The organism is Martelella alba, from assembly GCF_005217455.1.
GTDB lineage: Bacteria > Pseudomonadota > Gammaproteobacteria > Enterobacterales > Enterobacteriaceae > Acerihabitans.
In genome coordinates, this window is the sequence record NZ_SZPQ01000022.1 from 1 (window position 1) to 104,779 (window position 104,779).

69 protein-coding genes and 1 pseudogene are annotated in these 104,779 nt (G+C 55.6%); 21 read left to right on the plus strand and 49 right to left on the minus strand.

Going from position 1 to position 104,779, the window contains the following annotated elements; translation table 11 throughout:
• The 20 genes from FCN80_RS15285 to FCN80_RS15375 form a co-directional block, all read right to left on the minus strand.
• Positions 1-1,666, minus strand: a 1,666-nt coding sequence (locus FCN80_RS15285) for a hypothetical protein (RefSeq protein ID WP_136991038.1), incomplete at its 3' end; no start/stop codon positions are given.
• Positions 1,667-1,681: 15 nt separating this feature from the next.
• On the minus strand, positions 1,682-2,842 hold the full coding sequence (locus FCN80_RS15290) for an IpaD/SipD/SspD family type III secretion system needle tip protein (protein WP_136991039.1): 1,161 nt from the start codon (positions 2,840-2,842) through the stop codon (positions 1,682-1,684).
• Positions 2,843-2,889: 47 nt separating this feature from the next.
• The gene (locus FCN80_RS15295; RefSeq protein ID WP_136991040.1) at positions 2,890-4,026 is read right to left on the minus strand and encodes an IpaC/SipC family type III secretion system effector; all 1,137 of its coding nucleotides are present in this window, start codon (positions 4,024-4,026) and stop codon (positions 2,890-2,892) included.
• A 15-nt stretch (positions 4,027-4,041) separates the two neighbouring features.
• A complete protein-coding gene (gene sctE, locus FCN80_RS15300) occupies positions 4,042-5,826 on the minus strand; it encodes a type III secretion system translocon subunit SseC family protein (protein WP_136991041.1) in 1,785 nt (594 codons plus the stop codon).
• On the minus strand, positions 5,823-6,329 hold the full coding sequence (sicA, locus tag FCN80_RS15305; protein WP_136991042.1) for a type III secretion system translocator chaperone SicA: 507 nt from the start codon (positions 6,327-6,329) through the stop codon (positions 5,823-5,825). The genes sctE and sicA overlap by 4 nt, the downstream gene beginning before the upstream one ends.
• Positions 6,330-6,744: 415 nt before the next feature.
• Positions 6,745-7,818 carry an EscU/YscU/HrcU family type III secretion system export apparatus switch protein gene (locus FCN80_RS15310; protein WP_136991043.1) on the minus strand — a complete coding sequence of 358 codons (1,074 nt, stop codon included), beginning with the start codon at positions 7,816-7,818 and terminating at the stop codon, positions 6,745-6,747.
• 74 nt (positions 7,819-7,892) lie between these two features.
• The gene (sctT, locus tag FCN80_RS15315) at positions 7,893-8,705 is read right to left on the minus strand and encodes a type III secretion system export apparatus subunit SctT (RefSeq protein WP_136991044.1); all 813 of its coding nucleotides are present in this window, start codon (positions 8,703-8,705) and stop codon (positions 7,893-7,895) included.
• Between the two features lies 1 nt (position 8,706).
• Entirely contained in the window at positions 8,707-8,967 is a 261-nt protein-coding gene (locus FCN80_RS15320; protein ID WP_136991045.1) for an EscS/YscS/HrcS family type III secretion system export apparatus protein, read from the minus strand.
• Between the two features lie 20 nt (positions 8,968-8,987).
• Complete coding sequence (locus FCN80_RS15325; protein WP_136991046.1) at positions 8,988-9,641, minus strand: EscR/YscR/HrcR family type III secretion system export apparatus protein; 654 nt, start codon at positions 9,639-9,641, stop codon at positions 8,988-8,990.
• Entirely contained in the window at positions 9,631-10,563 is a 933-nt protein-coding gene (gene sctQ / locus FCN80_RS15330) for a type III secretion system cytoplasmic ring protein SctQ (RefSeq protein WP_170975410.1), read from the minus strand. The genes FCN80_RS15325 and sctQ overlap by 11 nt, the downstream gene beginning before the upstream one ends.
• Complete coding sequence (locus FCN80_RS26470) at positions 10,560-11,372, minus strand: hypothetical protein (RefSeq protein WP_170975411.1); 813 nt, start codon at positions 11,370-11,372, stop codon at positions 10,560-10,562. Before FCN80_RS26470 ends, sctQ begins: the two co-directional genes overlap by 4 nt.
• Entirely contained in the window at positions 11,360-11,812 is a 453-nt protein-coding gene (locus FCN80_RS15335; protein ID WP_136991048.1) for a hypothetical protein, read from the minus strand. The genes FCN80_RS26470 and FCN80_RS15335 overlap by 13 nt, the downstream gene beginning before the upstream one ends.
• On the minus strand, positions 11,796-13,091 hold the full coding sequence (gene sctN, locus FCN80_RS15340) for a type III secretion system ATPase SctN (protein WP_136991049.1): 1,296 nt from the start codon (positions 13,089-13,091) through the stop codon (positions 11,796-11,798). Before sctN ends, FCN80_RS15335 begins: the two co-directional genes overlap by 17 nt.
• A complete protein-coding gene (spaK, locus tag FCN80_RS15345; protein ID WP_136991050.1) occupies positions 13,092-13,493 on the minus strand; it encodes an SPI-1 type III secretion system chaperone SpaK in 402 nt (133 codons plus the stop codon). It lies immediately after the preceding gene.
• Positions 13,494-13,512: 19 nt separating this feature from the next.
• Positions 13,513-15,552 (minus strand): EscV/YscV/HrcV family type III secretion system export apparatus protein, encoded by a 2,040-nt coding sequence (locus FCN80_RS15350; protein ID WP_136991051.1) that lies wholly within the window; start codon positions 15,550-15,552, stop codon positions 13,513-13,515.
• Between the two features lie 44 nt (positions 15,553-15,596).
• The gene (sctW, locus tag FCN80_RS15355; protein ID WP_136991052.1) at positions 15,597-16,694 is read right to left on the minus strand and encodes a type III secretion system gatekeeper subunit SctW; all 1,098 of its coding nucleotides are present in this window, start codon (positions 16,692-16,694) and stop codon (positions 15,597-15,599) included.
• On the minus strand, positions 16,685-18,391 hold the full coding sequence (sctC, locus tag FCN80_RS15360) for a type III secretion system outer membrane ring subunit SctC (protein ID WP_136991053.1): 1,707 nt from the start codon (positions 18,389-18,391) through the stop codon (positions 16,685-16,687). The genes sctW and sctC overlap by 10 nt, the downstream gene beginning before the upstream one ends.
• The gene (locus FCN80_RS15365) at positions 18,388-19,161 is read right to left on the minus strand and encodes a helix-turn-helix domain-containing protein (RefSeq protein WP_230492700.1); all 774 of its coding nucleotides are present in this window, start codon (positions 19,159-19,161) and stop codon (positions 18,388-18,390) included. The genes sctC and FCN80_RS15365 overlap by 4 nt, the downstream gene beginning before the upstream one ends.
• A 396-nt stretch (positions 19,162-19,557) precedes the next feature.
• A complete protein-coding gene (locus FCN80_RS15370) occupies positions 19,558-20,022 on the minus strand; it encodes a transglycosylase SLT domain-containing protein (RefSeq protein WP_136991098.1) in 465 nt (154 codons plus the stop codon).
• Between the two features lie 5 nt (positions 20,023-20,027).
• A complete protein-coding gene (locus FCN80_RS15375) occupies positions 20,028-21,776 on the minus strand; it encodes a winged helix-turn-helix domain-containing protein (protein ID WP_136991055.1) in 1,749 nt (582 codons plus the stop codon).
• Between the two features lie 1,515 nt (positions 21,777-23,291).
• Between FCN80_RS15375 and FCN80_RS15380 the strand changes: the two genes are divergently transcribed.
• The 4 genes from FCN80_RS15380 to FCN80_RS15395 are packed head-to-tail and all read left to right on the plus strand — an operon-like array spanning position 23,292 to position 32,279.
• The gene (locus tag FCN80_RS15380; RefSeq protein WP_230492701.1) at positions 23,292-24,521 is read left to right on the plus strand and encodes an MdtA/MuxA family multidrug efflux RND transporter periplasmic adaptor subunit; all 1,230 of its coding nucleotides are present in this window, start codon (positions 23,292-23,294) and stop codon (positions 24,519-24,521) included.
• Positions 24,518-27,766, plus strand: coding sequence for an efflux RND transporter permease subunit (locus tag FCN80_RS15385; RefSeq protein WP_136991057.1), 3,249 nt, complete (start codon positions 24,518-24,520; stop codon positions 27,764-27,766). Before FCN80_RS15380 ends, FCN80_RS15385 begins: the two co-directional genes overlap by 4 nt.
• Positions 27,763-30,867, plus strand: coding sequence for a multidrug efflux RND transporter permease subunit (locus FCN80_RS15390; protein WP_136991058.1), 3,105 nt, complete (start codon positions 27,763-27,765; stop codon positions 30,865-30,867). The genes FCN80_RS15385 and FCN80_RS15390 overlap by 4 nt, the downstream gene beginning before the upstream one ends.
• The gene (locus tag FCN80_RS15395; protein WP_230492702.1) at positions 30,867-32,279 is read left to right on the plus strand and encodes an efflux transporter outer membrane subunit; all 1,413 of its coding nucleotides are present in this window, start codon (positions 30,867-30,869) and stop codon (positions 32,277-32,279) included. The genes FCN80_RS15390 and FCN80_RS15395 overlap by 1 nt, the downstream gene beginning before the upstream one ends.
• 73 nt (positions 32,280-32,352) lie before the next feature.
• Here FCN80_RS15395 and FCN80_RS15400 read toward each other — a convergent pair whose 3' ends face one another.
• Complete coding sequence (locus FCN80_RS15400) at positions 32,353-33,021, minus strand: TetR/AcrR family transcriptional regulator (protein WP_136991059.1); 669 nt, start codon at positions 33,019-33,021, stop codon at positions 32,353-32,355.
• 438 nt (positions 33,022-33,459) lie between these two features.
• Here FCN80_RS15400 and bhsA point away from each other — a divergent pair, with 438 nt between their 5' ends.
• Positions 33,460-33,717 carry a multiple stress resistance protein BhsA gene (gene bhsA, locus FCN80_RS15405; RefSeq protein ID WP_230492703.1) on the plus strand — a complete coding sequence of 86 codons (258 nt, stop codon included), beginning with the start codon at positions 33,460-33,462 and terminating at the stop codon, positions 33,715-33,717.
• Positions 33,718-33,875: 158 nt separating this feature from the next.
• A complete protein-coding gene (locus FCN80_RS15410; RefSeq protein ID WP_136991060.1) occupies positions 33,876-34,145 on the plus strand; it encodes a hypothetical protein in 270 nt (89 codons plus the stop codon).
• A gap of 850 nt (positions 34,146-34,995) precedes the next feature.
• Here the strand turns inward: FCN80_RS15410 and FCN80_RS15415 are convergent.
• The 3 genes from FCN80_RS15415 to FCN80_RS15425 are packed head-to-tail and all read right to left on the minus strand — an operon-like array spanning position 34,996 to position 38,047.
• Positions 34,996-36,006: a lysylphosphatidylglycerol synthase domain-containing protein gene (locus tag FCN80_RS15415; protein WP_136991061.1), complete on the minus strand. Its 1,011-nt coding sequence runs from the start codon at positions 36,004-36,006 to the stop codon at positions 34,996-34,998.
• Positions 36,003-37,247 carry a cardiolipin synthase ClsB gene (clsB, locus tag FCN80_RS15420; protein ID WP_136991062.1) on the minus strand — a complete coding sequence of 415 codons (1,245 nt, stop codon included), beginning with the start codon at positions 37,245-37,247 and terminating at the stop codon, positions 36,003-36,005. The genes FCN80_RS15415 and clsB overlap by 4 nt, the downstream gene beginning before the upstream one ends.
• Positions 37,244-38,047 carry an endonuclease/exonuclease/phosphatase family protein gene (locus FCN80_RS15425; protein ID WP_136991063.1) on the minus strand — a complete coding sequence of 268 codons (804 nt, stop codon included), beginning with the start codon at positions 38,045-38,047 and terminating at the stop codon, positions 37,244-37,246. The genes clsB and FCN80_RS15425 overlap by 4 nt, the downstream gene beginning before the upstream one ends.
• A gap of 624 nt (positions 38,048-38,671) precedes the next feature.
• Between FCN80_RS15425 and FCN80_RS15430 the strand changes: the two genes are divergently transcribed.
• The 3 genes from FCN80_RS15430 to FCN80_RS15440 are packed head-to-tail and all read left to right on the plus strand — an operon-like array spanning position 38,672 to position 42,615.
• The gene (locus FCN80_RS15430; protein WP_136991064.1) at positions 38,672-41,125 is read left to right on the plus strand and encodes a DmsA/YnfE/YnfF family dimethyl sulfoxide reductase; all 2,454 of its coding nucleotides are present in this window, start codon (positions 38,672-38,674) and stop codon (positions 41,123-41,125) included.
• 10 nt (positions 41,126-41,135) lie between these two features.
• A complete protein-coding gene (locus FCN80_RS15435; protein ID WP_136991065.1) occupies positions 41,136-41,753 on the plus strand; it encodes a DMSO/selenate family reductase complex B subunit in 618 nt (205 codons plus the stop codon).
• A 1-nt stretch (position 41,754) separates the two neighbouring features.
• On the plus strand, positions 41,755-42,615 hold the full coding sequence (locus tag FCN80_RS15440) for a DmsC/YnfH family molybdoenzyme membrane anchor subunit (RefSeq protein WP_136991066.1): 861 nt from the start codon (positions 41,755-41,757) through the stop codon (positions 42,613-42,615).
• A 98-nt stretch (positions 42,616-42,713) separates the two neighbouring features.
• Here the strand turns inward: FCN80_RS15440 and FCN80_RS15445 are convergent, their stop codons facing one another.
• From FCN80_RS15445 to xylF, 10 genes are all read right to left on the minus strand, one after another.
• Positions 42,714-43,502: a hypothetical protein gene (locus FCN80_RS15445; RefSeq protein ID WP_136991067.1), complete on the minus strand. Its 789-nt coding sequence runs from the start codon at positions 43,500-43,502 to the stop codon at positions 42,714-42,716.
• Positions 43,503-43,554: 52 nt separating this feature from the next.
• Complete coding sequence (ada, locus tag FCN80_RS15450; protein WP_136991101.1) at positions 43,555-44,646, minus strand: bifunctional DNA-binding transcriptional regulator/O6-methylguanine-DNA methyltransferase Ada; 1,092 nt, start codon at positions 44,644-44,646, stop codon at positions 43,555-43,557.
• Between the two features lie 113 nt (positions 44,647-44,759).
• Positions 44,760-46,085, minus strand: coding sequence for a darobactin maturation radical SAM/SPASM protein DarE (gene darE, locus FCN80_RS15455; RefSeq protein WP_136991068.1), 1,326 nt, complete (start codon positions 46,083-46,085; stop codon positions 44,760-44,762).
• Between the two features lie 16 nt (positions 46,086-46,101).
• Positions 46,102-46,767, minus strand: coding sequence for a darobactin export ABC transporter ATP-binding protein (darD, locus tag FCN80_RS15460; protein WP_136991102.1), 666 nt, complete (start codon positions 46,765-46,767; stop codon positions 46,102-46,104).
• A gap of 1 nt (position 46,768) precedes the next feature.
• A complete protein-coding gene (gene darC / locus FCN80_RS15465; protein ID WP_170975412.1) occupies positions 46,769-48,028 on the minus strand; it encodes a darobactin export ABC transporter periplasmic adaptor subunit in 1,260 nt (419 codons plus the stop codon).
• Positions 48,028-50,412 (minus strand): darobactin export ABC transporter permease subunit, encoded by a 2,385-nt coding sequence (gene darB / locus FCN80_RS26475; RefSeq protein WP_170975413.1) that lies wholly within the window; start codon positions 50,410-50,412, stop codon positions 48,028-48,030. The genes darC and darB overlap by 1 nt, the downstream gene beginning before the upstream one ends.
• A gap of 164 nt (positions 50,413-50,576) precedes the next feature.
• Positions 50,577-50,768, minus strand: coding sequence for a darobactin family peptide antibiotic (gene darA, locus FCN80_RS15470; protein ID WP_136991070.1), 192 nt, complete (start codon positions 50,766-50,768; stop codon positions 50,577-50,579).
• Positions 50,769-51,077: 309 nt separating this feature from the next.
• The gene (locus tag FCN80_RS15475) at positions 51,078-52,250 is read right to left on the minus strand and encodes a sugar ABC transporter permease (RefSeq protein WP_136991103.1); all 1,173 of its coding nucleotides are present in this window, start codon (positions 52,248-52,250) and stop codon (positions 51,078-51,080) included.
• Positions 52,237-53,781 (minus strand): xylose ABC transporter ATP-binding protein, encoded by a 1,545-nt coding sequence (locus FCN80_RS15480; RefSeq protein ID WP_136991071.1) that lies wholly within the window; start codon positions 53,779-53,781, stop codon positions 52,237-52,239. The genes FCN80_RS15475 and FCN80_RS15480 overlap by 14 nt, the downstream gene beginning before the upstream one ends.
• 83 nt (positions 53,782-53,864) lie before the next feature.
• Positions 53,865-54,860, minus strand: a complete 996-nt coding sequence (gene xylF, locus FCN80_RS15485) for a D-xylose ABC transporter substrate-binding protein (RefSeq protein ID WP_136991072.1) — start codon at positions 54,858-54,860, stop codon at positions 53,865-53,867.
• Between the two features lie 771 nt (positions 54,861-55,631).
• Between xylF and xylA the strand changes: the two are divergent.
• The 3 genes and pseudogenes from xylA (at position 55,632) to xylR (ending at position 59,822) form a co-directional block, all read left to right on the plus strand.
• Positions 55,632-56,952 (plus strand): annotated as a pseudogene (gene xylA, locus FCN80_RS15490) (xylose isomerase).
• Between the two features lie 69 nt (positions 56,953-57,021).
• A complete protein-coding gene (gene xylB / locus FCN80_RS15495) occupies positions 57,022-58,476 on the plus strand; it encodes a xylulokinase (RefSeq protein WP_136991073.1) in 1,455 nt (484 codons plus the stop codon).
• Positions 58,477-58,643: 167 nt separating this feature from the next.
• On the plus strand, positions 58,644-59,822 hold the full coding sequence (xylR, locus tag FCN80_RS15500; RefSeq protein ID WP_136991074.1) for a D-xylose utilization transcriptional activator XylR: 1,179 nt from the start codon (positions 58,644-58,646) through the stop codon (positions 59,820-59,822).
• A gap of 15 nt (positions 59,823-59,837) precedes the next feature.
• Here the strand turns inward: xylR and FCN80_RS15505 are convergent, their stop codons facing one another.
• Complete coding sequence (locus tag FCN80_RS15505) at positions 59,838-60,266, minus strand: winged helix-turn-helix transcriptional regulator (protein WP_306767885.1); 429 nt, start codon at positions 60,264-60,266, stop codon at positions 59,838-59,840.
• 82 nt (positions 60,267-60,348) lie between these two features.
• Between FCN80_RS15505 and FCN80_RS15510 the strand changes: the two genes are divergently transcribed.
• Positions 60,349-61,212, plus strand: coding sequence for an SDR family oxidoreductase (locus tag FCN80_RS15510; protein ID WP_136991075.1), 864 nt, complete (start codon positions 60,349-60,351; stop codon positions 61,210-61,212).
• 9 nt (positions 61,213-61,221) lie between these two features.
• Here the strand turns inward: FCN80_RS15510 and FCN80_RS15515 are convergent, their stop codons facing one another.
• The 7 genes from FCN80_RS15515 to FCN80_RS15545 all read right to left on the minus strand — a co-directional run bounded on the left by FCN80_RS15515 (position 61,222) and on the right by FCN80_RS15545 (position 69,697).
• A complete protein-coding gene (locus FCN80_RS15515) occupies positions 61,222-61,653 on the minus strand; it encodes a CopD family protein (RefSeq protein WP_136991076.1) in 432 nt (143 codons plus the stop codon).
• A 91-nt stretch (positions 61,654-61,744) separates the two neighbouring features.
• On the minus strand, positions 61,745-63,028 hold the full coding sequence (locus FCN80_RS15520; RefSeq protein ID WP_136991077.1) for an FAD-dependent monooxygenase: 1,284 nt from the start codon (positions 63,026-63,028) through the stop codon (positions 61,745-61,747).
• 235 nt (positions 63,029-63,263) lie between these two features.
• Positions 63,264-65,336: an FAD-dependent oxidoreductase gene (locus FCN80_RS15525; protein ID WP_136991105.1), complete on the minus strand. Its 2,073-nt coding sequence runs from the start codon at positions 65,334-65,336 to the stop codon at positions 63,264-63,266.
• A 19-nt stretch (positions 65,337-65,355) separates the two neighbouring features.
• Positions 65,356-66,588, minus strand: a complete 1,233-nt coding sequence (locus FCN80_RS15530) for an MFS transporter (protein ID WP_136991078.1) — start codon at positions 66,586-66,588, stop codon at positions 65,356-65,358.
• 269 nt (positions 66,589-66,857) lie between these two features.
• The gene (locus FCN80_RS15535; protein WP_136991079.1) at positions 66,858-67,694 is read right to left on the minus strand and encodes a sugar phosphate isomerase/epimerase family protein; all 837 of its coding nucleotides are present in this window, start codon (positions 67,692-67,694) and stop codon (positions 66,858-66,860) included.
• A gap of 29 nt (positions 67,695-67,723) precedes the next feature.
• Positions 67,724-68,875 (minus strand): Gfo/Idh/MocA family protein, encoded by a 1,152-nt coding sequence (locus FCN80_RS15540; protein ID WP_136991080.1) that lies wholly within the window; start codon positions 68,873-68,875, stop codon positions 67,724-67,726.
• A gap of 33 nt (positions 68,876-68,908) precedes the next feature.
• On the minus strand, positions 68,909-69,697 hold the full coding sequence (locus tag FCN80_RS15545) for a 3-ketoacyl-ACP reductase (RefSeq protein WP_136991081.1): 789 nt from the start codon (positions 69,695-69,697) through the stop codon (positions 68,909-68,911).
• A 227-nt stretch (positions 69,698-69,924) separates the two neighbouring features.
• On the opposite strand from FCN80_RS15545, the gene FCN80_RS15550 reads away from it, so the two are divergent.
• On the plus strand, positions 69,925-70,593 hold the full coding sequence (locus FCN80_RS15550) for a TetR/AcrR family transcriptional regulator (RefSeq protein WP_230492705.1): 669 nt from the start codon (positions 69,925-69,927) through the stop codon (positions 70,591-70,593).
• 65 nt (positions 70,594-70,658) lie between these two features.
• Here FCN80_RS15550 and FCN80_RS15555 read toward each other — a convergent pair whose 3' ends face one another.
• Positions 70,659-71,759 carry a hypothetical protein gene (locus FCN80_RS15555; RefSeq protein WP_136991083.1) on the minus strand — a complete coding sequence of 367 codons (1,101 nt, stop codon included), beginning with the start codon at positions 71,757-71,759 and terminating at the stop codon, positions 70,659-70,661.
• 350 nt (positions 71,760-72,109) lie between these two features.
• On the opposite strand from FCN80_RS15555, the gene FCN80_RS15560 reads away from it, so the two are divergent.
• Positions 72,110-72,574 (plus strand): MarR family winged helix-turn-helix transcriptional regulator, encoded by a 465-nt coding sequence (locus FCN80_RS15560; RefSeq protein WP_136991084.1) that lies wholly within the window; start codon positions 72,110-72,112, stop codon positions 72,572-72,574.
• A 23-nt stretch (positions 72,575-72,597) separates the two neighbouring features.
• On the opposite strand, the gene FCN80_RS15565 is transcribed toward FCN80_RS15560, so the two are convergent.
• Together FCN80_RS15565 and FCN80_RS15570 are read right to left on the minus strand one after the other, a co-directional pair.
• Positions 72,598-76,845 (minus strand): hypothetical protein, encoded by a 4,248-nt coding sequence (locus tag FCN80_RS15565; protein ID WP_136991085.1) that lies wholly within the window; start codon positions 76,843-76,845, stop codon positions 72,598-72,600.
• Positions 76,846-77,438: 593 nt separating this feature from the next.
• Positions 77,439-81,641 carry a hypothetical protein gene (locus FCN80_RS15570; RefSeq protein ID WP_136991086.1) on the minus strand — a complete coding sequence of 1,401 codons (4,203 nt, stop codon included), beginning with the start codon at positions 81,639-81,641 and terminating at the stop codon, positions 77,439-77,441.
• Between the two features lie 1,386 nt (positions 81,642-83,027).
• Between FCN80_RS15570 and FCN80_RS15580 the strand changes: the two genes are divergently transcribed.
• Positions 83,028-83,525 (plus strand): thiol-disulfide oxidoreductase DCC family protein, encoded by a 498-nt coding sequence (locus tag FCN80_RS15580; protein ID WP_136991088.1) that lies wholly within the window; start codon positions 83,028-83,030, stop codon positions 83,523-83,525.
• A 29-nt stretch (positions 83,526-83,554) separates the two neighbouring features.
• On the opposite strand, the gene FCN80_RS15585 is transcribed toward FCN80_RS15580, so the two are convergent.
• The 3 genes from FCN80_RS15585 to FCN80_RS15595 form a co-directional block, all read right to left on the minus strand.
• Positions 83,555-84,523 carry an MBL fold metallo-hydrolase gene (locus FCN80_RS15585; RefSeq protein ID WP_170975415.1) on the minus strand — a complete coding sequence of 323 codons (969 nt, stop codon included), beginning with the start codon at positions 84,521-84,523 and terminating at the stop codon, positions 83,555-83,557.
• Between the two features lie 176 nt (positions 84,524-84,699).
• On the minus strand, positions 84,700-85,503 hold the full coding sequence (locus tag FCN80_RS15590) for an ABC transporter ATP-binding protein (protein WP_136991090.1): 804 nt from the start codon (positions 85,501-85,503) through the stop codon (positions 84,700-84,702).
• 322 nt (positions 85,504-85,825) lie between these two features.
• Positions 85,826-87,478, minus strand: coding sequence for a glucan biosynthesis protein D (locus FCN80_RS15595; RefSeq protein WP_136991091.1), 1,653 nt, complete (start codon positions 87,476-87,478; stop codon positions 85,826-85,828).
• 332 nt (positions 87,479-87,810) lie between these two features.
• On the opposite strand from FCN80_RS15595, the gene FCN80_RS15600 reads away from it, so the two are divergent.
• A complete protein-coding gene (locus tag FCN80_RS15600) occupies positions 87,811-88,389 on the plus strand; it encodes a GNAT family N-acetyltransferase (protein ID WP_136991092.1) in 579 nt (192 codons plus the stop codon).
• 89 nt (positions 88,390-88,478) lie between these two features.
• On the opposite strand, the gene FCN80_RS15605 is transcribed toward FCN80_RS15600, so the two are convergent.
• Positions 88,479-90,935, minus strand: coding sequence for a DUF3772 domain-containing protein (locus tag FCN80_RS15605; RefSeq protein WP_136991093.1), 2,457 nt, complete (start codon positions 90,933-90,935; stop codon positions 88,479-88,481).
• Positions 90,936-91,311: 376 nt separating this feature from the next.
• On the opposite strand from FCN80_RS15605, the gene FCN80_RS15610 reads away from it, so the two are divergent.
• The 4 genes from FCN80_RS15610 to FCN80_RS15625 all read left to right on the plus strand — a co-directional run bounded on the left by FCN80_RS15610 (position 91,312) and on the right by FCN80_RS15625 (position 104,706).
• Complete coding sequence (locus tag FCN80_RS15610; RefSeq protein ID WP_136991094.1) at positions 91,312-92,412, plus strand: glycerol dehydrogenase; 1,101 nt, start codon at positions 91,312-91,314, stop codon at positions 92,410-92,412.
• A gap of 42 nt (positions 92,413-92,454) precedes the next feature.
• Entirely contained in the window at positions 92,455-93,738 is a 1,284-nt protein-coding gene (locus FCN80_RS15615) for a DUF445 domain-containing protein (protein WP_136991095.1), read from the plus strand.
• 353 nt (positions 93,739-94,091) lie between these two features.
• Positions 94,092-99,842: a hypothetical protein gene (locus tag FCN80_RS15620; protein ID WP_136991096.1), complete on the plus strand. Its 5,751-nt coding sequence runs from the start codon at positions 94,092-94,094 to the stop codon at positions 99,840-99,842.
• 46 nt (positions 99,843-99,888) lie between these two features.
• On the plus strand, positions 99,889-104,706 hold the full coding sequence (locus FCN80_RS15625; protein WP_136991097.1) for a hypothetical protein: 4,818 nt from the start codon (positions 99,889-99,891) through the stop codon (positions 104,704-104,706).
• Positions 104,707-104,779: the final 73 nt, after the last annotated feature.

Below are 104,779 nucleotides of genomic sequence, written 5' to 3' on the forward strand. Positions count from 1 at the left end.
AAATGTTCGGCGAATGTTTACCTTCCCTTCCCGCCCGTCGTAAGCCTTCATTGCTCAGGATGGTTCTGGCGTTGTTCACGCGCACGCCCTTTGCGCCGGCATGCGCTTCGCCAGACGCGTTTTCCCCGCGGAAATCCGTCGTCCCCCCGACTGCCGGCCGCATTCCCGTCTCAACGCCCCGCGCCAATTGAAGCTCATTTTTCACCCGATGGGCGTATTTCACTTCCGGCGTATGCAACTGGGCCGATTCGAAGACGCTTGATGCGGCGAATTGAGGGGAAAACGCGTCCGGATTGGCTTTCGACAGACCGTCCTTGGCCGCCGCGGGTGATGGCGGAAAGTTTCCCCGTGGGGCGACGGGGTCGGACAGCAACGTGTCGCCAAAAGGTCGCGGCGTGCCGGCCGCGGGCGCTGCGTTGCCATGGCGGCCGTCAAAATGGATAAATGTCGAATGATTGACCGGCGCAAAGGTATTTTGCGTTGGTGAAAAAACAAAATTGTTATTGGTGATGTAGGTGTTATTGGCCCGGTCGGCCGATGGGCGCTCGCCCGCCGGCGCGGGTCCGTTCGCGCGGGTAAACGGGGGGCCATCCGTGGGGACGGCGTTCGGGCCGTCATCGCCCGGGGCCTGTATCGATGCGCGGGAAGGCGCGACGTCGTCGGCTACGGCGGTTCTATTCGCCGCGGGACGGGTACCACCGTCGATATCGTAGTCGCTCAGCAGATGGGGGATTGTCAGAACCACATCCACCGCCCGGTAAATATTTTCCAGCGATCCGGTCTGATAGCTCTCAATGCCGCCGCGAACCTGTTCGAGCAGACGCATGGCATGACGGTCCACCACGAGCAGAATATTCGCTTTGGTATTTTCAGTAAGACGGCTACCAAACTGCTGTTCAAGGTAGCCCACAATGAACGGCTTGATACGCGAGGCCAACAGATGCTCCGCCGCCCTGCCGGCTTCGCCGGCGGCCTTCGCGTCATCCGCGGGGCCGATCACTTCAATCATAATGGCGGCCAGTCGGTTCTCAAGGGTCCTGATTTTGCGGTATTCTTTATCGCGGCCCGGTTGGTGGCTGCCGAAAACCGACTTTCTGCCCAACGTGTCCGCGACCATTTTATTGGTCAGTTCGGTCATGATGGCGTTTAACTCGCCGACGATTTCACCGGAAGCGGCGCCGTCCATCGCCAGATAATACGTCGTCGCGATATGGTCCAACCGGGAACGGGCCAGCTGATTGTCGGTCTCGGCGTAAAGTCGCCGCAGCGTCTGTTCGTGTCTTCCGGCGGCGCTAAATAACCTGTCCCGCATGTCGCGCTCGACATCCCTGCGGCAATCATCCACGGAAATCCGGTTATTCTCGCTTGGGCCTTCCGTCTCTGCCGGAGAGGACGGCGTTGATTCGCCGCCGGAAATGACCGCGTCCGTCATTCCGCCAGGCGAGGCGGCGTGATTGCCCTGCCGCCCCGTCGTCTTCTGTCCTTCCCTGGCGCGATCCTGCCGCCGTTCGTTGGTTTTCACCGCCGGGGTTCTCACGCCTTGGTGAATATTGCCGGCGCTCTTGAGTTTTTTAATAAGCGCTGAAGCTAAATGCTTAACTTTGCCCCCCAAAGGCGAGGACAGTTTGGCGGGTTGCGTCAGCGGCAAGGATTGAATGGTAGGCATAGGTCATTCCCCAGGTTATATCGAGGCAAGGATTTGTTTCAAAGTTTCAGCACCCGAGGTAATGGATGAGCTTAAAACTTTCACCATGGTATCGAACATCCCGTTGGCATTGCCGTATTTGGTGGTGAGCAATTGCAAAGTGGTCTGGAATTTCCCTGATTGGGCATCAAAACCGCTACGCCAGGATTGGTACTGGAAGGTGGACATGGGCGCCAGAGCGCTGTCACTCATGTTATCCCTGATGGTTTGCAACGGCGAAAGGTCGATTCTCACGACATAACCATCGCCGGAAGCTTGCACGCAGGCGGGATCCAGACCCAGTTCGGCGGCCCATTTCTCCGCGTCCTCCCGGGTCGCCGAGCCCGTTGCGGGGAACAACACGCCTTGCTCGCCGTTGCCGTAGGTGGCAAGCAGTTTGTCGATTTCATCAAGCACCTCCGGACGGAATTGCATGGTCTGGTTGCCTTTGTCGTCGGTGGAGACATCGAGATAGGCGGTCAAACCACTCATAAAGTCGCTGAAATCGCTGTAAAACGCGGTATAGCGCTCGACCACGGTTTCGTAAACTTCCAGATAATCTTCTTTGATGGCGCCAATGGCATCGACCGCGTCTTGCCAGAGCTCGGCATAGCTCTTGAACGCCGGATCATCAGCGACCGCGGCGGCGGACGAATCGCGCGCATCGCCGGTCTCCGCGTTTCGGGATAAGCGTTGTTCCGCCCCTGCGGCGAGGGCGTCGCCGGCAAGCGCCGAGCGCAGGTTGTCGGTCGCCGCCTGATAGGACAATTGCCACTCTTGGTTGAAGCCGAAATCCTGTGTCGAACGAAACGCCGGCGCCATCGTGTCGGCGTTGTCACTCGCGGAGGCGTTAACGACCGCCTCCAGCGACCGAGTGGCCTTATCGACGCGCCGCGCCAAAGCCGACAGATGACTGTCGAGGGCGCGCTTATCATCGGCCAGGCACTCGCGGCAACGCGCCCATTCCCGATGCGCGCCGGCATACGATGACGTTGCATTGTCTGCTCGGCGGGCGTCGTGCGCCGGGGACGACAAACCCGGATGATCATCGTTGCGGCAGGCGTCCGGCGAGCCTTTGCCCGGCGACGCCAGCGCATCGCCAAGCGCCGGTAGCGGAAAATGGCCGATGTCCGGCGAAAAGAAACTCACGTAGCTCATAGCTGTACTCCCAACCACGCCGCGGTCACAGGCGGCGCCGGTCAAAATCAAACGGACTTGCCCGCTATCATGCCGGCGGTATCCAGATGGGCGCGCTGGATATCGGCCAGTTTCTGGGCGACCGTTTGGATCAAACTGTCAAAGTCCCGCGCGTTGGCATTGCTGGTATCCGCCAGGCCACTCGCCACCTGGCCGGACTGCTGATGCAAATGCTGCTGGGCGTTTTCGTCGGCCTGCATGACCTGGGTGTTGCCACCGAGAATGCCGGTCGTGGGATGCGACATCTGGGAAATCAGCATCCCCTTGGCTTTAATGGCATCCGCCTTGGCCTGTTTATCCCGGATGTCGATCTCCGCCACGCCGATATCCTTTTTCAGCCGCATTTGCGCGGCTTCATCAATATGCGCCTGATGCCGTGGCCGCACGCCGGCGGTATTCTGCCGCACGGCAACGTTGCCGCCATCAACGGTATCCAGTCGAACCCCGCCGGACACAGAAGCGCTTTCCAGTGCCGACGAGCCGCCCTTGGCGCTATTGAGCCTGGCTGCGTCCAGGGCGTTTTGCTGTTTTAACAAAGACGTCTGATCGTTTTGCAGCATCGCCCGTTCCCGGTTAATGCCTTTTTGTTGCAAGGCGAATCCCGCTCCCGAAATGGACAGCCCGAACGATGCCTGGCTAATGGCGCCGTTCAACGCGGTTTGCCCGGACGCGCGCATGGCGCTCGCCGCCCCTTCGGCCATTCTGCCTTTTACCAGCGCCATGTCCGCCTGGTTTTGCCGTTCGGCTGTCTTGCCGGTTTGCAGCGCCTGGAGGATAACGGCGAACAGAGCGGCGATTTGACTGGTATTCAGACGGGATATGTCAAACCCTCTGGCCGTTCCCCCCGTCACGGTCGTCTCGTCGGCCAGTTGCGCGAGAACCTGCGAGGGCGTGCGGCCGGATACCCGCTGCGCGATGCCGGACACAATATCGCCGGTCGGCATGGCCGCGGCCGCATCAGGCTGTCGCAGGACCGTCGTTCCGCTTGTCCCGGCGGCCGATAACACCGACTTCTTTTTGCCGACGGCGAAATCGGCCAGCGTTTGAGAGGCATCGACCGCGGCCGGACGGCTTTCAGCGATTGACGCTTGTGGCAACAGGCCGAAGTCCGCCGGGTGTTGCGCAGTGATTTGCTGGGTGTTCATAGATTGCCTCCTTGTTCAGGCAAGAGCGTTTCTCACGATTGTTTTGTTGGCTTGCGCGGCAGCGTTCTGCAATTCGATCAGGCTGGCCCACTGTTGTTGCTGGCTGCTTTGGGCATCGCTGAATTTTTCCACCATCTGCTCAAGCAACTGTCTGACTTGTTCCATCTCGGCGTTTGATAACGTGAAACTGGCCAGGATAGTCTGGGCGTTCCGTTCATAAATACCTTGCGCCACCCGACCGCCGGCCTGAGCGGTCTCGGCGCTTATCCCCGCGCCGGTGTTGATGCTATTAAGCCGGTTGGTGTAACTTTTCAGCGCCAGGCTGTCCGAACGAAGCGAAAGCTTAGAAAGCAAACGCTTGATGCTATCGGATACCAACGCACTGGATTTGCCGGCCATGTCTTTGAGAATGTTGGGAATCAATTTGCGAATGGCGTCATTGATCAGGTTGCCGAATGCCGAGGCGGCTGCCTTGCCCGCCGCGGCCTTGCCCACGATGACCACGGCGATGATCAGCGCTGCGGCGACCAGGGTGCCGACGATACCGCCTATCATGGCGGCGGTATTGGCATCCATGCCCAGACGCTCAAGCATTTTGGCGATTCCTTTGCTTAGGGCGTCCACCAAGGGCTTGATGATATTCTCCATAATGGGGCTGAGCGCTTTTTCCATAAAAGAAACCCCGCTGACCGCCTTGCTGATTTCATCGCCGACCAACAGGGCCAGGCCCACCGCGGCAAAGGCCAGGCTGGCGCCGCCGGAAAACACGGCGCCGATGACGCTTAGCGCCGTTATCAGCCCGCCCAGGATCTTGCCGACGCACCCCATGGCCTTATTAAGCTGCTCGGCCTTGCGCACCTCGGCGTCATACTCCTCCGCCTTACGCTGCATCTCTTTTTGCCGGGTCTCCTGCATGCTTTGAAAAAGCGCCGAATCGTTCTCCAGCGCCTTTTCGCTGTTCTCCCCCACCAGTTTGATGAACGTGCCTATCAACAGCAGCATGCGCGCCAGCGCGTTCAGGTTTTGTTCGCCGGTCTGCTTTATCAACATCCCTTGGGCATTGACCAGGCTCTCCAGCCGGATTAACAAATCATCGACGGCCAGTACGGCTTCCCGGGCGGCGGCATAGGACTGTTGAGCCAGGGATTCCGCTTTGCCCCATTGTTCCCGGGCCTGATTCAGCGCGAGCTCCGCCGTTTGCAGTTGGCCATAGGCGGCCTCATAGCCGGGATCTTGCGGCGCAAGCTGACTTAAGGCCAACTTGGCCTGGTCGTATGCCTGCTGTTTGTCGGCAAGCTGCTGCGCCGCGGCATCCAGGGACGCCAAATCCGCCTCGGCCTGGGCGGTAGCGGCGGTGCTGTGCTCGGCCGCCTGCTGGAACTGCATATACAGCGCCTCGTTGCGCTGCTGCAACGCATGACTGTTGGCCATCATCACTTCCAGGCGGCTGGCCAACTGGCTTAGCGACGCGTTGCCCAACAGGCGCATGGCGTTGCCCGCCAACTGAGTAAACCGCGCGGTGTTGCCCCATTTATCGTCACCTTGCGCCGATGACCGCGGCGGGGCCAGCTCCGGCGCATCGTTGGCGGTCCAAACAGCAACGGCGGTTCGGGCGGGCGTATCACTGAGCAATGTCAGCATGTCCCGCGCCGCTTTTTGCGCCTCATCGTAAAGCGACTGTGCCTTAGCCTGGGAAATCAGGGGCTTGTCAACCCCGGCATGCTCGGTAACCGACGGTCTTGCCGATTGCGCGAAAGCCTCGCCATGACCCGTCCCGATTGTTCCGATTGAGTCCGTCATGTCAGCTCCTTGGTTTCCTGCGGCGATGTGCCGGCCTCATTTTGTTTTTGCAGCGTATCCAGATAGGCCTTGGCCTTCACTCGCAACGACTCTTCCTGGCAATGCGCCACGACCTGCTCAAAACATTGTTTGGCTTTATTGGCTTTCTGCATCAGTAGCTGACATTGGCCGCTGAAAAAAACCGGACGGTAATCCTCTTTCGCCAAAGAAAAAGCGACCGCGTAAATATCGGCGGCTTTCTGGAATTGCTTTTTTAATTGATAGACCGCGCCCAGGCCCAGGTAATAGTCCGGGTTATAAAAATCATAGATACACAGGAAGCGAAAAAATGTCGCAGCCTCGTCCAGTTGTCCTTTATGGTAAAAATCATAGGCGTGGGCGTAAATCCCCTCCATCATCTCATCAGGCAAATCGTGCACATCTTTCAATGTTGCGCCATTACTTACCGCATTCCACAGCATATCCGCGATTTGGGTTTCACTGACATTATCATGCAACGTCATAAATTACTCCTGAGATGCACCATCAATTATGAGGGTGACTTGATTGAAACATGAACAAATAACCATTACTTTCAACAATCGCTCAACAAAATAGCGACTACCCACTGGTAATCAGCCTGATTCCAGGACAATGGTTAAACGAAACTGAATAAATAAGGGTAGACTCGACCTACATCCAGTTGCCGCTTTTCGGGCAGCGCCCCCTTGCCGCCACGATGCGACCCGAGGGGGTTAAAATCTATTACCTGAATTATTTAAAGTGTATAATCAAATAACCACTTCCATCATTTTTATTAAAACATTGCACATACCTCAGTTAGAGTTGAAAAAGATTTACTGTTTTTTTTAGCGTGCCTTCGAGACAATATTTATACTTAAACTTCGCGATGCATCGCGGCGTAGATAGCATATAGGGTTATGGTCGTTCTTCTGTCTGGTCCGACGACGGGTTTTCTTCATGACGCCAGGCATTCTCCACTTCTTTAAGCCAGGTCAGCAAACGTAAAACCTCGTCCAGTTCCTCAAGCCGAATAAACGAGTACAGGCGATGGGATTTATAGATTTTTCTGGCCAGAGCGATATCCCGCACCACCGGCACGCCCACTTCCTCGGCGTATTTACGCACCGCCAACGCCCGCTGATTGGTCTCCAGTACCGAGATGAAAGGCGCCGGCACCACCTCGGGGCTAAAATAAATACCGATGGCGATGTGCGTCGGATTGGCGATGATGAATTGCGAGCTGCGGATATCCGATTTAGTCTGCTCCGACAAAATCTCCATATGTAATTGCCGGCGGCGCCATTTGATTTCCGGGTTGCCGTCTAGCTCTTTCATCTCACGCTTGACTTCCTGCTTGTCCATTTTCAATTCTTTAATATGCAGGAAATAGTCGGCAATGGCATCCAGTACGGCAACCAGGATCAGGCAGGCAAGGCACGTCAGTACCAGCGAGAGTAGTAGTTCCCGCCAAATTTGCACAATGCCCGCCGCATCGCCATGAATTTGTGAAAACAGCAGTACTTTGTTATTCCGCCAGGTGATAATGATGGCCGCGGCAAAACACCCCAGATAGAGAAACGACTTGATCATGTCCTTGATGGTTCGGATGCTGAACAGTTTTTTTATGCCTTTGGTGGGATTGAGCGCGTTGAAATTCAGTTTTAACGCTTTGGTCGCCAATAGGAATCCGGTCTGTAGCAGCGTGGGCAAAGCCGATGTCAAAATACAGATAAGCAGTATCGGAATGATCAGTTTCAACGCCAATAACACAATGGCATTACCGAACGCCTTGATTTCCACCTCAAAATGATTGGCAATCAGGTTACGGTATAACGTCATCAGTTCCGATAGCGATCCCATGGTGATAAGCCAGAGTATGCCGCATAACAGCATGCAGGCGATAATCACGTCGCGGCATTTGAAGGTCTGGCCTTTTTGCGAAGCGTCGCGCAAGCGTTTAGGCGTCGGTTTTTCAGTCTTGTTGGCCATGGGATTACCGGGTAAGGATACGATCGTTAGCGAATATCAATCTTGTTTCAGCCTGGAAGGGGCGTTTCGGCCGGTTATTCCGGCGCGCCGTCCGGCGCAATCGGCGTAAGGCTTCCCGCCTCGGGCGCCAGCCAGGTTTTGATTTGCGCGCCCGATATCCAGGCCGCGTGAAATTTCTCGGGCAGCAGGGGCGAGAAATAGAGCAACAAGATAAAAAAAGCGATCATGCTTTTGACGGTCAGGGAAATGGAAAAAGCATTCATCTGCGGAGCGAAGCGCGACAGCAACCCGAGCAAGATTTCCGACAGCAGTAAGGCGGCCAGCACGGGACTTGCCAACACCATAACCTTGAGCATCAGGGCGCTCAGCAGCCCCAGCACCGGCCGAATGGGCGGCGAGCACCCCAGCAGCGGATCGCACAATTGGTAGCTGCGCGCGAACGCCTCCAGCATGACGCTCAACCCGCCGCCCACCAAAAACAGCACGCCGGCGAACAAATGAAACAGATTGGCCAACTCCGAGGTGTCCACGCCGCTCACCGGATCGAGTGTGCTGCTGATGGTGGCCCCGCGCTGATTGTCTATCACGCTGCCGATGCCATGCATCACCCAGAACGGCAGCGCGAACACCATGCCCAGCAACAGGCCGATAAAGAATTCCCGCGCCAGGATTCGCATAAATTCGCCGCCCAGCGTCAAGGGCGCCATATCAATGGGGTGCGGCCACAGACTCAAGCCCGTCAGCATAATCACCGGCATGCGGATCGTGTTGCTGATAACGCTATGGTTAAAAAACGGCAGCAGGAAAAATGAAGGCATGATCCTGGCGGCGCCCAGAACCATGATGGCCAGGCCATGCTGGATGTCGAAAAACGCGGCGATATTCATTTCAGGGCCGGGTCAATGCCATACCGATGACTTCGCGGCCGAATCCCAGCAGCGTTTCGCCATACCAGCCGGCAAGAATAAACAGGCATAACGTGACGCTGAGCAACTTCAGGCCAAAGGGCAACGTCTGCTCCTGTAATTGCATCACCGTCTGGAAAAGGCCCACCAGCAACCCCACCAGGGTCGCTACCAAGATGGGACCGGCGGATAACATCAGCACCAAATAGAGCGCTTTGTTCCCCGCGAACACGACATCGTTCATTTTTACCCCTATTCAGCGCTCTATGTGGCCAAATCAATATATTGAAGAACCAGTCCCTTGGATAACAACGTCCAGCCATCCAGCACGACGAATAAGATCAATTTGATGGGGACAGAGATCGTGATTGGGCTCATCATCATCATGCCCAATGCCAGCAAGACACTGGATATCAGCAAATCCACCACAACGAACGGCAGATAAAGGTAAAAACCGATTTTGAACGCGCTCTTGATCTCGCTGAGCGCGTAAGCCGGCAACAACGCCAACATGGACGGCGACGACGTTTCATCCGCCGCCGCATCGCCGCCATGCCCGGATTGCGCCTTTTCAAAAAAACGCGCCAGTTCCGGGTCGGTGTATTTGCGCAAATAGTCTTTGTAGCCATCCAGTCCGTTCTCCATAAACCCGACGACCGATTCCGGATTGGAAAGATCCACGTGCTGTTCCTGGAACGTCTGGTAGGCATCGCGCGCCACCGGCGCCATAATGAACAGCGCCAGTAGCAGCGCAACGCCATTGAGCGTCATGTTCGACGGCACTTGCTGCAAACCCAGGGCATTGCGAACCATCACGAAAACGATGGAGAATTTGACGTAGCAGGTACCCGAGGCAATCAAAAACGGCAGCAGGGACAAAAACGACAATGCGCCGATCAAGCCAATATCACTGATCATGAGCCTGATCCAGATAAAGATCCGACACTTCAACGCCCAGCCGGTCTTCCAGTTGTACCAGTTCCCCTCTGGCCAGCAGGCGGCCGTTGGCCCTGATCTCGATTCTTTTCTCGACGCCGGGTTCCAATTCGAGAACCTTGCCGGCATAAAGCTGTTGCAGTTCGCCGATGCTCAAAAAGCGGCGCTGCAGGATAAATTCCACCTTGAGGGGAACCTCACGCAAAGCGGCGGAAATGGGATCCACGTCGGGCATGGCGGTAAAAGCCCCGTCCGCCGCGGGATCGTCCTGGTGATATTCGTCAGTCATAATCTTCTCTTCATTGTGCCGGAAAATACCGATGGTCACGCCTTGGCTGCGCACCCGGCGACATGGCCGGTTGATGAGCAGCACATCGCCGGGCGAAAGCTTTGCGGCCATACCGGCCGGCAGCCGGCTGCTGCCGATAAGCCATTCCACCGGCAACGTTACGGCCAACAGGCCTCGCACAGGGGTATTGGGCAGTAGCGCCAGCGCGTCGCTGACCCCGGTCAACCATACCGGGCATTCCCGGGCGGCCAAACACGGCAGTGGGGTCGTTATGTCATCCCCGGGCGTCAGCCCCTCGGCTTTAAGCGCCTTGTACGGTAAGCCCGGGTGCGCAAAGGACAATGGCCGGTCCTGGCTATTGAACAATGCCAGAATGGATTCTTCATCGCGGGCGCTGTCCGCCAATGCCGCCAGTTCGGGGTATACCCCCGCCAGCCATTGCCGGGGATCAAGCCGGCCCCGCCAAGCGCCGTTGTCGGCGCTGACGGCCAGGTGGCGGGAAGCCACGGCGGGCGGGCCGAATTGCGTTACAATGCCGCGGTCGCGCCAACCCGCCAGAATCAAGCGCCAAGCCGTCTCGGACCGCGATAAGCGCCGCAATCGCAGGGAGGTCACTGATTTTCCTCCCCCTGGCCATCCTCTTGCTGTCCGCGCCGTTGCCGCTCGCCCTCCGCGGGCAGGATCACATACCCCTCGGCCCCGGCCGGATGCGCCAGCAGATTGTCGTAAGTATTGCGGTTGTTGGGCGTGAGCACGACCGTCCCTTTCATGGCGATTTGCACGCTGTTCTGCGCGGCGGATTCCGCGCCGGCCCTGAGTTTATCGAAGGTATAGGTCAGTTGGGCGCCCCGATCGGCGCCGACGTTATTGGCGTCAAATGCCGGAGGAAGCGGCATCGGCTGGCGTTCAGGCGCCAGATGCCCGGCGCCTTTCCCCGCCATGAACTCGGCCGCGGGGCGGGACGCGAACGAAACGCCGCCGGACAGCGTATCCCTTGGGTCCAAGTCGGTTTCGGCAGCGCGTAACTCCTGCTGGCCGGTGGTGGCGCGCTCGCCGGCGAGCGCTGATTCGGCATGCCGGGCCGCCGGGTTTTTGGCGCGGATTTTTCCCCGTCCTTCGGCGTCGTTATCCGCCAAGACATGCCGGCTGCCCCGCTCGGCCCCCCCGAGTCGCATGCGATGGAAATGGGCATGGTCGCGCCCCTCTCCGCTGCCCTCCAGCGGCCGTTGTGCGCCGCCATGGGCCCCGGCGCCGATGTCTTCGCCAAGCTGTTGTTTCTTGGGCCGCGCCTGCGCGGTGTGCTCCTGATCCGCCGACGGATTTTGTCCCCGGCTGGCGGCGATAATTTGTTCCATGTCAATCGCGGTTTGCGACGCCTGGGGTTGTTCGCTGTAATAACGGGCAGATTGCGTTAGGATTTCCAAGTGATGATCTCCTGAATTTCGGTTTCTTCCTGGCGGAGCCGCCGTAGCATGCGTTGCTGTCGTTGCCGCCCGCTCCAATGCCGATATTTTTCTTGTTGACGTTGCCAGAGACGCCGCCGGCAGCGGATATCTTCCAATTCCCGGCCGATTTCCGCCAAATCCTGCGACAGGTTTTTTTCGCGCACCGCCATATCCTGTAACTGGCGGCGGATCACCGCCAACCGGCGCTGTCTGAGAAAGAGCCGCGTCCGATCCAACTGGCCTTGCGGCCGTTCAAGTTCCATCAGTTGGCGTGTGGCGGCGTATTGCGTCCGCAATTGGGTAATTTCGTCCTGCAATCCCCTCCGGCGCCGTTCTCCCTGCTGCAACAGCAGATCGCAGCGCCGCTGTTGGGTACCACAACGTTCAATAAGCGCATTCACTTTATGTAACAATGTCATGCATCACCTTGAGCGTTGTGTTGAAGTCCGCCGCCTCGGTCGTGGCTTGCCGCAGAAAGTCCTGCAAAGCCTGGCGCCGCTCCATTGCCCGGTCGTTTTCCACGTTTTCGCCGTGCTTGTACTCGCCGAGATCAAGAAAAATCTGCAATTCTTCCAGTTTGGCCAGTGTATTGCGTACCGCCCCGGCCAGTTGCTGGTGCCGGCCATCGGTGACCTGGCCGAAAACGCGGCTGATGCTGCGCAGGACATCAATAGCTGGATAATGATTCTGCGCAGCCAGTTTGCGGCTCAGATAGATGTGCCCATCCAGAATTGAGCGGATTTCGTCGGCGATGGGATCGGGTTCGTCGTCGCTTTCCAGGAGAATGGTATAAAAAGCGGTGATGCTGCCGGCGCGGGTATTGCCCGGACGCTCCAGCAGGCGCGGCAAGGCATCGAATACCGATGCGGGGTAGCCCCGTCGGGCGGGCGCCTCGCCGGCGGCCAGGGCGACGTCGCGCAGCGCCCGCCCATAACGGGTAAGCGAATCCAGAAACAACACCACTTTTTTGCCTTGATCGCGGAAATACTCTGCCACCGTGGTGGCCAGACGGGCGGCATTGGCGCGATCCAGCGACGAGTAATCCGAGGTCGCGTAAATCAGCGCGACGCGATCCTGCCGTCCCGAACGGCGCAAAGCCTCGGCGAATTCGGTGACTTCCCGGCCCCGCTCACCTATCAATCCCACCACGAACACATCGGCTTGCGATTGATCAATCAGCGTATGCATCAGCACGGTTTTTCCACAACCGGCCGAGGCGAAAATGCCGATACGCTGGCCGACGCCGCAAGTCAGCAAACCATCTACGGCGCGGATGCCGGTCACAAAGGGATGCTGTATCACCGTGCGTTGCTGGTAAGAGGGCGCATCGATGTCGATGGGCCGGTTTTCGCCGCGACCGAGACCGGACGCCGGGCACAGCCGCTCGACGATACGCCCCTGGGGATCCATGACCGCGCCCAGACACGCGTCCCCGACATTAACCGTCAACTGGGCGCCGGTGGGATGCAGCGACGCTTCCCGCGACAATCCGCGGCCATCGCCGATCAGGCTCAGAATAGTGCGCTCGTGATGAAAGCCCAGTACCTGTGCGCGGGCAATCACCTCCCGTCCCGTCCAATGCCGTCGTATATCGCAGATCTCGCCGACTTTCACGCCAGGCAGGGCCGCTTCGATAATGGGACCGGACAGCCGCAAGGGTAATGCCTGTCGGCGCAGCAGTCGCAAATGGCCTGGCATTTACTGCATCACCTCAACGAAACGTTCAAGACGTTCGAAAAAGCCGCTCAGGGCGATGGCGAAATTTTGGCCGCTGGTCAGGCACATGGGATTAAGCAGGGCTTTTAATTCAAGAAACCCTTCGTTTCTGGATAATAGAAATTGCTCGCCACGGATAAATTCGGCGCCGCGCATTAATTCTTCCAATAAAGCGGGCGCCCGTTGCTCGATAATATTGTCATTATATTCGGCCAAGCGCGACCATAACCAGATATCTTCTTCTTGGCTGCTGATATAGATGCTTGGTAAATCATTAAAATCAAGCGCGATAGTTGAATGACTATCAAAATTATCCAGCAAATTCGGATCGCAACCGCTTTCTAATAAAGCTTCCCGCACTAAGGCGGCAATATCAACATACATGAGCGATACTCCAGATTAATCAGATTGTTTTTATCACATTCACATTGACGACTTCTGTCAATTCTCCATAGGACATCACTTCGAGATCACGAAACCGATTCTCGATAAATTTCTTAACAAAGCGGCGAATATCCACGGAAGTCAATAGCACCATGTCTTTATGTGCCACCAAACTATTTTCCAGGCCCAGAGTGAATTGATCCATCAGTTCATCGGTAACCGAGGGCTCCAGGTTGAGAAAGGCGCCGGCGGAAGTGTTTCTGATGCCGCCCCGTATCACATCCTCCACTTCCGCCGAGATGATGACGGCCCGCAATTCGTTATGGACGGCGAATTTATGGCAAATATAGCGCGCCAGCGCACCGCGCACATGCTCGACCAGGGTAATAACATCTTTTTCCCGCGGCGCCCACAGGGCCAGGGATTCCATGATCAGTTTCATATTGCGGGTGGAGATACGTTCCGCCAGCAAACGCTGCAAGACCTCGGCAATGCGCTGCACGGTGGCGTGGCGCAAGACTTCCTTGAGCAGGTCGGGATATTTGTTTTCCATCATATCCAGCATGTGCTTGGTTTCCTGCACACCGAAAAATTCGCTGACATGGTGGGAAAGCAGTACCGAGAAGCAATGGTAGATCTCATCCACGGCCGACCGCAGGTGAAATCCCAATTGCAGCAGCGTTTCCTGCGCCTGGCGCTCCACCCAGACGGCGTCTTTCTCCACCCGCGTATCGATACCCAGTTGATAAAGGTCGTCGGAACCGTTGACCACCCTCATCATGTCGAAATGTATGACGAAGGAATCGGCGCGGATCTCGTTTATCAATACCACGACCGACTGCGGGTCGACATTGTCCGACGGGCGCAAAATCAATTCCGGCAGCTTGACGCCGTAGTCCACGAAAAACTGGCTGCGAAGACGCTCGCCCAGCCGCTCTTTCTCCATCTGGGCGTGATGCTCCCGAGCCACCAGCAGAATAAGCGCCACGGTTTCCGCCGTAACATGGTCGAGATCGTCGATGATTCCCATCCGGCTTTCCAGACCGTGCCGATCCTGCTGGTCATCATCATAACCCGTGGATAAGGCGGTATCGGCCCGGCCACGCCGCAATTTGAAGTAAAACAGGGCGCTCAACGCAGCGGCGAGCAGAATGAACACCGGCAGCGGAAAACCCGGCAGCATGCCGATGGACAACGCCAGCAGGGCGGTTATCACCAGCACAAACGGATTGCCTAGCAGTTGCTGCATGATAGTGCGGCCCATGTTGTCGCCGTCGCCGTTTACCCGGGTGACAATCAGGCCCGCGCTGATGGAAATGAGCAGGGCCGGGATCTGCCCCACCAGCCCATCGCCAATGGTCAGCATGGTATAAGTGCCCAGCGCCTCGGACATGTCCATGCGATGCTGGCTCATCCCGACCGCCATGCCGCCGATAAAGTTGACGAAAGCGACGATAATGCTGGCGATGGCGTCGCCTTTGATGAATTTCATCGCGCCGTCATAGGAGCCGTAAAGCTGACTCTCCCGCTCCAGCACGCTGCGTCTCTCGCGCGCGCCGTCGGCATCGATCATGCCGCTTTTCAGATCGGCGTCGATACTCATCTGTTTACCCGGCATGCCGTCGAGGGAAAACCGCGCCGCCACCTCCGCAACCCGTTCCGCGCCTTTGGTGATCACGATGAACTGCACCACGGTCACGATGGCGAAAATCACAAATCCCACCACCAGGTTTTCGCCGATGACGAACTCGCCGAACGTCGCGATGATCTCGCCCGCGTCCGCGTCGGTCAATATCAGCCGGCTGGTGCTGATGGTCAGCGCCAGCCGGAATAACGTGGTAATCAGCAATACCGAGGGAAATGTCGAAAAACTGAGAATGCGTTCAATATAAAACGTGCCCATGAAAACCAATACGGCGATGACGATATTCAGGCCGATTAAAAAATCCACCAGATAGGTTGGCAATGGAATAATGAGCATCGCGATAATCATGACGACCAAAGCCAGGATCAGCAATTCTGGTCGCGAATGAATATTGTAGAGTAATTTATTAAACACGTCATTATTCCATTACAGTTTAAATAGATGAAGGAGGTTAGTAATTACCTTCTTTTCACATTAATTTCGCGCCCATAAGCGATTGCCGCCAGGTCTCGCAATTTATCCAGCATAACGGGTAAGGATTCAGCATTATCGAATAATTCAATAGGTAATGATTTACATGCCTGAAATATAGCTTGAATAATGGTTGAATGTATTCCATGGCCTGCCATAAGAAAACGCTCACCCAACACAGCATATAAATGCTCTCCCGGCCGTTCAGGATACTGTAAAAACGAAAAGAATAACACCAGCCATTCCGCTTCGCTTTTGTCCAGTTCGCCCGTTGCCGGATGTGATGATAATTTTCTTATGAAGGCGGCATCGCCCGAGCGCAACCGTTTCAAATGCCCCAGTTTATTGATCAGATCGCCGAATTCCCGCCTGGAACAACTGGGATCCAGCGAATCAATATCCGCGAGCAACGCCGCCTCGATAAAATGCAGAACGTCGGCGCGATGCTGGAAGCCATAGGCGGCTATCCAGTCTTTATAATCCTCGGTGCCGTTCCCTTCGCCGCTCAAGAAGCGCCGATAGCTGCCCCGGAGCAGACCGGGTTTCAGCGCCAGGTGACTGTGTCCGAACAGCCGGGCTTTCAAGGCGCAATTGATACCGGCTTTCGTATCCCGGCTTAGCCCTTCCGACTCCGCTTCATCAAGCAGCGCCTGCAAACGCTTTTTTTGCGTCTTGTCCGTTTCTCGCCGCAACAACTCCCGCAACACCATAATCAAGTCGCTGTCGTCCGGGAAAAGCGAACGGGCATAGCGCAACAAAAACGCCAGCGACTCTCCCCGCACCGCGGCAACCCGCAGCAGCGCTCTGGCCTTGGGTGTCGCGTCCTCATCCAGTACCCGCTCAAAACTGTCGGTGGCGGCGTTGCCTTTTTTCTCAAACAATCGTCGATTGGCGAACTGGCTGGCCGCCGCGGACAGTTCATCGCTGGACTGCACGAATTTCTGCACTTGCCCCGCCGGCGTTTCGTCCGCGCCTTCGTTGGCCCGTGACGCGGAATCCGCCGCCGGTTGCGCGCCGGAGCCGGTGGATTCCGTTCGCGTGTAGGGCGACGGGGACGCCCCGTGATTGCCGATGCCTATCGCCATTTCTGACTCTCCAGATAATTGCGCGACCAATCCGCCAAATGCGTTTCCCGCCGCGCCGCGATAAAGTCATGGGCAAAATTGCCGGCATCAGTGGGTAACGGTTCACTGATTTCCCGCGGCTGGATGAGGAAAATCCGCACAGTATTGGATTGGCTATCCTGGTTGTAGCGGAACAATCCGCCCAATAGCGGCATTTTGCCCAGCACTGGAATATGGCCGGTTTTGCCGCTGGTTTCGTCGCGGGTGTATCCCCCCACCAGCAGGCTTTTGCCCTTGGGTACCCGCGCCACGGTACTGATATGGGTTCGCCCCACTTTGGGCAGCAATGTCTCGGCCGAGACATCATTGCTCGGCACCTCGTTGCCGTCCTCGATATTCAGCAGCATTTCGATTTGTCCATCGGCGGAAAAACGCGGCAACACGCTGACCATGGTGCCGTAAGTCACATGCTGCAGGTCCACTGACCGTTCGCCGATCAATTGGGTATAAAAGGTGCGGTTGTTATCAAAAATCGCCGGTACGTTTTCCTGGGTCAAGACCACTGGCCGCGAGACGATATTGGCCCGCTTCTTCTGCGACAGCGCCTGGATTGAGGCGACAAAACGCGCGCCGTCCAGCGTCGAATACGACCCTTGATTGAACGTGGCGCCGAAGCGATCGCCCATGTTCAGTTGGCCTTGCCAATCGATGCCCAACTGATCCAGATCTTCTTTCTGCAGATCCACAATCCACAGTGAAAGTTCCACATGGCGTTTGGGCGTATCCAGCGCCGCGACCAGATTGGTCACCAGTTGGACCTGCCGGGGATTGCCTTTCACCAGCAGGCTGTTGGTATCCGGATTGGCGATGACGTTGATGTTGCCCGCCCCCGCCCCGGCGCGCAACGCCTCCGCCAGACTGGATCGGGGCTGGTAGGCCGCTGCGGAGGCCGACAGGTTTTCGCCGGTAAAATCCGGCATCGGCGGCGCGGACACGGCGTCATGGCCTAGGTTTTGCACTTGCGGCATGATTTCCCGGCCGTTCTTGCCATTGCCGTAAAGCAACTGCTCAATCACGGTGGCGATACCGGGAATAGTGACCTTTTCGCCACGTATGTTATAAACGCGATCGCCGACGAATGTGTTGTGCAGCCGGATGACCGCCGTTTTTTCCGCGTCGCCGGGCATTCCCGGCTGTTCATCCATGAATTTGGCGGTATTGAGAACCAGATCCACATACACCGGCGGCCCGGAGACATAGAACGTGCCGCTATTGTCATCGCCCCGCAACGGAAAACGCTTGTCGTACAGCCGGGAGTTATGCAGAAAATTGCTTAAAGCGCTAAAGGACGTGTTGCGCAATGACATGACCGCATTACGCATCTCCCCGGCGTCATAGACGTAAATGGCTTGGCCGTCGTTGTACCAGATAAGCCCCAATTGCTGAGAAATACGCTCAAGCAACGCCTGGGGATTGCTGAAATCGAATTCGCCGCTGATCTGTTTGCGGCCGGCCGCCTTGCTGACGATAACCGGCTTGCCGAACCGTGACGATAAGGCGTCAAAGAAGGTTTTAAGGCCGTCCTTGTTGGCGATATACCCTTCGGTATCGGTGGTTGCGCCGCCGGACGGAGGCTGGGCCGCCGCCGGCGCGGCCAATATCGCGCCTACAAGGCACCAGCTGATAAGGGTCTGTTTGCAATTTCTCAACGGTTTCATTCTTCCGATTTCTTATTAATCATGTTCCACAATCCACGAGGGGAAACGCCGAAAGCATCCCGGATGTCATTGGAAAGATGCGAAGAGGAGGCGTAGCCATATCGCATAGCCACCTGGGTCAAAGTTTGATCTTCTTCCACCACGTCCAGTAGGGCTCTGGCTATCCGCCATCCGCGCATTTCGTTCTTTGCGGAATTGCCCAGCGCATTTCGGCATAACCGCCGGAAATGGGAATAGGACAAGCCGTAACGCGCGCCCAATTCATTTAACTTGGCGTGATTTACCGACTCGTTTAATAAATATCGAATTAACCAGTACCATTCAGTGCGCCGTAAAAAATTGGCCAGCAACGCCATTTCCGATGTCCGGGAATGGCATTGCGTCAACAACCAACGTTCCACATCGTTGAAATTGACGATGTGCGGATATTTATCAAGGGCAATGCATTCCCATACCCGTTGCTGTTCATATTTCAACTGCACCTGTTTTGATTCATCGATGAATACTTGCAGTTTCACCAGCGCGAATAAAGGCAGCGCCTGTTGCGCCACGCTGCCGGAGACGACCTCCACTTGTACCTTGTTCAACAGAAGAATACCGTGCCAATGCCGGACCAGATCAAGATACGATGCGGTATTACCTGATTGAAATTGTAACCTGCACTCTTGTTCCCCGGTTTTCAACAGCCAGCATTGCGGAGCGTTAACGCCTTCCTGGAATGTGTTGGCCAGCAGCTTGACGGGGGCGATGGTATTTTCTTTGTGAATCATCAGTTCTGCCCGTTTTCGATTCGCCTTCATATTCATTATGATGCCTATTTGCTTTAATTAAATCATGATGGGAATCTGATTCAAAAATGAAAAGATTTTACAATTTCCAGCGCCCGACGACAAAATAGTATCTACTCTTTTTGTGGGTTTTTAAGAAATAATATCAGAGAGTATTAATTCTCTGAGTGTTAATAATATTAATTACAATAGGTATAATCAGCATATATTCAATTTCTCTTATATACTTGTCATGCTTCGCGCATATACCCTGGATAAACCAAGTGGCATCGCGCCGGCAAGCGAGCGCAGCCGACAAAGAGGCAATGCGCAGTATGCCGAGCATACATGAAATCAGTAACTCTTTGCCCGACACGGCCGTCTTTACCTTGGATGACGTCAACCGACATGCGGGGAGTCCTTTTGCGCGGAAAGCCGGGTATAATGGTCCCAGACCCGCCTGGCATACCGGAGCCGCAAATCGCGACGATCTTTTCCAACACCGGCATTATAGGCGCCCACGGCCTCCCAGGAATATCCGTATATTTTCATCATATCGGCCAATATCGATGCGCCAACCATAACCGAAACGCAGCCATCCTCATAGAGCAACTGTTCATCGATACCCAGTTTCGCCAAACGGGGAAGGTGAGCGCTGTTGATTTGCATCAATCCCATGTCCCGCGTGCCGTTTCCGTTGATGTTGGTCACGTCCGGTTGCATATTCGACTCGGTCAGGGCGATAGCCTGCAGCAATCGGGCCTCTATGCCGAAATGCCGTTCGGCAACCGCCCAGCAGGCGGCCGATGCGCCGCCGCTTACCGCCAGCAGCCATAGCAAACCAGCGACCCGGCACAACGACATCGCAGTCAAACGGCCCCCCCGGCGGCAAGGGAAAGCGGACGGACTCGCGGATCGTGCCGCCACAGCAGATGGCAGGGCGAGGAAGCGCCGATGATTTTATCATACCATTTTTTGGCGACGCCAACGCCTTGATCCTGGATAATGGCCGGCAATAACGCCGAGGGCATGGGATGTGCGTCACGTTGCATAATATGCGCCAACTGTTCCCGGTCGGCGGCGGCCGGCATGGAAAATAAACGGGCGTATAACGTATTGAAATAAACGATACCGTCCCGTTCCCCGCCAAGGCGTAAATGCGCAATTAATTCCCGCGCGAGGCGCGGTTGCCCCTCGGTACAGAGAATGACCGCCTTCATGCTGAGCAGCACCGGATGCCGCATCACCTCGCCAGGCTGCCGGTCGGCCAGTTCCAAAGCGGCGGACGCATCGCCGTCGCAATAAAACAACCACATCATCAGTACCGGGATGGCCGTCATGGTCGGCAATGTCTGATAGGCCTGGCGGGCGAAATGCAAAGCCCGTTTGATTTCACCGACAATGAAAAGATGCCAGGCATAGTAAAATTGCACGGCGGGATCGTCGCCATCCGAGGCCAGGGCCTGCCGAAATTGCTCGGCCGCCAGCGGGAAGCGCGAATTCAGGCCATGCAGCACGCCGTTTAGCGCCAGGGCCGGCGCATGCCGGGGTTCCGTCGCCAAGACCCTTTCCACCAGCATGGCGCATTCGCGCAATGCGCCGTCCAATTCCTGCATCCCCATCTGCCCCAGGGCGAAATAGCATTCGGCCAGGTAGGTTTGCACGGCGATATCCTCCGGCAGCAACTGCTGGCACCGCAACAACAAGGTCCTGGCGCGCACCAGGCTCTCGGGGGTATAGAGCAGATACGCCTCGCGCCCCTCGCGCAGCAACGCCCAGGGATCGCACGCCGCCAGCGGCAGACAGGCCGGATCGTCCCGTTTGCACAGACCGGAGATATGCCGGATGATAAACGGCCTGACCAGCCCCTTGACCCGCTCGATATCCAAGGGGTTATCCAACGGTATGCCTTCCCGGTGCAACACCACATGATCCTGGGCGCGAATCAGTTCGATTCGCAGCGCCGGCCCCTCTGACAAATCCAGCTCGTAACCCGCCAGGTAATAATCGGGACGGACTTTTTCCAGCACGTCCAGCATCGACAGCAAGGAGCCGCAATGCTGGGTGAGGGACGACGGCAGCACCTGCACGCCCGATGCGGCGTGGCCGGCCATCTCCTGCACGATGGCGTCGTGCAGGTTAAGGGCATCCGGCCGGCTGCCCAGCCTGAAAGGCAATACGGCGAACACGCACTCGCCGGCGGCCGGGGAGTCTGACGGAACGGTACGGGTTACCGGCTGAGTGAAGCGGTATCCGCGGCCATAGATGGTATCGATGAACCGCTGTTGCTTGCCCTCGCGCAGAATGCGGCGCAAGACATAAACGCAGCGGGTCAGCGATTCCTCCCCCACATTGCCGCCCGACCAGACCTCGCGGATGATATCGTCCTTAGTGACGATCTCGCCGGCCGAGTCCAGCAACAGCACCAGCACGCCCAACTCCTTGGGCGAAATGCCAATCTGTTTATTCTTATGAAACAACAGACGGGACGGTTCCAGGACAAAATCGCCGAAACAATACCGGACAGGGAAATGCTTAACGACTTCTTTCCTTATCCCTCTGATAGCGAGAGGTAATGGATTCGCTTTCACCGCGTGTTCATTTGAACATATCATCATGACTGAATATCCTCTGCCAGAAAATTGAGAGCCGTTGTGATTAAAAGGGGCGCTTGATTAAAGGATATACCCGTCATACCGCAAATTGCCTCTGTGTTGGCGACATTCGCCCTCATGTCGTCGCGATGCAACTTGAATTATTTAGAGTATGAATAATTTCATTTTAATTCAGCGATGGAATTCTATTACTTACATTTAAAAAATTGAACATGTATCATTTTTCGCGTTAGGCGATATATTAAAAAAACTGAATTAACATGATTTCAACCAAGCTTACAGACAAATGAAGAGACAATGTGCCGCACAGATCAAAAAATATAAAATATTCTCCTACCGTTCACCGGCCGTTTTGTTTCCCACAAACGCCCTCGACAAAGAGCGGACTTGCCGTCGCAGATACCTCGCCTATTTTCACGCCGTCCCGCTCGCCCTTTCCTTAATCTGCTCCCATCGCCGTCTTGCCCGGCTTATGGGCGTTTTATTGATTAACGTCGTGGCGCGACGGGGAAATGGCCAAGCCTATTTCTTTTACGTGTTCCGGTAATAAAATTGAGATATACTCTCGTTTGCTGGATTACCACCGTTCTTTTCATTCTCTATAGCAACTGTTTGCTGATTATATAGTGAGCGTAATGACAGTCAAATAACGGCCATGATGATAATGTAAAACTAATGATTATTTTTATAATAAATAAGATATTAATTACTTTTTGATATAAAAACAGCCAATATTAACATTTATTTTACATTTATAACTAATTTTATTACCATAATTAACTTTTGCATAATAAATAAACACGATCTTTTTTTGCAAAAAAATCAGGCAAAAAAACATTGCCAATAAAAAAATCATTATTATACAGCGCATTAAAAAATCTTTTTGGAAGGAATTTAAAAAAAAACAGGTTAGCATGCAGAAAATTACAATTCCCTAGCCCACCGGCCTTTCTAACATACTGTATTTGCAGCAGTTTATTGATAATTAAACTTATTAGTCAGGTAATTTATTTATCATTCTAAAGTATTCCATAAAATATTTAGAGTCTATACTCTAAATACCTCGAGTTGCATCGCGGCAGGTGAAAACCAGTATGGCTATGGAATCGATGGGGATGCCGCGCACCACCCAGGGCCAAAATGGCAAGTGAAATACCCCTAATGGGGGCAGGTTCTTCACCGGAACCTCATATTTGTCAAATGGCACCCCGGCGGCAAGCGGGCCTGCGGCACGCCATCCGCCCGCGATCCTCCCGAGGATACGGGCTTCGGCCCACGCGGTTTACCTTATTCACTCTTTTCCCAGATCAGAAATTGAGGTTTTTCACCTTACGCTCCGATTGTGCAAAGCGGTGAAGCCTCAGGTGAGCTTTCCTAACGGAAGGAAAGCGCTATCTGACGAAATTTTTACAATGCCACCGGCAAAATTATTTTATATTAAACGCATCTTTTTTTGACTATTCCGGCCAAACATACCCCATGACATTCCGCGCACCCGTTAGATTCCGCTGGCGCCTCTTGATAATCCCGCTTATCGTGTTACTGGTGATTGCCGCCGTCGTTTTCCGCGTACTCCATCACGCCCCTTCCGGCGCGCCGCCGGGCGCCGGCGGTCACCGATCCGGCCGCTTTATGGCGGGAGGATCCATGGGCGGCGCCACCACGCCGGTCCATGCCGGAACGGCGGGCCAGGCCGATGTTCCGGTTTATCTGACCGCGCTGGGCACCGTTATCCCCAATGCCACCGTCACCGTCACCAGCCGGGTGGATGGTCAGTTAATGGCGGTGTATTTCACCGAAGGGCAAAAAGTCGCCCAGGGCCAGGTGTTGGCGCAAATCGATCCGCGTAGCTATCAGGCCACGCTGGCGCAATATCAGGGTGATTTGGCGCAAAACCAGGCGTTGCTGAAAAGTGCGCAACTGACGCTGGCCCGCTATCGGAAACTTTACGCTCAAGACTCCCTCGCCAAACAAGACCTGGACAGCCAGGTCGCCACGGTGGGGCAGTATAGCGGCGCCATCAAGACGGACGAAGCGCAAATCGCCGCCGCCCGGCTCGATATCGAATACAGCCGCATCACCTCGCCTATCAGCGGCCGGGTCGGCCTGCGTCTGGTGGATCCAGGCAATAACATCACCACCAGCGATAGCACCGGCATCGTGACCGTTACGCAAACCCAACCGGCGGCGGTCACCTTCAGCGTGCCGCAAAGCAATATCCCGGTGCTGGTGAAAGCGCTGCACCATGGACAATCGTTGCCGGCCGTCGCGTTCGACCAGGACGGCACAACCAAGCTGGCGCAGGGGGAGGTGAAGTTCATCAGCAATGAAATCGATACCGATACCGGCACCATCAAACTCAAGGCGGAATTCGCCAATAAAGATGAGTCGCTTTATCCCAATCAGTTCGTCAACATCCGGCTGCAAACCGGCTTGCTAAAGCAAGCGACGGTTATCCCCTCGCAAGCCTTGCAGTTGAGTAGCGACGGCAGCTTCGTTTTTGTGATTAACCCGGATAATACCGTCACCCGCAAGGCGGTGAAAACCGGTCCGGCTTTCGGCGATGAACAACAGTCCATCTTGTCGGGTATTTCTCCAGGGGATAAAGTCGTGACCGAGGGCATTGAGCGGTTAACCGATGGCAGCAAAGTCATGCTGGTCAACGCGCAACCCTCCGTCGGCGCGGACAAAACGGCGCGGGCCGACGCGGGCCGCAAGACCACCGCCGGGAGCGCGCCGGCGCAATGAATCCGTCACGTATTTTTATCGAGCGTCCAGTCGCCACCCTATTGCTGATGGTGGGGGTGCTGATTTCCGGTATCTTCGCCTACCGTTTCCTTTCCACATCGGCGTTGCCGGAGGTGGATTATCCGACGATTCAGGTTACCACGCTTTATCCGGGAGCCAGTCCGGACGTGATGGCCTCGTCGGTGACCGCGCCGCTGGAACGGCAATTAGGGCAGATGGCGGGACTCAGTCAGATGACGTCGAACAGTTCCAGCGGTTCATCGGTCATCACGCTGCAATTTACGCTGGATTTGTCGCTGGACGTGGCGGAACAGGAAGTCCAGGCGGCCATCAACGCCGCCAATAATCTGTTGCCGGACGATTTGCCCTACCCGCCCACCTACAAGAAAGTCAATCCGGCGGACAGCGCGGTCATCACCTTATCGGCAAGTTCGGATACGTTGCCGCTGACCCAGGTGCAGGATTTGATCAATACCCGCGTCGCCCTCAAGCTATCGCAGATCTCCGGTGTGGGCATGGTGACGCTGGCCGGCGGCAATCAGCCGGCGATTCGCGTGCGTATGGATCCGAAAGCGCTGGCGGCGCATGGCCTGACGCTGGAGGATGTCGATACCCTGATTAACGATAGCAATATCAATGGGTCCAAAGGGGGCTTTGATGGTAAATACCATTCCGTCACCATTGACGCCAACGATCAGCTTCACACCGCGGCCGAATACGGCAACCTGATATTGACCTATAAAGATGGCGCCGCGCTGCGTTTGAAAGATATCGCTCAAATCGAGCAGGCGCCGGAGAATACCTATCAATCGGCCTGGGCCGACCGCAAACCGGCGATAGTCATCAGCGTCCAGCGCCAACCGGGCGCCAATGTCATCGCGGTGGTGGATAATATCAAGGCCAAATTGCCCACCCTGCAATCGGCACTGCCGGATGGGGTGAAATTGAAGATTTTATCCGACCGCACCCAGACCATCCGCGCCTCCATAAGCGATGTGCAGTTTGAGCTGATGTTGTCCATAGCGCTGGTGGTGATGGTCACCTTCCTGTTTCTGCGCAACATCGCCGCCACCTTCATCCCAAGCGTCGCGGTGCCCCTTTCCCTGGTGGGCACGTTTGGGGTGATGTACCTGGCGGGGTTCAGCCTGAATAACTTGACGCTGATGGCCTTGACCATTGCTACCGGTTTCGTTATCGACGATGCCATCGTGGTGGTGGAAAATATCTCGCGCCGGCTGGAGGACGGGGAACCCCCGTTGGAAGCGGCCTTGAAAGGCTCCGCCCAGATCGGCTTTACCATTATCTCGCTGACGTTTTCGTTGATCGCGGTTCTGATACCGTTGCTGTTCATGGGCGATGTGGTGGGGCGACTGTTTCGCGAATTCGCCATCACCCTGGCGGTGTCGATTCTGGTGTCCATGCTGGTATCCCTGACGCTGACGCCGATGCTGTGCGCCTACCTGCTGCGCCACATCCCGCCGGAACGGCAGTCCCGGTTCGCCCGCAAAGGCGGCGAAGCATTCGACACGCTGGTGAAGGGCTACGATCGCCTGCTCAACGTGGTGCTCAATCACCAGAAACTTACCTTGTTGGTGGCGCTGGCCACCTTCGTCCTCACCGCCATACTCTATCTGGCCATCCCCAAAGGATTTTTCCCCTCGCAGGATACCGGGCTTATCCAGGGGATCACTCTCGCCTCGCAAGATGTGTCATTTACCGAGATGGCGCGGCGTCAGCAGGCGGTGGCGGACGTGGTGCTGAAAAACCCGGCGGTGGAAAGCCTGTCATCCACCATCGGCGTCGATGGCACCAATACCAGCCTCAACAGCGGGCGGTTGCAAATTAACCTGAAATCGTTCGATGAGCGCGACGAGCGGGCGCCGCAGATCATCCGGGAGTTGCAACAAGCGGTGGCGAAGGTGCCGGGTATCCGCCTTTATCTGCAACCGGCGCAAGACCTTACCGTCAACGATCAGGTTACGCCCAGCCAATATCAGTTCACCCTGGACGACGCCGATAGCGAGGATTTGGCCGACTGGACGCCGAAACTGGTGGCGGCGCTGCAAAAGCGGCCGGAGCTTAATAGCGTGGTCAGCAATTTGCAAAACCAGGGCCGGGTGGCCTATGTGGAATTGAACCGGGACAAGGCGGCGCGCTACGGCATTACCGCCTCGGATGTGGATACCGCGCTGTACAACGCCTTCGGCCAGCGGTTGATTTCCACCATTTTCACTCAATCCAACCAATATCGGGTCGTACTGGAAGTGGCGCCGCAGTTTCAGCAATCGCCGGCATCCCTTGATGATGTCTACATCGCCACCAATCTGTCGTCCGATTCGGACAGCGACACGTCATCCAGTTCATCGTCCTCCAGTTCGTCCTCCTCGGGGTCTTCCAGTTCGTCCTCCTCGAGCGCCTCTTCGTCCAGTTCGTCATCGTCAAGCAGTTCTTCGTCGTCCTCCGGCACCACCGGTATGGTCAGGCTGACCTCGATCGCCACCGTTCATCAACGGCTGGGTTCGTTGATGAACATGCGGTTGGATCAGTTCCCGGCGGTCACCGTCTCTTTTAACCTGAACGACGGCTATTCGCTGGATGACGCCCAGCGGGCCATTGCCGAAACCAGCCGGCAATTGGCCAAGCCATCCGGTATTACCTTGCGGTACCAGGGCGAAACCGCCGCTTTCCAGAACGCCTCCAGCAACACCCTTTGGCTTATCCTGGCGGCGTTGATCACCATGTATGTGGTGCTGGGTATTCTTTATGAAAGCTTCATCCACCCGGTGACCATATTGTCCACCCTGCCGTCGGCGGCGGTGGGCGCGCTGCTGAGTTTGCTGGCGGCGGGCAGCCAATTCAGCCTTATCGCCTTGATTGGGGTCATCCTGCTTATCGGCATCGTCAAGAAAAACGCCATTATGATGATCGACTTCGCGCTGGAGGCGGAAAACAAGCAGCATCTCAGCCCGCGCGACGCCATCCATCAAGCCTGCCTGCTGCGTTTTAGACCGATTCTGATGACGACCATGGCGGCGTTGCTGGGCGCGTTGCCATTGATGCTGGCATCCGGTTCCGGCGCTGAATTGCGTCGGCCGCTGGGGCTTGCCATCGTCGGCGGCCTTATCGTCAGCCAGGCGCTAACGCTATTTTCGACGCCGGTTATTTATCTGTTGTTCGACGGACTCGCCGCGCGTGGCAAGCGCTTTATGCAGAGGGCGCAACAGCGGACGCGGAGGCGTGAATGAATATCGTCCGCCTGTTTATCTTCCGCCCGGTGGCGACGCTGCTGCTGACCCTGTCGATCCTGCTTTTGGGCGCGCTCGGTTATCGTCTGCTGCCGGTGGCGCCGCTACCGCAGGTGGATTTCCCCACCATCATGGTGACGGCCAGTCTGTCCGGCGCCAGCCCGGAAACCATGGCCGCCACGGTGGCCACTCCGTTGGAGCGGGCGCTGGGACAAATCGCCGGCGTGACCGAGATGACCTCCAGCAGTTCGCAGGGCTCTACCACCATCATTTTGCAATTTGAGCTGAGCCGCGACATCAATGGCGCGGCACGCGACGTACAGGCGGCGATCAATGCCGCGCGCAGCCTGCTGCCCAGCAGCATGGCCTCGCTGCCCACCTACCGTAAGGCCAATCCTTCCGACGCGCCCATCGTCATGTTGGCGCTCACCTCGACAACCCGTTCCCGCGGCGAGCTTTATGATCTGGCCGACAGTAAAATTGACCAGAAGATCGCCCAGGTGCAAGGCGTGGGTGAGGTATCGCTGAGGGGCGGCGCGCTGCCGGCGGTGCGTATCGATTTGCAGCCGCAGAGGCTGACACACTTCGGCGTCTCCCTTGATACCGTGCGCGAAGCCGTCGCCGACAGTACCACTAATCTGCCGAAAGGCATGTTGAACGGCGACAGCCAGTCCTGGGTGGTGGACAGCAATGGTCAATTAAATAAGGCGGCGCAGTACCGCGACCTGATCGTCAGCTACCGGGACGGTCGGGCCATTCGTTTGCACGATGTGGCGACGGTCTACGACTCGGTGGAGGATAAATACACAGCCGGCTATTACAACCGGACGCCGTCGGTGATGATCGGCGTGACCCGTCAGGCGGGCGCCAATATGCTGGAAACCATCGACGCCATCAAGGCGCTATTGCCTGAGCTGCAAAAAGAGCTGCCGGCCGACACCTCGCTGAAACTGGTGGTGGATCGTTCCACCACGGTGCGTTCTTCCCTGTATGATACCGAAGAGACGTTGCTTATCGCGGTATTGCTGGTCATCGGCGTGGTGTTCGTTTTCCTGCGCAACGGCCGGGCGGTGGTGATCCCGGCGCTGGCCTTGCCGGTTTCGCTTATAGGCACCTGCGCGGTGATGTATCTGTTAGGCTACAGCCTGGATAACCTGTCGCTGATGGCGTTAATTATCGCCACCGGTTTCGTGGTGGACGACGCCATCGTGGTGCTGGAGAACATTACCCGCTATATCGAAGAGGGGCTAAGTCCGGTACGGGCCGCCATCAGGGGGGCCAGGGAAGTCAGTTCCACCGTGCTGTCCATGACGCTGTCGCTGGTGGCGGTATTTATCCCCATTTTGTTGATGGGCAGCGTGGTCGGCAGGCTGTTTCGCGAATTCGCGGTAACGCTGACGGTCTCCCTGCTGATTTCAATGGTGGTTTCGCTGACGCTGACGCCCATGCTGTGTTCCCGTCTGTTGCGGCGCAAGCCGCCGCAAACCAAGCGGCCCCACCCCCTCAACCGCTGGATAGAAGGCCGGTTGACCGCGCTGCTGGCGGCCTACGCCCGCGGCCTGGAATGGGTGATGGCCCATCAGCGCCTGACGCTGTTCAGTTTACTGATGACCGTGGCGCTCAATGTATTTTTATATACCGTGGTGCAAAAAGGCTTCTTCCCCGATCAGGACACAGGCCTGTTAATGGGTATGGTCCGCGCCGATCAGAATATTTCGTTTCAGGCGATGGAGCCCAAATTACAGGAATTTTCCCGGTTGATCGCCGCGGATCCGGCCGTGGACGGGGTGATGGCCTCCACCGGCAGCGGCGCGTTCGGGTCGCGTAATACCGCCAACTTTTTCGTGCATTTAAAGGATCTTGACCAGCGCAGCGCCTCAGCCACCGAGGTGGCCAACCGTTTGACCGCCAAAGCGCGGAATATACTCGGCGCGCAGTTGTTTCTGATGGCGGCGCAGGATTTGCATATCGGCGGTCGCAGCGCCAACGCCAGCTATCAATACAGCTTGCTGGCCGACGACCTGGATTTGTTGCGCGCCTGGACGCCCAAGGTACAAAAAGCGTTGGAGCAAATTCCGCAGCTCACCAGTGTTGATTCCGATGCCCAAAACGGCGGACAGGAAGTGATGATCAATATCAACCGCGATCGCGCCACCCGGCTGGGCGTAAATGTCGATATGCTTGACACGCTATTGAACAACGCGTTCAGCCAGCGGCAGATCGCCACGCTCTACCACTCGCTTAACCAATATCACGTGGTGATGGGGGTGAACGATAAATTCACCCGCGACCCGAACACGCTCAAAGAGCTGTTCGTGGTCAACGACAATGGCGATCAGATACCGCTATCCGCCTTCGCCACCTTCACCGGCGGCACCGCCCCGCTATCGGTGGCGCACCAAAGCCAGTCCGCCGCCACCACCATCGCCTTCAATCTCCAAGACGGCGTGTCCCTTGAGCAAGCGCAACAATTGATCAAAAACGCCATGGCGCGGATCGGGCTGCCGGCCAACATTCAGACCGAATATTCCGGCACCGCGCGGGAATTCGCCGAACTGAGCGCCACCATGCCGTGGCTTATCCTGGCCGCCCTGGCGGCGGTGTATATCGTCCTGGGGATGTTATACGAAAGTTATATCCACCCCCTGACCATCATTTCCACGCTGCCGTCGGCCGGCGTGGGCGCGTTGCTGCTATTGCTCTTGACCAATACCCAACTGACGGTGATTGCCTTGATAGGCATTCTGCTGCTGATAGGTATCGTAAAAAAGAACGCCATTATGATGATTGATTTCGCGTTGATGGCGGAGCGGCAGCTCGGCATGACGCCGCAGCAGGCTATCGTCCAGGCGTGCCTGATGCGCTTTAGGCCGATCATGATGACCACGTTGGCCGCCTTTTTCGGGGCGCTGCCGTTGGCCTTGGGCCATGGCGGCGATGCCGACCTGCGCCGGCCGCTGGGGCTGGCGATCACCGGCGGTTTGGCGCTCAGTCAGTTATTAACCCTGTTCACCACCCCGGTGGTATACCTGTATCTCGATCGCGCCAGCCGCGCCACGAAACGCCAGTGGCGGCGCCTGCGCCAGGCGTTGAGCTTTTAATGATGAAAAAACCCCAAGCCAAGAATAACGTTTTTGCGATGACGCCGGTGTTATTAGCGCTGTTACTCGCCGGCTGCGCGGTAGGGCCGGACTATCACCGTCCGGATATCGCCGTTCCCTTGCAATACAAAGAGGCGCGCGGGTGGCTGAAAGCCACGCCGCAAGACGATGTCGGCAAGGGCGAGTGGTGGGAAGCCTACCGCGATCCGACGCTTTCCGCCCTGTTGCGCCAGGTCGCCGTTTCCAATCAGAACGTGGCGGAATACGCGGCGCAATTTCGCGAGGCGCAGGCATTGGCGGCGCAATCGCGCGCCGAGCTGTTCCCCAGCGTCAGCGGCGACGTGTCCAGTACCCGTAGCCGGTCTTCATCCGCCAGCGGCGTCGGCAACAGCCACAGCGCCGAGCTGAGCGCCAGTTGGGAGATCGATCTGTGGGGCAAGCTCAGACGCACGCTGGAGGAGAATAAGGCCAGCGCGCAGGCGAGCCAGGCCGAACTGGCGAACATCACCCTCAGCGCGCAATCGGAACTGGCGCAGGATTACTTTCAACTGCGGATAATGGATCAGCAGATCGCGCTTTATCAGCAAAGCATACAGGCTTATGAACGTTATTTGCAGGTGATAGACAACAAGTACCGGGCCGGCAGCGAAGCGCGCAACACGCTGGCGCAGGCGCAGATGCAACTGGAAAGCGCGCGCGCCAGCGCATTGGATTATCAATGGCAGCGCGCCCAGCTTGAACATGCCATCGCGCTGCTGCTGGGCAAAACGCCGGCGGAATTCAGCCTGCCCGCCGCCCCGTTGGTGGCCGTTCTGCCGGCCGTTCCGGCGGCATTACCCGCCACTTTGTTGCAGCGCCGGCCAGATATCGCCTATGCCGAACGGAATGTGGCGGCGGCCAATGCGGCGGTGGGTGTCGCCATCGCCGGCTACTACCCGGATTTAACCCTTAGCGCCAGCGGCGGGTTCGCCAGTACGGTGTTGCATAACCTGATGACCGCGCCCAATCGGGTCTGGTCGCTGGGGCCGGAACTGAGCGGCACCCTACTGGATTTCGGCGCCACCTCGGCCAAGGTCGCACAGGCGCGGGCCGCCTACGACGCCAGCGTCGCCAGCTATCGCCAGTCAGTACTGTCCGGTATCGGCGAAGTGGAAGATTATCTGGTGGAATTGCATACGTTGCAAAGCGAAGTCGCCGCCAGTCAGCGCGCAACGACGGCGGCGAAAGAATCCGCACGGGTAACCCGCAACCAATATGAAGCCGGCATGATCGATTATCTGGACGTCGCCACCACCGAAAACAGCAGCTTAAGCGATCAACAGAGCCTGCTTTCGCTACAAAGCACCCAATGGGTAACCAGCGTCAAACTGATAGCGGCGCTGGGCGGCGGCTGGCAGGCCGACAACCACTGAGGGCCGCCGCGACGCCGGCGCCTTAACCCGCGGCGCCGGGGTGGAAACGCCATTGCCGGGCCGGCGGTTTTCCTCACACTTCGACGGCGAGGCGGGCTTTGCCCGGTTCGGCCATGAGAAGCTGCGGCCAGGCCGACATGACTTTGGCCACAATGGCGTTTAAATCTTCCTGGCTGGCGCCGTCGCGGGCCTGCACCGACATTCCCTGGGTCAGGCAGGCGAAGTATTTGGCCAGATCCGCGACATCGGTTTTATCGGGGATCTCACCCCGCAGTTGCCGGTCGCGCAGGAAATCCATCAGCATTTTCTCATGCAGGCGATGACGGTTGCGTAACATCTCCCCCACCGCGCTCGACGCCGCGGAAAGCGCCGCCGACGTACAGACCAGAAAACAGCCCGACGGCAGGCTTTTATCGGTATAGAGCGCCGCCGTATCACGCAGGAAATTTTCAATCGCTCCTTGCGCCGTGCTGTTCGGATCGGACAGCAAGGAACGGCCGCGTTCGGCGAACTGGGAAATGTACCGTTCTACGGCGGCGCGGAACAAGCCTTCCTTATTGCCGAATTCGCCGTAAAGCGTCGGCGCCTTGGCCCCTGTCGCCGCAACCAGGTCGGATAATGAAGTGGCTTCGTAACCGTGACGCCAAAAGAGCTGCAACGCCTTGTCCAGCGCATCGTCGCGGTCGAACTGTTTAGGCCGTCCCCGCCCTTTGCGGACGGAGGCAACACGATCAGTTTCCATAAACGCCTCTCTTAGCTTAAAACTGTTATCAAATATAATTAACGATCATTAAAGAAATTACAACACTTTTATGCAGTTTCTGATAAATTTTACAAAAAATGCGTTAATTTATAGTTTCCTCACCTGCATTTTTCGCCCGACACGGCCTTGAAAAACCACGTTAACACAAAGAATACGCACAGTTTATATATAAAAATCAATTATATTCATATTATATTAATGATCGTTATAAAATAATTTGATCATTATCACAATTACGGCTAGTATTTTCTTACCAAGTATTAAAAAAATAATTTCTTAACTAACTATATATATCCAATAGATTCCGCTCCGCGGCGCAACTGACGGCAAGCGTGTCACGTAACCTGGTGAACCCGGAGCGCGCCGGCAGTCAGACAAGCCGCAAGCGGAGAGATATTGGGACAAATGGAGATCACTATGAACAAATTCATGCTATCCACCTTCGCCCTCACCCTTTGTGGTGTTTCCACAAGTAGCCTGGCCGTCGACCAGGTCAATAACGACCCCCTCAATCAGCAACCGGTCGGCGTTGTCAGCGCCACCGCCGGCTCCAACCTTTCGTCGCTGGAAAACGCCTTGTCGGCCAAAGCCGAGGCTGCCGGCGCCAAATCCTACCGGATTATTTCCACTACCGGACAAAACAAGCTGCACGGTACCGCCATCATCTACCAGTAAGCGGAACACCGGCTGACGCAAATTGTCATAAATTTAATTAACGATCATTATTTAAAAACTTGACCCTGCGGTTGCGGCGTACTAACATTTAATTATCGAACGTTAACAAATATTCGCCCATTGCGAGAAGCATGTTAACAGTGTTAGGAGTTAACATCATGAAAAACCTGAAATTTATCGGTTTAGCCTTTGCCCTTGGCATGGTGTCGCTGGGCAGCGCCGCCGCCGCGCAGGTGTATCCGCTCACATCGCAGCCGTTGGTGGCGCAGCAAACGCCGGCGGTCAAGGTTAGCGCCCGCGCCGGCGTGGCCGCGGCAGCGCCTTCGGGCGGTCTTGACGAGAAAATCGGAGAGGCCGGTCGTAACTACCCGACGACGTCGCTATCCAGCCCGCGCAATATGCACAGTACCACGGTGGTATACGAATAAACCTCGTTGGTTAAGAAGCGCAAAACGGTTATCGGCCCCTCCGATAACCGTTTTTTTATGCCGGTAAGATGTAGTCAATGTGTTGTGTACAAAGGGTGAAACCGGTGCGGGATGCGTTAAAAAGAAAATTCTTAAAAAAATACGACCGATGCAAATTAATCCTTTTCTTATTTCATAAATAAAGGTATTAATAATGTTGTAGTCAATAATTATCCACAAGATGAATTATCGTCCAATAATTGCAAATGGACACATCTCTTCTGTTTGTTTTTACATTCCCGCTTATTGCATTGAATGCGCATCGGGTAAATTATTTGCTTGTACTCAGCATACTCCGGGTTGCCTCTTTGTTGGCGACATGGCCTCGTCGCCGCCAACAAAAAGGCGGCGTGAAGTGTGACAAGTATATTCAGAATCAGGATTAGCAGGAGTTGAGCAATGCGCCATATTTTGAGTTTTCTGGGAATTATTTTTCTGAGCGCCGTATTAAGCGGCTGCTTCTGGCCGCCGCCCTGGCATGATCATGGCGGTTATCATCATGGCGGAGGCGGCCCAGGTTATCATTATCACTAATTGCGACATGATATTAACCTCGTCTTACTTCACGCTGCCTCTTTGTTGGCGGCGGGCGCGGGTCGCCAACAAAGGGGTGACGTCAGGTACGACGAGTTAAGTTAACCCCATTTGAGAGCTGTCCCCCAACTGTGAGTATTCCAGGCTGACATTTGGCGGGATAGTTTTCCCCCCCGTCTGTATATACTTTACTTACTTCAAGTTACATCGCGAGAGACTTCACATACTCCAAGTTGCATCGCGGCGGCACGATAAAATGGAAGGCGCCATTACGTTTTCACTCGGCGCTATCGGCGCCGCTCCTGGCGGCATCTTCTTCGCGCAGTGCATGGGCGCGGCTTTCCAACCCGAGATAAAGCACGATGGCCAGCAGCAGCGGCGCAATGAAATAGACGGCGCGATAAGCCAATAGCGCGGCGATAATCGCGCCGTGCGAGAGATGCTCGCCTCCCAGCATGGTGACGAATACCGCCTCCAGCACACCGATGCCCGCCGGAATATGGATAATCACTCCAGCGATGCTGCTAACCAGCAAGACCCCCAGCACCGCCGGGAAATCGGCCTTGTCGTTCAGCAAAATAAAAATGATCCCGGCCATGGTCATCCAGTTGACACTGGAGGAGGCCAATTGAGCGCCGGCCATACGCAGCGACGGCAATACCAGCCGCCGCCCTCTGAGGGTCCAGCGCCGCCGCCGGGAAAATGCGCAATAACCCAGATAAACAATAATAAACGCCAGTAGGACGCCGCCCGACAACCGCAGGGCCAGGGCGCCGATATGCCAGGATGGCGGCAATTTTATCTCGCCGGTCACGCACACTACGCCGGCCAGCAGAATATACCCCAGCCAATTGGTGGCGAGGCTCAGGCTGAAAATTTGGGTGATGGCGCCCTTTGACAGCCCGAGCCGGGAATACAGCCGGTAGCGCATGCCGATGCCGCCGATCCAGGTGCTTAACGTCAGCGTAAAGGCATAGCAAATAAACGATACCAGCATCACCTTGGATGCCGCCAGCTTATGCCCGCAATAGGCCCGGCCGATCAGATCATATACGCCATAAATAAGATAACTTACCGCCGCCAGTCCGATCACCGCCATGACCGTGCCGGGACGATAGTGGCGGATGGCCTGGACCACATCGCTCCAGTTCACTTTGCGCGCATAAACCACCAATAACACGACGATGATGATAAAAAACGCCACGGTCAGAATGGCCTTCGCCAGCGGCCAGAGACGGCGCGTTTTGGCCGGTTTGCGACGCGGCGCGCCGGGAGAGGGGAACGTCATGGTTTAGCGCCCTGGTTTTCCGGTTCACCGCGATCCTGGGTTTCGATTTCCGGCTGCATCGGCGGCTCAATTAAGGCCAATTTCGGCGTATGGGCCGGCAACCATCCCACCCAGGCCGGGAAATGGCGCAGGAAATGGAATACCAGAACGCTTTTGACCAAATGCCAATATGTCTGCTTCGGGACCTGGCTTTCATCGATCAGTTGGCAATCCTGGGCAATCAGCTTGTCCAATTTATCGCGCAGCAAGCGGGTAAATGCGCTGTCGTGAATCACCACATTGGCCTCGAGATTCAGCGCCAAACTCAGCGGGTCAAGATTGCTGGACCCCACTGTCGCCCAGTAGCCATCCTTGACGGCGACTTTGCCATGCAGCGGACGGCGGCGATATTCATAGATCATGACACCCGCCGGCACCAGATAATGATACAGCATCCGGGCGCCCACTTTGACGATGGGCATGTCCGGCTCGCCCTGCACGATAAGCTTAACCCTTACGCCACGGCGGGCCGCGTCACGCATCTCTTTGAGCAAACGGTAACCGGGGAAAAAATAGGCATTGGCGATAATCACCTCCTGCCTGGCGGTGCGCAGCATCTCCAGGTAGTGGCGTTCAATATCAGTAGCGTGTTCATCGTTATCGCGATAAACGAACAGGGCCTGGGCTTCCCCCGGATGGCGGTTGGCCGCGGGAACGCCCGAACGCCGTCCCCACCAGTTACGCTGATGCGCCTCGCTGGCCATGGCCCGTAAGGTGTAGCCATGGATATCCGCCACGACAGGCCCCCGCAGTTCCACCGCGTAGTCGTGTTTGGCTTCCGGCCCGAAGTCCGTCATATGTTCGGCGGAATAATTGATGCCGCCGATAAAGGCGACGCGCCCATCCACCACCACGGTCTTACGGTGCAAGCGCCGAAACACATTGGTACGCATGCCCAGGAATGCCGGCCGGGGATCGAAGAAACGAAACCTGACGCCGGCCGCCGTCAGGGCGCCAATGAACACATCGGACAGGTTGGCCGACCCATAACCGTCGACCATGACCTCCACCCGCACGCCGCGCCGCGCCGCCGCGATCAGATGCCGTTGCAGCGCCAGCCCAATCTCGTCTTCGAACAAAATAAAGGTTTCCAGTAGCACTTCCTGTAAAGCGTGCTCAATGCGCTCGAATAATCGCGGAAAAAATTCCTCGCCGTTTTCCAGTAGCGTAATCACGTTGCCGTCGCGCCATTCCATGTTCATAGGTGAATCTCCACCGCCAAAGGCGCATGATCGGACAGGCGCGACCAGGGTTGGTTGGCAAGGGATGCGGGCCTGCTTATCCGGGCATTGCGGACATAAATTCTGTCCAGGCGCAACAAGGGAAACCGAGCGGGAAAGGTTCTGGCCGGCCGGCCGTAGGCTTTGGTAAACACCTCCTCCAAGCCTGTTTCATGACCGAGCAACCGGTTGGCCTGCTGCCGCCAGTCATTGAAATCCCCAGCCACCACCAGCGGTTCGTGCCGGGGCAACGTGGCGATATACCGGCTTATACGTGACAGTTGTTCCCGTCGATGCCGTTCTTTCAATCCCAGATGCACGCAAATCAGGTGCAATGGCGCGCGCCGCCCCGGCACATGTACGATGCAGTGCAGCATGCCGCGCTTCTCCGTGCCCGCCACCGAGACATCCAGATTTTGGTAGCTGGCGATGGGGAAGCGGGACAGCAACGCATTGCCGTGATCGCCGTCGGGATAGACGGCGTTACGGCCATAAGCGAAGTCCTTCCACAAGGTATCGGCCAGGAATTCGTATTGCGGCACGATCGGCCAGTTATGGAAACGGCGCGAGTGTTTTTCATGGGCGCCGAGCACTTCTTGCAGGAAAACGATATCCGGCCCAACGGTACGTACCGCTTCGCGCAACTCCGGCAGGATGAAACGACGGTTAAACGCGGCGAATCCCTTGTGGGCGTTGAGGGTCAAGACCTTGAAGGTAAATCCCGGTTCTGTCGATAGCGGGTCCGTTTCATCCCTGTCTGACTGATTTTGGGTGCGCAGCATACGTCAAACTCCCGTGGTGTCCTTCAGCAAAACCCGCCGCTGGGTATGGACTGCGCCATGGTGAGGCAGCCAAAGTGCTTAATGTTAAAATTATGAGCATATTATAATCGTAGCCAGCCAATCCCGACTTTGCCACTGTGTCACGACGCGGCAGGTTACCAGAGAATCGTGCCGCGCTCGGCGAATACCGACCGGGGCGCCGTTATTCAGCGACAAACGCACCTGGGATAAATTGTTTTGTATGGGACAGCGGATCAGGAAACCACCCCGTTATATAAATAATTACCTAGCGGATCATATTTTTTCTTTTTTAAAAATTCCTCTTGTTATTACAAAATTGTCCGAGAGCAATATTCTTTGTTTAATTTTCATTCATCATATCTCCATTAGTTCAGATTGAAACAATTAACACTCTAACAGAGCAAAAGCCTATTTCATCAGGCGTTATTGGCACAGCCAGTTTGGACACGGACAGCGCGCGGCAACCGGCGCCTAAACGGATGACGTGGGGATGTCGGGCGCTGCCAAGGCCAAAATGACAAGAAAATTGCCCTGATGGGAAAGGCTTCAAATCGATAACAGTGGCAAGCGTAGGCCCAAGCCCCTGAACGGAAGGAAAGATAGATGAAAGAAAAAACCCTCTTAACCGCTGTTGGCGAAACCGGCATCAGCCGGCGCAGTCTGGTCAAGGGCGGGATGGCCGCCGGCGGACTGATGCTGGCCGGCAGCGCGCTGGAATTACCGTTCGGCCTGGCCGATGCGGCCACCCCGCCGCAAGCCGGCGCCCCCCGAGACGATAAACTGGTCTGGAGCATGTGCTCGGTCAACTGCGGCAGCCGCTGCGCGCTGCGCCTGCATGTCCGCGATGAGGAAGTCTACTGGGTGGAAACCGACAACACCGGACATGACGTCTATGGCGACCACCAGGTGCGCGCCTGTCTACGCGGGCGTTCGATACGCCGCCGCATGAATCACCCGGATCGGTTGAAATACCCGATGAAACGCGTGGGCGCCCGCGGCGAAGGCAAATTCGAACGTATCAGTTGGGACGAAGCGCTGGATACCATCACGAACAATCTCAAGCGCATTGTCAAAGATTACGGTAACAAAGCGGTCTATATACATTATTCTTCCGGCATCACCGGCGGTAACTTTACCCGGTCCTCCCCTTCGGCGTCGCTGGTGACCCGATTGATGAATTGCTACGGCGGTTCGCTGCAACAGTACGGCACCTACAGCACGTCGGAAATCGCCGCCGCCATGCCGTTCACTTACGGCAGCAACCTCGGCAACAGTACCTCGGATATCATCAATACCAAATTGGTCGTGATGTTCGGTAATAATCCGGCGGAAACCCGTATGAGCGGCGCCGGTATTACTTATCATCTGGAACAAGCAAGGCTGCGTTCCAACGCCCGGATGATTGTTATCGACCCGCGCTACACCGACACCGCGGCCGGACGGGAAGATCAATGGATCCCTATTCGTCCCGGCACCGACGCGGCGCTGGTATCGGCCATCGCCTGGGTGCTTATTACCGAGAATCTGGTCGATCAGCCGTTCCTGGACACCTATTGCATCGGCTACGATGAAAAAACCCTGCCCGCCGACGCGCCGGCCAATGGCCATTACAAGGCGTATATATTGGGCCAGGGCGACGACCATACCGCCAAAACGCCTTTCTGGGCGGAAAAAATCACCGGCATTCCCCGCGATACCATTATCAAACTGGCCCGCGAGATAGGCGGCACCAAACCGGCCTATATCTGCCAAGGCTGGGGGCCGCAGCGCCAGGCCAACGGCGAACAAACGGCGCGCGCCATCGCGATGCTGCCGATCCTCACCGGCAATGTGGGGATCAACGGCGGCAATAGCGGCTGCCGTGAATCGACCTATACCATTACCATTGAGCGCCTGCCGGTACTGGAAAATCCGGTAAAAACCAAGATACCGGTCTTCCTGTGGACCGACGCCATTTATCGCGGCCGGGAAATGACGGCGCTGAAAGACGGCATAAAAGGTAAAGATAAGCTGGACGTCCCCATCAAGTTTATCTGGAACTACGCCGGCAACACCCTGATCAATCAGCACTCGGACATCAATCGAACCCACAAGATTCTCCGCAACGAGAAAGATTGCGAGATGATTGTGGTTATCGAGAACTTTATGACGTCTTCGGCAAAATACGCCGATATCCTTTTGCCCGACCTGATGACGACCGAACAGGAAGATATCGTCCCTAATGATTATGCCGCCAATATGGGATATCTGATTTTCGGCCAGCCGTCCACCAAGGCCAAATTCGAACGTCGATCCATTTATGAAATCACCAGCGCCATCGCCAGGCGTCTGGGACCGGACGTGGAACAGAAATTCACCGAAGGCCGTACCCAGTCGCAATGGCTGCATTATCTCTATGCCAAAATGCTGGACAAAGACCCGGCATTGCCGACCTACGACCAATTAAAACAGCAGGGTATCTACAAACGCCGCGATCCCGCCGGGCACTTCGTCGCCTATAAAGACTTTCGCAACGATCCCCAGGCGCATCCGTTGAAGACACCGTCGGGCAAGATTGAAATTTATTCCTCGGCCCTGGCGAAAATCGCCGCCACCTGGGAATTAAAACCGGACGAGAAAATCACCCCCCTGCCTATCTACACATCCACGTTTGAAGGTTGGGACAGCCCGTTGCGTTCACGCTTTCCGCTGCAATTGCACGGTTTTCATTACAAGGCCCGGACGCACTCCACCTACGGCAATGTGGATGTTTTGCAAGCGGCCTGTCCGCAGGAAGTCTGGATCAACCCGCTGGACGCCGAAGCGCGCCAGATCCGCGACGGCGATACCGTCCGGGTATTTAACGATCGGGGCGAGCTCCGCATTAAAGCCAAAGTGACGCCGCGCATCATCCCCGGCGTCACCGCCATTGGCCAAGGCGCCTGGCATCAGGCGGATATGGCCGGCGACAAGGTCGATCACGGCGGCTGTATCAATACGTTGACCACGCAACGGCCTTCGCCATTGGCTAAAGGCAATCCACAGCATACCAACCTGATCCAGATCGAAAAGGTTTAGGGAGTAGCCAATGAGTACGCAATACGGTTTTTATATCGACTCCAGCCGGTGTACCGGCTGTAAAACTTGCGAGCTGGCTTGCAAGGATTACAAAAATTTGGGGCCTGACGTCAGTTTTCGCCGGATCTATGAATATGCCGGCGGCAGTTGGCAGCAGGACGGTTATGGTTTCCATCAAGATGTCTTCGCCTATTATTTGTCCATATCCTGCAACCATTGCGAGGATCCCGCCTGTACCAAGGTCTGCCCCAGCGGAGCGATGCACAAAGGGGAAGATGGCTTCGTGGTCGTTGATGAGGATGTCTGCATCGGGTGCCGTTACTGCCATATGGCCTGCCCTTACGGCGCGCCGCAATACAATGCCGAAAAAGGCCATATGACCAAATGCGATGGTTGCCATGAACGCGTCGCGGTGGGTCAGAAACCCATCTGTGTGGAATCCTGCCCTCTGCGGGCGCTGGATTTGGCGCCCATCGCCGAACTTCGCGAAAAATACGGCGATTTGGCCGCCGTGGCGCCGTTGCCCGATCCGATGTTCACACAGCCCAACCTGGTGATTAAACCCAATGCCAAAAGCCGGCCCCTCGGGGATACCACCGGTTATCTGGCCAATCCTCTGGAGGTGTAAAATGGGTAACGGATGGTCGGAATGGCCGCTGATGTTGTTTACCGTGGTTAGCCAGTGCGTCATCGGTGCCTATTTGGTGACCGCCGCGGTACTGCTGTTCGGGCGTCTGGCGGCGGATACCGCCCGCCGGCTGAACCTGGCGATGTTTTTCCTTTGGCTATTGATGGGGCTGGGCTTTATCGCTTCCATGATGCATCTTGGGTCGCCGTTGCGCGCCATGAACGCGCTCAATCGACTGGGTCATTCGGCGCTAAGCAATGAAATAGCCAGCGGTTCGCTGTTTTTCGCGCTGGGCGGCCTGTATTGGCTGGTGGCGGCGCTTAAACGGATGCCGCCGGCGCTGGATAAGATCTGGCTGGCGGCGACGGCCGTCGCCGGGTTGGTGTTCCTGTACGCAATGGGCCAGGTCTATATGATCGATACGGTGCCGACGTGGTATACGGTGTTCACCCCGTTGGGCTTTGCGCTGACCATGTTTATCGGCGGTCCGCTGCTTGGGGCGTTGCTGCTGCAAATGGCGGGCATCCGCGGCGATCGCTGGCGTTACTTGCCGTGGGTGAGCGTGGTGGCGGTGCTGGTCAGCATCACCGCCGTCGCCATGCAATCCGCCGATCTGGCGTCCATCAACAGTTCCGTGCAACGGGCCGCCGCCCTGATACCGGATTACAATCTGCTGATGGCCGGCCGGGTGTTTTTGCTCTTGCTCGGCCTGGCTTGCTGGCTGTTGCCCGTGATTCGCGGCAAGAACCCGCCGGTACCCAGCCTGGCCCTGGGCATGTTGCTGGTACTGGGCGGCGAGCTTATCGGCCGAGCGGTCTTCTACGGTCTGCATATGACCGCGGGAATGGCTATCGCCAGTTAGGCACAGGGACAACGATGTGGCCTGAGCGGGGAAAGCCGGTAAAGCGGCGGCCGGGGATTCAACGAGGGTATGGGGCCGTTCCCGAGCGAAGCGGCGTTTCAGACTTGCCGCACCATCAGGCCCTCGATATCCCTGGGTCCCTCGTAGCGCGCCGTTTCATGCAACACCAGAACGCATTGCGGCGCGTCGAAATTGATTTCCCGCAATACCGCGCCGGCGCGCAAAACCACCAGTTGCTTTTCCTCCGGCTCGGCAATCGCGCCCCGCTCAACCTGCTGGGGGGACGCGTCCTTGACGGAACGCAGGATCACCCGGCGGATAAAGGTATTGTCGCCGATAATCAACTGATTGCCTGATGTTTTCAGCAACCCGTCGATACGGGCGTTTTTAATAAAGAAGCGGGATGCGTCATCAACAAAGACATCACCGAGGATATGGCTGCCCCGGCGAAGGTCCACCCGCCCCCCATGTGACTGCACATTTTTGGCCAACACATTGATAAGCGCGATATTGCCGTTTATCGCCCTGATGTTGCGGATATCCCGGATCATTTTGTCCGCGCGATGACTGGTGATGAATTCAGAGTCCTGTTTTATCTTGATGCCGCCATTAAGGGACCAAACGTCGCCTTCCACCGTGACATTCGATAACTTCATTTGTCTGTTGCAGCATTTTACCAGGCTATACTTGTTCGCCATTGATCGCAGCACCCGGGTGTTCCGCAGGTACAGCGCTCCGTCGGTGACTTCTATATTCCCCATGATGAGCTGATTCTCCGTGGAGTAATTCGAACCGATACTCGTAATATCGCCAAGGGTGAGCTTGGGCGGCGAGCGACCTCCGCCCGTCCGGCTGGTTTCAATCGGGTTGTTGTCTAGCGGCAACATAAGGCACCTTGTGGTTGTCGGAACGTGAAGTGCCTTATTTAACATGGGCTAATTAAATGCCGGATAACCCGGCGTCATGTTTTTCTTTATCAAGTAGTTGCCGTTTTCGTTCAACGCCCCAGCGATAACCGGATAACCCGCCATCGCTGCGCACCACCCGATGGCAGGGTATGGCCACGGCCAGTATGTTGGCGGCACAAGCCCCGGCGACGGCCCGCACGGCCTCGGGCGCGCCGATGCGCTGAGCCACCTCGCGGTAGCTCAGTGTTTCGCCGGGGGGAATGGCGAGCAGCGCCAGCCATACCCGTTGCTGAAAGGCGGTGCCGCGGATATCCAATGGCAGATGCAGTCCCAGGCGCGGCGTATCCACGAAACCGACGACTTGGGATATCTGGTTATTGAACACCGGATCATCGCCGGCCAATCGGGCATGGGGAAATTTGTCCTGTAACGCTTCCGTCAGCGCCTGGGGATCGTCCCCCAACAGAATGGCGCAGATCCCCCGCGCGCTGCGCGCCACCAGAATGGCCCCCAGCGAGCACTGGCCGACCGCGAACAGGATGTCCGTGTCCCGTCCGCCGGCCCGGTATGCCCCCGGCGTCATACCGAGCAACGCTTCGGACTGGTGATAGACCTGCCCCGCGGAAGGATAGCCGGCGCTGAGAATGGCGTCGGTCACCGACCCCTGATGTTCCAACGCTTGTCGCAAGCGCCGGTGGCGGCAGGCAGAGGCATAGCGCCGGGGCGTCAAACCGGTCAGATTTTTAAACAGGCGGTGGCAATGATACGGACTCAGTCCGGCTTGTCCGGCGATCTCCGCCAGGGTAGGCGTATGGGCCGCCTGCTCAATGTAGCGACAGGCGAGGGCGATTTTCGCCGCCTGCTCGTCGGCCAGCGACGGCCTCCCTTGGCGGCAGCGTTTGCAGGGCCGGAAGCCGGCTTGCTCGGCGGCGGCGGCGTCGGGAAAATACCGGACATTCTCCGGCCGCGGCCGACGTGAAGGACAAGACGGCGCGCAATAGACGCCGGTGGTTTTCACGCCATACACAAATTGGCCGTCGGCCGCCTTGTCGCGGTTGGCTATTGCCTGCCAGCGCGGGTCTGTTATCGGGCTTGTCATAGGAACGGTTTCAACGTTTCGCATCATCGGTCCTCCTTAGCATATCGCCATGGCCGGCATTCGGCCAGGCAGGCGTTCAGGGTGGCATGACGCGAAACGTTGGAATAGGCCGAACCTTGCTTTTTAATTCGCGGACATCATCCGGCCTGCGGCGGCGCGGCGCCGTCGAGACACCGTTCAATGGTGGCGAGCAGCCGGCCCGTCCCGCAACAGCGGTCATCATAACCGGGCACATGTCGACGATTAATAACCCGATCATGAGGGCAACCGCCGTGACAAATGGAAAACCAGCGACAATCTCGCATTTTCTCCATCGCCCGCCGTTCTTCCTCCAGCGCCATCCGGTTGTGGCCCGAACGCGCGAGCAAGGTGGATAAATCCGTCTCCAATAGCGATCCGTACAGGCTGCCGCTATCGCCCACATATTTGTCGCAAGGGGAAACATAACCGTTGGGCTCCAGGGTTATCACCTCCTGGGAGCAATTACCAGCCCAGTAACAGGCGGAAGGCGGGGTGGCGGGGTCGCCGAGGGCGCGGATAAAGTCGCTGAACAGCCGGATTCGCAGCCGACCACGATATTCCCCCCACCACAGGACAAACGCCTTGGATAAAAAGCCGATGTAGTCGGCATAGCTGATATAACCCGCGCCAACCTCGCCGCCGGCGGGGATCCGGTTGTCAGGAACAATGTTGAGAAACTCAATATCGGTCAAGTCAATGGCGCAGAAGTAGTCGAACATTTCCCGCAAATCCGTCGCATAGACCTCGCTATCCACGACAATCAGCGCGCCGTAAGGGATATCATAGCGACGCAAGCGCCGTATGCCGCGCGCCACCCGTTCCGACGTCCCCCTTCCCCGGTAATCGACCCGCCGCCGGTCATGAATATGCGGCACACCGTCAAGGCTGATGCCCACTGGCATGCCAATGCCTTTAAGGAAGATCAGCCATTCGTCGGAGATATTGACTGCGTTGGACTGCATGGCGTTGGTAATAATCTGATCCGACCGCTTAAATTTCTGCTGTAGCCAGATGAGTTTTTTGAAAAAAGCCGGCTTGAGCAGCGTGACTTCGCCGCCATGCCAGACAAATTCGAAACGGCGGATATTGGGGATGGCCAGGATTCGCCGAACGGCGTGCGCCAGGGTACGGAATGTCAATACCTGGTTGGGGCCTTCCGCCCAGGAGTGGCAATAAGTACAGCGCAAATTGCAATGCCGGGTGGCCTTGAGCACCACGATAAGCTTGCCCGCGTTGACGGACCGCGCGGTAATATCCCGCTCTCGCGCCTCGTGATATCGCCGCAACTCATCCGGTGAGAGGATTTTTTCCGCCGGGATGCAGCCGATGAGATAAGCGCTGATTTGCCCGTAGTCTTGTTGGGCGAGCTGGCGGAAATCCTGCGGTTCGAGATGATCAAAACCGTCATCCGCTATTTGCGTCACGGGTATGAGTCCATTCATTCGCTACCTTCCTGTGTTAATTTCCGTCGAGGCGACCGTCCCTCATGGTCAGAACCCGGCCGGCATAGCTCGATGCCTCCTGGGAGTGTGTCACCATGACCACCGTCGTCCCCTGGCTGTTAATCTGTTTGAGTTGCTCCAGCACCTCCCGGCTATTTTTGCTATCGAGGTTGCCGGTGGGTTCATCGGCCAGAATCAATGCCGGCCGCGAGACCATCGCCCGGGCAATGGCCACCCGCTGTTGCTGACCGCCGGACAACTGCGCCGGATAGTGTTCGGCCCGCCCGGCGATACCGAACGTATCCAGGGTCCTGGCGACCCGCGCCTTGCGCTCCGCTTTCGGCACATTGCGATAAATCAGCGGCAACGCCACGTTTTCCGTTACCGTCATATGCGATATCAAGTTGAATGATTGGAATATATATCCCACCAGCCGGCGCCGCAGCGCAATCTTCTGAGAGTAGCGCAGTGGCTGGACGGCGATGCCATCCAGGGTGAACTGGCCCTCGTCCAGCTTTTCGAACAAGCCCAGGACATTGAGCAGGGTGGATTTACCCGAGCCGGAAGGCCCCATGACCGACAAGAATTCCCCGGCGCCAACCGCCAGGTTGATGTCGTTTAGCGCCAGCGTTTTGATGGTTTTGGTGAGATAGCATTTTGCGGCATGTTCCAGTTTTATCATGTCAATCGAACTCGATAATGTTGGATTTTTCATAGTCATTGTCAGCGAAAGTGACCACTTGCTGCCCCTCGGTCAGCCCGCCGACGATTTCTGTTTCCTGCGCCCCTTGCCGCTTGATTTTCACCGGCGATTTCAGCGCCCGGCGGGATTTTGCATCGTAGATGTACACTTTGGCCTGGCCGTCCTGGAAGAATATCGCTTCCGATGGCGCCAGCAGCGCATGTCGCGATGTCCCCAGGGAAACGTGCAAATCAATGGACTGGCCGCGTTTCAGGGCGATTTGCCGGGGTTCGCTCATTCGTAGCCTGGCTTTGAATTTACCGTTGTCCACCACGGGCGAGACCGATTCGATGATAAGCGGGATCCTGACGCCGCCCGCTTCGGCCATGACGCTCACTTTGGGTTGAATTTTGTCCAGGTAATACTCGCTGAAGGCGGCTTCGAAGTAATAGGAATGCAGGTTGTCGACAATGGTTATCTTTTCGCCGGGTTTGATTTGCTGGCCTATTTTGATATCCAGGGCCGTGAGCGTGCCTTCTATGGGGGAAACGATGGTCAGTTGCTCCAGGCCGCCTTTGATCAGATTAACCAGGTTGCCGAGACGCTTGATGGATTCGTCGATTTCATGGTACTGATGCGGCAGGATACTCTCCTGTTGCGCATTATGTTCCGACAGGATGGCGCAGGTCCGTTGCCAATAGGCCAGTTCGTCCAATCGATCTTCATAGACGGCCTTCTCGATAATGGATTTTTCATAAAGCTTCTTGTTACGGTGAATTTCCCTCTTGGTTTTCAGCAGGTTGTAGCCGGATTTTTCCAGCTCGACCTTGGTGTCGCGGCTGTTCTTTTCCAGTAGCATCCGCATATTGCGCAGGTTGTTGATTTGTTCGGTGGCGTCGGCGATGCGCGAGGTGACCTGCAAAACGAAGTCATAGTTGGACAATCGGGCGATCACCTCGCCCTGGGTAACATAATCCGACGGCGCCTTGAGAATTTCCGTGACCTTGCCGCCGCGCTCGGAAGAAACGATAACGCTTTCGCTGGGTATGGCAACCGCGCGGGTGACCAGCGTGTCGGTATGCGGGCCCCGCTTGACGGTGTGGAATTTGGCGCTCGCCGCCGGAACCCGAAGAAAATCATCGGCGACCGCCAGCCTGTATAACATGACGCACAACGCCAGAAACACCGCCAGCGCGCCCCAGGCCAGCCATTTGGCGCGCAAATGCACAGAGGGCGTTTTTTTCTCCAGTTTGACATCCATTACGCCATCTCCGGCCGGCGGCGTCCCGAACCATACCGGCCCCCGCCTATCAGTAATGACAAGGTCATCACCGCGGCGACGGCCAGCACCAATAGCAACAGGGCGGCCAGCGCATAGGTATAGGTCAGGCCGGTCACCGCATCGTATTGGCCAAGCCAGCGATGTAACAGCCACAGGCCGCATACAAAGGCGGCGGCGGCGGAAACCAGCAGCGGCGGCATATTTTGCCGCAAGAAAAACGCCACGCTGGTATAAACCGAACCCCCGACCGCTTCCATGATTTTCAGGGTTCTGTTCAACCGACCCGCTTCGGAGATACCGATAATCACGGCGCTCGACAGCATCAATAACAGGGAGAGCCCCGCCACCAGCCTGATAATGGCAAGGATCAACAAACTGTTCCGGTAATGGGCCCGATGAAGCTCGTCCACGGAGCGTATCTGCCCGTCAGAAACGCCGTATTCGTTAAGCACCGCCGTTATCTGGGCTCTTTGACGGGTGGAGGGGTATCTCACCGCGCCGTATTTCTCCGGATTGTCGTTGATAAAAACCATCAGCGGCTGCGGGATCCGGCTACGTTCGCCCAGGTAGAAATTATCCACGACCCGCAATACCCGCAGGGACTTTTTCATGCCGTCCAGGTCGATATAAAACGGCGTATTCAGCACTTCGTCATAAGACGATAACCCCATCAGGCCAAGAAAGGCCCGGGTGACGATGACATGGCAGATGGACGGGTCCTGGCTTTCCAATAGGGCGTTTTCCGCGCCGGCCAGCGTATCCAGCCCCCACACTTGCGCAAAATAGCGATCGGCGGAGAACGCGTTAATCGACACGAATTGGTCTTGCGCCTGTTGCCTGGCATGTTGCACCGTCAGCACCGTGCGCGACATGTCGAACGGCCGCCAACTGCTTAGCGCGAAATCGGACGTGCCGGCGCGCTCCTTTAGCCGGTTTTGCAATCCGCGCAGCGTTGCCGGAGATTGAAGTTGTTCGTTGACCACGAAAGTCAGCAGGTTTTTCCGCTCATAGCCGAAATCGGCGTCCAGCAGATAATGGTTTTGCACCATGACCCCCGCCCAAAGGTAAACCATGACGCCGCAAGCCAGCAATTGCAGGGTGAGCGAGAGTTTATTGAGATAAAATGAGGCGGCGGTCTCATAGCGGCGATCGCCCCGCTCGTTCCTGGCTGAAAACACGAAAAAGCGCAGATACGCCCACTGGCAGAAACCGATAATAAGACCGATCATGGCCGCCGCCAGCAGAAACACCGCCAATCGCCGCCAGAAGGAAAACGGATGCAGCATGGCGGCCACCTGTCCGGACGCCATCGCGCCAACGCCCAGAATGACGGCGGCCAGGGCGGCGATACACAGGAATTGGGGCAGCATGATGGCCCGGTATTCGGCGCGTATCTGCCCGTCGGACGCGCCGACGCAGCGTTTGATATGCAGGCTGGGCCGTTTCGCGGCATTGACGATGTTATTGATGCTCATGAAATTCACCGCGACGGTCAGCAGCACGAAAAGCGCCGCGCCGTAGAGGGTATGGAGCAGCGGCCGGGAAATCACCCTGGCCGGTTCATCGGGATAGCCGCCGTCATAATGCATATCCCGGACATCTCTGGCGCTGAAATGCAAGAATTCCCCCGGCGTGAAGGGCGCCCCCGGCAGTTGCGGGGCGTAGCGCTCCACCAGCCGGTCCAGCAGGCGGTTATCAAGGGTTTTACCCGCCGCCGTATGCGCGAAGGCCAGCACATGGGTATCGTACCAATCGTTCCGTTTATCGTTATAGCCCTCCACCAGCCAGGGCGAAAACGCGATCACCGCCGGCAGACTCAGGCTGCTGTCGTCGCGGGGGGCGACCACGGCCTTGATGACATAGCGCCCGTGGGCGCCTAAATCAAGCGTTTTGCCTTGCGGCGATGACAGGCCGAGATACTGGCGGTTGAACTCCGGCGTGATGTAGATTTCATTTGCCGCAAGCGGAGCAAGGGACTGCCGGTAGGGATTGATATGCCGGAGAAAACCCGGACTGACCGCGTAAATCTCCGCGCCCGACGCCACCCGCCCTTCGCTGCGCACGGCGACCGACAGCCGGAAGGCATAATCGACATTGTCGATGCCCGGTTCGTTTTGCAGCGCGGTCACTAAAGGCAGGGGCGCCATAGCCGACCGGACGCGCTCGCCATTGGGCAACCGGAATTGCGATTCCAGTCGATAAAGATGGCGATGATCGGGATAATAGCGATCAGTATTATAGTCTGCAATGAATAATATTAACGACAAAAACGTCGTGGCTAAACCGATAGCGCTAATAATGATCCCAAGTATCATCGCCATGGGATTCAATTTTATGTCATGGCAAAATTCATTAAGCAGCATCGGCGAATTATCCCGATATCCGGTGATGATCATTTCCGAGAAGGAGTTGATACTTGCTATACTTCACGCCGCGTCTTTTTGACCACGATGCAACGTGAAGTATTCAGAGTAATAATAAAAGGTTTTTCAGGTGGCCTTCCGGGACTTACGCCGGTGAAAACTGATCAATTATCGCCGCCGAAGGCTTTCGACCAGTTCCATCCCAGTGCCTGAGGGTTTTCTTGCAGTTGTTTGATCGCGGCAATACTCTCCTTGTCGATCGTTAAATCATATTCTTCAAATGATTGCACAAGATTGGCGAGTTGCGCCCGAAGCCGGGAAACCGATGCGCAGGTCTGATTGGATGATATCTGCATTGAAGCCTCCATGACGTTATTTTATCTCCGTGAAATACGGCGAAGCTGAAGCAATCGCGACACGCCGTACCAATTGATTAAAATATCTGCTTTCAGAATCGTCAATGCCTATTATTCTTTTATCCAAATCATTGAGGGTTTGTTTATACTCGTCAACCTTCAAATTGCCCGTTTGTTGGCTGCGCTCGCTCACTTGCCGCCGCGATGCGACTCGACGTATTTAGAGTTTAGACAATACTATTTCGCGTCGCGTCGCGGCGGCGCGCGAGTATCCGGCCCGCGTTCTTTCGGCCGCGGACCGGCAACGGACTAGACCCGTTTTTTGGTGGCGGTATCCATCCACACCGCCAGCAGTAAAATCGCGCCTTTGACGATATATTGCCAAAACGTCGACACATCCAGCATACTCATGCCGTTATCGAGGGATGCCATGATAAAGGCGCCCATCACCGCGCCGGCCACGCTGCCGACGCCGCCGGCCAGGCTGGTGCCGCCAATGACGCAGGCCGCGATGGCGTCCAGCTCGGCGATATTGCCGGCCGAGGGCGATCCGGCCCCCAGACGCGAGCTGAGGATGAGGCCGGCAACGGCCACCATCAGTCCGTTAATGGCGAATACCGCCATCTTGGTCCGTTCAACGTTGACGCCGGACAAACGGGCGGCATCGATGTTGCCGCCGATAGCGTAGACCCGGCGTCCGAAGGCGGTGCGCGACGCCAGAAACAGCCCCGCCAACATCAATGCCACCAGGATCAATACCGGCGTGGGGACCCCTTGATAATCATTGAGCAGATATACCGCCCCCAGCACCAGCGCCACGGTAATGACCTGCCGAAGGAAATCCGCGCTCAGGCCGGGCACGGACAGCCCCATGCGTTGCCGTTTACCGCGCCGGCGCCATTGCATGAAAATAAATAACGCCAGGGCGATGACGCCGATGCCCATCCCCGCGCCGTCCGGCAAATAACTCTGGCCTATCTGCGACATGGCCGCCGAGGTGGGCGCCACGGTGGTGCCATTGGTGATACCGATCAGGATCCCCCGAAAAGCCAGCATGCCCGACAGCGTAACAATAAACGAGGGGACGCGCCGATAGGCCACCCACCAACCGCTCCAGGCGCCGAGCAGCAACCCCAGCACCAGCGTCGCCGTTATGGTCAGCGCCAGCGGCCATTTAAACCAGACATCAAGGATCGCCGCCACGCCGCCCAGCAGCCCCATCAGCGATCCCACCGACAGATCGATTTCCGCCGCAACAATCACAAATACCATGCCCACCGCCAGAATGCCGGTGATGGATGTTTGCCGCAACAAATTGGAAATGTTGCGGGGACTGATATAGGCCCCTTCGGTGGTAAAGGTAAAGAACAGCATGATGACCACTATCGCGGCCAGCATGACGAAAACCTGCAAGTTTACTGGTTTGCTTTTACCGATGCCCGCGGCGGCATTGCCGGCGGACGAACGGCTAGTTTGTGTCATTTTCAACATGGGAGTCGCTCCTCAGCGCCGCTTCCATTACCTGCTCTTGGGTCAGATTGCGGTTGATTAAATCGGCTTTAATCGCCCCTTGGTGCATGGCCAGTATCCGATCGCTGATACCCAGGACCTCGGGCAGTTCCGACGAAATCACGATGATGGCGATCCCTTGCCGGGCCAATTGGTTTATCAGGCGATAAATTTCCTGCTTGGCGCCGATATCGATACCGCGCGTCGGTTCATCCAGGATCAGGATTTTCGGTTTAAGCAGCAGGCATTTGGCCAAAATGGCTTTCTGCTGATTCCCGCCGCTCAGCCGGCCTATGGCCAGCTCCGGCGAACTGGTTTTCACTTTGAGCCGGTCGATGGCGTCGCGAACGGCCGCCTGCTCTTCGGCTTCATCAAGGACACCCAGCGTCCCGGTAAATTGAGCCAGCGCCGCCAGGGTAATATTGGCGCCCACGCCCATGATCGGGACGATGCCGTCTTTTTTGCGATCCTCCGGGACCATCACCATGCCCGCCGCCAACGCCTGACGGCAATTGGCGAAGCGAACCGGCCGGCCTGACAACGCGATACGACCGTCCCAGCGGCCGGGATAACTGCCGAACAGGCACTGCGCCAGCTCGGTGCGTCCCGATCCCACCAGCCCGGCGACGCCGAGAATTTCGCCTTTATGCAGATTGAATGAGGCGTCGCTGACCCGACGGATATGCTGGTTGACCGGATGCCAGGCCGTTACCCCCTCCACCTGCAGGATCACCTCGCCGACGGTATGCGGATCGCGCGGATAAAGCTCGGTCAGCTCACGTCCCACCATCATAGCGATCAAGTCGCCCTCGCTGAGGCCCTGAGCGGCGCGTGTGGCGATATGCTTTCCATCGCGGATTACGCAGATCATATCGGAGATGGCTTTGACTTCGCTGAGCTTATGGGAGATGTAAATGCAGGCGATATCGTGATTGCGCAAATCATTGACGATATTCAGCAATATTGCGGTTTCATTTTCGGTCAACGACGCGGTGGGTTCGTCGAGAATCAGCAGGCGTACCTGCTTATTCAGGGCCTTGGCGATTTCCACCAACTGCTGCTGACCCAGCCCCAGGTCGCCGACCCGGGTGTTCGGATCGATTTCCAGCTTCACCTGCGCCAGCATACGCTGGCAGCGCAGATACATGGCGTCGTAATCCATGACGCCGTATTTGGCCCATTCAGCGCCCAGAAAGATGTTTTCCAGCACCGTCATGTGTTTCACCAGCGCCAGTTCCTGGTGGATAATGGCAATGCCGCGCCGCTCGGTATCCCGCACGCTGTGCGCCACCAGCGGCTCGCCGTTGAACTGAATGTCCCCCTCGAAGGTGCCATAGGGGTAAACCGCCGACAAAACCTTCATCAGGGTCGACTTTCCCGAGCCGTTTTCTCCGCACAGCGACAACACCTGTCCCGGCTCGATGCTAAGCGAGACGTTATCGACCGCCTTCACCTGCCCGAACTGTTTGGTGATATTTCGCATTTCCAGAAGAGTAGTCGCCATAGTTATTCACCTTTGCAACCGCGCCGCCTTATGCGGCGGCGCGGAGGGTTCACGTCACAAACCATCCTCGGCGCAACGGCGGATCAGTTCAGTTCGGACTTTTTATGGAAACCGTCGGCGATGACGGTGCTGTCAATATTGGATTTGTCCACCGAAATAGGGGTGAGCAGATAAGACGGAACATCCCGCAAACCATTGTTGAGCGTGGCGTTGGATTTCGGTTTTTCGCCCTTGGCCAGTTCGACCGCGATGAGGGCGGCGTCGGTGGCTTCCTGTTTGATGGGCTTATAGACCGTCATGGTCTGGGTTCCCTGCATGATCCGCTTGATGCCGGCCAGATCGGCGTCCTGGCCGGAAATGGCCACTTTGCCGGCCAAGCCCTGCGCCGCCAGCGCCTGGATGGCGCCGCCGGCGGTGGCGTCGTTGGACGCCACTACCGCGTCGATTTTATTGTTGTTGGCGGTCAGCGCGTTTTCCATGATTTTCAACGCATTCTCCGGTAGCCAGCCATCGACCCACTGATCGCCGACAATTTTAATTTTGCCACTGTCAATCAACGGTTGCAGCACTTTCATTTGCCCGGCGCGGAACAGTTTGGCATTACTGTCCACCGGAGAGCCGCCCATCAGGAAATAGCGCCCCTCAGGCACGCGCTTGACGATACTTTGCGCCTGCAACTCGCCGACTTTTTCATTATCGAATGAAATATAGAAATCGACGTTGGCATTATTAATCATCCGATCGTAGGCCAGCACTTTTATGCCCGCCTGTTTTGCCTCGGCGATAACATTACTCAACACATTGCCGTTGTAGGGAATTATTACCAGAACATTGACTCCCCGGTCTATCATATTCTCAATTTGTGACATCTGTGTTTGTTCATTGCCGTTGGAGGATTGGACAAACACTTCGGCGCCCAGGGATTTGGCTTTATCAACAAAAATATCGCGGTCTTTTTGCCAGCGTTCCAGCCGCAAGTCATCCACCGCCATCCCGATTTTAATGGGTTTGGCGAAGCCCGGCAGGGAGGTTAACACCAGTGCCGCGCAAGCGGTTAGCAGGAGGGTTTTCAGTTTCATCTTTCATTCCTTATGTTGCTCTTATTAGAACACCTTCAGCATCTGAGGCTGATGTTTATAGGATAAGAATCAGACCGTTTCGAAAGAACGGCGACGAATTCAGGCCATGGCCGCGGCAATTAACACGGCCGTTATTCATCACACCGCTTCATCGTTAGCCGACGGTGGCCCATATTCGTTCCCGGCGAGGGCGTCGCCCACGGGTCGCCGCGATACAACTCGAATCATTTAGGGTATAGAGTGGAAAAATGTCACGAGCAATTGCAAATTTTCACAATAGCATTACGATATTTAACTGAAATGTGCTTTCTGTGAGCTATAGCTTATTTTCCCCGTCACAAAGCGGGCGCGCTCTTTATTTTTTGACATTCACTTGGCGATGATGGTTTTCGCGCCGTAAACCCTGTGATCAGACGCACAATTAATAATTTAATGAATCCATATGTGAAATAACGTAATTGCTTGTCCCGGGTTCTTATTAACAGAATCTTATACTCTCAATATTTCAAGTCGCATCACGGCGGCCCGTGGGTGACGCCCTCGTCAGGAATGAATGCGAACCGTCAACGGCGGGCGTGAGGCGGGAGACGGACGTTTACCATCATTCCCCCGGTTCGCATCAGCATGTGACGGGATGCGCGGGGAAACCGACACGCCTGCGGCTTGAAGTATGACGAGATAATGATTTTAATCGCCTAATCGTCGGTAAATAACAGGCGCCAAGTCTATTACCGTCCGCTTCGGAACGGACCCGTATTCTTAGGAGCAATTATAATGTCTCATTATTTTGATCAAGTTGAAAAAATCCGTTTTGCAGGGGCGAAAAGCACCCATCCTCTGGCTTTCCGTTATTATAATCCGGATGAAATCATTCTCGGCAAGCGCATGGAGGATCATTTGCGCTTTGCCGTCTGTTATTGGCATACCTTCTGTTGGCCCGGCATCGATATGTTCGGCGTCGGCGCCTTCGATCGCCCCTGGCAGCAACCGGGCGACGCGCTGGGCCAGGCGAAACTCAAGGCCGAGGTGGCTTTCGAATTTTTCAGCAAACTCGGCGCCCCGTTCTACTGTTTCCACGATACCGATGTCATTCCGGAAAGCCATTCGGTGAAAGACTATCTCAACCATATGGCCGCCATGCGGGACGTACTGGCGCACCATCAGCAGCAAACCGGCATTAGACTGCTGGGGCACCGCCAATTGTTTCAGCCATCCCCGTTATGGCGCCGGCGCCGCCACCAATCCCGATCCTGAGGTGTTTGCCTGGGCGGCCACCCAGGTCAATAGCGCCATGGCCGCCACCCAGGCTTTGGGCGGCGAGAATTATGTGCTGTGGGGCGGACGGGAAGGCTACGAAACACTGCTCAATACCGATTTGCGTCAGGAACGGGAGCAAATCGGCCGCTTTATGCAAATGGTCGTGGAACACAAACATAAAATCGGTTTCCAGGGCGCGCTGCTTATCGAACCCAAGCCGCAGGAGCCCACCAAACGCCAGTATGACTATGATGTCGCCACGGTTTATGGTTTCCTTAAACAGTTCGGATTGGAGAAAGAGATCCGAGTCAATGTGGAGGCCAACCACGCCACTCTGGCCGGCCATACGTTCCATCATGAAATCGCCACCGCTATCGCGCTGGGTATTTTCGGGTCGGTGGACGCCAACCGCGGCGACGCGCAATCGGGCTGGGATACCGATCAGTTTCCCAATAGCGTTGAAGAGAACGCCCTGGTGATGTACGAGATTTTAAAAGCCGGCGGTTTCACCACCGGGGGATTAAACTTCGATGCCAAGGTTCGCCGGCAGAGCACCGACAAATATGATTTGTTCCACGGCCATATCGGCGGTATGGACACCATGGCGCTGGCGTTGAAAGTGGCGGCCAAATTGCTGGAAGACGGCCGGCTCGATCAAATGGTCAAGGCCCGCTATGCCGGCTGGAACGGCGATTTGGGGCAGAGGGTGTTGCAAGGCAATCTGTCTTTGGCCGATTTGGCGAAATATGCCGAACAGCACGCGCTGGCGCCGACCCATCGCAGTGGTCAGCAAGAATGGCTGGAAAATATCGTCAACCAGATCATATACGGTTAAACCCGGGGGCGGGGGGATCGTTTTCCGCCCCGGCGAATCCCCGCCATCCCATCTGATAAGGGATACCTTATGTATATCGGGATCGATTTAGGCACGTCGGGCGTCAAAGCCATCTTGACCGACGAGCGGCAGCATATCCTGGCCAGCCATACGGAGCGCCTGGCGGTTTCCCGCCCGCATGCGCTGTGGTCGGAGCAGGATCCGCAACAGTGGTGGCAAGCCGCCGATCGGGCCATGTTGGCACTGGGCGCCCAACACCCTCTCGGCGAAACGCGCGCGCTGGGATTGACCGGGCAGATGCACGGCGCGACCTTGCTTGATGCACGGCACCAGGTACTGCGCCCCGCCATTCTCTGGAACGATGGGCGCAGCTTTGCCCAATGCCGGACCCTTGAAGCCGATGTGCTCCGTTCCCGGCAAATCACCGGCAATGTGATGATGCCCGGCTTTACCGCGCCGAAATTGCGTTGGGTTGCCGAACACGAACCGCGCATTTTCGATCAGGTCGCCAAGGTGTTGCTGCCGAAAGACTATTTACGCTGGCGTATGACCGGCGATTTCGCCAGTGATATGTCCGATGCGGCGGGTACGTTATGGCTGGATGTTGAACGGCGCGATTGGAGCGACGAGTTACTGGCCGCCTGCCGTCTGACCCGGGCTCACATGCCGGCGTTGTTCGAGGGCAATCAATTCACCGGCGTGCTGACCGCGGCGCTGGCCTCCCGCTGGGGGCTGTCGCGGGTACCGGTGGCGGCCGGCGGCGGCGATAACGCCGCCGGCGCCATCGGGGTCGGATTGTATCGCCGCGGACAGGCCATGTTGTCCCTGGGCACCTCGGGCGTGTATTTCGCCGTGAGCGATGGTTTTCTCAGTAATCCGGAAAAGGCCGTACACAGCTTCTGTCACGCGCTGCCGGACACCTGGCATTTGATGTCGGTTATGCTCAGCGCCGCCTCCTGCCTGGATTGGGCAGCGAGGGCCACCGGACTGGGCGATGTGCCGGCATTGCTGGAAGCCGCCGCCCACGGCCGCCAGGACACGCCGCCGGTCTATTTTCTCCCCTATTTGTCCGGCGAGCGGACGCCGCACAACAATCCCAACGCCACCGGCGCCTTCTGGGGGCTTACCCATGAACACGGTCCGGCGGAGCTGGCGCGTGCGGTAGTGGAAGGGGTCAGTTTCGGCCTGGCGGACGGCATGGACGCGCTGCACGACACCGGCCTGCGACCGGACAGTATTACCCTTATCGGCGGCGGCGCCCGCAGCGCCTACTGGCGGCAGCTTTTGGCCGATGTCAGCGGGCAGGCGCTTGATTACCGCACCGGCGGCGACGTCGGGCCGGCGCTCGGCGCGGCCAGACTGGCGCAGATCGCTTGCCACCCCGATGTCTCCTGGTCGGAATTAATGCCCCCGTTGCCATTGGAAGCCCGCTACACCCCCGATGATAAACGCCATGAGGCCTATGGCGAACGACGGCAAGTATTTCAGCGACTCTATCGGCAACTGGCGGATTTAACGGGATAATCCGGTAATCCACACGCTAACGGACCGGACCTGGGCGTCATCGCCATGGTCCGGTTTTTTCATTGGATTTTCTAATGGAATTGCTAGCCAGCGCACACCAAGTCAATTCTTTCCGCTGGTCCCAGGGTATATGCTGGCTACCGGATGATTGCTTCGAGAATACCCGTATGTTTGATAAACGTTATCGCATCACGTTGTTATTCAATGCCAATAAAGTTTATGACCGCCAGGTGATCGAAGGGGTGGGGGAATATCTGCAAGCTTCCCAATGCGACTGGGATATTTTCATTGAAGACGATTTCCGCTGTCGGATCAACCGTATTGAAGAGTGGTTGGGGGATGGCGTCATCGCCGATTACGACGATAAGGAAATCGAGTTGCTGCTCGGGGGCATACCGGTTCCCATCGTCGGCGTCGGTGGTTCTTACCAGAACGCCGAAGAGTATCCGGCGGTGCATTATATCGCGACGGACAACCATGCGCTGGTGTCCAGCGCGTTTTCGCACCTTAAGGAAAAAGGGCTTAATCGCTTCGCGTTCTACGGTCTGCCGCCCAGCAGCGGTAAACGCTGGTCTCACGAACGGGAACAAGCCTTCCGCCAACTTACCGCCCGTGAATATTATCAGCCCATTGTCTATCAGGGCATTGAAACGACGCCGGACAACTGGCAATACGCCCAGAACCGGCTGGCGGACTGGCTGCAATCCCTCCCGCCGCATACCGGCATTATTGCCGTCACCGACGCCCGCGCCCGCCACCTGCTCCAGGTCTGCGAGCATTTGAACATCGCCGTCCCGGAGAAGCTGTGCATTATCGGCATCGATAACGAGGAGCTGGCGCGCTGTCTGTCGCGCGTGGCGCTGTCATCGGTGGCGCAAGGCACCCGGCAAATGGGCTATCAGGCGGCCAAGTTGCTGCATCAGTTATTGAATCGCGCGCAGTTGCCGTTGCAGCGGATTCTGGTGTCACCGCTGAAAGTGGTGGCTCGCCGGTCAACGGATTTCCGGTCCCTGCGTGATCCGGCGGTCATTCAGGCGATGCACTATATCTGCTACCATGCCTGCAAAGGCATTAAGGTGGAACAGGTCCTGGACGTGGTCGGCATGTCCCGATCCAATCTGGAAAAACGCTTCAAGGACGAAACCGGCAAAACCATCCATAACGCCATTCACGAAGAGAAACTGGAAAATGCCCGCAATCTGCTAACCTCTTCCTCGCTGACCATTAACGAAGTGTCGCAGATGTGCGGTTATCCCTCGCTACAATATTTTTATTCGGTTTTCAAAAAAGGCTTTGATATCACGCCGAAAGAATACCGCGACAAGTTCGTCCAGACGACCTATTGAATAAACGCCCGCCGTTTAGCGGGTCGTCCGGTTTTGGGCCTTATCCAGCGACGCCTTCCCGTTTTCCCGCGCCTGCAACATCTGCGGTAGATGAATTTCTATCCAATCGGCCAGCGCCGCGACCCTGGCGCTGGCCTCCCTGCCCAGCCCGCTCAGACTATACTCCACATGTGGCGGCTGCACCGGCAGAGCCCGGCGTACGACCAAACCGTCCTCTTCCAGCCATTGCAGGGTCTGGGCCAGCATTTTTTCGCTGACGCCGCCGACTTTGCGGCGCAGTTCGCCGAAGCGGTGAGTGCCGTGCGACAGGACAATAAGCACCAGTAATCCCCAGCGGCTGGTGAGGTGTTTGAGTATCTCGCGGGAGGGGCAATCGGCGCTGAGCAATTCGCCCCGCCGCAATCTGCCGGCCAGGGAATCCTCCGACATGGCATGATTTATCATCTACTTACCTCAGCGTTAGTACTTACTAAAAGTTAGTATACGCGTTAAAGTAGCTCTTCCATATCCCCATAGGAGAATACGTATGATCGTTGTGACAGGCGCGACCGGCCATCTGGGCCGTCTGGTTGTCAAGGCATTGCTCAAGACCGTACCGGCGGGAGATATTGTGGCCGCGGCGCGCTCCCCGGATAAAGCCGACGATTTGGCTAAAGCGGGCGTCACCGTGCGGCAGGCCGATTATAATCGGCCCGAAACGCTGGATACCGCGTTTGCCGGGGCGGACAAAGTTTTACTGATTTCTTCCAGCGAGGTCGGTCGCCGGGAAGCGCAGCATCGCGCGGTTATTGACGCCGCCAAACGGGCCGGCGTTAGCCTGCTGGCCTATACCAGCCTGTTGCATGCCGATATCAGCCCGCTCGGCATTTTGGCCAAAGAACACCGGGTCACCGAAACGCTGCTGCGGGAGTCCGGTCTGCCCACCGTGCTTTTGCGCAATGGCTGGTATAATGAAAACTACGCCGCCGCCATCTCGCAGGCCCTGGCGCAAAACGCGGTGACCGGCTGCGCCGGCGAGGGGCTTATCTCTTCCGCCGCCCGCGCCGATTATGCCGCTGCGGCCGCCGTCGTGCTGACCGGCGACGGTCATGCCGGCAAAACCTATGAATTGGCTGGCGACGGCGCGTACACCCTTGCCGAGCTGGCGGCGGAAATCAGCCGGCAATCCGGTACGATGGTCAACTATGTCAACCTCACCCAGGCGGGGTATCAGGAATTGCTCAAGCAATCCGGTCTGCCGGAACCCGTGGCGGCCATGCTGGCGGATTCGGGCACCGGGACGTCCCTGGGCGGTTTGTTCGACAATGGCCGGCAATTGAGCGCGCTTATCGGCCGGCCCACCACGCCGATATCGCAGCAAGTGGCCGAGGCGCTGAACGCGGCCTCCTAGCCACGGCCGTTATAAGGGCTTAAGCTCAATCAGAAGCACGATGATGATAAACGCCGTCAGCGTCATGCGGTTGGCATGGCGCAGAAATGGCGGCGCCGTCAGGGATGAGGCGGCCAGGCTGCGCCTGAACGATCCCGATTGCAAGCCGTGCAGCGCCGACAGCGCCAGCACAAACAGCATTTTGACCAGCAAAGAACCGGAGGGCGGCCAGTTGCCCATCAGTAACAGCGCCAGACCGGACAGCCAGCTCAGGATCATGGCGGGCGTCGTCACCCCGCGGTTCCAACGTTGCAGCGCGGCGAAAACCGACAGAGCAGAGGATGATTCGCCCGGCGGTATTTTCTCCCAGGCGTTCATCGCCACGCCCAGAATAAACATGCCCACAAGCCATAGCGTTATCGAGACGAAATGCAGCGACAGCAACAAGAGATAGGTTGTCATAGGTTCCTTAGCTGATATGTACCCGTCGTACCGCCTTAATGAGTAGGGGTATATTAGCGACCCACCCTTAGGTGGGCAAGGCACCCGGGACTTATTTCAGCGGCGCCGCGCGCCGAAGAAGGCGGCCGATACCCCTTGCTCCTGCCGGTCCGGCCATGCCGGCCGCAGCCGTTGGCCCGGCGCTCGGTCGAAAGCGCGTGGCGTCGTAGGCGTAGATCCAACGGTAATCCTGTTCCGCCATTTGGGAATGGAACAACGATTTCACTTTATAACGCGCATCCCGTTTGAATTGCTGCCAGGGCGTGGGCAAGTGCAAACGCTTGCCCCGCGCCCGTGCCGCGAGCAATACCCGTCCGGTGCGCGTCGCCCGTTCCGCATCGTATTGCCGCAACGTTTCCGTCAAATCCGGTGCCGATACCGCCAGCAGGCGGGCCAGAACATAGCCGTCCTCAAGGGCCATGGCCGCGCCCTGTGCCAAAAAAGGCAGCATAGGATGCGCCGCGTCGCCAAGCAGGGTCAACCGGCCTAACGACCAGCGCTCAATCGGGTCGCGATCAAACAGCCCCCATTTGAAGATGTTTTCCGCGCAGGACAACCGGCGAATCACGTCGGGGTGCCAGCCGGCAAACGCGCTCAGCAATTCTTCCCGATGGCTGGGCACATGCCAGGATGTCTGCGTCCATCGCTCGGTTTCACCGACCGCGACGATATTCAGCGCGTCGCCGCCGCTGATGGTATAGGTGACGACATGGCCTCTTGGCCCTTGCCACAGGTCGCAAAACGGGCCGATGAATTCCGGATGGGCCGAGGCGGGCACCAGCGCCCGCCAGCACATATTGCCAGTAAACAAGGGCGCCTGAGGGCCGAACACGTGATCCCGCACAATGGAGTGCGCCCCATCCGCGCCGACAATCAGGTCGGCTTCAAACTCCCGACCGTCGGCGAAACGCGCCACGGCGGTTTCGCCCCGATTGCTGACCGAGACGCAGCGGGCATTGAGCACAACATAACGGGTATCAAGCAGTCCCGCCAACATGGAGAGAAGATCGGCCCGGTGCAGGTGATAATAATCCGTGCCGAACGCTTGCCGACAAGCAGGCATAAGCGGAGTGCGAAAGCATTCCCGTCCGGTGCGCCAGTGATGGCCCACGACGCCTTGGGATACAAACCCGCGCCGGCGCAGCGGTTCGGCCAACCCCAGCGCCAATAGAACCTTGACCGCGTTCGGGGACATTTGCACGCCCGCGCCGACTTCCCTGAACGCCGATGCCCGTTCAAAAAGATGCGCTTCTATGCCACGTTGCCGCAAGGACGCCGACAACGCCACGCCGCCGATACCGCCGCCGATGACGCCTACCCGAAGTTTACGGTTCATTCAGTTGACCCCTTGTGCGCGAATGGCAGTGACTGACGCCGGCATGCAGCCGCACGGTCATTGCCTGGGTCTTGTCAGTGTTGTCGAGCGGCCCGGACGGCGCAATGGCTGTTCGGGCATTGATAATTTGCCCCTTTTTCCGGTATGGACGGCTAAGATCATCTGAATAAACCGCGTCCGCCGGCGGCGGGCGGCGGACGCGGCGCTTGCGGCTTGCCTATGGCGATGGCCGGCGTTAGCGATAAATAGCGCCGGTGAGATAATCGGGCCAGTTTTTTTCGAAAAACAGTCGGTCCGGATCGTCCATGGCGCGCAAGGGCCGCGTCTGGACGGTAAAGGTCCCGTTACGGTAGGTGACCTGTAATTGTTCTTGCCGGTGCCGGGGCTGCTCGGCCAGGAAGCGGTAATCCGTTAACGCGCCGGCGCGGCTTTGCGGCACCGACTCGCCCAAGGGCGAGCAAATGGCGCGGGCGCCGCGGCTACCGCCGCCCTGGCGGATATAATAATCCAGCGCGGTCAGCACCGCCTCCGAAACCAGCGCCATCTGCCGCCATTGATAGCTTGCGGCCGCTTTATTGGGATGCGCGACGGCAATCCCCCGCGCGGCGATTTGCCGATTCAATTCCCGGGCGTCGGCCAACGCCTCGACGACCCCCTCCGGCCGGCAGATGAATCCCGCCTGATCACTCATGCGTTGCTGAACTTCCTTTTTTATCCATCCGGGATCAAGTGCGCGGGGTTCGCGGCCGGCCCGCTCGATCTGCCGGCGGCATTCCTCGAGCGCCGCCTTGAACGCATCCGGACTTTCCGCCGCCGGCGCGGGCGCGGTGGCGGCGATATGCCTGGCCGCCCGCATGGCGAATACCTGTCCGGCATTCAGCGCCGCGCCGCCGGGACGGGTCGCGCCATGGGTGCCCGCCGCTTCGCCGGCGGCATAGCAGCCGTTGAGGGAGGTTTGTCCCCAGATATCCACCGCGATACCGCCATTCATATGTTGATGGTTAACATTGAACGGCAAGGGATCCCGGCTGAGATCATGTCCGTGGTGTTTGTACAATTCGATGGCCAACGGATTCATCCGCCGTAGCCGCTCGATGGGCAGCGCGTCGAGAGCGTCGTTATTGGCCAGATAGCGGCGGACATCCTCGTCAAGGTCGTTTAGGGAAAACGGCCGATCGCCCGGCACCGGGGCGGGATTGCGATTGAAATCCATCATGATGGCGCGCCCGGCCCGGGATTCGATAAAAATCGCCAAATCCAACAAACTGGAGCCGAAATTCAGCATCCGTTCGGCATGGATCGGCCATTGATAGCCTTTACGAAAAATATTGGCGGCCAGTTCCCGGGTGGTGCGGTAATATTCCGCCAGAAAATTCACCTCGCGGCCATGGGCATCCAGCGAATAGATGTAGGGTATGCTTTGCACGTAGGTGCCGGACAGGTTCCAGGGGAATTCATCGCGCCGGGTGCCGATGCCGAACTGGTGTTCGGTCAAATTGACCGCGGCCAGGCCCGCTTCCAGCGCCAGGCCCAGCGAACCGAAGCAGCGCTTGGGGTAAACGCTGTCGCGAAACAGCTCCCCCGGACCGCCCGCCGCCAACACGACCGCCGGGCTGAGCAACAGGCACCAGCCATAGGGATTATTTTCCGACCGCGCGCCGGCGGCCAGCGCGATTGCGCCGGCGACCCGCCGGTCTTTTCCCTCGCCGCACGACAACAGGCGCGTAACGGTGGCATGATCGATAAACGAGACATCCAGCCGTCGGGCTTCTTCCGCCAACATCTTGACCATCAGCCGCGACGTGCGCGGTCCGCAACTGGTGGCCCGGCCGGCCTCATCATGATCGGTCTGGTAGCGCAAAACGGCGCCGTACTTATCCTCCGGCAACGGTAGGCCGATATATTTCAAACCGATAAACGCGTCCACCGACCCCACGGCCTCCACGTAAGCGGTATCGGCGTCCATGGCGCCGCCCGCGCCGAGCGCCGCCGCCATTTGCCGGAAATTATCGCCCCGGTTACCGGTGGATGCGGTATGCAACGTCTGTTTGTCGGATCCGGAACAGGCCGACGTGCCCCAGAACAGCGTTTGGGTCGCCACGGTGACATCCACGCCCCGCCGGGTTAGCTCCACGGCGGCGCGCAGACCTGCGGCGCCGCTGCCCACCACCAGCGCCTGGCTATGATAAACCGGCACCTGACAGCCGGACAGGGACAAGGTATCGTCCGGCGTGCGTCCGCGCATATGCTTCGGCATGGCGACGTCGGTTAAGCTATCCAATATGCGTTGATCGATGCGTGCTGCCATCATGTCGTCATCTTCACTTTCAATGTTCGGCCCGGCGTAGCGCGCCCGGAACCGGTTCGCCGCGCCGAACGGTTTTGCGCACGGGGATAATGAGCACAAAACTCGCCAGCATTATCGCGCCGGCAATGAACCAAACCGGCTGCATGGTGTAGCGGTCAGCGAAATAGCCGGCCAGTACCGGCGAGATCCCGCCGGCGGCCATGCCGACATTCATTACCAGGCCGATGGCCGACCCGCGCACTTTTTCCGGCACCAACTCCGCGGTGAAGGACAACACCAGGGGCGTGACGGGATAGCCGAGAAAGCCCAACAGCAACACCAAAATCACCACCGTAAAGATGGGCAGATCCAATACCATGGCCGCCATCAGCAAGCCGCTCAACACTGTGATGCCCATCAGCACCAGCCGTTTGCGGGCGAAATCGCCGCGATCGCAATACCGGCCCAGAACAAACCCGCCCAAAGCGCCGCTTAAACCCAGCAGACTGGCGATTGTGCCGGCCATGCCGATGGGCAGATGCTTGATGTTCATCAGGAACGTCGGCGCCCATAGCAGCACGATCCACCAGCCGCTCAGCAAGACAAAATAATAGGCAGCCATCAGGATGACCGCGGGCGAGGTAAACAGCAGCCGCAACGGGACCCTTTCCACCGCGACGCCCGGCGCGACTTTAGCGGCCGTCTTGGGCTCGTTTTTCACCAGTACGGCATAAAGCAGCGCCACCAGAATTCCCAGGCTGCCGGCGACATAAAACACCACCCGCCAACCGTAGACCGGACCCAGCATCGCGCCGAGCCAGGTGCCGAAAAAACCGCCGATGGGATAGCCCATCCAATAGAGGGACATGACCGTGGTGCGTTGCCGCTCGGTTGTGACATTGGCCACTTCAAGGGAGGCCGCCGGCCAGAATACCCCCTCGCCGACGCCGGTCAGGATGCGGTAGATAAGCAATGTCGTCAATCCGCCGGCCAGGCCGGTGGCCATGGTGGCCAGGGAAAAAATGCCCAGCCCGAGGATAAGGACCGGTTTACCGCTGAGTTTGTCGGCAATGATTCCGGCGATGAACAAAAAGGCGATGAACCCATAGAAAAAAGAGCTGAGTAGGATACCGGAGCGGGCCTTGTCCAGACCGAAATCGGCGGAGATGAGCCCCACGGCGGAAGAGACCGTCATGCGATCCACGGAATACATCATGTAGCCGAGGCCGCATAAGACGGAAACAAGAATCATTTTTTTGGTATCTGTAGTCATATATTCCTCGACAAGTCTTAGTCAACGACGAGAACATCCGGCTTACGTAAGCACGACCTTTCTGGCCAGGTCGGCCGCCGATGACGTCCGACCCTTTGAGCAACGCCTGTCTGTGGATGACCGCCACAACCGGTCATCGAACGGGCGTAAAGGATTGTCGCGCTGTTTTATCTTGCCGCGTTCAGATACAGCTTTTTTCTGATAACGCTTTGCCTATGATTTCCTCGGCGGCCATGCCTGACGGTATGGCCGCCGATGTCAGGACCGCTTTAGCAACACGCCTGGTGGCGTTCCTTGCAGATGGTTAAGACTTCGTCCGGATCACGCCGCCACCAGTTGTGTTCGGAGAAAATCTCCACTTCGTGAAAGCCGGTATAACCCTGGGCTTCCACCCCCTGGCGCGCGCCCCGTATGTCGATGACGCCGTCGCCCATCATGCCGCGATCCTGTAACAGATCCCGGGTCGGCACCAGCCAGTCGCAGATATGAAAGGCCAATAGCCGTTTCCTGCCCGCCCGTTCTATTTGCGGGAAAAATTCCGGGTCCCACCAGGTATGGTAAAGGTCCACCGCCAGACCCAGTCCGTCGTCTCCCAGCTCATCGCAAAGATCGTTTGCCTGTTTCAGCGTATTGACGCAGGCGCGATCGGCGGCGTACATGGGATGCAGCGGTTCAATGGCCACGGGCATGCCGGCGGGTCGGGCATATTCCAGTAAAGCGGCCAGGCCGTCTCTGACCTGGGCGCGGGCCTGCGGCATATCCCGGGAATGTTCCGGCAGGCCGCCCACCACCAGCACCAGACAGGCGGCGCCCAGCGTCAGAGCCTCGTCCACCGCACGCCGGTTATCCAGCAGCGCCTCGCGGCGTTCCCGTTCCGTGGCGCCGGTAAACATGCCGCCCCGGCAGTAGCCGGTCACCTGTAATTGATGGGCCCGGATGCGCCGGGCGGTCTCTTCAAGGCCCAATTCCCTGGTCTGGTCCCGCCAGGGCGAAATGCCGCGGATATCGTGACGGGCACAGCCATCGATAATCTGATCCAGACGCCACTGACGGCGTAGCGTGGCGGTATTAATGGAAAGCCGTTCGCTGTTGGGTCGTTCAGACATGACATATCTCCTTTACCTGGCGGCGGCCATCAGCGATCCAGCGCGGGGACGTCCACCCAGCGCCGTTCACGCCAACTTTGCAAGGCAAGATCCACCAACTGGACGCCTTTGGCGCCGGCCAGCAGGTTCCATTTGAATTCCCCTTCACCATGGACATGGCGGAGGAAGCATTCCCATTGCACTTTGAAGGCATTGTCGTAAGAGACATTGTCGGGCACCGGCGACCAGTCCTGATAAAAATCATGGTTCTGGCGGACATCGGGGTTCCAAACCGGTTTAGGGGTGTTGACCCGGCTTTGGCTATAGCAGTCGGTTAATCCCGCCACCGCCGAACCGTTGACGCCGTCCACCTGAAACGTCACCAAATCGTCGCGACGCACCCGCACGCACCAGGAACTATTGATCTGGACGATGGCGCCGTTGTGTAACTCGAAAGTGGCGTAAGCCGCGTCATCCGCGGTGGCGTCGTAAGGATGTCCCTGTTCGTCCCAGCGGGTGGCTATATGGGTGGCCCCAAGACAACTGAGGCTTTTGATTTCACCGAACAGGTTGTCTATCACATAGCGCCAATGGCAAATCATATCCAGGATGATGCCGCCGCCGTCCTCTTTGCGATAATTCCAGGACGGACGTTGAGCGGTCTGCCAATCCCCCTCGAACACCCAGTAGCCGAATTCGCCGCGTACCGACAAAATTTTGCCGAAGAACCCGGACTGGCTGAGCGATTGCAATTTCTGCAGCCCCGGCAACCACAATTTGTCTTGCACGACGCCGTGCCGGATACCCCGCTGTTCGGCGAAACGATAAAGATCCATGGCCTCGTCCAAGCTGACCGCCACCGGTTTTTCACAATAGATATGCTTGCCGGCGGCGATAGCGCGTTTCAACAGCGCCGGACGGGCCTGGGTGGTGGCCGCGTCGAAAAATATCGTATCGTCCGGATTACGCAACGCCGCCTCCAGATCGGTGGTCCAACGGGGGATATCGTAAGCTTGCGCCAAAGCCGCGATTTTCTCTTCGTTGCGTCCCACCAGAATCGGATCCGGCATCAGCACATCGCCATTGGCCAGCGCCACGCCGCCCTGCCGGCGGATGGCCACAATGGATCGGATTAAGTGCTGATTCTTGCCCATCCGTCCGGTCACGCCATGCATAATGATACCAACACGAATTTTCGCCATCGGTTGCCTACCTCGGAAATGAAAAGATTACCGCTAGAAATGCGGCTTACTCAGGCCGCCATCCACATCGAGCACCTGGCCGACGGTAAACGGCAGCGCGCCGCCGGCCATGGCGCAAACCGTCCGCGCGATGTCCTCAGGCTGCCCCCAGCGTTTCATCGGCACCAAGCCATCGCTAATGAGTTGATCGTATTTGGGTTTTACCGCCTGGGTCATGTCGGTTTCGATAATACCGGGACGGATTTCATAGACGCCGATACCCTCCTCGGCAAGACGCAAGGCGAACAATTGGGTCGCCATACTGGCCGCCGCTTTGGAAACGCAGTATTCCCCGCGGGAAATGGACAGGATCCGGGCGCTACAAGAGGTGATATTGATGATACTGCGATGCTGCCGCCCCAGTTCCCCTTGGGCGAGCATCTGTTTGGCCGCTTTCTGGCTTAGGAAGAACAGCGAGCGGCTGTTGATGTTCTGGCAATGCTCGTAGCTTTCCAATGTAACGTCAAGCAAATCGCCTCGCTTGAGCGCCGCGGTACCGGCATTGTTCACCAGACAGTCCAACCTGCCCCAACGGCGCGACACCGCGTCCAGTATGTTTTGCTGATTGGCCAAATCGGCCACGTCGCCGGGACAGGACAAGGCGTCGACACCCAGTTGCGTCAGTTCGGCGACCAAAGCGCTCTGCCGGCGGCGCCCTTCTTCGCTGTCACGGCCGTTAATCGCCACGTGAAAACCGGCCCGCGCCAGCGCGATGGCGCAGCTTTTGCCTATTCCCCGCGTGGAGCCGGTCACTAAAGCGACCGGCCGGCTGGCAACACCCATCGTTTACCTCCCATCATAAACAGCATGCGACCCTTATCAACCATTTGGTTGATAAATTGAGTATACCCAGTACTGAAGGAATAAAAGATGATCTGCCTCGCAGAATCAACCAGATGGTTGATTCATAAAAGAGCATAAAGGATTTTTTTGTCGCCCTAAGGGGAATATGTTAGGATGGAAAGATAACTTATTGAAATTAATTTAAATTAATGGTTCAAGGGGAAGACGTGGCAGGTGATATCGACATTAAGCGCAAGCGCGACCCCGAACTCACCCAGTATCGGATCCTGACCGCTGCGCGCGAGGAATTCGCCGAAAAAGGCTTTGACGGCGCCCGGGTAGAGCGTATCGCCGCTAAGGCCCAGGTGAACAAGCAGTTGCTTTATCATTATTTTACCAACAAAGATCATTTATTCATGCTGGTGTTGGAGGACGCCTACCGGGATATCCGCCGGCAAGAGGCCGCCCTCTCGCTGGACGCCTTGCCGGCGGACGAAGCCATCATGCAATTGGTGGATTTCACCTGGCGCTATTACCTGGCCCACCCGGAATTTATTCGGTTATTAAACAGTGAAAACCAGCTCAAGGCACGCCATCTTAAACTGTCCGCCAGTGTCACGGAGATCAACGCCAGTTGGCTAAACATTTCCCGCACCATCCTTGCGCGCGGCCAACGCGAAGGTTCGATCCGGTCTGATATCGACGCCATGCAGCTTAATATCAGTATTTCGGCGTTGGGGTTTTTCTATCTCATCAATTGTTCGACCTTGTCGCTGGTGTATCAGCGCGATTTGGCCAGCCCGGAAGCGCTGGACGCCCGCCTGGCGGTGATGCGCGATACCATTCGCTGCTGGATAAGGCCGCCGGACACTAACGCGGCGCGCGCGTCGGGATAATCGCAAGCCACCGTTGCCGTCACTGTCTTACACTCCGTGACATCGGCACGGGGCTCCGCTGGCGCTTATTCCAGCGTGATGCCATCGTTGATGAGCGAGGCGAACAGACAAGGCGATGTCCCGTCGCGGAAGAACGCGCGTAATCGCGTCAGGTAAATATCATAATCCATAAACCTGAAATAGCGGAAATATAGCGGTGTGCGGCTGCTCAGCGTCAGTGATTTTATGGCCTCGACGATATCGTCTATCATCGGCGAAAGATCCGTCCCCGGCACGGCGGCGGAGATATTCTCCGGTTGTGCGTGGCGCTTTTCCATGACGTCCCGCAACCGGTTATACAGTAAATGGCCATTTTCGTTTTCGCTACAAGCGATCTGGAACCGATTGCTCCAGACGGTGAATTTTGCGGCCGTCCTGAAACAAACGGCATTTTCCGTTAATCTGGGGTTCCTGATATAGTCAATGTAAGACGCCAGTTCCTCCATGTCGCCAAAAAAAACACATATGCTGTTGGTCTCGTGGTCATGACGGGAATAACGCCCCCGCAGCAACAAACCGCCCGAGGCCTGGGTTTGCTCCAGATCGGGCTGTTTGACCAAACCGGGCAAGGCGCCATGAAACGACAAAATGATCGTCGCGCCGGCCAGGCGATCTTCCCCGGCCTGGATGTTGCCGGGAGGCGACATGCCGAAATAGTCCGCGTCGGCCAGCAACAGCGCCGTCGGCGCCAGGGCCTTTTCCCTGAATGCCCGGAAATCCTCCCGGACAGGCAACGGCTGGCGAACGGTGTCGATAAACCGCCAGCGCACATCGGTGAACCCGAACTGGATCAGATACCGATGGATATAATATTCGGTAAGAAAACCTGGCGCGCCATGAGAGATGAGCGTGATGGGCAATTCCCGGAATAATAACATTTCCTTGATACGTTCAAGAACGCGGTTGATGAAACCCACCTTGCTCTCTAAGGTCAGATGATTCGAATCTTCATACCAGAACATGTTATTCGCGTAACGGGCTTTGAGATCACGAAATTGCACTGTATAGGTCGTTCCCAATAAATAATCCACAGTCAGGGGAACCGGCAGATCCGGGCCGAATTCTCGTAAAACCTTTGGCGAAACCGGGAAAATGGGCGTTACACCGGATAAAGAAATAGTATTCATCGTTTATCTTCCTTTATATTATTACCAGACTTTATATTATATCGCCGTCTCGGCCTGGTTGATTTTACTCTTGTTTATCCGCGCCACACGCCGCCATAGGACCAAATTGAGGAAATATTAAATATCCACCCTTTTAATAATTGATATTGCATCGCAGTGTGAAAAACAGAGACCTTTAACGGGTATACTCCCGTCTGGGTACCGAAACGACGGGAATAAAGGAATAGCGAAATGAACGGGCCGGCGGGATAGTCATTGACGGGAAATGACGGCAGATATATAGTTAGCAAACTAAATAATAACTTGCGACTTATCTCATGATGAAAACGGATAATCGTCAACAGGCGTTAATGGCTATCACCGTAACACTGGGTTTATTGCATCGCGCTTATCGGGCCAGGGCGGATAAAGTGGTCGCGCCCATGGGACTGTCCACGGCCATGGCTTGGCCGCTGGTGTTGATCGGCCGGCATCCCGAAGGGATAAGACCAGGCAATTTATCCGGGAAACTGGGCATTGAGGGGCCTTCCCTGGTGCGTTCGTTAAACCAGTTGGTGGATGCCGACCTGGTGCTGCGCCGGGAGGATTTGGCGGATAAACGGGCCAAGGTCCTGTATTTGACGCCAACCGGCGCAGCCATTAGCAGCCAAATCGAATCCTTGCTCAACGCGTTGCGCGCCGAACTGTTCGAAGGATTGTCCGATCGGGATATCCGGACCTGTTTACGGACCTTCAGCCTGCTGGCAAAACGATTGGATCTGGGCGGGACATCCCTCAGCGAAACCGATCAGTCCTATGACCGGCCTGCGTCTTGATACCTTGACGGGCCGGCCTTGGGTTATCGAATGATCTCAATGCCCTGGGGGAGGTTATTGAGCGGACCGCTGATACCGGTATACATGATATTAAGCCACTGCAAAGTGGCCGGTAGCGACGTGGGCAACCGCTCCAATTGATTGTAGGCAATCAACAGCCTTTGCAATCCGTCGGGCAAATTTTCCGGTAGCGCGCGCAGCAGGTTGTGACTGAGAGAAAGGCTGCTAAGTCCTAACGGCAATATAGACGGCAGTTCGGCCAGCATATTGTTGTTGGCATCCAGCACGGCGAGAAACGGCGGCAGTGAATCAGGCAGCGTCAGCAGGTTGTTATAGGCAACATTTAATTCTTTCAACCTTGGCGGAAGGGCCTTTGGCAAATGGGTTAAAAAATTGTTTTCGGCATTCAGTATCAGCAAATTCGGCGGCAGTAATGAAGGCAGCGCTTCCAGCCGGTTTTTCGCAACGTCAAGACGCATCAACTCCCTGGGCATGATGGCCGGTAACGAACTCAAAACATTATTCGTTACGTCAATAAATTGCAGACTGTGCGGCAATGGCTCAGGTAATGCCTGCAGTAAATTGCTCTGCAGCTCAAGCCGATGCAAGCGGCCGGGAAGATTATTCGGCAGCTGGTTTATTGCATTGTTGCTTGCCTTGAAAAAAAGAAGCGCGGGGGGCAAACCGCTTGGCAACAAAGTCAATGTATTACCGCTAATGTCAAGATAGCTTAGGGTTTCCGGCAGGTATTCCGGCAATATGTTCAGATTATTGCGGCTGACATCCATATAGGTCAGCATCGAGGGTAATCGGTTCGGCAAACGGGTTAGCTGGTTATACGCGGCGCTCAGCCAAGTTAACGTCGGCGGCAAATTTTCTGTCAACAGCACAAGCTTATTTATCCTGACATCCAACTGATGCAAGCTGGGGGGCAGGTTGTCGGGCAATCGGCTAAGGAGATTGGCGCTGACGTCCAAAACCCTCAGGTCTTCGGGCAAGCACGGCGGCAGCCGTCTCAGACGCATGCCCGCCAGCAGCATGTTACGGTGCTCGGACGCAAAATAGCCGTTTATCACCGAAAGCACCAACCAACGTTTCTCGGTCGCTACCGCTTCCAGCGCCCAAGCGTTATTCGCCTCGGTCATCCTGTTAATCAGCGCATTCAGCCTTTCTTCCGCCAAATGCCGCAAATTGTCGATACGGATATGGCTTTGCGACAAAGAGGGGAAGGCCAGCATTAAATTATTGAGCGACCGTATATCGAGATGGCGGATAATGATCAACTGGATTTCCGGCGGCAATGTCAATAAACGATTCCAGTCGTTGAAGCCCGCCGTCGCCAATAATATCTCGGCATCCGCCGTCAGCACGCCTGTCGGCGTGACATATCGCGCCAATTGTTCTTCCCTAAGATTGTGCAATTGCAAAAATTGCGATCGACTGACGGGCACGGCCAATCTGCGGTTTTCCAGCCAGCGCAGGAGTACGTCGGGAGGCACTCTGGACACCGCCGCCCGTTCCGCGGTTTGTAGGGCCATTCGGCGCGCCGCCCGTGGCGCCCCGCGACCGCTTAGTCCGTAATCGAGGATGTTTTTTAATCGTTTGGCCAGGGGTTGCGGTATGGCCTTAAGCTCTCCTTGGGGCGAAAGCGTGTATTTTTTGCCAAATACAGCGCCGGTCCGCGGGTCTATCTGCGCATAAATCGACTTGCGGAAATAGGTATCTCCACTCAGGCGCACGATTGACACCGGCTTATCCGTACCCGCCAGCCGGCCTTCTTTGATCAAGCGATGCCCGTCCGTCATCGACGGTTGTAATGACGCCAGTCGGTATTGCCATAAAATTTTTTTCCAGACCGGCACGTTGTTTTTTATCACCTCGGCGGCCTGCACCGCCTGGCGAAGCGCGCCGCGGCTGGCCAACATCAAATACTCCAGCCCGGGATCAAAGGCCTTAAGCGCCTGTACGCCCAATGTGATCAATGCGGCCCGGTTCAACTCCGCCGCCATCGGCAACGCCGCCTGGCGAACCAACTGCCGGTATCCCTGTTGCAGGGCCGCGCGTAGCGTTTCCCGGACGGCCAGCGATCGCGCCATCGACTGATAGGCCATCAGGCTTCCTTTGGCGCCCGCTTGCGTGAATTTTCCACCCAGGGCGATACCTTGCCCCACCAGCGGCACTAATCCGATGAGGTCCATCGCACAGGAAAACACGGCGGCGGTTCTGCCCACGCTAACGCCGGTGACGCAATCGTAAAAAGGGATGAAGGACAAGAGAAAGTCCCGCGCCTTTTCCATGGCGGTCTGATCGTATCCCGATTGATGCAATCGTTGAAAAAACAGGTCCTGGTGTTTTCGCGCCAGCGCGTCCGTCAGGCGAAGTGCCGGTTCCCCGGCTTTTTTCAGCAGGTAGGCATCTTGCGTTTTCGCTGAGACTTTAAGCTTGTAATCGGGATCGCGCCGACACGCCGCCCCGTCGGTCATCAACGCATAATAACGTTCAGTGTGGAAATCCACCCGATCCAACCAATAACCGTCATCGCGCAGACGCAGCGCGTAAACCCGTTTCTGGCCGTCGGATACGGCGTAAAGCAGCTCCACATCCGGGGCCAATGGAATAACATAAGCGTGGTGGGGAATGGCTAAAACGGCAATCTGATGGCTGATGGCGTGAAATGACGAAAATTCGGCAAGAGCGCGATATATGTCGGCTTTTTGCAGAAAAGACTTCTCGCTTGGCGACATCCCTGTAAACACCTGGCTTAGCAGGAGACTGTCCACCAACGCGTACTGTTCGGCTATCCGTTTGTTTTGCCGGTCGAATATCGCGTCAATGCCGTTTTCGCCGGCCTCGAACAGATCATCCTTGAGCCGGGGGGCGCAAAACTTATCGGCATCCCCTTCCTCCTCTTGGGCGGCGGCCGGTATGCCGGTTTCCCTGATCATTTGCGCCAGTTGCAATCGGGAGCGGAAGTTTTCCAGTAACGTGATGAGTTTCTCGTAGGGATTCGCGGCGGTTTTGCGGGCGTCGCCGGCGGCGAAGAAGGCCGCCAGCGCGTTTTTTTTGTCTCCCTCGGTGTTGTCGCCCCCGGCGTCATCATCCGTTTTATCCCAGACCTGTTCAGCCCGCTGCCTGGCGTAGAATAACGCGGCGGGGACATTGAAAAGCGCCAGCAAGGCCGGATCCGCCGCGCCTTCCCGTAATATATCCTCAAGGGATCCGCCCAGAGCGATAAGCTCGTCTGTGGAATAATCGCCGGTCTCCACGCCCGTTAGCCGCATGAACAGCATGGCGGCATGCAAATAACCGCCATCCAGGGTGCCGATGGAAATCGACGATGCCGACAGCGTTTGTTCCGACAGCGCCAGCATGGGCAAACGTTCAAAGATCACCTCATGTAATATATAACGCGCCGAAAGGTTATTCAGATTCAAGGCCGGGGCAAGGGTACCGTTGAGCGATCCCGGCCCGCTTTCAAGCCAATCCGTCAACAGGGTTTTCAACGCCGACAATGGCAATTGCAAAGGACGCCCGGGCCGGCAACGGTTTTGGCCGGTAAGCCGCCGGATGATCCCCGCGACGCACGCGCTCAAGCCTTCCTCGAATACCAGCGCTTCGAGCCAGTGTCCAATGACGGCGAATTGTCTTTCGCGGGTCAGGCTTTCCCGTTTATGCGCGCCATACTCTCCGGAGGGTTTGAGCAATTGCCGGGCGATTTTTTCCAGGCCCCCGGAGGTATGTATAATGAAATGTATGGCGCTGTTAATGACAACCGAGCGATCATACTGATCTTCGGGCGCAATCAATTGGTGCTTAATAAGATAACGCCGTATAGAGGCCGTCAATGACGCTAGCGCCGATGAAGGGTCGCTCGGCGCTATTTCCTCCTGTTCAATTGACCTGTCGATCAGCCCATCGGCTTTTGCCGTGCCCTTCTCCTCCGCGCTTTCAATCCCGCGGACCGGTTGGTCATCGCTGTGGCGCGCCGCTCGCGCGTTGCGGTCCAGGGGTGTTTTTGTCATCACCGACGCGCCGAAGAAAAACGCGCTTTCATCCGAGACGGGGTCTGGAATGTGCGCCGACCGACGCTGTGCGATGCCGGCGAGCCGGCCATGTGCCCCGTGTCGTGGTGAAAATCCCGAGTAAACCGGCGTCGCGGCGTTGATTCCGCCGGTGGCGGCATTGCCGGCCCGCGCCTGATATAAGGTGGTATTGGCATTGGTTATCAATAGCAAGGCGCGCAAAAACAATTCCGCGCGTACCTGTTTCAAGTGATGAACATTTTGGGCGGACGGCCTATGATCGCATTCTGTATAAACCGGTTCGTTAAAACGCATTTGCGGGTAGTGATAACGGGATGGTCGATTTAGGTCGCGAACGCCGGAAGCGTTATGACGGGTAATAGGATTTTCATTGTAATGCGCCAAATAATTTCCGATATTTCTATTATATTGTTCATTGCTTATTGGCATCAGCATCCTCCGGTAAATTAATTGTCGTCTTGATTGTTCGAGTTGCGAGCGGGCGGTAAGGCAGAAAATAATGTATTGGAAATGAATTTTCCCCGCCGGCAGCGGATTAGCATACGATGCGCCTGGGAAGGCATGAGAGACATCCCGTCTCTCACCGGAGGCCCGCCGTCGGCGGTTCAAATGTGTTACCGAAAAATCCGTCTCTCGCTTGCCGCCGCGACGCAACTTGAAGTATTTAGAGGATATGGGCACATCTTACTTTTACGAAAAACCAATGTCATCGTCTATTTTAGGTGGATATTAAGCAATAATTAGTTAAATTTTTCGCTTAATTCTTTATGATACTCTTATTCAGGTTCATGCTTTTTTCACCCCTCTACACACGGCTTGAGTTAGCGGTTGTGCGCCTCGGTAGGGGGCGACGAGACGATTTGCACATCTGTCGGCAGATTATCCGGCCGCGACTGGATATAGGTGGACCGGATATCCAAAACCCGCAGCGTTACCGGCAGCGGCGACGGCAAACATGTCAGTTGGGTATGCGCCACCGAAAGGGTTTGTAGCCCCGCCGGCAAGTTATCCGGCAAATGGGTAAGCACATTATAGCCGGCCCGCAATGACTTGAGGTCCGCCGGCAGGGAAGCCGGCAGCGAGACAAGCATATTATTCGCCACATCCAGTTCGACAATGGATGCCGGCAACACATCGGGTAATGCCGCCAGATTATTGAATGCCACCCGCAATATTTTGAGTTTCCCTGGAAGGGCGGGGGGGAGACGCGACATCAGATTGTTGGTCAACAACAACTCGCGCAAGTCCTGAGGCAAACTGGCCGGCAGGTGTTCCAGACGATTGCTGCTGACTTCCAAAATCTTTAATCGCCGAGGCAATCGTTCCGGCAAGGAATTCAATAGGTTGTGGTACAGGTCTAAAACCTGAAGCGTGCTCGGCAAATGTCCGGGCAGATGCGTCAGCAGGTTGTTTTGCAGTTCCAACCGGCGCAACCCGCGAGGCAGACGCTCAGGCAATAGCGTTAATACATTGGCGTTAGCCTTGAGCTCCAGCAACCCGGCGGGAAGATGTTCCGGGATGCGAACCACTGTGTTACCACTGATATCCAGATGCGTGAGAGCGCCCGGCAGTGCATCCGGCAAGGCGGTAAGCTGGTTATTGTTGAGTTTCAGGTGAGTCAGCGTCGAGGGCATTAGGGCCGGCAAACGGGTCAACCGATTGATGGACGCGTCCAGTCGGGACAGTCGCGATGGCAGCGCCTCGGGCAGAACGGATAGCTTATTGACGCTGACATTTAATTGTTCCAGGTTGCCCGGAAGTTGTTCGAGCAAGGCGCTCAGTTGGTTTGCGCTGACATCCATGCCAAGCAAATCCGACGGCAACTGCGGCGGCAGCGTTTTGAGTCGCAAACCGGCCAGTATAAGCTGCCGATGATACGTAGAGTAATAGGCCGTGATGATATTGAGCGCCAGCCAGCGTCGTTCGCCAAAGGAGGACGACATCATCCACGCGGTATTGTCCCTGGCGATGATATCCAGCAAATTTTGTTTGCGTCTTTCAACGAGATACCGCAGCGACGCCGCCTGGGGAGGCGCGACATCCAGCAGGGGAAAAGCCAGCAGCAGATTTTGCAACGCACGGATATCAAGATAGCGGATGATCATGATTTGCAGTTCCGGCGGCAAACCCAACAGACGGTTCCAGTCATGGAAGCCGGCGAAAGACAGTAGCTGTCCCGCCCGCTCGGTCAGTTCGCCCGAAGGCGCGATATAGTGGGACCAATATTCCGCGTCGAGATTGAATCGGCGCAGGAAATCGTCCCTAATGTCGGCCCCGCCCATTCGCCGGATTTCCAGCCAGCGCAACAACATGTCCACCGTCAGATCAGATGGGCCGGTGGATGACGTCGCCAACTCCTGACCCGCGACCGGCCGCGCTAGCCGGCGGCTGGCGCGGGGCGCGCCGCGACCGCTGAGTCCCTGCTCCAGTATATTCTTCAGTCGTTGAGCCAACGGCAAGGGTATTGCGTGTAATTCCCCATCAGAGGCCAGGGTATATTTTTTACCGAACAGCGTCCCGGTGTCGATATCAATCCGCACATATACCGTCCGCCCCCGGAAAGTGTCGCCGCCCAGTGGGATCATCGGCAAGGGTTTTCCCCAGCCGGCCAGCCGGCCGTACTCTATTGGATAATGATTCGCCGCCATCGGCCGCTGCTGCGCCACATCCCCGGCGAACGGCAGGATTTTTTTCCAGACAGGCACCTGACGCGTCACGGTTCTAGCGGCCGTCAGCACCTGTTCCAACGTGTGATACCCCAGCGAGCCTATCCATTCCACGCCGGGGTCCATGCTCCGCAAACCGGCAATGCCGAATTGAATCAATGTCGCCCGGTTCAATTCCTCCGCCGCCGGCAAAACGGCATAGCGGAACAATCGCCGCCCGCTTTCGCCGACCGCCTGACGTAAGGTTTGCCGAGTGGCCAGCGAACGCAATGCCGCCTGATAGGCTAACATGCCGCCTTTTACGCCATGTTGCATAAACCGCAGCCCCAGGCCCATACCCGCGCCTATCAGCGGCAGAAAACTGATAACATCCAGCGCGCAGGACAGCGCGGCCTCGGACTTTTTCGCTTCAAGGCCAGTGAGACAATCATAAAGCGGGACCAGTGACAGCATGAAATCCTTGACTTTTTCTAGAGATGTACGTTCATAACCTTGATGATGCAAGTGCGTGGCGAACGTCATTCGATGTTGCCGTATCAACTGTTCCGCCAGATGTTCCAGGGAATCGTCCGGGCTTTTAAGCAGGGGAAACACGTCGGAGCGGATAAAAATTTTTAATTGGTAATCCGGATCATGGGCGCATTTGCCGCCGTCGGCCATCAGCGGGTAGTAGCGTTGCGCCTCTTGATCCATCCGGGTCAAGGCATAGGCGCTATCATGGTAACGCAAAGCATAAATTCGCGTTTCCCCGCCGAGCCTGCCCACCAGCAGCTCCACACCGGACGCCAGTCGTACCGTCAGCGCATAGGGCGATATGACATGCGCCGCCATCTGTCGGCGCACGGTATGCGCGGCCGAAAATTCGGCATCGCCCCGGCGCACCTCCGCGCGGCGTAAAAAATCGGCCTCGTCCGATGGTAATGATTCAAACGCGGCGGCCAGCATCAGCATATCCACCACGGCATACCGGGCGGCGATCATGTCGTTTTGCCGCGCGAACAGCGCGTCGGGATCATCCACGGGCAAGGGTTCTTCATCACCAAGGCAATAACGTTCATCGGCGTTATCCGGCGCGGCGTCGGGATCCCCATTGCCGGTGTTGGCGGAAAGCTGCTGGATAAACTGAATCCGGCTACGGTAGTTTTGCAATGCCTCGGATAATTGCCGATAAGGGTTTTCCTCATCCCTGCGTGCATCCAGAGCCGCGAAAAATGCCTCCAGCGCCCGACGGGCATGATCTTGGTCCGTTTCCGTCTGTTCGGTGCCGGCGAGAATGCTTTTATCGGGCTTCGGCGACAACCCATAATAAAGACACGCAGGTAACTCAAAAAGCCGGATTAACGCGGGATCCGCCAGGCCTTCGCGTAAAATATCCTCGATAGAGCCGCCCAATTCGATAAGCTCCCGTACCGTAAGTTTGGCCAGGCCCGGCGCCGCCTGGCGGGTGAAAAGCAGGCCGGCATGCAGCAAGCCCGCGTCCAGCCCGCCGACAAAGACATGGCTTTCAGCCAACTCCCGCTCGGGCAGCGACAAAACCGGCAACGCCGTCTTCACCACCTCTTCCAAAATGTAATGCGCCGCCGTTTGGCTCAGCGCGCCTTCCAACTGCCCAGGACCGGAGTATACCGTCAGATTCCCGCCGGCCAGCCAGTCATTAAGCCTGGTTTGAAGCGCGGAAAAGGGCAGGCGCAACGGACGCCGCGGATGGCAAGCGTATTCCGCCTTCGCCGCCAGCAGGATCTGGCTGGCAAAAGCGCCGATGCCGCCCGGAAACACCCGGGTATCCAGCCACGAATGGACCAAGGCGAATTGCGCCTCTCGCGTCAGGGTTTCCTGGAGATGCCCGCCATAGACGCCGGCGGATCTGGCCAGTTGCCGGGCAATATGCTCCAATCCGTCCGGCTCGCGGATGATGTGGGCGACGACGTTCTCGATTAACACCGTGATTCCCGTCAGTTCCTCGCTGGTGTTGAGGCGTTTTTTTGAAAAAAAGCGCTGAAGCTGCGCTGTCTGATCGCCCAGGGACTTTTCTTCCTCATCGGCGAGTTTCATCACGGGCGCCGGATCGACCATGGCGATGTATTCGTCTGAGCCGCCGGCAGGCGCCTCTTTGAATGAAAGCGCTTCATCGCCCATCTGCCTGCGGGAACGAGGGTGCGCCTCCTTGGTCGATTGTCGCCCTCGGGCGTGGGGTCCCGCCCTGATTACCCACGGCGCGGACGTGATTTCCCCGGGCGGCGCGTCGGACCGGGCGTTCGACCTGCCAAGCGATCCCGCCGCGTTTTGCCCGTCATCGGCCGGGAACAACGCGCGCGCCGACAGGCCCACTTCGCCGGCAATCGGCAAAGCCGTGCTCACCCCTCTCGTAGACAGGCTAACATTGACATTGGTTGCCCATAAAAGCGTCCGCAATAGAAGTTCCGCGCGAATTTTTTTGACGTCACCACGTAATCCCACCGGCATATCGACCATTGATTCCCGCTGAGATATATTTATTGGAATGTCAGCGCCACCGTTGCTGATATTATTTCTGGTGAATTGATGGAAATCAAAATATTTATTTTTTGACAAATTTTGCTTATGCCTTTTGATCTCGTGATAACCCATGCTTTCTCTATATTGGTGATGAATTATTGGCATATTGCCTCCCGCGGTAATAGTGCTTAACGCTAATTCATACTCGACATATTCTACGTTGCCATTTTGTTGGTGGTATTCATTCATCCTGTCATAGAACCGCTCATGTTGCCGGGAATAACCGGAAACACGCGTATTTCACAATGATTACCGGTAACTGACATAAGCAAGTGGCTTAAGTGAACGATAATACCTCCGCCAGCGACGAATCTTAACCCTATTGGCAGCGGCCCATCGGGACGAGGGTTAGGTAGGGGCGGAAAGCGCCAACATACTTGCAACATTGAATCATATAGGATAGACACTCGTCATACTTCACCTTGGCTCTTTGTTGGCGGCGCTCGCCCACCCCAGTCACAGAGTCGGCTATGTTCCTGGGAACGGCGCGAGACATCCGGTCTCTCGCCGGAGGCCCGCCGTTGGCGGTTCAAATCCGTTCCCGACGAAGCTGTCGCTCCCTGGCCGCCGCAATGCAACTCGAAGTATTCAGAGTATATTGTGATAAACTTGACGAATCTCGCTTATTGTTATCTTACCCGGTAAGACGGCCGATGTCATCCTGAAATTGGCGCAGAAATCCCGACAAAAGCTATTTCTTTGCAATATGTATAATCATAATCCGACTTTGGAAAATATCGCGTAATCCGCCGTGTTCTTAGTTACGCCATGTCGACCTTTTCCGGTCTATTCGGGACGGTGAAACAGGTCAATGAGGGGATGATATATATTCATTGCCGGCTATACTGATAGCGATACCCGGCAATGGATATCCTCCTGCCGAATTATTTTTCCCCTCATTCCGCCAATGATAACGCATCCTAGTTTGACCAGAGGATCTTCCCTTGCCTATTGACCGGTTATTTTTATCCCCATGGGAAAATACCCTGTCCGCCGGATGGGACGCGGCGTTTCCACCACGCCGGCAGGAGAGTCGCCGATAGCGCGTGTATAAGCCGCTTCACGGCGATGTGATTTCGATCCCTGCATTTTTACCCTGGGAGGCTATGCTGAAAACAAGCTCTGCCGGGCGGGGATCGTGTTCCATTTTTGCGATATGCCCTAGGGCGGCAAGTCGAAGGTCGACAGTCTCGACAAAGGGGAAGTGACATGCAAACTGCGAAACGCAAATCCGCCGCGCCGCTGCTTTACCTTATCCGTAATGAGCGCCTCACGCCCCCGCCGCATCTGCTGGCCGGCGAACGCGTTATGTTGTTCGACGGCGAGTGTCCGTTATGCCGGCGTCTGATACAAACGCTGATAAACGCCGATCGGCGGCGCAAAATCCATCTTGCCACCGTGCAGTCCCCCCCGGGGCAGGATTTGCTGCGTTGGGCCGGTATGCCCGCCGATGATTTTAAAACCATCGCCTATATCGCCGACGGCCAGGTTTTCGTTCGCTCCGACGCTTTTTTCGCGGCCCTGACGCAGTTGAGCTGGCCATGGCGCGCGTTGAGATTGCTACGTTTTTTCCCCCGCCGGCTACGGGATGGCGTTTACAATGCCATCGCCCGACGCCGCTACCGCTGGTTTGGTAAATTGCCGGCCGGCATGCGGCCCCCGCAAGACGATAGCGGGCGCCGTTATCTGGCAAGGGGGCGCGATTGAACGGCCTTCTTGGCCGCCCCGCCCCACCATCAGCGCAGTTCGCCGAAGCCTATGGGCGTCCAACGGTAGGCCGTGTCACCGTCGGCGCGCAGATAACCGATTCCCGGAAAGGTGATATGCGCGCCGGCGATCAGGGTTTTTTGCCGCGCAACCTGCTTGAGCAGCGTTTCGCGGGTTCTGATCGCCCGCCCGCTGTCCGAATCGTAAGCGATGCCCAATTCAGGATGGGCAAATTGCAATGCCGAATAGTGCACAATATCGCCCCAAAACAGGATACGCTGACCGCCCCGATCCAGCATGAAACCGCTGTGTCCCGGCGTGTGTCCCGGTAAGGACACCGGTTGCAAACCCGGCAGCAGCGCTTTCCCGTAAGTGAAGGCGCGCAACCTTCCCCGGTCCGCATAGGGCGCCAGCGTCCGTTTGACCATTTGGAACGCCGCTTGCTGGTCCGGGGCGGCGTGGGAGGCGTTTTCCGCCGACAGCCAATAATCGATTTCCGGTTGCGATGCGTATACCGTCGCATGCGGGAACGCCGGCTGGCCGTCGTCGCTCACCAGACCGCCGATATGATCGCGGTGCATATGCGTCAGCAAAACCATGTCGACCTGCCCGGGCTGATAGCCCGCCGCCCGCAAGTTGCGCATCACCTGGCCGAACCCCGGCCCCAGCAATGCGCCGCCGCCGCTGTCGATGAGGATAAGGTGTTCGCCGGTATTTATCAGAAAGCTATTTACCGATCCGTTGACCACTTTGGGCGCATCGCCATCCACTTCCGCCACCTCGCGTTGCAACGTCTCGGGCGAGGCATTTTTGAACAGGTTCAGGGGAAAGGTGGAACTGCCGTCGTACAAGGCGGTGACCTGAACATCCCCAACCATCAGTTTGAAATAACCGGGAACCTGGGTCTTGTCTTGCGGCACCGTTTGCGCGTCGGCCACGGGAGCCAGAACCGCCGCCCCCAGCAACAGGGCGGCGCCAGTCAGGGATTTCATCATCATAGGCATGTCTCCAGCGAAGAGGGGGATCCACCGCGCCATAGCGATAACTCGGCATAACGCGACCGGGATCGCGGTTAAGGCCATTTTGCGCTTTTATGACGATGGATCAATAGACTACCGCGCCGCCGTGACAGGTCCTCTCCTTTCTCCGTCCCTCCGCCGATGGGCCATCCGCTTCAGGATGCCGTCGCCGCCGACGGCATATGCCGATGGCTGGAGATAAATTGCCGGAACCGCTCCGATGGGTGTTCATTAAACATCTCCTCCGGCGTCCCCTGCGCCTCAATCAGCCCCTGATGCATGAATACCACCCGGTTCGATACGCCGCGGGCGAATCCCATCTCATGGGTGACCACCAGCATGGTGCGCCCTTCCTCCGCCAGGTCGCGCATCACGTTCAATACTTCGCCCACCCGTTCCGGATCGAGCGCCGAGGTCGGCTCGTCGAACAACATGACCTCCGGCTCCATAGCCAGCGCGCGGGCGATGGCCACCCGTTGCTGCTGGCCGCCGGACAGTTGGGAGGGGTAATAATCGCGCCGCTCGAACAACCCCACTTTGGCCAGCAACCGCTCCCCCTGCTCGATACATTGGCGGCGCGGTTTTTTCAGCACATGCACCGGCCCTTCCATGACATTTTGCAGTACGGTCATATGCGACCAGAGATTGAAGCTTTGGAATACCATGGCCAATCGGGCGCGGATACCGTCGATCTGGCGACGATCGGCGGGACACTGCCGGCCCGAGGATAACCGTTTCATCCGGATGACTTCGCCGCCCAGCGCCACGCTGCCTTCATCCGGCGTTTCCAGCAGATTGATGCAACGCAAAAAGGTGCTTTTGCCGGAACCGCTGGCGCCAAGGATGGAAATGACTTCTCCCTGGCGGGCGTCCAGGGAAATGCCTTTCAAAACCCGTTGGTTGCCGAACGACTTGCGGATGTCAGTCATTGATAGGGTAATGGGCGGTAAAGTGGTCATGTTTTTTCCTTCAGCAGGCGTTTGGTCCACTTAAACGGTGGCGATATCTTAGACAATAACCCGATTGGCGCTTTCGGAATACCTTTGCTTATAGCGATTCCAGGAGGGCGTTAAATTCTGTACATGTATAGACAATAGCAAGCAAGAACAGGGCCAAGATTTTCGTGCGGGGGAAGGATATTCAGGCTCCCCTGATATCAGCGGGTTACACAAAACTCACCTCCGTTGGCGCCGTTCACGGGCCAGCGGAGGTGTCTCTTTTGGTGCAATCCAACGATCGGGCGCCGCTTTGCGGCACAACCGACACGAAGGGGCGCGAAAGCTAGCTCATCTGCCGGTCATCGACGTATCGACGTTGGTCCGGCGGCGGCGGGAAATATTGATAGAGCCAGGTTTCGCTCAGCGCGGTCTGGCCGGTACGCAGAAACATGCGCAATTCCACCGGATCGGTTTTGTCGTTATCCGGCGTCCAGTCGAACAGGATGCGATAGCCATCAAAAGGTTCGACATAGAGGATTTCAATATTGCCTATCTTACCGCTGGACGTATTGATAACCGGTTCGATCCCTTTGGGGGCGGCCGCTTTGAGTTCGCCGCCGACAAAATCCACCGCGAAACGGCGAGCCCAGGTGGCGGGGTAATGTTCTCCCGGCGCCCAACCCTCGGGAAAGCCGCCCATGCCGGTACGGGTCGCCATCACGCGGGCCAGCGGACTGCTTACCGGCGGCTCTCCGCTCCAATACAGGCGATAGCCGTAGCGGTATTCCCGCCCCGCCGTAATGGGTTCGGCCGGCTGCCAGAAACAGACGATATTATCCAGCGTCTCGCCGGTAGTGGGGATCTCCAGCAGACTGACCGTGCCCTTGCCCCACTCACCCTTCGGTTCCACCCATAAACTAGGCCGTTTGTTATACCAGCCGATGACATCCTGGTAATCATCGAAATGATGATCGGTTTGCAACAGGCCGAATCCTTTCGGGTTCTCATCGATAAAGGCATTGAACTGCAACTTCTGCGGATTGTTCAAAGGACGGCAAATCCACTCGCCGTTGCCGCGCCACATCGCCAGGCGATCGGAATCATGAATTTGCGGATGGATGGTATCGCACACGCGCCGCTCGTTGGTACCACAACTGAACATGCTGGTCATGGGCGCAATGCCAAGTTGTTTGATGGCCGTGCGCGGGTGGATATGGGCATCGATATCCATGACGACGCGGTCGGTTTCGCAATTGATGACAAACCGGTAGGCGCCGGTGGCGCTGGGGCTGTCCAGCAACGCATAAACCGTGAACCGGGTATCGGAGGCCTTCGGCCGATCGAACCAAAACGCGACGAAATCGGGGAATTCTTCCCGTCTGTCCGCGAAAGTGTCGATGGCCAGGCCCCGGGCCGACAAACCGTATTGATAAGTATCATCCACCGCCCGGAAATAACTGGCGCCGAGAAAAGAAACCACGTCGCGACGGGTCAGCTCCGGCGCCTTGTTCACTTTAAAACCGGCAAAACCCAGGTTTTCCCGACCCTGGAGCTGCGCCGTATCGACGCCGGCGTTATGGTAATTGAATAATTCCGGCCGAAAGTGGATTTCCCGGGCCTGATGCGTGGCCGAATCGACGGAATACATCCGTACCCGGCGTTTGAACCCCATGCCGACATGGAACAGATACACATCCAGTTGGCGTCCCGGGATATCGTGCCATAGGGAATGGGCGGGATCATATTGGATAGCGTTATACGCCTGCGGCGTCAGGTCGGCCAGGGTCTTGGGCAACTCAGCGGGCGGTCCGCCGTAGGGTTGCAGGGCCTGATCGGCGGCCATGCGCCGCAAGAGGGAAAAATCAAAGGCCGTCGCATTGCCATCGGCCACAACGTCGGCGGCCAGGGCCGAGCGCATGAATAACGTCGATGCGCCGGTAGTGCCGCAATAGGCCGCGAGCGCGAATGATGCTTTGATAAATGATCTTCGTTCCATGCCGGAAAAGATTCCTATAGTGGCAATAAATTGTCCCCGGAGCGCGGTTCGGCCTTTGGCGAAAATCCGTCGGTTTTCCTTGATATCCGGGATGTGTTAATCATCAGCAGCCGGCATACGCCTGCAACGAGAACTATGACGAGTATATACTGCGAAATAGATCACACTTCATCATCATTGAGGTTTTTTCACGTAAAAAGTTCCTTCCGCCGGGCGGAGCCGTATGCCGATATGCCATGCCTTCGCCGAGGGGGCGCCCGGCGTATCGTGCCAGGCGGCGGCCGGACGGGAAAACAGTCGCGATGCGCTTTCCGGTGTAGTGATTTTGTTTTATGCTGGCAACAAATTTATTCGCCGGGGTTCTTGCCGTGTCCGATTCGTCCATTAGCATCATTGATGCCGCCGAAAGCGATATGCGCGCCGTCCAGCAAATTTACGCCTGGCATGTGGAAAACGGCATCGCTTCGTTCGAAACCGAGCCGCCGACCCTTGAGGAAATGTTGAACCGGCGGGCCGCGGTGTTAAGTCAGGGGCTGCCCTGGCTGGCGGCGAAACAGGACGGCCGGCTGGTGGGTTACTGCTATCTGGGGTTATACCGTTCCCGGTATGCCTATCGTTTTACGGTGGAAGATTCCGTGTACGTTCATCCGGATATGGGCGGACACGGCATAGGCCGCCTTTTGCTGAGTGAAGCCATTTCACGGGCGGAGCGCGGCGGTTGGCGCCAGATGCTGGCGGTCATCGGCAATAGCGAAAACCATGCCTCGATCCGCTTGCATGAAAAGCTGGGTTTCAGCCTTATCGGCGCCCTGACCGCGGTGGGCTACAAGCACGACCGTTGGGTGGATACCCTACTGATGCAGCGGCCGCTGGGCGAGGGCCGGACATCGCCGCCGGTTCAGCGCCACTGAGGCTCCGCCGTCCGCGGCGTTGCGATGCCGCGATAAAAACGCAGCACGGCCCGCAGGCGGCAAAGGTCGCCTGGCGCGCGCGGGATAGCTTATTCGCCGCCATCGTCCGGTTTGGGCCGCCCCGCCTGCAGCGGCGTCTGCTCGAAAATCATCTTTTGCGGCATCGACAATACAATACCGGCGGCCCGCAACCGCTTGAGAATGTCGAATAACAAATCACTTTTGGTGTTGGCCACAATCCGCGGGCTACTCACGAACCCCGTAACGCTTAACACAATCCCATTAGGGCTTAATTGACTGAAGGTGACCGACGGCGCCGGCGATTCCTGAATCAATTCATGATCGCGGTAAGTTTCCAGCAAAAGGTTGCGCACCTGTTCAGGATCGATATCCAGCGGGAACGTCAGCGCGATGGTCGCCACTCCCTGGGCATTGCCCATGGTGGCGTTGCGAACGTTTTGCGAGATAAATTGCGAGTTAGGCACAATCACGGTGGAGCGGTCGCCGAGTTGAATCTCGGTGGCGCGGACATTAATGCGGCGGATATCCCCCTCAATCCCGCTGATGGTGATAAGATCACCGACTTTCACCGGCCGTTCAATAAGCAAAATCAGGCCGGAGATAAAATTTTTGACGATCTCCTGCAAGCCGAACCCGATACCGACCGACAAGGCGCTCACTATCCAGGCCAGATTGTTCCATTGAATACCCAGTGTGGACAAGGTCAGCAAGGTGAGGAGCACATAGCCGACGTTGGTGAACAAAATCACCAGGGATGCCCGCATGCCGGTTTCCATCATGGTTTTCGGCAAAAAGTCCTTGTCCAGCCAGCGGCGCGACGCACGCAGGACATACAGGCCGACGACCAGAAAAATCAGGGCGTTCAATACATGGGCGGGCACGATATTCAACTTCTCCAGCCCTTTGCCGCCCCACATATCCATGATCTTATCAAACAGGGCCATCGGGGTTGTGAAACCGGAGGCCCCGTTCAGTAAGGCCACCGCCGCTATGATAATCAACGCGGTTTTACCGATGGCGGAAAGCAGGGTGGCCGCTTGCGCCAGGTGGCGATCGCTGAGGCCCAGAGAATGTTTGATGCGCAACCCCACCACGGTACTGGGCGAAAACAGGCTATCGCAAAGATCCACCACCAGTTGGATCAGCAGATACAGGCAAGACAGCACCAATCCCACCCAAACCAGTTCGTAGCTCAAGAACCGGGCCAGCGCGATATACCCCACCAGCAGAGAGAGCAGAATGGCCAGCGCGGTCACCGTGGTGACCAGAATGATAAGGCCGGTGACCGTGGTGCGCGCCTCCGGCTGTTCGCCTTCGGCCAGCATCCGGCGCCGAACCCGGTTGGTCCGCAACGGCGCAATCAGCGCCGTGACCGCGACCAGCAAAGCGGAGATGCCGTTGCCGAAAATACTGGTGGCCAGACTGGTGCCCACCAGACGGTTCATTTGTTCCACCGCGCCGAACACCAGAATAAAGGCCGCCAACATCGGCGGCAGGGTGCGCATGGCCCGCGCCACAGGATCCGAGATGGCCGGCAACCGCCACGAGGGGCGCTGGATGGATAAAAAAGCTCTTCCCAGACCGGCTATCAGTGCGGAAAGAAGACTCAGCAACAGTAAATCGCCGGCATAATCCTGCACGCGCTGGGACACATCGGGATGACGGGTAAATAACAGATCTACGCATTGCGCCCCAACCCCGACCGACAACACCGTGACCAGCGCGGAGGCGCACGCCATGAAACTGCGGCGCAATCTTCCCTCGGGCAGGACATGGATACTGAACCAGCCCAGCCCTTTATCCAGCAGTCGGGAACCACAAGCCCAGACCGCCAGCGCCAGAATCAGCAACGCGCCGGAACCCAGACGCCAATCCGGCTCCCAAGCCGCCAGCCAGGCATCGGTTATCTCCGAGCTGAAATCCGCCAGGCGTTGGGTATCCTCCGCTTGGGTATCGAATAACGGCGACCAAAAACCGGCGGACAAAATACTGCCGGAGTTGAGCGCCATTTGCGTTCGCAGCGCATTACGGCGAAGATCGGTTATCTGGGCCGATAACGTGACGGCCCCCTGGCTAATGGCCTTGGCCCGCGCTATCTGACTGTCCATCAGGTTTTTGCGATTGTTCAGCGTCACGCGTTGCTGGGCGACCGTCGCGGTTTCAGGCATCGCGCCTTGCGCCGGCGGCGGTCCCAGAATGGCCAATTGCGCCTGAACCTGCGCCTGATCGGGTTGCAACGCGGCCACCAGGGCGTCGGCGTCGGCGCCCACTTTCAGCGTGGCGTCGTCCAGCTCGCTTAACAATGTATCCGAAGGCGTCGCGGAAACTTTCTGCTTAATGCCATCCAGTTGCTTTTGCAGTTTGGCCAGCTCGGCGGCGGCATTGACTTTCGCCGGCGCAGTGGCCGGGCCGGCCGCGGTCGGATCGGCGGCGCGCGCATACACCGAGGGAAACAACGCGATGGCCGCCAATATCAGCATAAACGACAGCCGGGGGAAAATACCTATTTGAACCAGTCTACGCATAGAAGAATCTATTTCCGAAAATCATGCCAATAGGGGACACCGCATCCGACTTTCCCGACCCGCCGACATCCTCGGCAATCAATCAACCTGTCCGCCCGCGATTTAGCGCCGAAGGCGATCGGCTATTATTACACTTAAAACCCAATGATTTCGAGTTGCCGCGCGATTCTGTCCCTCAACATTCTCCGCGCGCGACCGACGATACGAACAAGGCGAATCAACAGCGTCAACAAAAAGGCGATGCGCAACGCGCCATGTAAAGTATGGCGGGTTTATTCCTAATTTGGACGAACCCGGCACATCTTCCTCAAAACCGGCAGGCCGCCACGCTTATAGTGACAAAGGTGATTAACCACTTTCCCAAGAGGATAGGCATATGAACGATTTCATTTTTTCATCTCCTGGCAAATATGTTCAGGGACGGGGAGTCCTGGATGCATTGGGCAAATACCTTTCGCCGCTGGGCGGTAAGGCCCTGCTGATAGCCGACGATATCGTATGGGAAATTACCGGCCAACGCGTTAAGACTTCTCTTGATCACGCGGGCGTGGGCGCCCATCGCGAACGATTCAAGGGCGAAGCCTCCGCCAATGAAATTACCCGTCTGGCGGATATCGCCCGCAGCGACGAATGCGACATCATTGCCGGACTGGGCGGCGGTAAAACGCTGGACACCGCCAAAGCGGTGGCCAACGAACTTAAACAGCCGGTGGTGATCATCCCCACCGTGGCCTCCACGGACGCGCCTTGTAGCGCATTGTCCGTAATCTATTCCGATGAGGGCGTATTCGAGACTTATCGGTTTTATGCCAAGAACCCCGATCTGGTTCTGGTGGATACCGAGGTCTGCGCGCAAGCGCCGGTCAGATTGTTCGCCTCCGGCATCGCCGACGGTCTGGCGACCTATGTCGAAGCCCAGGCGGTCCAGCGGACGCACTCGCTTTCCATGGTGGGCGGGAAACCCACTATCGCCGGGATGGCGATAGCCGAAGCCTGCGAAAAAACACTGCTGACTTATGGTTACAGCGCCTATAAAGCGGTTGAGCGCCATGCCGTCACGCCGGCGGTGGAAGCCGTGGTCGAAGCCAATACCCTACTCTCCGGACTGGGATTCGAGAATGGCGGCCTGGCGGGCGCCCATGCCATCCATAATGGCTTCACCGCCGTTCAAGGCGATATTCATCATCTGACTCACGGCGAGAAAGTCGCCTATGGCACCCTGACGCATATGCTGCTGGAACAGCGGCCGGATGAAGAACTGGCGCGTTACATCCGTTTTTATCGCCTGATCGGCATGCCCACGACGCTCAAAGACATTCACCTGGAAAACGCCTCTTTCGCCGATTTGGTGAAGATAGGCACGCTGGCTTGCGCCGAAGGCGATACCCTGCGCAACGTGAACGCATCGCTGACCGCGGAAGACGTGGCTCATGCGCTGGTCGCCGTGGATGCCTTTAGCCGGGCCGTCGGCGACTAGCGTCGTGCTATTATCCCGGCGTACATTCGACCGGGGGTGAAAATGACCAGACAACAGGCGTTGCGGCAAAGCAAACGGCGGGCGTTGGCGCTATTGTGCGGCGCGGCGGCGGTTTTTGTCATCAGTCTGTTTTGCGCTCCCGGTTATTGGCGCGACGGCATCAAGGCCGTCGCGGAAGCGGCCATGGTGGGCGCCATGGCCGACTGGTTCGCAATCGCGGCATTATTTCGACGGATACCCGTGCCCTTTATCGGTTCCCATACCGCCGTCATTCCCCGTAACCAGGACAAGATTGCCGATAACCTGGCGAAGTTCGTCGAGGAAAAATTTCTCAATAACGCCTCTATCGATGCGCTGCTTAAAAAACAGAATTCAGCCGACATCATTGCCGATTGGCTATCCCGGCCCGCTAACGGCAACACAATCGGCGAAGCGGCGAGGCAGTTGGCGCAGGGATTTCTGACACTGGCGCAAGACAGCCCCATGCAGGAGCTTTTCCGCCGCGTCTTACACGCCTTGCTTGACCGGCTTGATTTGGCGAGGCTGACGGCGAACGTATTGACCGCCCTGACCAGAGACGGCCGCCATCAGGCTCTGCTGGATGTCGCCATAGTCGCCGTCAGCCGGCAGTTGAATAAGCCCTCGGTCCGGCTGGCCATCGCCGAACAACTTAAACTGTGGCTTAAAACAAAACATCCGCGCAAAGAAAAATGGCTGCCCAGCGCCTGGCTGGGCGAGCAAGGAGCCGAATTGGTCTCCGACGCGCTCAAATCATTGCTTGACGAAATCGAAGGGGATAGCGGTCATGCGGTGCGGCGGCGCTTCGATCATTTGGCGCGCCGGCTCATCCATTGGCTTGACAGTCGTGATCCCGCCCTGGGCAAAGTCAACGATATCAAAACGTATCTGCGAAGCGATCCGGCGTTCAACGCCTATGCCGGCCACTTATGGGACGAGTTAATCTGCTGGCTCAGGGACGATCTTTCCCATGCACGACCGTTGATATTCGACAAAGCGGCCGGGGCCGGCCTGTGGCTGGGTCAGATGCTGAAAGGTGATGAACAATTGCAGCGCTCCCTCAATCGCCATCTGAACAACGCGGCGCAGAGACTTACGCCCAATTTTGCGGCATTTCTCACCGGGCATATCAGTGACACGGTGAAAAGCTGGAATACAGCGGACATGTCGCAACAAGTGGAACTGAATATCGGTAAGGATTTACAGTATATTCGCATTAACGGTACGCTGGTCGGCGGCTTTATCGGCTTGATGTTGTATGTTATTTCATTCCTGCCGGAATGGTTGTCGTTACTGTTTAATTCATAGCTATCAATGTTCACTGGCTGTTCTTTTGCCACCACGATGCCAAGCGAATGATTTCCGGCGGGCAACAGTGACGGCGGTTCATAAACATCTTCATCGATCTTCAACTGCATTTCCCGCCGACAAATGGTTAGATAACGATGCGCGGAAGAGAACAGCCCATGCCTTCCAAATAAATAACAGCATGTTAATTATCACTTCCAATATTCACTTCGGAGAAAAACACCCAATAATAAAACTTTTCACGATTCCTGACGAAATTAAATCATAACTCAGTCCATATAAAGGCAACGCGCACTCTACCGACGACCACCGCCCACCTGATCCTGACCAAGCCAGAACAATGAGGAGTAGATATGCCAGCTCATTCTATTTTTTCCATTTCTGGAGAAATTGGCCCGCATTTGCCCGACGGATATTCCGCGTCACAACCGGCGCATAAAATCGCCGGCATAGCCACGCGCTTATCCAACACCCCCCTGGCGCCTCGACAGGGTTGGCGGGCCAATTTATCCGCGCCGCGTAATGAAAGAGGCCAGTACGCCGGCTCTGCGCGCTCCCGACCAATGTCCATGCCCCAGAATAGCGAGGAAAGCCAGGTGGATTATATATACCGCTGTCGTGGAGAACTGCTAAAACATCCCGAATGTCTTGCAACCGCAAACGAATGGAAATATATCCAAGTCGAGTATCAGGCGGCACGCTATCACGTCCCCTGCCGGCGAGTGACGCTACCCAGCGGCAATCGCATTTATACCGGGTATTTCGGTGACAAAATGTTAACAGCCAACGGCACATGCTACCACATCGAGAACCTGGTGGAGCCCAACGGTCCGTCCGTGGCGGCGACAGCCACGCATCTCTTTATCCATCTGCTGGCCCTGATAGGCTATGTCGCCGTCTCACCCCGGGTCTCCAACGCCCTCTATCGCCGCCGCCATGCTCACGTAAGCGCCCTAGCCGAACGCCCCGCCGCCACGGTGGCCGCAAGGGCGATGGGCGCGTTACATCGGCTCAAACAGACCTGCCGCCACTGGCTCTCGGCAGGCCTGTTGCCGACCGCGTCGGCCCATTCCGCCAGCAGGGAACATACCGGCGGCATTCCCGCCCCCCTTGTATGGCGCGTCCCGCGAAAACGGCAAACGCATCCGGAAGCGAAGCCCCATGGCGATTGTATCATGCAAATCCGGCTACCCACCCATGAGGCGCGTCAACTGCATGCGTACAACTTAGCGCAATTCATCAACAGGACCCGTAAAAAGCCTTTCACCCTGGAGTGGTATATAGACTTCGATCTTTACCTGCTGCGTCTGATACAGCAAAATTTCGACCGGGCCTCATTCCTGACCGACAAGCGCCGAACTGTCATGCTCATCCTGGAAAAAAAATACATAGAGAAAATTATGGACAATTGCCAGAAACAAACCAATTTATTAATATTGCCCGAGAAAAAAACCAAGGAGCTTTTTTCCAAACGGGTCTATATCGACATTTTTTTGGAAAATTTACATTGGGATCTGAAAAAAGTCTTTGAAGAGGTCAATCTTAAACTTTTACGCGAAACCATTGACGCGAGTAACGGTCTGACATTCGAATCCGCTAAGATATTGCTTATCGATAAAATTGAAAGCGCCCCCAATCAGTCTGATACAACGCTTTCATCACAATATCATATATTAAGTTTGATGGAAACCGCGCATAAGGAATTTATCGCGAATATGACATACGACCCTCAAACGACAATTATTGAAAAAACTCTTTACTACAACAATATGGACATACTCCAAGCTATTATTGACAACCATGAGGATGATCTAAAAAATACCATTTACAAAAGACTGTTTTATTATATATTTGAGTACAACCGGATTAACGACATCAGTTTACAAAGCGTCACCTATCTGATACCGGGTGAATTCACGGAATATTGGTATATATTCAGCCAAAACATTCAACCGATTAATATTACCGCGTTAAGCCAGGTCTTGGGGGATGAAATAAAACTCTTTTTTGAGAACCAATTCCAACACAGCACACATTTGCTGCGACTACTCAAACTTATTGAATTTTCTCGCAATCGTATCTCCCAGTCCTATGATAAGGACTCCTGGATGGCGAAGAATTTATGGCCATTCATCAAAGCCCAGGAAATCCTTGAGCATTTTATTGAAACCAATCTAAAAAAAATATCTGATCGGGCGCATTGGAATCCACATCAATGGAACTTAGGCATATTCGAGAAGATACACTATGATAGCGAGTGCCTGCTTTTGCTACAATATATGCTCAGATTACAACTACTGATGAATGGCAAGGCCGGCAATTATCTCGAAAACAATATTAATTTGCAAGCGGAAACTGCGGAACAACATCTGATCAAGGCCAAACTTTACGCCACGCGGGAATTAATTGACCCAGAGCAGAACTCAACTCATAACGCTAACATTATAAAACTCCACGACAGTTTGATCTCGGAAGGAAACATAGAATTATCCATAACTTCGGCAACCTACTGGTACTTATCCTCCTCGGGCGCGGGAAAAAACGCTTATGATAGCTTGAACATCTTTCATATTATTAAGGAATACCATAACGCAGAATTGATGTACGCTATAGAAATGAGAAATCGCTTTCAGGAAAAATACACCAGCGTCTTTGAGTTATCCCGATCAGATGAAATGGAAAGCTACAATGCTTTTTTTAACCAATTTGCCGAATATGAACTGCATGATTATTATCTTGAAGCGAAGAACCGCACTTTGTTTTTTTTGCACTACTCTCCGTTTGAGTATATTGATCTTATAGAAAAACCGCAAGAAGTCTTCTCTTTCAAAGTATATTCAAGAAAGTATATTCAAAATACTTTAGTACAAAACCACTGGGTGCTTTCGCCGGCCAACAATATTGGCCATATTACTATTGCCCGATTAAGAAATAAACAGTTGGCGCTTATCTCAACGTTATTAAGCGCACCTTTTATTCAAAATATTACCTTTTTGGAAACAAGTGAGATAGTAAATTTGCTGATAGCGGAGTGGAGAAACTCCCTTTTTTCTTTGGATTTGCGCCACCGAAAGCGCATTGTTGTGTATAAGCGAGATCTGTTGCGACTATTAAATGTTGAAATCGGCACGCCCACCGAATTTCTTGACTTTTTCTTAAAAAAACCAGAAAAAAATCAAATTGAAAATCCCACTGGTGACTATTTATTTATTGCGGATAGTTGCGCTAACCATTTTTCCTCCGTCATTGACGTTATCGATGTTATGAACGAAAAAATGCTATTGGAAATGGCCCAGGAACTGAAAGTTTACTTACGAGATAGAAACTGGTTGGACTATTTGACCTCGCTTATCCCCTTTTATGAGGTTTTCTGGAATTACTGGCATGATATTAATTATCAGATAAAATTCCAGGATTTAATTTTTGATATATTTGATTTGGTTTTCAGTTTGATCACAGTGGGGAATGCCATGGGCAAGTTAACCTACAACAACATATATCGCATTTTACTCAGCGCCAAAGCTTTGAATATACCACGCAACTCCCTTAACAAATTCATCCTGGAAAAAATTCTCGAGGATGTCCCCTCCATGACTGCCGCGGGAACAAAGATCGTGTTCGCGGAGTTAATGAAATTTATTAATCCTGCTTACATGATCATCTCGTTTTCTCGACACTTGAAAAACTTCGTCTTCAAAAATGCGGTGAACGAACTTGATTGGTTCCGTAATCACGTCATTACTGAAAATAATCTCAAAAATAATGTAGCCAGAAAATGGTCCCTTGCCATCGACAGAGGATTATTAACCATTAGTGAAAATGGTATCTTTACACTGGATAAAATTAACAGCAACCAATATCGACTTATTCAAATAGGCAATAAACATTATCAGGTTTTATGGGATAAGGTCTCCGAAGTGTGGCGTATTACCCGGCCGTCAAATGGCACAGACCTGAACTACGCCGTACCTATCGTGAGGACACCCGAAAACCTGTGGATTTCCGCGCCTTTTCAGGACCCCGATCCCATTTCCGCCTTGGAAACCACATTGCATAAGACACAGGGCAGCTTTGCGATATTAGAAACGATCACTTTTGAACCGTCCCGTGAAATCGCCCCAACGGAGCTCATTCGCAATACCCGCCCCAAATTAAACTATCTCTGTCTTACATCATTAACCGAAAATTTAATGGACCAATTAACAGCGCTTTTCCCCCTCGCCGCCAAACCCGATCATCTGGTGAATTTGCTAATCCATTGTCTTAAAGATGAGAGGGCATTCATTACCTCATTGGGACTGTGGCTCGAACCGCCGGAGCGGGATTTCTTATATCATTGCATCAGGGATATCACACGCGGTCGACAACCAATCATATTGTATCGTCTGGTGTATCTGTGGAGAAATGAACATGATCAGTATCCTGTCAGGCAAGTGGTACTGACTCTACGTATAGATGGCTTTATCTTCGTTATCGATCTCAAAACATTGCGCCCGCTTGCGGAAATGCAACAACTTGAGCAGCAGGTATTTTATGAATATCAGTGGATATTACAGTATATCAAAATCGTTCCTAAAAGTTATCAACTTATAAAGTATAAAGATTTCCGGCGACACAATGAAACGCAAATCGCCGATGGACAGGAAAAGTTATCGCCGGGAAAATATCTTAAAAATGGTTATCTACTGCGGGAGCCGACTTGGTATAAATCCCTCGTTGTCAGACACCAACAAATCCATCAGGATTTTCCTTCGCCTTTCACTTATCTGAAATCCCCTTCGGTGCTCATGACAATGCATGCCCTTCCCTCCGACTATAAGACGCAATTACGTAACGCAAGCGTTGGAGATGACGCTAGTCTTCTTCTGTTTCGCCAAATCAAGGAAACAGAATTGCTCGATGGCGACAATTTCAAAAAAATGAAATTCCTATTAAGTTATAGCGTTATTTCAAACCTGGCATTAAACAGATATCTTATTTCGCCAGAACCCATCACCAACAATACCCAGTTGCGTCAGATCCCGGCCGGTAAATCACTAGCAATTGTTTCCGAATCACATCTTTTGAAGCATATTGTGCTCAGCTTGGGCGACGGACGCTTTGCCGGGGTGGGTAATAACTTCTTCGACCCCGCGCTACCGGTGGAACCGTCCATTATCAGTTTTTTAGATATAGGAAAATTACAAGATGGCCATCTTATTTTATCGTCATCAGAACGGTGTAAGCTCTACGCGGGTTATGCCGTCGATTTTCTCAAAAACGGGCCGACTGTTGTCAATCGGATTCCAATTAACATCACTCACACGCACGACGTGAAAAATTCCACGAATGTCGCTTGCAGTACAATTGAATTCATGCGAAAAGAGACACTTCTCACCAGCGAAAAATGGCTTGTTGAATATACCTCCGCCAATCGTTCCGTATTATATGTCACCTTACGAGGAGATTTTTTTTCCTATGCCTTTAATGAAACCGTAGAGATGGCTCATATCATGGAATATCTGATATTTTCAAATAATTTCTTCCCGCCCTCTCATGAAATAGAAAAAATTATACTGTTCTCAAGCTTAAGCGGGTTTGAGCGTAGGACATTGCGCGGTCCTATCCTGGCGGAGGAAATAAAAATTCCCATCATCGCCAAGCCGTTGTTCCAGACAAAGGCCCTGCGCATCCGCCACGCCGACTGGTTTACCACCTTTTCTCCCCACTCTGGCCGCCCCGAGGATACGGCCTCCCCCTGGCGGAGCATCGCGCGCCTTTATCAGGAAACGGATACGCAGGCCCGCCGGCAACGTTTCTATTATTTGGTGTCTTTACTGATAAAATTGAGAAAAAGCCTGGCGCATGGTCGAGTTAAACGGCTGGGCTACCACTTACCCGCGATCTATATTTATCTTGCCCGGCTTATCCTCGACGATATAAGCATTCAGGATCTCAACTACATTTTTCCGATGAGTATAGAGTCGCTTGATCGGCTGTCCGCCATACTGACCGAATATGGCGATCGACCGTCGGCATCAGAAGATGTTTATGTGCAATGCTATCTCGATATCTTGTCCTCTCTCGATGAGTTTAAACATCTGGCCGACTGGGTTGCCCCCTGAATGATCGGCAAAATACCTTCTACAGGTAAATTATTCTGGAGCAAATATGTATACCGAAAGATATCTTGCCGCCAACAGCGCGCCCCTGGGCCAGGCACGGCCTGATCATATCATTCCGTTACCCTATCAAAAACCATTGCCGATCCGCGACGTCCATAATTATGCGTTAAATAGCGTCATTAATGGAAATGCCAAACCACGTAGGCGAACGCGATCAAAGACCGCCTTTCTCGCGGCAGAAGAAAAAAAGATAGACGCCCTCTACCAATGCCGAAACGAGCTATTAGCGCATCGCGGCACAATCATCCCCGGCCAGGAAGTGTTGTTAATGCGCATCGAAGATGAGAGAGGAGAGCGATACGCACCGGTTCGACCCACCACACTGCCGAGCGGCAAGGTTGTGTATCTCGGCGATGTCGATGGCCGGTTATTGGTAACCGATGGCGATTATTATCATATCGAAAATCTCGTCGAGTCGCGCGAAATGCCGCTGTTGGGACAATTTATCTGTCTGGCGGCTCAGGTGTTGGGCGTTGTCGGCCTTGTCGCGTTACATCGGCGCGGACCCTTTCCCGCTTTCGCGGAAACGCGAGAGGCCGCAAGGGGCAATCGTGATTTTTCAGCGCAAGGCATCGCGGGTCTGGGGCGCCGGGCGCTGGATGCGACAATACAATTCGGACGGGCCGCGCTCGGCTTTACCTTCCCTCCCGTAGCCGCCGCCCTGCGGCGCAAAGGCGGCGGCGGACACCCCGTGTGGTGGAAACGACAACGTTCCCCGCGCGAGTCGCACAGGGGAATGACGAAAGAGATCGGTTGCGCCTTATCCATCACATTACCGGACCCGTTTGCGCGGGAAATGCATGAAAAGCACAAGCAGACGTTTAACCTCGCCCGGAGCGATACCCGGCTCTCACTGGAATGGCTTGTTGATTTCGATGGTTATCTTGCAAAAAATCTAACCGATGATTTTGATCAGGCGCTGTTTTTGGGCCATAAACGGGAAACCGTGCATTTGATTCTGGAAAAAAAATACCTGGAAAATGCTATCAACCTTTGCCTGAATGTGCAAAGTTCATGGATTACCCCGAAATCCGCACTGGATGATAAGCTCAAAAAGCGGATATTTATCGATCAACTCTTCGAAGACTTACTAAACACGCTGCGCAAGGCAGTGGAAAAAATTAAATTCAAAACATTAAGAGAAGCCGTGACATTGAAAAATGGACTCAGTTTTGATGAAGCGAAATATCTTTTTATCGAGAACAGTAAAAAAGAGCAAAACATGACTTTATCCTATTGGCTGGACTATCACGACTATATTTTATTAATGCAACAGGCCCATCACGATTATTGCCAACACCTCCAATATGACCAATATGCCACCACACTAGAGCGGGTACTATATCAGAACAATATTGAAAGTTATGATGCCATACTCCGTAGCGACGAAAAAAAATTTACTATCGCTTTTATCAAAAGATTTTTTTACTACATTTTTGAATACAACCATAATAATAATATTAGTATCCATGGCAACATCTTTATGGTTCCTGGCGAATTCACTGAATATTGGCAACTTTTTAGCGAAAGAGAGAATCTGATTGATATCGATACCATCACAAAGATTTGCATAAATGAATTTGATCTCTATTTTTCAGAACAGGAACAGTCAGATACACGCATTCAACGTTTGACCCGATTGATGGATTTTTCTCGCACACGCATCGTCAGTAACTACTCTGAGGAAAGCTGGAATTACAGGAATTTATGGCCAATATTGAAAACTCAGGAAATTCTTGATCATTATATCGAAACCACCATCGACCGGGAAAACGATGAGCGGGTCTGGACGCCAAATCAATGGATTAACAGCCTGGATTCTCTCATTAAATACGATGCGGAGTGTCTCCTCTTGCTACAGTATCTTCTTCGTTTACAACAAATTATGAACGCCAACGCCCAATTATATATGAATGACGCCGATATGATGCAGACGTTAACCGACGATCAGAAAATCATTCAAGCCAAACTCATCGTGGCCAAGCGTGCCTGGCGAGATGCGCAACTCGAGAAAAACAACAATGACTATTTTAACTATTATAACCAACACGTCGGCCAAGGCAATCTTGATTTATATATCGCGGCGGCAACCTACTGGTATCTCGCCCAGCAGAAAAATCTTGAGTATGCATTGAGTCATCTTGATGTGCTCTATGTTATCAAATCTTACAATAAAGCCGAACTGCTACAGTCCATAGATTTTCAAAGTCGTGGAGAATCACAATATACAAGTATTTTTTCCCTGGCCCGCTCCGGTGAGTTCATCCAGCAAGAAGAATATTATCGTCAATTTATAGAGTATAACGTGCACGACAAATTTTTTGAGGCAAGAAACATGACGTGCATGTATATCAGCAAGTCGCCATTCGGTTTCATCGATCTGATATTTAAACCAAAACATATCTATACATTCAAAGTCTATTCTAGGCATTATATCAAAAACCCTATCGCAACGGGACAGTGGGTTAGCTCGCCTGCCAGCAACTTTGGCCATATTACACTTTTATATTTACATGATAACCGTATGGCACTGATTTCCACTCTCTTAAGCGCGCCTTTTATTTTTGATATGAGTTTAAGACGGCATCTACCCGTGTTGCATAAACTTGAAGAGAACTGGCGAAAAACACATATGCATCTGCATATCCGGAACAGAAAAAAAATCGCTATCAACTTCCTAGAAATGTGTAACCTTCTAAATTTTGATGAAAATTATTGTGACGATTATCTTGAGTTCTTAATTAAAAAACCCGAGGACAATCGTATAGAGAATCCGGCGCCGGAATACTATTTTGTCGCGGACCTATGCAAAGGTGAAATGACATCTGTTCTTCTCACCATTGATTGTTTGAATGAAGAGCTACTAGCCGAATTATCCCAGGCAATGAAGGAAAGATTGCGGGATAGAACCTGGGTAAACAATCTCGTGGAGTTGATTCCCTTTTATGAAGTTTTATGGAATTACTGGCACGATGAAGAGTATGAGGTGCAATTTAAGGATATTCTCTTCGATTCTTTTGATCTTATATTTTCTTTGATTTCGATTGGTAAGTCTCTTGGCCGACTGTCCTATAACACTCTCTACCGTATTTTGCTGGGTGCCAAGTCAGCCAATATTCCACGTCACGTGTTGAACACTTATATTTTGCGAAGGCTGGTTGTCTCAGCACCCGGCTTTTTAGCCGATACCGGGAAAATTATCTCCCTCGAGATGATATCCTATATCAATCCCATCCCCGTTTTCCTGCCAACGAGAGCCCACATCGAAGGGTTTTTGAAGAGAAATACTCTCGATAATGTCGACTGGGTTAACAATCATCTTTCTGATAAGATAAAAAAACGTGAAAAAGACGCAAAAAAATGGTCTCTGGAAGTTGATCGTGATCTACTGACTCCAAGCGAATCTGGTATATTTACCGTTGCACATCATGAATTGCACTCACAAAAATACATTGCCATTGATGGTAATTTTTATCAAGTTATCAGAGATGATATGCGCTCTCTTTGGCGTATTATTAAGTCTATGAATGTTAGAGATATTAATTATGCCATACCCGTCCAGCGCAACAAAAAGGGTATTTGGACATCGGCGGCCTTCCGTGACAGCGATCCTGTATCTTTACTGGATTTGTTGACAACAAGTGTCGAAAAGCCCTATATCAATTTGAGAAAAATGAAATTCGAGCCTATGAGAGATATAGAGAAAAACATCACAAGATTGCCTGAACATGGCATCATTCTCTATCGGCTCAGGCTGTTTTCGCAATATTACCAATCCTGGACGGAGACACCTGGAAATACGATATCTGCCCTCTATATCTATTTTTCCCGATTCTTCAAGTGTCTAACAGAAGAAGTGAGTTTTGATTATCTTATCGGCAGGCATATTTCTATCATGGACCGGGACCGCGCCATCCTCTATGTAAATGATTTTTCGAATAAATATTCTCTTTCAGCGAGATACAGGATTATCTGGTCATGGAGTAAAGAATACGATTTTCACCCCATGCAGCGTGTGGTGTTGGTGCTGCATGCCGCGCAACGTGACTATGTGCTGGATTTAGATATCTCCAGTCCATCCCAAAATGTCACGCATGCCAGACAGAGATTATTGTATGAATCACAATGGCTTGTTTATTATCTTCGTTATGTGCCTCAACACCATGAGCTCATTAAATATAAAGATTTTGTAAATCAGAATGAAATGACGTCCTTTGACCCTGCAGATGCTTTTATGCCCGGCAAGTATATGGCTGATACCTATATCATTAAGGAACCGTTTTGGTATAAAGCGGCATCAATAAAATTTCAAATGGCAAACCAACCTATTACTGGCATAACGAATTATAATAAAGATGCGCCTATCCTAATCACGTTAAAGGCAATGGTGATCAGCCAAGATAGACTTCCTCCCCCCACGCAAACCATCGATAATTCCCGTCTTTTTATCACTGACAATGAACTGTCGGATAGGGTGAACTTTCATAAATTACAGCATATGCTTGCCAGGATCGTCAGCCTAAATCTGCCCCTTAGCAGTTATAGCCACTCTTCGGCCGCCATTACCCACATCAGTGAGTTGCTAAGAGTCAGCCAGGGTAAATTTCTGGCGATTCTTTCGGAAAACGGCGTATTGAAACATCTGTTGCTGAGCCTGGGGCTGGGGAGGTATGCCGGGTTGGGCAATAATTTCTTTGCCGCCAATCTTCCCGTGGAGCCTTCCATTATCAGCTGTGATGAGCTGGGCGATTTCAAAGATCAAAGATTGTCGCTTTTCAACAGTAACAGGCGATACAAAGTTTGAACCGCCCCGGTTTTCCGGGAGAGTGTTTTGTCTGTGAACTCAGGCTGCCAGATCACCGTTTCCGATGGAAGCG

Excerpts from the sequence above, each read along its gene's own strand:
- FCN80_RS15290 (WP_136991039.1), bottom strand. The coding sequence starts at position 2,842 with ATGAGCTACGTGAGTTTCTTTTCGCCGGACATCGGCCATTTTCCGCTA.
- FCN80_RS15295 (WP_136991040.1), bottom strand. The coding sequence starts at position 4,026 with ATGAACACCCAGCAAATCACTGCGCAACACCCGGCGGACTTCGGCCTG.
- sctE (WP_136991041.1), bottom strand. The coding sequence starts at position 5,826 with ATGACGGACTCAATCGGAACAATCGGGACGGGTCATGGCGAGGCTTTC.
- sicA (WP_136991042.1), bottom strand. The coding sequence starts at position 6,329 with ATGACGTTGCATGATAATGTCAGTGAAACCCAAATCGCGGATATGCTG.
- FCN80_RS15310 (WP_136991043.1), bottom strand. The coding sequence starts at position 7,818 with ATGGCCAACAAGACTGAAAAACCGACGCCTAAACGCTTGCGCGACGCT.
- sctT (WP_136991044.1), bottom strand. The coding sequence starts at position 8,705 with ATGAATATCGCCGCGTTTTTCGACATCCAGCATGGCCTGGCCATCATG.
- FCN80_RS15320 (WP_136991045.1), bottom strand. The coding sequence starts at position 8,967 with ATGAACGATGTCGTGTTCGCGGGGAACAAAGCGCTCTATTTGGTGCTG.
- FCN80_RS15325 (WP_136991046.1), bottom strand. The coding sequence starts at position 9,641 with ATGATCAGTGATATTGGCTTGATCGGCGCATTGTCGTTTTTGTCCCTG.
- FCN80_RS15335 (WP_136991048.1), bottom strand. The coding sequence starts at position 11,812 with ATGACATTGTTACATAAAGTGAATGCGCTTATTGAACGTTGTGGTACC.
- sctN (WP_136991049.1), bottom strand. The coding sequence starts at position 13,091 with ATGCCAGGCCATTTGCGACTGCTGCGCCGACAGGCATTACCCTTGCGG.
- spaK (WP_136991050.1), bottom strand. The coding sequence starts at position 13,493 with ATGTATGTTGATATTGCCGCCTTAGTGCGGGAAGCTTTATTAGAAAGC.
- sctW (WP_136991052.1), bottom strand. The coding sequence starts at position 16,694 with ATGGCGATAGGCATCGGCAATCACGGGGCGTCCCCGTCGCCCTACACG.
- sctC (WP_136991053.1), bottom strand. The coding sequence starts at position 18,391 with ATGAAACCGTTGAGAAATTGCAAACAGACCCTTATCAGCTGGTGCCTT.
- FCN80_RS15365 (WP_230492700.1), bottom strand. The coding sequence starts at position 19,161 with ATGATTCACAAAGAAAATACCATCGCCCCCGTCAAGCTGCTGGCCAAC.
- FCN80_RS15370 (WP_136991098.1), bottom strand. The coding sequence starts at position 20,022 with ATGTCGTTGTGCCGGGTCGCTGGTTTGCTATGGCTGCTGGCGGTAAGC.
- FCN80_RS15375 (WP_136991055.1), bottom strand. The coding sequence starts at position 21,776 with ATGATGATATGTTCAAATGAACACGCGGTGAAAGCGAATCCATTACCT.
- FCN80_RS15385 (WP_136991057.1), top strand. The coding sequence starts at position 24,518 with ATGAATCCGTCACGTATTTTTATCGAGCGTCCAGTCGCCACCCTATTG.
- FCN80_RS15390 (WP_136991058.1), top strand. The coding sequence starts at position 27,763 with ATGAATATCGTCCGCCTGTTTATCTTCCGCCCGGTGGCGACGCTGCTG.
- FCN80_RS15395 (WP_230492702.1), top strand. The coding sequence starts at position 30,867 with ATGATGAAAAAACCCCAAGCCAAGAATAACGTTTTTGCGATGACGCCG.
- FCN80_RS15400 (WP_136991059.1), bottom strand. The coding sequence starts at position 33,021 with ATGGAAACTGATCGTGTTGCCTCCGTCCGCAAAGGGCGGGGACGGCCT.
- bhsA (WP_230492703.1), top strand. The coding sequence starts at position 33,460 with ATGAACAAATTCATGCTATCCACCTTCGCCCTCACCCTTTGTGGTGTT.
- FCN80_RS15410 (WP_136991060.1), top strand. The coding sequence starts at position 33,876 with ATGAAAAACCTGAAATTTATCGGTTTAGCCTTTGCCCTTGGCATGGTG.
- FCN80_RS15415 (WP_136991061.1), bottom strand. The coding sequence starts at position 36,006 with ATGACGTTCCCCTCTCCCGGCGCGCCGCGTCGCAAACCGGCCAAAACG.
- clsB (WP_136991062.1), bottom strand. The coding sequence starts at position 37,247 with ATGAACATGGAATGGCGCGACGGCAACGTGATTACGCTACTGGAAAAC.
- FCN80_RS15425 (WP_136991063.1), bottom strand. The coding sequence starts at position 38,047 with ATGCTGCGCACCCAAAATCAGTCAGACAGGGATGAAACGGACCCGCTA.
- FCN80_RS15430 (WP_136991064.1), top strand. The coding sequence starts at position 38,672 with ATGAAAGAAAAAACCCTCTTAACCGCTGTTGGCGAAACCGGCATCAGC.
- FCN80_RS15435 (WP_136991065.1), top strand. The coding sequence starts at position 41,136 with ATGAGTACGCAATACGGTTTTTATATCGACTCCAGCCGGTGTACCGGC.
- FCN80_RS15440 (WP_136991066.1), top strand. The coding sequence starts at position 41,755 with ATGGGTAACGGATGGTCGGAATGGCCGCTGATGTTGTTTACCGTGGTT.
- FCN80_RS15445 (WP_136991067.1), bottom strand. The coding sequence starts at position 43,502 with ATGTTGCCGCTAGACAACAACCCGATTGAAACCAGCCGGACGGGCGGA.
- ada (WP_136991101.1), bottom strand. The coding sequence starts at position 44,646 with ATGCGAAACGTTGAAACCGTTCCTATGACAAGCCCGATAACAGACCCG.
- darE (WP_136991068.1), bottom strand. The coding sequence starts at position 46,085 with ATGAATGGACTCATACCCGTGACGCAAATAGCGGATGACGGTTTTGAT.
- darD (WP_136991102.1), bottom strand. The coding sequence starts at position 46,767 with ATGATAAAACTGGAACATGCCGCAAAATGCTATCTCACCAAAACCATC.
- darC (WP_170975412.1), bottom strand. The coding sequence starts at position 48,028 with ATGGATGTCAAACTGGAGAAAAAAACGCCCTCTGTGCATTTGCGCGCC.
- darB (WP_170975413.1), bottom strand. The coding sequence starts at position 50,412 with ATGCTGCTTAATGAATTTTGCCATGACATAAAATTGAATCCCATGGCG.
- darA (WP_136991070.1), bottom strand. The coding sequence starts at position 50,768 with ATGCAGATATCATCCAATCAGACCTGCGCATCGGTTTCCCGGCTTCGG.
- FCN80_RS15475 (WP_136991103.1), bottom strand. The coding sequence starts at position 52,250 with ATGACACAAACTAGCCGTTCGTCCGCCGGCAATGCCGCCGCGGGCATC.
- FCN80_RS15480 (WP_136991071.1), bottom strand. The coding sequence starts at position 53,781 with ATGGCGACTACTCTTCTGGAAATGCGAAATATCACCAAACAGTTCGGG.
- xylF (WP_136991072.1), bottom strand. The coding sequence starts at position 54,860 with ATGAAACTGAAAACCCTCCTGCTAACCGCTTGCGCGGCACTGGTGTTA.
- xylB (WP_136991073.1), top strand. The coding sequence starts at position 57,022 with ATGTATATCGGGATCGATTTAGGCACGTCGGGCGTCAAAGCCATCTTG.
- xylR (WP_136991074.1), top strand. The coding sequence starts at position 58,644 with ATGTTTGATAAACGTTATCGCATCACGTTGTTATTCAATGCCAATAAA.
- FCN80_RS15505 (WP_306767885.1), bottom strand. The coding sequence starts at position 60,266 with ATGATAAATCATGCCATGTCGGAGGATTCCCTGGCCGGCAGATTGCGG.
- FCN80_RS15510 (WP_136991075.1), top strand. The coding sequence starts at position 60,349 with ATGATCGTTGTGACAGGCGCGACCGGCCATCTGGGCCGTCTGGTTGTC.
- FCN80_RS15515 (WP_136991076.1), bottom strand. The coding sequence starts at position 61,653 with ATGACAACCTATCTCTTGTTGCTGTCGCTGCATTTCGTCTCGATAACG.
- FCN80_RS15520 (WP_136991077.1), bottom strand. The coding sequence starts at position 63,028 with ATGAACCGTAAACTTCGGGTAGGCGTCATCGGCGGCGGTATCGGCGGC.
- FCN80_RS15525 (WP_136991105.1), bottom strand. The coding sequence starts at position 65,336 with ATGGCAGCACGCATCGATCAACGCATATTGGATAGCTTAACCGACGTC.
- FCN80_RS15530 (WP_136991078.1), bottom strand. The coding sequence starts at position 66,588 with ATGACTACAGATACCAAAAAAATGATTCTTGTTTCCGTCTTATGCGGC.
- FCN80_RS15535 (WP_136991079.1), bottom strand. The coding sequence starts at position 67,694 with ATGTCTGAACGACCCAACAGCGAACGGCTTTCCATTAATACCGCCACG.
- FCN80_RS15540 (WP_136991080.1), bottom strand. The coding sequence starts at position 68,875 with ATGGCGAAAATTCGTGTTGGTATCATTATGCATGGCGTGACCGGACGG.
- FCN80_RS15545 (WP_136991081.1), bottom strand. The coding sequence starts at position 69,697 with ATGGGTGTTGCCAGCCGGCCGGTCGCTTTAGTGACCGGCTCCACGCGG.
- FCN80_RS15555 (WP_136991083.1), bottom strand. The coding sequence starts at position 71,759 with ATGAATACTATTTCTTTATCCGGTGTAACGCCCATTTTCCCGGTTTCG.
- FCN80_RS15560 (WP_136991084.1), top strand. The coding sequence starts at position 72,110 with ATGGCTATCACCGTAACACTGGGTTTATTGCATCGCGCTTATCGGGCC.
- FCN80_RS15580 (WP_136991088.1), top strand. The coding sequence starts at position 83,028 with ATGCAAACTGCGAAACGCAAATCCGCCGCGCCGCTGCTTTACCTTATC.
- FCN80_RS15585 (WP_170975415.1), bottom strand. The coding sequence starts at position 84,523 with ATGATGATGAAATCCCTGACTGGCGCCGCCCTGTTGCTGGGGGCGGCG.
- FCN80_RS15590 (WP_136991090.1), bottom strand. The coding sequence starts at position 85,503 with ATGACCACTTTACCGCCCATTACCCTATCAATGACTGACATCCGCAAG.
- FCN80_RS15595 (WP_136991091.1), bottom strand. The coding sequence starts at position 87,478 with ATGGAACGAAGATCATTTATCAAAGCATCATTCGCGCTCGCGGCCTAT.
- FCN80_RS15600 (WP_136991092.1), top strand. The coding sequence starts at position 87,811 with ATGCTGGCAACAAATTTATTCGCCGGGGTTCTTGCCGTGTCCGATTCG.
- FCN80_RS15605 (WP_136991093.1), bottom strand. The coding sequence starts at position 90,935 with ATGCGTAGACTGGTTCAAATAGGTATTTTCCCCCGGCTGTCGTTTATG.
- FCN80_RS15610 (WP_136991094.1), top strand. The coding sequence starts at position 91,312 with ATGAACGATTTCATTTTTTCATCTCCTGGCAAATATGTTCAGGGACGG.
- FCN80_RS15615 (WP_136991095.1), top strand. The coding sequence starts at position 92,455 with ATGACCAGACAACAGGCGTTGCGGCAAAGCAAACGGCGGGCGTTGGCG.
- FCN80_RS15620 (WP_136991096.1), top strand. The coding sequence starts at position 94,092 with ATGCCAGCTCATTCTATTTTTTCCATTTCTGGAGAAATTGGCCCGCAT.
- FCN80_RS15625 (WP_136991097.1), top strand. The coding sequence starts at position 99,889 with ATGTATACCGAAAGATATCTTGCCGCCAACAGCGCGCCCCTGGGCCAG.